Origin of the sequence: Kitasatospora sp. NPDC017646, assembly GCF_044329365.1 — a bacterium.
Taxonomy (GTDB): Bacteria; Actinomycetota; Actinomycetes; order Streptomycetales; family Streptomycetaceae; genus Kitasatospora.
In genome coordinates, this window is sequence record NZ_JBIRJC010000003.1 from 1 (window position 1) to 115,343 (window position 115,343).

Sequence of the window (115,343 nt, forward strand, 5' to 3'; positions counted from 1 at the left end):
ACTGATCCACCCCGAAGGGCTTCACCGTTCGACTTGCATGTGTTAAGCACGCCGCCAGCGTTCGTCCTGAGCCAGGATCAAACTCTCCGTGAATGTATACCCGGCAGTGCTCAATTAAGAGCGCCGGTCGACACCCGCGTCGAGCGGCACGGCAACCACCGGAATAGGGCGGCCCCGCGCACTGCGTCCTCGCTAGTGTTATTTCAAAAGGAATCTCCAACCCTGATCAAACGATCGAGGCCGGGGATGTCAACATATCTGGCGTTGACTTTTGGCACGCTGTTGAGTTCTCAAGGAACGGACGCTTCCTTCGGACCGCCTTTCAGCGGGCCCTCCGGGCGCTTCGTTCTTTCGTGTTTCCAGCTTATCAGATGTTTTCCGCTCCGCTTTCCGGAGTTTCATTCATCGGATTCGCTTTCCGCTTTGTCTCCCCGGTCTCCCGCGGCGACTCCGGAACTGTACGGGCACCGACCCGCCACATGCAAATCGCCTCCGCCCGGGACTCCGGACGGAGGCGATCGCTGTTCGACACGACGTCGGGCGAACGTCAGGCGCGTCGTCAGGAGCGGCCCATCTCCTCGGCGATGGCCGCAGCGAAGGCGTCGACGTCGGCCTCCGTGGTGTCGAACGAACACATCCAGCGCACCTCACCGGTGTGCTCGTTCCAGAAGTAGAAGCGGTAACGCTTCTGCAGCCGCTCGCTCACCTCGCGCGGGAGGATCGCGAACACCGCGTTCGCCTGGACCGGGCGGACGACCTCGACACCGTCGATCTTCCGGACCGCCGCCTCCAGCCGGCTGGCCATCGCATTGGCGTGGCCCGCGTTGCGCAGGTAGAGGTCACCTGCGAGCAGGGCCTCGAACTGCACGGAGACGAAGCGCATCTTCGAGGCGAGCTGCATCGAGGTCTTGCGCAGGTACTTGATGTTGCGCACCCGCTCAGGGTTGAGCACCACCACGACCTCGCCGAAGATCAGGCCGTTCTTCGTGCCGCCGAAGGACAGGACGTCGACGCCGAGGTCGGTCGTGAAGGCCCGCATCGGCTGGCCGAGCGAGGCGGCGGCGTTCGCCAGTCGGGAGCCGTCCATGTGGACGAGCATGCCGAGCTGGTGGGCGTGATCGACGATCGCGCGGATCTCGTCGATCGTGTAGAGGGTGCCGAGCTCGGTGCTCTGGGTGATGGAGACCGCGAGCGGCTGCGCGCGGTGCTCGTCGCCGAAGCCGTAGGCCTGGAGGTCGAGCAGCTCCGGGGTGAGCTTGCCGTCCGGGGTGGGGACGGTGTGCAGCTTGATGCCGCCCATCTTCTCCGGGGCGCCGCCCTCGTCCACGTGGATGTGGGCGGTGTCGGCGCAGACCACGGCGCCCCAGCGGGGCAGCAGCGCCTGGAGGGCGACCACGTTGGCGCCGGTGCCGTTGAACACCGGGTAGGCCTCGGCCCTGCTGCCGAAGTGGCGGCGGAAGACGTCCTGGAGGTGCGCCGTGTAGTCGTCCTCGCCGTAGGAGATCTGGTGGCCTCCGTTGGCGAGGGCGATCGCGGCGAGGACCTCGGGGTGCACGCCGGCGTAGTTGTCGCTGGCGAAGCCGCGGACGGCGGGGTCGTGCCGCCGTACCGCGTCCGTACGGGTGGGGTCGGTCATCGGGCTGTCAGCCACAGGTGCTGTCCGTTCAGTTCTGCTGCGGGGCGGTCCCAGAGGTCCGCCAGGTGTCCGGCGAGGTCGGCGGTGTCGGTGAAGCCGGCGAACTTCGCCTCCGGCTTCTCGGCCCGCATCTCGGGGCTGACCAGCGCCTTGATGACCAGGATCGCAGCCGCCGCGGTGGGCTCGCCGTCCGGGGCGGTGGTCTCCTTCTTGAAGGAGTCGGCCATGGCGAGGGTCCAGGCCTCGGTGGCGGCCTTGGCGGCCGCGTAGGCGGCGCCGCCGGCGGTGGGCTTGTGCGCGGCCGCGGCGGAGACCATGGCGTAGCGGCCGGCCGGGCTGCGGACCAGCGCGGGCTGGAACGCCAGCGAGGTGTGCTGGAGGGTGCGCACGACGGTGTCGTGCAGGAAGTCCCAGTCGTCCAGGCGGGTGTCGAAGAAGGTCTTGCTGCCGCGCCAGCCGCCGACCAGGTGGAACAGGCCGTCGACGTGGCCGTGCTCGGCCTCCAGGTGGTCGGCCCAGTCGTGGACCTCCTGCGGGTCGAGCAGGTCGATCACCTGGCCGCTCACCTTCGCTCCGCGTACCGCGACGCGGGTGGCGTCGAGGGCGGACTCCAGGCGCTGGGCGTCGATGTCGGCGCCGATCACGGTGGCGCCCTCGGAGGTGAGGCGGCGCAGCACGGCCTGGCCGGCCGGGCCGCTGGCTCCGGCGACGGCGATGACCTTGCCGGCCAGCTTGGTGGAGGGGGTGGTGGTCACGCGGCGACTCCCTGGATGCCGGCGCCGGTGATGCCGGCGGTGGCGGCGATGACGCCGCGGAGTTTCTTGGACAGGGCCTCGTAGAACATGCTCAGCGGGAACTCGTCCGGGAGCACGGCGTCGCACAGCGCCTTGTTCAGGGCCTTGCCGTCGGTGATGTCGAGCGGGAGGGCCTCCGGGCCCTTGGCCCAGGTCGAGGCCGGGTGCGGGGTGAGGTAGCGGGAGACCAGCTCGTAGGCGGCGATCCAGTGGGCCGGCTTGGGCCGGTCGATGCCGTCGCGGTACAGGGTCTCGATCTCGCCGCAGAGCGCGTTGGTGACCTGCGGGGCGCGCTCCCAGTCGATGGTGAGGCGGTTGTCGCGCCAGCGCAGCGCGTCGTGCTTGTGCAGGTACGCGAAGAGCAGCTGACCGCCGAGGCCGTCGTAGTTGCGGACGCGGTCGCCGCTGACCGGGAAGCGGAACAGGCGGTCGAAGAGGATCGCGTACTGGACGTCGCGGGCGTGCGGGTTGCCCTCGGTCTCCAGCTTCACCGCCTCCTTGAAGGTGGTGAGGTCACAGCGGAGCTCCTCCAGGCCGTACATCCAGAACGGGCTGCGCTGCTTGATCATGAAGGGGTCGAACGGCAGGTCGCCGTGGCTGTGGGTGCGGTCGTGGACCAGGTCCCACAGGACGAAGGTCTCCTGCGCGCGCTCCTGGTCCTTGAGCAGGCCCTCGGCGTCGGCCGGGATCTCCAGGCCGAGCTGCTCGATGGCGGTGGTGGAGACGGCGCGGAAGCGGGCGGCCTCGCGGTCGCAGAAGATGCCGCCCCAGGTGAAACGTTCCGGCGCCTTGCGCACGGCGACCGTCTCGGGGAAGAGGACGGCGGAGTTGGTGTCGTAGCCGGCCGTGAAGTCCGTGAAGGTGATCGGCACGAACATCGGGTTGTCGAAGCGGGTGCGCTCCAGCTCGTCCAGCCACTCGGGCCACACCACGCGCAGCAGGACGGCTTCCAGGTTGCGGTCCGGGTTGCCGTTCTGGGTGTACATCGGGAAGACGACCAGGTGCTCCAGGCCGTCCTCGCGCTGGTCGGCGGGCTGGAAGGCGAGCAGCGAGTCCAGGAAGTCGGGCTCCCGGTAGCCGGTGTCGGCCCACTTGGCGAGGTCGGCGTCGACGGCGGACAGGTAGGCGGCGTCGTGCGGGAAGTTCGGGGCGAGCTCCTGGACGGAGGCCCGGACGGTGGCGACCAGCGGGTCGACGGTCTGCCGTTGGACGACGGACAGGTCGATCGAGCCGTCCTTGGACTGCAGCGGGCGCAGCGTCTCGACGGCCTCCTTCAGGCGCAGCCACGCCGGGTGGACGGCGAGGGTCGAGACCGGGGCGTCGGCCGCCGCTGCGAGCCTTGGCGAAAGATTCTGCATCGTGGACTCACTTCGACAGGAGTTATTTCAACGAGGACACCATAAGTACGAAAGGTTCTCCGGTTCAAGGGGGCCAGAACCGACAAAAATCCGGCCCCCGCCGTCCCGGCCCCAAAACCTGCGCCGGAGCGGCGTCCGTCCGACATGTGGACGGTCTTCTGGATGTTCTGGACAGACGAGCCGTCCTGATGCGAACCTCCCCGCATGCTCCCGACGGTGATCACGGTGGCCGAGCGCCACGACAGCCGGTACCGGGTGCCCTCCCGTCGGCAGGCCTGTTGTCGTTGCCGCTGCCGCGCGCACGGCCGCTGTCGCCGCTGTCGTTGACCCGACCGCGGCCCTCGCCCCGGCTGCGGCCGACCAACTGCCGCTGTTCCGGCCCGGGGCGCCGCGGACGCGGGCCCGTACGCCGACCATGCCGTGTGTGTTCCGGCGCCGCCACCGGGGGAAGTGACCCGCCGGGAAGCGGCCCGCCGGGCCGTACCGGCCGCGCCTGCCCGCCCTTCCCCCTGTCCCGCCCGGCCCTTCTCTGGAGTCCTGCCATGAGCCTCCGCAAGCCGTCCGCCGTCCTGCCCCTCGCCGCGCTGGTGGTGGCCGCCGCCGCCCTCACCGGGTGCGCGCCGCAGGACGCCAAGTCCGACGGGGCCGCCGCCTCCGGCGCCCCGGGTCCGGCCGGTACGGCGGCGAGCTGCGCGCCGGGCGCCCTGGCCACGCGGACCGCCGGGAAGCTGACCATCGGCACCGACAAGCCGGCGTACGACCCTTGGTTCTCCGAGGACGAGCCGGGCAACGGAAAGGGCTTCGAGTCGGCGGTGGCGTACGCCGTGGCGGAGAAGCTGGGGTACCCGAAGGACAAGGTCGGCTGGGTCGTGGCGCCGTTCGGCAAGGCCACCGCACCGGGGGCCAAGGACTTCGACTTCGACATCAACCAGGTGTCCATCAGTGACGAGCGCAGGCAGGCGGTGGACTTCTCCTCCGGCTACTACGCCGTGCGCCAGGCCGTCATCGCGCTGAAGGGCTCCAAGGCCGCGGGCGCGAAGAGCATCGCCGACCTCAGGGACGCCAAGCTCGGCGCGCAGATCGGCAGCACGAGCCTGGACACCATCACCAACACCATCAAGCCCAGCGGCCGGCCCGCCGTGTTCGACTCCAACGACCTGGCGAAGGCCGCGCTGAAGAACGGTCAGGTCGAGGCGCTGGTGGTCGACCTTCCGACGGCCTTCTACATCACCGGCGCCGAGGTGCCGGAGGCCCAGGTCGTGGGGCAGTTCGAATCGGCGTCGCAGGGTGAGCAGTTCGGCCTGGTGCTGGACAAGGGTTCCCGGCTGACGTCGTGCGTGTCCGGGGCGGTGGACGCGCTGCGCGCGGACGGGACGCTGGCCAAGCTGGAGGAGCAGTGGCTGTCGGACGCCGTTTCGGCGCCGGTGCTGAAGTGAGCGGGGAGGCGAGCGCGGCCGGACCGGTCGACGTCGCGAAGGACCTGGCGGCCTCGGAGGACGCCGCGCACTCGGCAGACCAGGACGGGTACCGCCCGTCCGAACGGCGGCTGGCACACGAGGCGTACCGGCGCTCCCGCGCCCGCCGCTCGGCCCTGATCGCGACCGCCTCGACCGTGCTGACGGCAGTCGCGCTGTACCTGCTGGTCGTCAACTCCCCCGGATGGGAGGTGACCCGGCGGACCTTCTTCAACCTGGACTACGCCCGCCAGGCACTGCCCGAGGTGTTGCGGGGGCTGCGGCTCAACCTGGAGCTGATGCTCGGCTGCGGGGTGCTGATCCTGGTGTTCGGGCTGCTGCTCGCGGTGCTGCGGACGCTGCGCGGGCCCGTCTTCCTGCCGGTGCGGCTGCTGGCCACCGCGTACGTGGACTTCTTCCTCGGGCTGCCGATGATCATCTGCCTGCTGGTGATGATCACCGGGGTGCCGGCGCTGCGGCTCACCGGGGTGACCACCGATCCGCTGCTGCTCGGCGGGGCGGCACTGGTCCTGACGTACTCGGCGTACGTGTCGGAGGTGTTTCGCTCGGGCATCGAGTCGGTGCACCCCAGCCAGCGGGCGGCGGCGCGGTCGCTGGGGCTGACCAACGCCCAGGCGATGCGGTACGTGGTGCTGCCGCAGGCGGTCCGGCGGGTGGTGCCGCCGCTGATCAACAACCTGGTGAGCCTGCAGAAGGACACCGGACTCGTCTCGATCGGCGGGGCGATCGACGCCGTGTACGCGGCGAAGATCATCGCTGCGCACTCCTTCAACTTCACGCCGTACCTGGTGGCGGGGCTGGTGTTCATCGTGCTGACCATTCCGCTGACCCGGTTCGCCGACTGGCTGACCGGGCGGATGAACCGTCGGCAGTTGCAGGGAGGTGCGGTGTGAGCGGGACCGAGGTGCTCCGGCTGGAGTCGGTGCGCAAGACCTTCGGCGGCCAGGTGGTGCTGCGCGACGTGGACCTCGCCGTGCCCGAGCACTCGGTGACGGCACTGATCGGGGCGTCCGGCTCCGGGAAGTCCACGCTGATGCGATGCGTCAACCTGCTGGAGGGGATCGACGACGGGGCGATCTTCCTGGACGGCGAGGAGATCACCGACCCGCGCGCGGACGAGGACGCGGTGCGGCGCCGGATCGGGGTGGTGTTCCAGTCCTACAACCTGTTCCCGCACATGACGGTGCTGGAGAACATCACGCTCGCACCGCGCCGGGTGCACCGGGTCGGACGGGCGGAGGCCGAGGCCGCGGCGCTGGAACTGCTGGACCGACTGGGGCTGGCGGCCAAGGCGAAGGAGTACCCGGACCGGCTGTCCGGCGGGCAGCAGCAGCGCGTCGCCATCGTACGTGCGCTGGCCGCCGGACCCAGGCTGCTGCTGCTCGACGAGATCACCGCGGCGCTCGACCCGGTGCTGGTCGGAGAGGTGCTGGCGGTGGTGCGGGACCTCAAGGAGCAGGGCATGACGATGGTCCTCTCCACCCATGAGATGGGCTTCGCCCGTGAGGTCGCCGACCGGGTCTGCTTCCTGGACGGCGGAGTGGTGCTCGAACAGGGGCCGCCGGAGCAGGTGCTCGGCGATCCGCAGGAGGAGCGGACCCGGCGGTTCCTCAGCCGGGTCGTCGCCTCGGGGCGGCTCCAGGGCTGAGCGCGGTGCGCCCGGGGCCGCGAGCGGTGGGGCGTCCGGGGTGGATCGCACAACGGTGGTCACCACTGTGCGCCCCTGCACGCGCCTTGGCCGCGCCGGGGGCGTAGCGGTGATCGTGGACGGGACGATCGTCGTCGTGGCGGAGGGATGACGGGGAGCGGATGACAGCTGACAGCCAACGACTGACGGATGACAGATTTCAACCTCTGTCATCCGTCATCTGTCAGCTGTCTTCTGTCAGCTGTTGGCCGCCCGTCGTTCGCCGCCCGCCGCTCCCGGGAGGCCGCCGTTGCACGGACCCGCCCTGGTCAACTGGCTCCTCGCCCTCCTCACCGCCACCGCCGGCGCCTACTGCCTGACCCGCCTGCGGCACGCCTCCTGCGGCACCGCCGCAGGAGGCGCCCGCCCCGCCCATCCGCCACTCTCCCGGGAATCCGACGCCGCCGAAGCCCTGATGGGGCTCGGCATGGCGGCGATGGCCGTCACCGGCGCCACCGTCCCGGCCGCCGTCTGGGCCTTCCTGTTCGGCCTCCCCACCGCCCTCTTCCTGCTCGCCGCCCTGCACGCCCCCGCCGGCCGGGCCCACCGGCTGCACCACGCGGTCGGCGCGCTCGCCATGACGTACACGGCCCTGGCGATGAGCGCTGCCCCCGGCGGTCACCACCACGCCGCCGCGCTCGGCGCCCCCCTGCTGACCGGCACCCTGCTGCTCTACTTCGGCGGCTACTCCCTGTGGGCCGGCTCCCGCCTGTTGCGCACTCCGGCCGGCACCCTCGTGCTCGGCACCACCGGTCTGCCGCGGGCCTGCCGACTGACCATGGGCATCGGGATGTTCGCCATGCTCCTGACCTTGTGACCCGATCCGACCGTACGAGCCGCAGGCCAGCGGGCAGGGCGCGAGTACCGGAGCCCGCGCCGAAACCCGCGCCGGAGCCCTCACCGAAACCCACGCCGGAGCCCGCGCCGACCCGCGCCGAAACCCTCACGCAGCCGCACCAAAGCCCGCCCCCGCGGGTGGCGTTGGTCACTGGCCGGCCGAAAGCCGTTCCACCGGACGTCGCCAGCGCATAGGTTGGCGGGGAGCGCGTTGTCGCGTTCCGTGCGTACTCGGGGAGCCCATGCGATGACTGCCCTGATCGGCCTGCTGCTGCTCGGCCTGTTGCTCTCCACCGTGGTGCCCCGGCTGCTGGCCCGGGCCCGCTGGGTGGAGCGCGAACCGGTGCTGGCCCTGCTGGTGTGGCAGTGCATCGTGGTGGCCGTCCTGCTGTGCTGCGCCCTGGGTCTGGTCCTCGCCGCGTCCGCCGCCGAGCCCGAACTGCGCGCCTGGGTGTTCTCCGGCGCTCCGCACGGCGTGGAGGCCGCGTACGGACTCCAGGACGCCGAGGGCTGGGGCCGGCTGTGCGCCGCGGTCCTGGCGGCGGGCGCGCTACAGACGGTGCTGGCACTCACCCGCGAGGTCCGTACCGCCAAGGCCCTTCGCAACCGTCGGCACGCCCAACTGGCTACCAGAGCACCGGAGTTGCCCGAAGCGATCGACGCCGCCCGGAGCCGTCGGGAGCGGCTGGTGGTGCTGGAGAACGTCCGCCCCGAGGCCTGGTCGCTGCCCGGACCGAACTCCCGCCTGGTGGTCACCACCGGTGCCCTCCAGCAACTCACCGACCGGGAGTTGGCCGCCGTGTTGAGTCACGAGCGCGGGCACGTCCGGGCCCGGCACCACTGGCTCCAGCAGTTCGCCCAGGCCCTCGCCTCCGGCTTTCCCGGCATCGGCGTGTTCCGCGCCTTCCGGGACCAGGTGGCGGAGCTGGTGGAGCTGGCGGCCGACGACCGTGCCGCCCGCCGGCACGGCCGGCACACCACGGCCCTCGCACTGGCCGAACTCAACCTCGACCGCGGAGTGTTCGGCTCCTGCCCGCCCGGCCTGGCGCAGTCCCCGAAGCGGGTGGACCGGCTGCTCGCGGGCCGTCCCCGGCTGTCCGTCCCGCACCGGTTGCAGCTCACCGCCGCAGCCCTGGCCGCGCCCGCCGGGGCCGTCCTGCTGGCCGTTGCCCCAGGGCTGCACTCGCTCCTCTGACCGGTCCCACCGAGCGCGCCGGCACGGGGAATCCGAACGCGAGCAGGTGAGTTGACGAATCCTCAGCTGGACGCCGGATCCCCGCAGAGCGGCGCGAACCACCCGCCGAGCGTCACATGACCACCGCGACCACCACGTCACCCGACGCCCCGTCAACCAGCGGGCTGCACTGGACACCCCGCCTCTGGGGCACCCTCGTCGTGCTCTGCGCCGCCATGTTCCTGGACGCCCTGGACGTCTCGATGGTGGGCGTCGCCCTCCCATCCATCGGATCCGAACTGCACCTCTCCACCTCCACCCTGCAGTGGGTGGTCTCCGGCTACGTGCTCGGCTACGGCGGCCTGCTGCTGCTCGGCGGACCCGCCGCCGACCTGCTCGGCCGCCGCCGGGTCTTCCTGGTCGCCCTCAGCGCCTTCGCCGCCGCGTCCCTGGTCGGCGGCCTGGTCGACGACGGCGGCCTGCTGATCGCGGCCCGCTTCCTGAAGGGCGTCAGCGCCGCCTTCACCGCCCCGGCCGGCCTGTCGATCATCACCACGACCTTCGCCGAGGGCCCCGCCCGCAACCGGGCACTGTCGATCTACACCACCTGCGGCGCCAGGGCTTCTCGCTCGGCCTGGTGCTCAGCGGCCTGCTCACCTCGGTCGGCGGGCGCTGGACCTTCCTGATGCCCGTACCGGTCGCACTGCTCGCCCTGGTCTTCGCCGTGCGCCTGCTCCCCCGCCCGGTGGAGGAGCCCGCCAAGGGCGGCTACGACGTGCTCGGCGCGATCACCGGCACCACGACCGTCCTGCTGCTGGTGTTCACGGTGACCGAGGCCCAGGGCGCCGGCTGGCTGAGCCTGCGCACCATCGGCTCGCTGGTCGTGGTCGCCGCGCTGGCCGCCGCGTTCCTTCTGGTCGAGAGCCGCACCGCCCACCCGCTGGTCCGGTTCGGCATCTTCCGCAACGGCTCGGTGGCCCGCGCCAACGTGGTCGCCTTCGCGATGACCGGCGCGTACGGCGGCTTCCAGTTCGTCGTCACGCTCTACCTGCAGCACCTGCTCGGCTGGTCGGCCCTGCAGATGGCCCTCGGACTGCTGCCGGCCGGCGCCTTCATCGCCCTCTCCGCACCGTTCATGGGCCCGATCGTGGACCGCTTCGGCACCGCCCGGCTGCTGCCGATCGGCCTGCTGTCCCTGGCCGGCGCCTTCGCCCTGTTCCTGCGCCGGGACGAGCACAGCTCGTACCCGGTCCTGGTGCTGCCCTCGATGCTGCTGCTCGGCGTGGGCTTCGCGCTGGCCTTCCCCTCGGTGAACATCGCCGCCACCGACGGGGTGGCCGACGAGGAGCAGGGCTGGCCTCGGGCCTGGTGAACACCGCGATCCAGGTCGGCACCGCCGTGGTCCTGGCCGGGGCGACCGCGATGATCACGGCCGGAAGCGCGGGCGGCGACAGCGCCCGGGCCCAGTTGGACGGCTACCGGCCGGCCCTGGTCCTGGTCACCGCGGTCGCGATGGTCGGACTGGTCGTGGCGGCGGTGGGGGCCCTGGTGGACCGGCGCCGAAATTCAACTCCCGTGTCGGTGCCGGATTATGATTACCCGCCTGCCGGGTCGTCCGTGGCCCGGACCGAAGTCCTGACCGAGCGCTGACCCCCTGGCCCTCGCCCACGGCCGACCCCTGACCGCCGGGCACTGGTGCCGGCTCCACCAAACCCCCGTGTTGGTGGAGCCGGCCGTCCTTGTACGGGCCGCCCGGGCGGTGCCCCCAAGGGCACGGTTCCACGGCGCGGCTGCCGGCTCCGCAAGTATATTGGCCCGGAGCCAACGAACGTTCGGAGCAGACACGATGGCACCTCGCGGGGATTCGGTCAATGAGGAGATGCGGCAACGCTCCCGTCGACGCATCATGCGAGCCACCATCGAACTCGTTGACCAGCGCGGTTACGCGGGCACCACGCTGACCGACATCGCCGAGCGGGCCGGACTCGCCCGCGGCCTGCTCTCCTACTACTTCGACGGCAAACGACTGCTGATGCAGTCCGCCACGCACCGGATGATGCACCAGGCACTCTCCGGCGAACTGGCCGAACTGCCGCCGGGCGCCTCCCCCGAGGCCCGGCTGGCCCGCGCGATCGACACCGTCCTCAGCCTGGCCATGGACCACCCCCGGGTGATGCGCTCCCACCTGGCACTGATCCTCGACCCGGACACCGGCGCCTTCGTCCAGGACCCGGAGCAGCAGCAGGTCGGCGCGATCCTGCAAGGCCTGCTGGAGGACTGGGGCGCGCCGGACCCGGTCGCCGAGCACGCCGTGCTGCGCAGTGCGCTGATGGGCGGCTGCATCGGGGTGCTGCTGCCGGGCGCGGAGATCCCGCTGGCACCGATCCGCGCCGACCTGTTCGGCCGCTACGGCCTGGCCTGGGAGCTGGGCCGACCGCCGCAGCCGCTGCCACCGGAACGCGAACGGCCGCCGACCCGCGGTTGACGGCGGGCGGGCGGCCTGGCGGCAGGGCCGGGCACTCGCACGAACGGCCGCCGGCACCCGCTCGGACGGCCGATGGTGGAGGGTCTCCCGGGTCGCGCCCGGGAGTTGCTCAACGCTCCTTCAGGATCGACGCGAGCAGGTCTATCGTGCGCTCGGGCGTGAGGCTGTCCACGCAGAGCCGCTCCATGACCTGGATGTACGCGTCGACGTCATCCCGCTTGTCCAGGTACAGCGCGCTGGTGAGCTGCTCCAGGTAGACCACGTCCGCGAGGTCCTGCTCCGGGAAGCGCAGGATCGTGAACGCCCCGGACTCGCCCGCATGGGCGCCGAAGCGGAACGGCATGACCTGGATGACCACGTTGGCCTGTTCGGCGACGTCGATCAGGTACTGCACCTGACCGCGCATCACCCGGGGGCCGCCGACCGGCCGGCGCAGCGCCGCCTCGTCGATGACCGCCCACAGCCGCGGGCTGGCGCCCTCGGTCAGCAGCTTCTGGCGGCGCAGGCGGAGGCTGACCCGCCGCTCGACCTCCTCCTCGCTGATGACCGGCCGACTCTGTCCGAAAACCGCCCGTGCGTACTCCTCGGACTGCAGCAGTCCGGGGATGAACTGCACCTCGTAGGTGCGGATCAGCTGGGCGGCCTCCTCCAGGCCTACGTAGGTCTGGAACCAGCCCGGCAGCACGTCGTTGAAGCTGTGCCACCAGCCGGACTTGTTGGCCTCGCGGACCAGCCCGAGCAGGGCCTCCCGCTCCAGGCCGTCGTCGACGCCGTAGAGACTGAGCAGGTCGGCGACGTCGCGCTCCTTGAAGCTGACCCGGCCCAGCTCCATGCGACTGATCTTGGACTCGGACGCGCGGATCGCGTAGCCCGCGTCCTCACGGGTGATCCCGCGCGCCTCGCGCAGGCGGCGCAGCTGCGAGCCGAGGAGGATCCGGCGGACCATCGAGCCGCCGCCCGGCTGAACTGTGGTCATGCGGTCGAAACCTCCACCTAGGGCAAACAGCGCACAGTCTGCCATCAGTTGAGCGCTCACGGTGCCGATACTGACGGATGTTCCTATCAGTTCTGCACTCCGCACACCAGGATGCACGTGCATCCGGCGCTTGCATATGCCAATAGTGCGACTGCACGTGAATCGACTCTTGCATCTGCAGTGAGCGCACACCACCATGGTGCACGTGCACCTGCACATCCCTGGCAATCCCGCGGGCTCCGCGTCGACCCCACGCGCGACTCCGTGCACCGACCCGGCGGCGTCCCCCGCGCCATCGGGCGTTCGAGTGCGCGCGCGCCTGGTCGAGGGGGCGGCCGAGCGGCCGAGCGAGTCGGAGGTGACCGGCATGACCCCGGCGGGTCCAGCCGTGTCCGCCCCCTTATGGGAGGAGCTCTTCATGAGCACCGGTACGGCTTTGGCAGTTGACCCCCATGTGGTCACCTGTACGCTCGCTCCTCGCTTCGAAGCCGTGAGAACCGCTCGCGACTTCGCCCGGACCGCTCTTCAGCGCTGGGGCCTGATGGAGCTGTTCGACGATGTCGCGCTGGTGGCCTCGGAACTCGTGACCAACGCGCTCCGGCATGCGATCGGCGCACGGCCCGACCCGTCGGGCTGCGCCCTGGGCGAGTACGACTTTCCCACACAGTCGGCTCCGGAGGGACGGCTGCCGATCCGAATAAGCCTGGTGCACCGCGCGCCGCAGGTGGTCTGCGCGGTGAGCGATCCGAGCAGCACCGGCCCGGTGGCCCGGGAGGCGGACTTCGTCGCCGAATCCGGCCGCGGGCTGCACCTGGTGGAGTCGTTCAGCCGCTCCTGGGGCTGGCACCCGCTGGGCAGCGGCAAGGTGGTCTGGGCCGTGTTCGAGTCGGAACCGGCCGGCGGCAACGGGCTCGGCGGCAGCAGGCTCGACGACGGCGCACTGGGCGGCCACCAGCTCGACGAGCTCGACGGCCGAATCGAAATCGGTGGACGGCACCGGCGCTCGGCCTAGCGCCGCACGGCGCACGGCCGGCCGAGGGACGACCCGGGAGGACCACGCCCCGGGCCCTTCAGCCAGGCCCCCGCGCCGGACCGGACCACGACCCCGGCACCGGTTACCCGCCCGGGTGCTCCGGCCCCGGAGGACGCGGGCAGCCCGCGGGAGCACCCGCGCCACACCGGCAGGCCCTGCCGCACGGTCCACGGGCCCGGACGCAAGCGCGAAGGGCCGTCGCCGGGCAAAGACAAAGGCCGTCGTGGTGTCAGCACCCACGACGGCCCCCCGATGGTGGAGCAGTGGCCGGTCAGACCGCCAGGTGGTCGAACTCCCCGTCCTTGGCCCCCAGCAGCAGGGCGGCGATCTCCGCCCGGGTGTAGATCAGCGCCGGACCGTCCGGGAAGCGCGAGTTGCGCATCGCGACGTCGCCGCCGGGCAGGGCCGCGAACTCGACGCAGTTGCCCTGGGAGTTGCTGTGCCGGCTCTTCTGCCAGACCACCCCCTTGAGATCGGCCGCGGCCATCCCGTTGTAGGTGTGGCTCGAGCCGTGCGTGTCCTGCGAGTCGTGCATAGAAATCTCCCGAAGAGCTCCGGAGTTGTCGTCCAGCGCGGCGCCCCCGGCACCCGCCGAACGAACGGACCGGCCCCGTAACCGGTCCGGCGCAACGCCTCACTTGACGCGATGATAGCCGCAGTGCACGTGCATCAGCACGGGACATTGCAGGTGCACGAGGCCTTTTGTCGGCCGCCCCGAACTCTTCACGGACCCTTCTCCTGACGGTACGTAAACGGACATAGCCGATTGAAACGACGGCTCGTCCATAACCGGCCGTGAGCAGCCCCCCGCTAAATGTTGATCTTCGAATGCCGGGAGTCGCATCTCCGTGACCCTCCGTCAGGCCACCTTCCGGCTGTGAGACATCTCACGCGCCCCGGGTGCAACGCGCCACCCCGTGGGGCGCGTCAGGGCAACTGCATGGGCTCGCGCGGGCGCCGGGCGAGGAATGTCCGGATTGTAGGCAAACCGCCCGGAGCGGAGCGGCTGCAACACGGCCTCCGCACCACGACCACCCGAAACCCGTACGGCAGCCGACTGCAGGCCTGACGGGCCGATGTCCTACGATCTCCGGCATGAGCACCGCAGCCATCCCGGGCGCGCCACTGCCCGTCCGCACTCCAGGCTCCCGTGCGCGGGGGCGCCACCGCCGCCCCGAGCGCCCCGAGATCCGCACCGGCTCGCCGGCCCTGGTGCTCGCCGTTCCCGCGACGGCGGGGCCCGAGTCCCGTTCGGTCGTCGAGGAGCTGCTGTCGATCGTCCGCAGCGAGCACGCCGGCGTCCAGGCCGCGGTCGGCTACCTCCCGGCCGACGGCGCCGAGACCGGGGCCTCCGAGGACCGCACCGTGACGGAGCTGCTGGCGGCGGCCGCCGAGGCCGGACTGCCGACGCCCGTCGTGGTCCCGCTGGTGGCCGGTCCGCACGGCTTCCTGACCGGGCTTCACGCCCTCGCCGCGGAGTTCGGCGCGACCGTCACCGACGCGCTGGGCCCGCATCCGCTGCTCGCCGAGGCCGTCCACGTACGGCTGTCCGAGGCCGGGCTGGCCCGGGCCGACCGGGCCCGGCTGTTCGCCATCGCGACCGCCGCCGACGGCGTGGTGCTGACCACCGTCGGCGGTGAGGACGCGGCCGCCGCGGCCGGGATCACCGGCGTGCTGCTGGCCGCCCGACTGGCCGTCCCGGTCGTCGCCGCGGCACTCGACGTGCCCGGCTCGGTCGCCGGGGCCGTCGACCACCTCAAGGAGACCGGCTCCCAGCGCCCGGCGCTGGCCCCGCTCGTCATCGGCCCGGAGGCGGACTCCGAGCTGCTCGCCACGGCCGCCGAGGAGACCGGCTGCCCGTCGGCGGCGCCGCTGGGCGCGTACCCGACCGTCGGCCAGCTGATCGCCTCCACCTACCTGGCCGCGCTGCCTACGCCGTCGGCGGAGGAGCTGGCCGAGGCCGAGGCGGAGGCCGCGGCCACCGCCGGGGCCGGCGAGGGCTCCCGACGCGCCCACGCGGCCGCCGAGGGGCCCGTGGAGGGCTGACGGCCCCCACGGACCGCCCACTGCCCCACCCGCACCACCGAAGGGCCCGGAACGCCTGAGTTCCGGGCCCTTTCCGCTTGTTCGGATTGCCCGCTAGGAGAGTCAAGAGGCATTGCTCCGTAATGTCCGTTCTGGTGCTATTTGTCGATAAATAGTCGGCGCGTCATCCAGCGCTCGATCCGTCCGCACTCCTCCCGCACGACGAGTGCGCCCCCGATGCAACTCAACACTCCGTCACATCACTCCTGAGACGGAGACAGTTTCGGGAATCCGACGCGAAATTACCGGAAAACGATCATTTCCGATCATGGAATACGACCCATTCGACGTTTTCCATAAACCGTGATGCGCATCACAGGTATTTGCAGTTCGAACTTAAGTCTGCTTAACGTGCTCCCCGTTCGTGACCACACGGACCCAGTTCATCCGCGACGCCGAGTCCTGCCGTCGGATGTCCTGGCAGCGCGAAAACGCATCACGGCAGGAGCGGGGGAACCACAGGTAAGTCGCCCTGGACCGATTCCCGGAAACGGTCCAGGGCTAGGGGTGAAGCCGCGCCCACAGCGCGGCCGGGCAACTCCAGCCCGAATCCGACAGCTCACCTCGCAGGCGTGGGAGAGGACCGCGTCTTCATGCTGCCTTCCAACGGCAACCGCCTGTCCAGCCGCACCCGTCGCGTGATCGCCGCCGTCGGCGTCGCGGGCGTCGGCCTCACCGTCCCCTGCCTCACCACCGGCACCGCCAACGCCGCGTCCGTCGCCACTTGGGACAAGGTCGCCCAGTGCGAGAGCGGCGGCAACTGGAGCATCAACACCGGCAACGGCTTCTACGGCGGCCTGCAGTTCACCTCCAGCACCTGGGCCGCCTTCGGCGGCACCGCGTACGCCGCGCAGGCCAACCTCGCCACCAAGGACCAGCAGATCGCCGTCGCCGAGAAGGTCCTCGCCTCGCAGGGCCCCGGCGCCTGGCCGGTCTGCTCGGTCCAGGCCGGTCTGACCCGGGGCGGCGCCGCGGCCGCGGTCGACACCTCGACGGCCGCAAAGCCCGCCCAGGGCCAGGCCCCGGCCGCGAAGCCCGCCAAGCCGTCCGCGCCCGCCCAGGCCCAGGCCCAGGCCTCCGGAGACTCCGCCTCGGCCGCGGCCGCGGCCAAGTCCGCCAACAGCGGCTGGGCCAAGCAGCGCCAGACGCAGGCCGGCGACTACACCGTCGTCGCGGGCGACTGGCTCTCCTCGATCGCCGACAAGCACCACGTCCAGGGCGGCTGGCAGCACCTGTACGAGCTCAACCGCAGCACCCTCACCGAGGGCCCGGACACCATCTACCCGGGCCAGCAGCTGACCTTGGGTGACGGCACCTCGACCCAGGCCGACCAGTCCTCCACCGCCACCAGGTCCGGCTCGGACTTCACCTGGTTCGACCGCTCGCAGAAGTCCGGCCAGGCCTCGAACGGCGGTGCCGTGGACGCCAAGCCGGTCGCCCAGAGCAAGGCCCCGGCGTCGAAGCCGGCCGCCCAGGCGCAGACCCAGGCCCCGGCCCCGGCCCCGGCCGCCACCGGCAGCATGGCCGCCGCGGTCTCCTTCGCCAAGTCGAAGGTCGGCCAGGCGTACGTCTACGGCGGCACCGGGAACGGTGGTTGGGACTGCTCCGGCCTGACCCAGGCCGCGCTGCGCGCCGCGGGCATCAACATCCCGCGCGTCGCCGCCGACCAGGCCGCCGCCAGCACCCACGTCTCGCTGGACAGCCTGCAGCCGGGCGACCTGCTCTTCTGGTCGAACAACGGTCAGAACTCCGGCGTCTACCACGTCGCCATCTACGTCGGCGGCGGCCAGTACGTCGAGGCCGCCAACCCGAGCTCCGGCGTCCGCATCCAGACCATCGCCAACTGGGCCCCGGACTTCGCCGGCCGGGTCTGAGCACCGCGAACACAGGACGGCTGACAGGTCACAGCTGACAGAACACGGATGACAGCTGACGGCTGACAGCCGTCGCCCGACCGCCCCGGGGAGAGTCTGGTCGCTCCTCCCCGGGGCTTCGGCGCACCCGCACCACCGATCCGCACGCCGGATTCCGTATGGCCGAACTCCGACGCAGCGGGCATGCTGCTGCTACACACCCGAGGAGGAGTCGCCATGGCCCAGGTCACCATCACGCTCGACGCGAACCTTGCGATCGACGCGATGCTGCTCTCCGGTACCGAGAACCCCCAGGACGCCATCGAACTGGTAGTGCGCGACTACCTGGCCCGCGGCCGCCGCACCGAGAGCCGCACCGGCGACGCGGCCGACGGCCGGCGGGAGGTCCCCACCGACCGCCCGAACGTCCAGGAGGGCTGACCGGGCAGCGCGTACGCCGACGGGCCCCGGAGAGCAACCGCCCTCCGGGGCCCGTCATTCGGCGCGGGCCGCCGAACGCCCGCACCGGCCGAACTCAGCGCGCGCAGGCCCCCGTGGAGCCCCGCATGACCAGCTCCGGCTGGAACATGAACTCCCCGCGCTGGGCGGCGTTCCCACCGACCTCCTCCAGCAGCGCGTCCACCGCCGCCGTCGCCATCGCCTCGACCGGCTGGCGGATCGTGGTCAACGGCGGCTCGGTGAAGGCGATCAGCGGCGAGTCGTCGAAGCCGACCACCGACACGTCGTGCGGCACCGACAGCCCGCGCTGGCGCACCGCCCGGATCGCCCCGAGCGCCATCATGTCGCTCCCGCAGACGATCGCCGTGCAGCCCTTGTCGAGCAGTGCGCCGGCCGCCGCGTGCCCGCCCTCCACGCTGAACAGCGTGTGGTGGACGAGGCCTTCCGCCTCCTCCTGCCCGAGCCCGAGCACCTCGCGCATGGCCACCGTGAAGCCCTCGATCTTGCGCAGCACCGGCACGTACCGCCGCTGTCCGACCGCCAGGCCGATCCGCTCGTGTCCGAGTTCGGCCAGGTGCTGGACGGCCATCCACATCGCGGACCGGTCGTCCGGCGAGATGAACGGCGCGTCGATCTTCTCGCTGAAGCCGTTGATCAGCACGAACGGCACCCCGCGCCCGGCCAGCCGGGCGTAGCGGTCGTGGTCGGCCGTGGAGTCGGCGTGCAGCCCGGAGACGAAGACGATGCCCGCCACGCCCCGGTCGACCAGCATGTCGACCAGTTCGTCCTCGGTAGACCCGCCCGGGGTCTGGGTGCACAGCACCGGCGTGAAGCCGTGCCGACTGAGCACCTGCTCGATCACCTGCGCCAGCGCGGGGAAGATCGGGTTGCTCAACTCCGGCGTGATCAGCCCGATCAGCCCGGCACTGCGCTGGCGCAGCCGGGTCGGCCGCTCGTAGCCGAGCACGTCCAGCGCCGCCAGGACGGTCTGCCTGGTGGCGGCTGAGACGTTCGCCTTGCCGTTGAGCACGCGGGAGACGGTGGCTTCGCTGACCCCCGCCTGCGCCGCGATGTCTGAGAGTCGCGCCGTAGTCACGGTCCCAGAGCCTATTGCAACCACGTCAGACCGCCCACCAGCCGGTGGCGTCCGGAGCGAGGACCGTCTCGCCGCCGTCCACCACGAGTTCGGTCGAGGCGAGCAGCAGCCGGCCCGGGGCGGCGATCCGCACCGGCTCGCCGGTGGTGTTCACCGTGCAGACGAAGGAGCCGCGCCGGAAGGCGAGGGTGCCCTCGGGGCCGTCCAGCCACTCGACCTCGGTGCCGGCGCCGAGGTCGGGCCGGGCCCGTCGGACGGCCAGAGCGCTGCGGTACAACTCCAGGGTGGAGGACGGGTCACCGGTCTGCGCCTCGACGCTCAGCTCGGCCCACTCGGCCGGCTGCGGCAGCCAGGACGGCCCGCCCGCGACCGGTCCGAAGCCGTACGGGGCCTCGCTGCCGGACCACGGGATCGGGACGCGGCAGCCGTCGCGGTAGCCGTCCTGGCCGGCCTGGCGGAAGAAGGACGGGTCCTGGCGGACCTCGTCCGGCAGGTCGGTGACGTCCGGCAGGCCGAGCTCCTCGCCCTGGTAGACGTACGCGGAGCCGGGCAGCGCGAGCATCAGCAGGGTGGCGGCGCGGGCGCGGCGCAGGCCGAGTTCGCGGTCGCCGGGGGTGCGGATCTGGGTGCCGAGGCCGGGCTCGTTGGCGAAGCGGGTGGCGTGCCGGGTGACGTCGTGGTTGGAGAGCACCCAGGTGGTCGGGGCGTCGACCGGGCGCATCGAGTCGAGCGAGAGGTCGATCACCTCGCGCAGCGCGGCGGCGTCCCAGTCGGTGCCCAGGTACTGGAAGTTGAAGGCCTGGTGCAGTTCGTCGGGGCGGACGTAGTTGGCGGTGCGCTGGACGGTCGGGGTCCAGGCCTCGGCGACGCCGATCCGCTGCCCCGGGTACTCGTCCAGGATCCTGCGCCAACTGCGGTAGATCTCGTGCACGCCGTCCTGGTCGAAGAACGGCATGACGTCGTTGCCGAGCAGCTTGAGCTGGTCGGCGCCGCCGAGGTCGGGCAGGCCGGGGGCCTTGACCAGGCCGTGGGCGACGTCGATGCGGAAGCCGTCCACGCCCATGTCCAGCCAGAACCGCAGGATCGAGCGGAACTCGTCGGCGACGGCCGGGTTCTCCCAGTTGAAGTCGGGCTGTTCCGGGGCGAACAGGTGCAGGTACCAGTCGCCGGGGGTGCCGTCCGGGTTCTCGGTGCGGGTCCAGGCCGGGCCGCCGAAGATGGACTCCCAGTCGTTGGGCGGCAGTTCACCCTGCTCCCCCTTGCCGGGGCGGAAGTGGTAGCGCTCGCGCAGCGGGGAGCCGGGGCCCTCGCGCAGGGCGCGCTGGAACCACTCGTGCTGGTCCGAGGAGTGGTTGGGGACGAGGTCGACGATGATCCGCAGCCCCAGCTGGTGGGCGTCGCGGATCAGCGCGTCGGCGTCCAGCAGGGTGCCGAACATCGGGTCCACGGCGCGGTAGTCGGCGACGTCGTAACCGGCGTCGGCCTGCGGCGAGGCGTAGAAGGGGGAGAGCCAGACGGCGTCCACGCCGAGGTCGCGCAGGTACGGCAGGCGGCTGCGGATGCCGGGCAGGTCACCCATGCCGTCCCCGTTGGAGTCGGCGAAGCTGCGCGGGTACACCTGGTAGATGACCGCGTCCCGCCACCAGCCTCTGGACGCGCCGGCGTTCGCCTCGTGAGCGGTGTCGGCGGCAGGCCGGGAGGTGTCGGCCAGGTTCTGGGTCATGGACGGTATCCCTTGGGGACTAGAGGAGCGGTAGGCGCTGGGTCGTCGGGGAGCGCTGGAACGGCGTTGGGCCTCAGGACTTGGAGGCACCGGCGGTCAGGCCGGTGACCAGGTGGCGCTGCACCAGGTAGAAGAAGGCCGCGGACGGGATCGCGATCAGCACCGCCGTGGCGGCCATCAGGTTCCACTGGGCGTCGTGCTCGCTGACGAAGCTCTGCAGGCCGACGGCCAGCGTGTACTTGTCGGAGCTGAGCATGAAGGTGGAGGCGAACGGCACCTCGGCCCAGTAGGTGAGGAAGGAGTAGAAGGCGGCCACCGCCAGCCCCGGGCGGGCGAGCGGCAGCACCAGCCGCCAGAAGGTGCCGAACGGGCTGAGCCCGTCGACCCGGCCGGCCTCGTCGATCTCCACCGGGATGGTGTCGAAGTAGCCCTTCATCAGCCAGGCGCAGTACGGCACGGTGGTGGTCGAGTAGACCAGGATCAGACCGGTGTAGCTGTCCAGCAGGCCGAGTTCGGAGAGCATGGTGTACATCGGCACGATCAGCACCGCGATCGGGAACATCTGGGTGACCAGCAGCGACCACATCAGCGGCTTGTGCCCGGGGAACTTCATCCGGGAGACGGCGTAGCCGGTGGTGGCGGCCAGCAGCACGCCGAACACGGTGGTGACGCCGGAGACCAGCAGGGCGTTGCCGAACCAGGTGAAGAAGTCGGTGTCGGCCAGCACGTGCTGGTAGTTCGACAGCGTGAGCTTGCCGAAGATCTGGCCCGGGTGGAGGTAGTCGGTCTTGTCCGGTCCGAGGGAGACGAAGAGGATCCAGCCGACCGGGAACAGCGCGATCAGGCTGGCCAGGATCAGGACACCGTGGGACAGCGCCTTGGACAGCGGGCTGCTCTCGCCGCGCGGCCGGAACTTCGCGGGCCGGGCGGCCGGGGCCGCGGTCGCCGCGGCGGCGGGGCGTTCGGTGGTGGTGCTCATCGGGGTTACCTGCCTTCGTGGGTCAACTGGGTCCGGGGCCTCAGCCGTTGGCCTGCTCGTTGCGGGCGAGCCAGCGCCGGTAGAAGGCGGTGAAGACGATCAGGATGGACAGCAGGATCACGCCGTACGAGGCGGACTGCGCGAAGTCCTGGGGGATCTGGCCGAAGGCGAGGCGGTAGGCCCAGGTGACCAGCAGCTGGGCGTCGGGAGCGCCCTTGCCGAACAGCAGGAAGATGACGTTGAACTGGTTGAACGTCCAGATCACGCCGAGCAGCACGACGGTGGAGGAGACGCTGCGCAGCCCGGGCAGGGTGATGTGGCGGAACTGCTGCCAGCGGGTGGCGCCGTCCATCTCGGCGGCCTCGTACAGCTCGGCCGGGATCGACTGCAGGCCGCCGAGCAGCGAGATCATCATGAACGGCACGCCGGCCCAGGTGTTGACCAGGATCGCGGCCGCCTTCTGGGCCCACGGGTCGGTGAGCCAGCTGGGCTCGGGCAGGTGCAGGGCGGAGAGCATGGTGTTGACCACGCCGCCGTCGGAGAGCATCAGGCGCCAGGAGAAGACGGTGACGAAGGTCGGGACGGCCCACGGGAGGATGAGCAGCATCCGGTAGGCGGCACGCCCGCGCAGCTTCTTGTTGAGCAGTACGGCGAGGCCGAGCCCGAGGGTGTAGTGCAGGCAGACGCAGATGACCGTCCAGGCGATGGTCCACACGAAGTGGGACCAGAACCGGTCGTACGAGCCGGGGCCCCAGAGGATGTCGGCGTAGTTGTGGAAGCCGATGTAGTGGTAGCTGGCCGGGATCTCGTTGACGCCGATCTTGCGGGCGACGTTGAGGCTGTTGGCGTCGGTGAGGGTCAGCCAGACGCCCTGGACGAGCGGGTAGAACACCAGGACGCCGAGCACCAGCACGACCGGGGTGATCATCGCGTAGGCGTACCAGTGCTTGGCGTAGGAACGCTTGAGGCGTTCCAGCAGGCCCGGACGCTGATCGCGCTCCCGGCTGCCCTTGCCGGTGGCGCCCTGCACGGCGACTGACATCGTTTGCACCTTCTCGGGGGGAATTCTCGGGGGAGCCGACGGCCCGGCCCGCCGGTGTCGGCGGGCCGGGCTGCGGGGACTACTTGGCGAAGCCCGGCAGGAGCTTGGCGTAGTCCGTGGCCACGGTGTTCAGCGCGTCCTGGGTGCTGGTGCCCTGGACGGCCTTGCCGAGGTTGGTGCCGAGCGAGTCGAACAGCGAGCCGTACTCGGGCAGTTCGGGGCGGGGCTTGGCGCTGCCGAGGATGGCCTGGAAGCCGGCGATGCCCGGGTCGGCCTTGACGTCGGCGGTGTAGGCGTCGGAGCGGGTCGGCAGGGTGGAGTTCTTCTGCGCGATGAAGGCCTGGCTCTCGGCCGAGGTCATGAAGGCGGCGAACTTCTCGGCGGCGGCCTTGTGGGCCTTGTCGGCACCGGCGTAGACCGCGATGTTGTGGCCGCCGGTGGGGGCGCCGGCCTTGCCGCTGGAGCCGGCCGGGACGGGGGCGATGCCGAGGTTCTTCTTGTCGGCGAAGGCGGAGCCCTTGTAGATGTTGGTGATCTCCCAGGGGCCCTGGATGATCGCCGCGACCTTGCCGCTGTTGAAGGCGTCCATCATGTGGGCGTAGGCGTCGGTGGTGACGTCGGCCTTGGCCGTGCCGGGCGAGGTGAACATCGACTTGTAGGTCTCGATGCCCTTGACGGCCTCGGGCGAGGTGATGGTGATCTTCTTGTTGGCGGCGTCGACGGTGTCGGTGCCCTCGCCGAACAGGAACGGCATCGCGTAGTAGCCGTCGGCGGCCTTCAGCCAGAAGCCGTCGACGCCCGCCTTGTCCTTGATGGCGGCGGCGTCGGTCTTCAGCTCGTCCCAGGTCTTGGGAGCGTCGGTGATGCCGGCCTTGGCGAACAGGTCCTTGTTGTAGAGGAAGCCGAGGGTGTCGGTGACCAGCGGGACGCCGTACAGCTTGCCGTCGTACTTGGCCTGCTGGATCAGGCTGGGCTGGAAGGAGGAGGTGTCGGCGGCGGCCGGGGTGCCGTCCAGCGGCTCCAGGAAGCCGGCCTTGGCGAAGGCGGCGGTCCAGCCGACGTCGGAGCGGAACACGTCCGGTGCGCCCTTGGCCCCCATGGCCGTCTGCAGCTTGTTCTGCGCCTGGTCGAACGGCACGTTGACGAAGTTGACCTTGATGTTCGGGTTGGCCGCCTCGAACTTCTTGGCCAGCTCCTGGTAGTTCGGAGCCTCGTTGGTGGCGTTCGACGTGTCCCAGTACGTGAGGGTGACCGGGCCGTCGGCCTTGCTGTCCGAGCCGGAGCCGCCACTGCTGCCACAGGCAGCCATCGAGACCGCGAGGGCCACAACGAGGGCAGAGGCCGCGATGCCACGCCGCATGAGAACTCCTTGGGAGGGTGGGGGTGCCCGAGATGTTGGGAGACAGGCGCATAATGGCTGCCTCGTGCCGACCGCACCGTTGCTGCCGTCGGGCTCGGAAGGAAGTTAACAGCGGCGCAAGAGTGGCGGAAAGTCCTTGCAGCAAGTTTCTGCAAGAAATGGCGATCGTTACGCCCACGTGTCCTGGACGTAGCCGCGCGGTAGTCGACAGCGCGGCGCTATGTCCGCCTTCGTCCGTTTCAGCCCGGTCCGAGATGGCCGACGCAACCATCGTGGGTGGCTGAAAGGCACTTGCAGCAGACTGGGCGCATGCGCATCAGAGCCGTCACCGTCGACGAACTGCCCCTGCTGGGCGAGCTGGAACGGGCCGCCGGAGCCCCCTTCGCCGGTATCGGGATGCCGGAGATCGCCGAGGACGAACCCCCGGCCCCGGAGGAACTGGCGCCCTACCTGGAGCACGGCACCGCCCTGGTCGCCGAGGCCCCCGACGGGACGATCGCCGGCTACCTGCTGGCCGGGCCGGTGGACGGCGCGCTGCACATCGAACAGGTCTCGGTCCACCCCGACCACGCCCGCCGGGGGATCGGCCGGGCGCTGATCGAACACCTCGCCGAGGACACCGACGCCCCCGCGCTCACCCTGACCACCTTCGCGGACGTCCCGTGGAACGCCCCCTACTACGCCCGCTGCGGCTTCCGCCCGCTGGCCGACGCCGAACTCACCCCCGGGCTGCGCGAGATCCGCCGCAAGGAGGCCGAGCACGGCCTCGACCGCTGGCCCCGGCTCTGCATGCGCCGGGACCTGCGGCAGGGCGTGACCAGCGGCAGGGCGTGAGCTGCGCCGGCCGGAAGCTCGGCTAGTTCACGCCCAGGCGCAGCACGGTGGTCGAGCGGAACTCCTCCCCCGGCCGCAGCTCGGTGCTCGGGAAGGCCGGGTGGTGCGGGGAGTCCGGGAAGTGCTGGGTCTCCAGTGCGATGCCGGCGAACGGCCCGTACGGCACCCCGCTCTCACCGGTGACCGCGCCCTGGAACTTGTTCGCCGTGTAGACCTGGACGCCCGGCTCAGTGGTCAGCACCTCCAGGGTCCGGCCGCTGACCGGGTCCTCCAGCAGCGCCGCCCGGGCCGGGGCGCCGTCCGCCGGGCGGGCGCGCAGCACCCAGTTGTGGTCGTACCCGCCCGGGCCGGCCAGCTGCGGGTGGTCGTCGTGCACCGACTTGCCGACCGGGGTGGCCACGGTGAAGTCGAAGGGCGTTCCGGCCACCGGCTCGGTCCGCCCGTACGGGATCTGCCGCTCGTCGGCCGGGGTGTACTCGTCGGCGTCCAGGGTGAGCAGGTGGCCCAGGACGTCGCCGCTGCCCTCACCCGCGAGGTTGAAGTACGCGTGGTTGGTCAGGTTGACGACGGTAGGCTTGCTGGTGACGGCCCGGTAGGCGATCACCAGCTCGCCGCCCGTGCCCGGGGCGTACGACAGGGTGTAGGAGACGGTGACGTCCAGCGCGCCGGGGAAGCCCTGGTCGCCGTCCGGGCTGTGCAGCCGCAGCAGCACCCCGCCCTCGACCGGCTCGGCCGCCCAGATCCGCTGGGCGAAGCCGTCCGGCCCGCCGTGGATGGTCATCCCGCCGCCGGTCGGGGCCAGCGGGTGCTCCTGGCCGTCGAGGGTGACGCTGGAGCCGTCGATCCGGTTGGCGTACCGGCCCACCACCGTGCCGTAGTGCCGCGCCGGACCCAGGATCTGCGCCAACTCATCCGTGGACAAGAGCAGTTGGGCGGTACGACCGGCCCGGTCCGGCGCGCTGAGGGTGTGCAGGGTGGCGCCGAGGCTCAGCACGCTCGCCTCGTACGGGCCGGCCGTCAGTGTCCAGCGCTGGATCGCCGCGCCCGCACCCGAGGGGTCGAGGGGTTCGCGGCGCACCGTGGTGGCCTCGCTCGCCATGGCCTGCTCCTCACTGGCGGCGGCAGCACGCCGCCTCCGCCCGGTCCCGGTCCGTCCAGGGGCGTCGCGGCGGCCCCGTGGTGTTCCGTCAGCCTAGCGAGGGCGGCGGCGCGCGAAGGCGCTCCCACGCCTCCGCGCGCCGCCCGAAGGCCAGCGGCCGTCGGGCCCCTCACGGCCGCCGCCACCGGCCGCTGTCGAACGCCACCTTGTCGCGCGCCGCTACTCCCCCGTCTCCTCGCCCTGCCGCTGCTGCAGTCCCAGCGCCGAGGCCAGGCCGTCCGGCCCGGTGCCCGCCTTGCGGTAGACCGCCGCCAACCGCCGGTTGACCAGGCTCAGGTGCACCCCGAGCTGCTCGGCGATCCGCTGCGGCGGCACACCCTTGACCGCCAGGTTGGCGACCTCCCGCTCCGGCCCGCTGAGCGCCTCCAGCGTCTCCTGGAAGTCGTGCAGCCCCAGCCGGTTGGGCCGCAGCCCGTAGTTGGCCAGCTCCCGCCGGGCCCGGTCGACCAGCTTCTCCGCCGAGCAGTGCTGGGCCAGCTCGATGCCCTGGTACAGGTGCTCCTGGGCGTCCTCCAGCCGTCCGACCCGGCGCAGCGCGGCACCGAGTTCGACCAGCGCGACGGCGTGCTCGTACCCGGCCGGGGACTGCCCGAGGTGTTCCACGGCCTGCTCCAGCAGTTCCACCGCCTGCTGGCCGTCCTCGATCTCCGCCTGCAGCCGCAGCGCGCTGCCGATCGCCGAGGCGGTGCCGAAGTCGCGGGCGTCCCGGACGGCCTTCTGGGCGTACTCGCGGGCGCGCTCGGGCTCGTCGGCCGCGATCGCGACGGCGAGGTGCCCGGCCCACGGCGCCCAGACGGTGTTGCGCCAGCCGCGGACCTCCAGCTGGGCCCCGGCCTCGGTGAGCGCGGCGGCCGCTCCGGCGTGCCGGTTCTTGGCGACCAGCAGCTTGCCGTACAGCGAGGCGGCGTCCGGCAGCACCATGGCGGTCGCGTGGTACGGCGGGTGGAAGCCGAACTGGTTGGCCTCCTCCCAGGCCTCCTCGACCCGGCCGCGGGCGATCAGGGTGTCCACCAGCACGCCCACGGCGTCCCAGGCCAACGGGAGCTTGGCCCCGATCCGCTCGGAGATGCGGTAGGCCCGGCGCAGGAAGTCCTCGGCCTCGGCGAGCAGTCCGCGGCGGAACCGGGCCAGTCCCATCAGGAAGTAGGCGAAGCCCCGGTGGGCGCCGCTCCAACCGGCCACCTCGAACTGGATGATGGCGTCCGCCGCCAGCCGCTCGGCCTGGGCGATGCGGTCGTTGTAGATGTACGTCAGGCAGAGCATCGAGGGCAGTTCGAAGCCCCAGGTGGTGTCGGTCCAGCCGAGGCCCTTGGGCAGCCGGCCGCCGTCCAGGACCTCGTCGGCGAGGGCCAGTGCCTTGGCGGAGGAACTCCCGCTCAGGGTCAGGTCCCAGGCGCGCATCGCTAGCACGGCCCGGTCCGCGGCCTCCCGGCCGGTCAGGTTCTCACAGAGCTCGGCGAGGCGGGCGGAGCGGCCGGGGCCGTCCTCCTCGGACTTGCGGAAGGCGTGCCACATGAACGAGGCCGCCTGGAGCCGTTGGCGCCGGACCGGGTCGGTGGTCTGCTCGGCCTCCTCCTGGCAGACCAGGGCGGCCTGGTCCAGCTCACCGCTGTGGGCGAGCACCTCGGAGAGCCGGAAGGTGGCGTCCACCCGCAGGTCGGGGCGCAGCGGCCCCTCGTCGGGGTCGAGGGCCAGCCGGAGCTGGTTGACGGTGGCGCTGGGGTCGGTGAGCAGTGCGGAGCAGCCGAGCTCGTACAGCACCTCGGCCTTGATGTCGTCGGCGGGCGGCTCGTTGAGCGCGCGGTGCAGGCAGCGCTGGGCGGCTTCGGGGGCGCCGATCAGCTGGTGTTCGACGGCGGCGCGGCGCAGCTTCTTGACGATCCGGTCGTCGCCCTCGCCGGAGTGGGTCTCGACCAGGTGGCGGGAGGCGGCGAGCAGGCCGAGCCCGGCGTTCTCGATCTCGACGGCGGCGATGCCGTGCATGCCGAGGCGGGTGGCCTCCGGCATGGTCTTGTAGATGGAGCTGGCGATCAGCGGGTGGACGAACTCGAGGTTCCCGTTGGGGGCCTGGGTGAGCACGCGCTGCTTGCGCAGTTGCTTGATGGACTCTCGCGCGCCCTCGGTGCTCTGGGTGGAGATCCGGGTGACGAGGTCGACCCGGATGTCGGTGCCCAGCATGGCGCAGGCCCAGGCGAAGCGCAGGGTGGCGGGGCCTAGCCGGTCCAGCCAGCTCTTGAGGGTCATCCCGGTGGCGTCGACGGCGAGTTCGCGCAGCTGGCGGGAGTTCTCCTCGACCGGTTCGAGTTCCTGGTCGCGGACCTGGTCGAGCAGGGCGACGGCCTCGAAGGGGTTCCCGTTGACGACGTTCCAGAACTCGTAGCAGAAGGCGTCCTCGACCTTGTCGCCGAGTTCCGCGCGGATCATGTCGGTGACGGAGCTCAGGGTGAGCCGGCTGAGCTCGTGCTTGCGACTGGCGAGGTTAAGGACGCCCCGGCGCAGGTCCTGGGTGCCGGGGGGCCAGTCGTTCTCGTCCTCGCGGAAGGCGAAGACCAGCAGTACGGGCAGTTCGGCGGACCGGACCGCGAACTTGGCGAGCCAGGAGAGGGACTCGGCGTCCGCCCAGTGCAGGTCGTCGACGATCATCACCATCGGCGCGCGGCGCGGCGCGAGCTGGGTGAGGACGTAGTCGAGGCCGTCGCGCACGCCCTGGGGGTCGAGCCGGCGGGCGCCGGCCTTGGGCTGCTTGAGGCCCATGGCCGGTCCGACGACCTCCTCCCAGGTGCCCATGACCTGGCGGAACTCGTCGGCCTCCAGCTTGGTCAGGACGGGCTGGAGGAGCTGGCGCAGGACGTGGTACGGCTCCTTGAACTGCTGCTCGCCGCCGCGCGCGAACAGCACGGTGGCGCCCTGGCGTAGGCTGGCGATCCGTCGGACCTCCTGCAGCAGACTGGTTTTGCCGATGCCGGGGCGGCCGGAGAAGGCGAGCAGTTCGCCGATCTCGGTGCCGCCGGCGGCGAAGTCGCGGCAGAGGCGGTCGACGGCGGCCTCGACGGAGCGCAGTTCGGCGTCGCGGTCGCGCAGCCGGACGCGGGGTGACGCTCCGCCGTCGCCCCCGCCGGAACCGGTTCCCGTCCGAAGTTCGTTGCCCTGTTCGGTCACCGTCGCGCCTCCGCCTCACCCGCTCGCGGCACGGCTCCGCCGCCGCGCGGGAGGGAGCCGGTCCGTCACTGTTCGTGGAGCCGAGATTAGCGGTGTGTACGGCTCACCGTGCGACATTCGTGCAGGCTGGGGCGGACGGTGAGGGTTCGGACGGCTTGCCAAGGGCAATTGCCCTATATCCCTAACGTCCGATCATTGCATCAGATACCCTACGGCCGCGAGGCGCGGATGATCTTGCGTAAGCCACCCTCACCCGCCGCGCCCCGTCGCGTCAACTCCCCCACGAGAAGTGCTCGAACCACAAGCGCCCCCACCCTTACGCTGCACCGGGAGTCCGATGTCTGACGACACCTCACTTCAGATCCCGTTCCCGTACCGCCGCAGTCCGCACGGCTCGTACGCCACCACGCTGCACCGGGACTGGCTGATCCGCCACCCGCTGCTCCCCGACGCCGACCACCCCGGCTACGCGCACTGGGAGGTGGTCGACCTCGCCGCGCTCGGCTACCCGGACGCCGGACCGGACGAACTCGCCCTGGCCGCCGATCTGATGGGCTTCTACTTCCTCTTCGACGACCAGTTCGACGGTCCGCTCGGCCGCCGTCCCACCGAGGTCGCCCCGATCTGCGAGCGCCTGATCGCCGTCCTGCACGGCGCCCGGCCCGACCAGCGCTCCCCGGTCGAGACCGCCTTCGCGGACCTGTGGAGCCGCAGCGTGCACGGCATGCCGGCCCGCTGGCAGGCCAGGGCCGCCTACAACTGGGAGTACTACTTCGCCAGTCACCCGGCCGAGGCGGCGGGCCGGATCTCCACCCGGCCACCGGACCGGGACGGCTACCTGGAGCTCAGACGGGGCACCGCGGCGATGGAGACCATCTTCGACATGGTCGAACGGATCGGCCTGTTCGAGGTCCCCGCATCCGTGCTGCACCATCCGGTGCTGCGTCAGATCCGGCAACTGGCTGCCGACATACCGTCCCTCAGCAACGACGTGCGGTCCTTCCCGCTCGAAGCCCCGCGCGGCGACGTCAACAACCTGGTGATGATCGTCCAGCGCGAGCGCCACTGCTCGACCGAGGAGGCCTGCTCCGCGGTCATGGCGGAGGCTCAGCTGATGGTCGAGCGCTGCGCCGAGCTGCACGGGCAACTGCCGGACGTTTATCGAGGGTTGGGCCTGTCCCGGATCGAACGCACGATCGCCGGGCGCTACGCCGACGGCCTGCTCACCTGGCTGGCCGGCTACCTGAGCTGGGAAGCCCGCACCGGCCGGTACCACGCGGTCTGAACGGCGCCGGACCTCGAACGCCGTAGCGCCACCGGGCACGGCCGTGCGAGAACGGCCGGAACGCGGACCCTCCGTACAGGACCGGCGTACGGACCGTAGCCGCACCGCGTGCCCGGCGGCTATCGTGCTCGTCGGCGGGCGCCCCGGCGGGGCGCCGCCCGACTGCGTGTCCGTACCCTCCCGCCGGACCGCCCCCTGACCGGGCGGCCCGGCGCGCCGCCCCCGGTCCGATCGGCGCCGGGGGCGCCCGACGTCGCGAGGAGACACAGAGCATGACGGTCTACCAGCCCCCCGGCGCGCCCGGCAGCATCGTCGCCTACCGTTCCCGGTACGACCACTGGATCGGCGGTGGATGGGCACCCCCGGTGCGCGGCGAGTACTTCGGCGACCCGACGCCGGTCACCGGCGAGGTGTTCACCGAGGTCGCCCGCGGCACCGCCGAGGACATCGAGGCCGCCCTGGACGCGGCGCACGCCGCCGCCCCGGCCTGGGGCCGCACCTCCGCCGCCGAGCGGGCGCAGGTCCTGCTGCGGATCGCCGACCGGATGGAGGCCAATCTGGAGCAGCTGGCCGTCGCGGAGAGCTGGGAGAACGGCAAGCCGGTGCGCGAGACGCTGGCCGCCGACCTCCCGCTCGCCGTCGATCACCTGCGCTACTTCGCAGGCGCGCTGCGGGCCCAGGAGGGCAGCCTCTCCCAGCTGGACGAGGACACCGTGGCGTACCACTTCCACGAGCCGCTGGGCGTGGTCGGCCAGATCATCCCGTGGAACTTCCCGATCCTGATGGCGATCTGGAAGCTCGCCCCGGCGCTCGCGGCCGGCAACGCGGTGGTGCTCAAGCCCGCCGAGCAGACCCCGGCCTCGGTGCTGCTGCTGGCCGAGCTGACCGCCGACCTGGTGCCGCCGGGCGTACTCAACATCGTCACCGGCTTCGGCGAGGAGGCCGGCGCCCCGCTGGCCGCCAGCAAGCGGGTCCGCAAGCTCGCCTTCACCGGCGAGACCGGCACCGGCCGGCTGATCGCCCGCGCCGCCGCCGACAACCTGATCCCGGCGACCCTCGAACTCGGCGGCAAGAGCCCCAACCTGTTCTTCGCGGACGTCGCCGCGGCCGACGACGCGTTCTACGACAAGGCCGTCGAGGGCTTCGCGATGTTCGCCCTCAACCAGGGCGAGGTCTGCACCTGCCCCAGCCGCGCGCTGATCGAGTCCTCGGTCTACGAGCGGTTGCTGGGCGACGGGCTGGCCCGGGTGCGCGCGATGCGCCAGGGGAACCCGCTGGACACCGGGACCCAGGTCGGCGCGCAGGCCAGCGCCGAACAGCTGAAGAAGATCCTCTCCTACTTCGAGATCGGCCAGGCCGAGGGCGCAAAGGTCCTGGTCGGCGGCGAGCGCGCCGACCTCGGCGGCTCGCTGGCCGGCGGGTACTACGTGACGCCGACGGTCTTCGAGGACGTCAACAGCATGCGGGTCTTCCAGGAGGAGATCTTCGGACCGGTCGTCTCGGTCACCCGCTTCGACGGCTTCGACGAGGCGGTCGCACTCGCCAACGACACCCAGTACGGGCTCGGCGCGGGCGTCTGGACCCGCAACATCAACACCGCCCACCGGGCCGGGCGCGCCATCCAGGCCGGCCGGGTCTGGACGAACTGCTACCACGCCTACCCGGCGCACGCGGCGTTCGGCGGCTACAAGAACTCCGGCATCGGGCGGGAGAACCACAAGGCGCTGCTGGAGCACTACCAGCAGACCAAGAACCTGCTGGTCAGCTACTCCCCCGACGCGGCCGGCTTCTTCTAGGCCGGCTCTTCCGGCCTCGCCGGTGGACCCCGGACAGAAGTGGAGCGGGAGACCTCGTCCGGTCTCCCGCTCCATCGCCACTCCCCGCGGCGGGCCTTCGGGGCATATCCCCTGTTACGGGAATTTCGCCTGATTCGCGATCCAAGCACATGAATCGGCTGATTTTCCCGACGCGCCGCCGACATGCCCGGACGGCCCCCGCGAACGCCGTAGACAGGACTCCCCGTTCCTTATCCCTTCCAGGGAGTCCGGTATGACCATCGCCCCAGCCAAGCTCACCGACCCCGCCGTACGCGCCTTCGTCACCGCGGTCAACGCGGGCGACCGCGAAGCCTTCTTCCACGTGCTCACCCCGGACGCGACGATGTCCGACGACGGCTCCGACCGCGACCTGGACCAGTGGGTCGACCGGGAGATCTTCGGGCCGAACGGCCGGATGGACGTCCAGACCGAGTCCTCCGGCGGCCACGCGCTGGTGGCCAACTTCACCAACGAGACCTGGGGCGAGATGCGCACCGCCTGGCGGTTCACCGTCGACGGCGGGAAGATCAGCCGCTTCGAGACCGGCCAGGCGTGACCCGGTACCCGGCCGGCCTCAGGACAGCCCCAGGCAGCCCCGAACCGCGCGGATCAGGTTGCGCGAGCGCACGTCCCCGGTGACGCCCGGCTGCATGCCGTTGGTGACGTACCCGAAGCCGAGCCCGAGCTCCGGGTCGGCGAAGCCCAGCGAGCCGCCCCGGCCCGGGTGACCGAAGCTCGCCGGGGAGGTCATCGGCGCGGTCGGGCCGTGGCGCCAGAAGCCCAGGCCGAAGGTCGAGTTGACGACCAGCACCCGATCCGGGCCGTTCACCACCGGTCCGACCGCCCGGGCCAGCACCTCCGGGCCCAGCAGCGGCGGCAGCAGCTCGCCGGAGCCGTCCGGGCGGTCGGCCGCGCCGATCAGCGCCGCGTAGAACCGGGCCACCGAGCGGGCGGTCCCGATGCCACCCGCGCCCGGGATCTCGGCGGCCTGCACCGCCGGGTCGTTCATGTTCACTCCGGGCAGCACCGAGGCGAAGGCCCGGGCGGTCAGCGAGGTCGGGTCCTGGTAGGCGTCCCGGACGGACTGCTTGGGCCGCAGCCGCAGCCCGCTCGGGCCGGTCCGAGCCGCCTCCGGGGCGGGCAGGTCGACCAGCTTGCCGACCCGGGGCGCGGCGCCGGCCGGCAGACCGATCCACAGGTCCAGCCCGAGCGGCCGGGCGATCTCCTCGGCGAAGTACTGGCCGACCGTGCGGCCGCTCACCCGGCGCACCACCTCGCCGACCAGCCAGCCGAAGGTGTACGGGTGGTAGCCGTGCGCCGTCCCCGGCTCCCAGGCGGGCGTCTGCGCGGCCACCGCGGCCACCGCCCGCTCCCAGGTCAGCACGTCCTCCAGGCGCAGCGGCACGTCCAGCGCCGGCACCCCGGCCTGGTGCGACAGAAGCCAGCGCACCGGCACCGCGCCCTTGCCGGCCGCCGCGAACTCCGGCCAGTACGAGGCCGCCGGCGCGTCCAGGTCGAGCAGGCCGCGCTCGACCAGGAGCAGCGCGGTGGCCGCGGTCAGACCCTTGGTGACCGAGCGCAGCACCTGGACGGTGTCCGCCGTCCACGGCACCGCGGGTGCGGGCCGCCCGCCGACCTCGGGCCGGGCGTCCCCGCCCCACAGGTCGACCACCTTGCGCCCGCGCAGGTACAGCGCGAACGCCGCGCCCAGTTCTCCGTATTCGGCGAAGTTCCGCGCGAAGGCCTCCCGTACGGGCTCGAACCCCTCGGCCGTTTCGCCCCAGATGTCCACCACCACGCGCCGTCCTCAGGTCGTTCGTCGCCGCCCAATTGATCGATCCCGCGTTCGAAGCGGGCCCCGAAACCCTAACCTGTCGCTCATGACCAACCCCGCCGAAGAGCTGCTGGACATCGTCGACGACAACGACCGGGTGATCGGGACCGCGCTGCGCGGGGAGGTGTACCGGCAGGGGCTGACCCACCGCTGCGTCTTCGTCATGGTCCGCGATCCGGCCGGCCGGATCTTCGTCCACCGCCGCACCGACACCAAGCTGTTCGCCCCCGGCGCGTACGACATGTGGGTCGGCGGCGTGGTCGGCTCCGGCGAGACCTACGCCGAGGCCGCGGTCCGCGAGGCCGAGGAGGAGCTCGGGGTGCACGGCATCGCCCCGCGCCCGATCTTCAAGTTCCTGTTCCGGGAGCCCGACGGCGGAAAGCTCTCCTGGTGGTGCGACATGTACGAGGCGGAGTGGGACGGCCCGGTCTCCCCGCAGGAGTCCGAGGTCGCCTGGCACGCCTGGCTCACCCCGGCCGAACTGTCCGAGCGCCTCGCCCGCGACACCTTCGTCCCGGACGGCCTGGAGGCCTACCGCCGCTACCTGGAGCGCCGGCAGGGTTAGTCATGCGGTAGCCAACCCGCGCATATCAGGCTGACCGCGCGTCGCCGCCACCACACGCACCCAAGCGGGCTCCCACCAGCCGCCATCGCTTCACCATCGCACCCCGCCCCCATCGAGGGTGCGACCAACCATGCACCACTTGACAAAACGCCCTACATATCAGGGCCGTGCGGCCCGTCCTGGGGCTCGCGGCGTCGCGATCGCCAGGCCGGGCCGCATGGGCCCGCGGGCGGGCGCCGGATAGGCTGGCGCGCATGGCCTCCCGTACGCCGTCGCCGACGGCCGACCGCGCAGCACGGACCGCCGCCGCCCCCGACCGGGGCGCCCCGGGTGAGCGGCCGCGCCGGCGGCTGAGCGTGGACGAGCGGCGCGAGCAGCTGATCGCCGTGGCGCTGGAGCTGTTCAGCCGGCGCCCGCCGGAGGAGGTGTCGATCGACGACATCGCCGCCGCCGCGGGCGCCTCCCGGCCGCTGGTGTACCACTACTTCCCGGGCAAGCAGGCGCTGTACGAGGCGTCGCTGCGGCGCGCCGGGCGGGAACTCTCGGCCCGGTTCGAGGAGCCGATGGAGGGGCCGCTGTCGGAGCGGTTGTACCGGGTGATGGGCCGCTACCTGGACTTCGTGCAGAGCCACGGGCCGGGCTTCGCCGCGCTGCTGCGGGGCGGTTCGGTGGCGGCCAGCGCGGGCACCTCGGCGGTGATCGACGAGGTGCGCCGGGCCGCGCACGACCAGATCCTCAGCCACCTGGCGATCCCCGCGCCGAGCCCCGGGCTGCGGCTGACCGTCCGGGCGTGGATCGCGAACGCCGAGATCACCTCGCTGGAGTGGCTGGCCGAGCGGTCCGTTCCGCTGAAGGAGCTCCAGCTGCACCTGGTGCAGGAGTTCGTCGCCTCGCTCACCCTGACCGCCGCCCGGGAGCCCGCGCTCGCCGCCGAGCTGGCCTCCTTCTTCGCCGACGAGCGGCCCGACGGGCCGACCGGTCGGCTGGTCCAGGACCTCGCCGGGCTGTTCGCCGTGCCCGGCATCCTCGACGCGGTCACCGCGCTGGCCGCCGGAACGCAGGCCCGCGAACCGGTGGGCGACTCGTCCGCGCAGGCCATGGAGGGTTCCGACGGGGCACCAGCGGAGTGATCATCGGGTGATCCTGCGGTTCGGCGACGACGGTGGGCTCTGATAGGAATGGGCGGGGACTTGACGGCGCGCCGCCCGGGCGGGCCCGGTCCGACCCGAACCACCGACGGCAGACGGAGCAGAGCGGGGGGCTCACCAGTTGACCCAGGACGTCCAGTTCAGCGCGGAGGCCAACCCCTTCGCGGCGGCCGAGCAGGTCTGCGCGACCCTCGGCACCCTCACCGACGCCCTCTTCGACGAGCACACCTCGCGCCACCCGGCGGCCGTGCTGAGCGCCGTGAAGTCGGCTGAACACCCCGCCGCCGAGGCGCTGTTCGGTCTGCCGCTGGCCCCCAACGGGCCGGTGCACGAGGCCCTCGACCGGTTCGGCACGGTGATCACCGCCGGCACCGCCCGGCCGGGCACCGGCGCGCGGATCGCCGACCGGGTGACGGCCGCACTGCACCACCGCTACGGTGGCGGAGCGGTGCGCGGCGCCATCGCCGACCGGGGCACCACCTCGGCCGCGCTGTTCCAGCTGCCGGTCACCGGCGAGTTCGCCGACGCCAAGCTGCGCCCGCCGTTCGCCCCGGCGCTGGCCGCGCTGGCGGCCGGGCGGCAGACCCGGCAGCCGGTCGAACTCGCCACCGGCGCGGGCACCGAGGTCCGGCTGGTCGTCCCGCCGGGCTTCCACCCGCTGACCTCCCCCGGCGGGCCCGCCGGGGCCTCCGCCCGTACGGTGCCCCCGCTTCCGGGCGGCGGCGACGGGACCGCGGACGCCGACGGGGCCGACCGGGCCACCATGGCGGCGGCCGCCGAGCTGACCGGACACCTGGCCGAGGTCGCCGAGGAGTTGTTCAGCGCCACCGGCCCGGAGCCGCGCCGCGACTTCGCGGTGATCTCGGCGACGCTGACCGACCTGGTCCAGGACGCGGGCGTCCGCTACGCGGGCGTGTGCGCGCTGGAGGTCGACGGGCGCCCCTCCGAGGCCACGCTGGTCATCTCGCTCGCACGCCACCCGCTGCCGATCACCGCGTTCGCCACCGAGCTGGCCACCGTACGGCGGCACGCCGAGGTCTGGACGGTGCTGCTGCCGGCCGGTCCGGCCGCCGTCCTGGTCGAGGGTCGGACCGTCCCGGTGCCCGGGCCGCTGGCCGCCGACGGACAGCGCCGCTGGGTGGTCACCTCGGTCGTCCAGGCCTTCGTGCCGCTGCCGGACGGCGGAACGGTGCTCTGTGCCCAGCTGTCCACCGCCCGGCCGGAGGACTGGGAGCTGTACACGGAGGCGTTCGCGGAGCTGCTGAAGAGCGTCCAGTTCGGCTGGGACGGCGTGCCGCTCACGGCGGTCGCCCCCGTGCCGACGGCCGCGCCGGTGCCGGTGCCGCCTCCCGCTGCTCCTGCCGCCGCGCCGGTGCCGACGGAATCGGAGGGGCCGGAGGGGCCGGAGGAGAAGCCGGTGCACCTGCGCGGCACACCGGTGCGCATCCCGCCCGCGGACTTCAACCCCTTCGCGCCCGTCGCGCAGGAGGAGGCCGCGGCGGACGCCGCCGCCGGCGCGGAGCGGGCCGAACGCAAGGGCACGCCGGTCATGATCCCGCCACCGGACTTCGACCCCTTCGGCATCGCGGGCACGGTCCCGACCACGGAAGGACCCGCTGCGCCGACGGCGGGCGCCGGCACGGCGGCTCCCGACCCGTTCGGGACGACGGTCGCGGCCGAGGAGAAGCCCGACCCGTTCGGCACCACCGTCGCCTCCCAGGGCCCGGCCGTCCCGCCGCCGCCTTCGGCCCCGCCGCTGATCCCAGCCCCGGCCGCCCCGGCGGCCGCAGCGGCGGGGAACGCGGAGGAGCCGGCCAAGCGCAAGGGCACGCCGGTCATGATCCCGCCGCCGGACTTCGACCCCTTCGGCATCGGGGGCGTGGCCCCCACTGCGGACGAGCCGGAAGCGGAGGCCACGACCGAGGCCGACGCGGAGCCGGAGCACCGCCCGTTCGGCTGACGAACAGCAGGCGCGCCGCCGGAAAACGGATGACGACTAACAGATTTCAGATTTCGTTCGCTGAAATCTGTTAGTCGTCATCTGTCATCTGTTCGTCGTCGGCCGTCACTCGCCGCCGGCCCTGCGCCTCGATCAGCGCCCCCAAGCCGTCCAGCATCCGCGCCAGCCCGAACTCGAACAGCGCGTCGAGGCCGAGGTCGAGCTCCGGCCCCCGGTTCAGCGCGTCGAACATCGGAAAGCGCTCCGGGTCCGCCATCAGCCGGTCGTGGTCCTCGTCGTCCAGCCGCTCCATCCACTCGTCCGCGGACATCCCGCTGTCCTGCTCGGCCTGCGCCTCCCGCTCGAAGTGGACGGCCAACCCGCAGGTGAAGGCCGCCAGACTGACCGAGGCCTGGGCCATCTCCTCCCAGCTGAGCCCCAGCCCCGCCAGGGCGGCAATCGCCCGCTCGGTGTGCAGCGCCGCGTCGGGCGCCAGCACCGGCCGGGTGAAGGACATCGTGGACGCCAGCCACGGGTGGCGCCGGTAGATCCGCCACTGCAACCGCGAGACCTCCTCCAGTCCCGCCCGCCAGTCCGGTGCCGGCGCCCCCGGGAACGGCTGCTCACCGAAGGCCTTGCCCATCATCAGCCGCAACAGCTCGTCCTTGCCCGGCACATGGCGGTAGAGCGACATGGTGGCGACCCCCAGCTCGGTCGCGACCCGGCGCATCGACAGCGCCGCCAGACCCTCGGTGTCGGCCACCCGCACCGCGGCCTCGACGATCCGCTCCCGGCCGAGTTCCCGCTCCCCGCCCTTCACCCGCCGCACGCCCGCCGCACCGGGCGTCGCAGCCGGACGGGCCTGCGCGGAAGCCACCGCAGCCGACCGGGCCGCCGCCACCACCGTCCCCACCCCCGGGACGGCCCGCACCAGCCCCTCCTCCCGAAGCCGGTTCAGCACCTTGGTCGCGGTGGCCATCGCCACGCCCCAGTCCCGCATGATCCGCCGGGTGGAGGGCACCCGGGCCCCCGGCTTCAACTCCCCCGCCGCGATCCGGCGTCGGAGTTCGGCCGCGATCCGCTCCGAAGGCGTCCCGCCGTCCACCACAACCACCACCGCCCGCTCGACCAGCCGCACTAGTGCACCGCAGGCGGCCACGCTAGCAGTCGCTCACCCGCTGCGGAGGAAGTCCGACCAGCGCGGGCCGCCGCCCCGTTGACGGCCTTCGTCACCAACAGGAACGTGCGGCATCCGGATTCAGCCGGAGCGCCGTGCCAGGTGCACCACGTCCGGCACGCCCCTGCTCACCGGGACCTCCCGGCTGACCACGTCCGCGAAACCCGCGGCCCGCAGCGCCTCCTCGAAGTCCCGCGACGGCTGCGCGCTCCACACCGCCAGCACCCCGCCGGGCCGCAGCCGGTGCCACAGCACCGCGAGCCCGTCCGCCCCGTAGAGCCCGGAGTTGGAGTCGGTGACGGTCCAGTCCGGCCCGTTGTCGATGTCCAGGCACAGCGCGTCGTAGCGCTCGCCGCCCGACCCGGCCAGGTACTCCAGCAGATCGGTGTGGATCACCGCGACCCGCTCGTCGTCCAGCGCACCGCCGGAGAAGCCGCCCAGCGGGCCGCTGCGGTGCCAGTCGATGATCGCGCTCTCCCGCTCGACGACGGCGATCCGCCCCCAGCGCGGCTCGGCCACCGCGTACGCCAGCGAGAAGCCGACCCCGAGCCCGCCGATCAGCACGGACGGCGCGGCCACGCCCGTGCCGGTCCGGTCCAGCTCGTCCAGCGCCGCCTGGATCAGCAGCCGCTCCGAACGCCCGTCGGCGGTGTCCATCAGGAAGCACCCGTTGGCGATGATCTCGTAGTGCCGTCCGCGCTGCCGCAACACCACCTCGCCGAACGGTCCCTGCCGCCGGTCGAGCGTGACGACGGCCTCGTGGCCGTCCCGTTGGGGCGGTGCGGTGGTCATGCGTCCTCCTCGACGGACTCGGCAACGGAATCGTCCCGGTGCGGGCGGTCACCCGCCCGACAATAACCGAGTCCGCACGCGCCAGGCCCGTGAAAATCGACCGGCCCCACGGACAGGGCCGGGCCCCCGAGGGGGACCCGGCCCGAACGCGTGCCGCCCCGTCAGGTAGTGATCAGCACGCCCGCGTACGACACACCGGCGACGACCACCCACGAACCGAGCCCCAGCAGTGCGATCCGCCCGCCGGTCCGCGCCATGGTCGGCAGGTGCACCGCGCTGCCCAGCCCGAACAGGGCGGCGGCGAGCAGCAGTTCCTGCGCGTCCCCGGCCAGGGTGAGCGCCCCCTCGGGCAGCACCCCGGTGGTGCGCAGCACGATCATCGCCAGGAACCCGGCCACGAACAGGGGCACGATCGGCGGCCGGCCGCCACTCCTGGCCGCACCGTCCGCCGCGGCCCCGCGCGCGTTGCGCCGCGCCACCACGGCGACGCCCGCGACCAGCGGCGCCAGCAGCACCACGCGCATCAGCTTGACCAGCACGGCCTCACGCAGGGCGCCCGCCCCGCCGGTCTGCGCGGTGGCGACCACCTGCCCGACGTCGTGCACGCTCGCCCCGACCCAGCGCCCGAACTCGATCTCGCCGAGCCCCAGCGGGTGTTGCAGCAGCGGCAGTACGGCGATCGCCAGCGTCCCGCACAGGGTGACCAGCGCGACCGAGGAGGCGACGTCCTCCTCCTCGCTGCCGGCCGCCTGGCTGACCGCGCCGATCGCCGAGGCCCCGCAGATCGAGTAGCCGGTGGCGACCAGCAGCGGCTGGTCCCCGGGCAGTCCGAGCCGCCGGCCCAGCCAGAGCGTGCCGGCGAAGGTGGCGGCGACCACGGTGAGCACCATGGCGACGGTGGCCCAGCCGAGCCCGAGCACGTCGTCCAGGCTGAGCTTGAGCCCGAGCAGCACGATGCCGAGCCGCATCAGCCGCTTCCCGGCCGTCGACAGTCCCGGCCGGGCGACCCCGCGGACCACCGGGCGCAGCCCGGGCAGGTGGGCCGCCGCCATGCCGAGGACGACGGCGGCGGTGAGCTTGGGCACGGCCGGGACGGCCGCGTGGACGGCGATCGCGGCGGCCACCCCGACCGCGGCGAGCAGCAGTCCGGGGGCGTCCCCGCCGAGCGGGGGGAGTGAGCGGGTGCGGGCGGCCCGCTCCCGGAGGGTCAGTGCCACGCCGCCGCTCACCGCTCCTGGTCGGCGGGGAGCCGGTAGACCCGCCGGATGCTGGTGCCCAGCCGCGAGACGTCCGCGCCGTACACGTGGATGGAGATGGCGGTGGTGCCGCAGGCGTTGCGCACCAGGTGGATGTCGCCGGGCGGGGCGAAGGCGGCGACCGTCCCGGCCGGGCCCGCCACGTGCTCGGTCTCGACCAGCCGGGAGCTGCACCCGTCCGAGACCAGCCGGTAGCGGGTCTCGCTCTCCTGGCCCTGGTGGACCCCGGCCACGCACCAGGAGACGTGGTCGTGGATCGGGGTGTGCTGTCCGGGCAGCCAGACCAGGGCGACGACGGAGAAGCTGCCGTCCGCCTCGGCGTGCAGGACGTGCTGGCGGTAGCGCTGCGGGTCGCCCTCGCGCTGGGCGGGGGTGAGCAGGGCGTCGGGCCCGTCGGGGGCGGTGAGCAGGTGCGGGGCGAGGCGTTCGCCGACCAGGTACGCGGTGAGTTCGGGTGGCAGTCCGCGGTCCACGACGGCGCGGATCTCGCTGACCAGCGCGGTCATCCGCTCGGTGAGCCGGTCGCTGCCGACCGTGGCTGAGGGTGTCATACCAGCAGGTTCGGACCTACCGACCTATCACGTCCAACGAGGGTTCCTAAGCATCGCCCCTACTGGAGCTTATGGATCAGTTGTGGCTCACGCGTCGCTCAGCACCCGACCCGGCTCGCCGCCGCTTGCCGCAGGTGGTCCAGCACCAACGCGGTCGCCGGGATCCGCCGGTGCTCGCGCAGCACGTACGCGCTCACCTGCCGCCGCAGGTGCGGCTCGACGGCCCGCCCGGTGACCTTGCGGTGGCACATGAAGGAGAGCACCAGCGCGGGCATCAGCGCTATGCCGACCCCGGCGGCGACCAGACTCTGCACCGCGAGGTTGTCGTCGGTGGAGAACACGATGTCCGGCGCGAAGCCCTCCTCCGCGCAGACGTGCAGCAGGTTGGCCCGGCACCGCGGGCAGCCGGCGATCCAACGCTCGCCGTCGAGGTCGGCCAGCCGGACGGCGTGCCGGCGGCCGAGCGGGTGCCCGACCGGCAGCAGCACGGTGAGCAGGTCCTCCATCAGCGGGATCTCGTCCAGCCCGTCCGGCACCTCGGTGGCCTGGCCCGGGTAGCGGAAGGCCAGCGCGATGTCGCACTCGCCGCGCAGCAGCCGCTGGACGGAGTCCGGCGGCTCGGCCTCCAGCAGCTCGACCCGGACGCCGGGGTGCTCGGCGAGCAGCCGGGCCATCGCCTCCGGTATCAGGGTCGCGTTGGCGCTGGGGAAGGCGCAGACCCGGACCCGTCCGGCGCGCAGCCGGGCGAGTGCGGCGAGCTGCTGCTGGGCGGCGGAGAGGCTGCCGAGGATCAGTTCGGCGTGCCGGGAGAGCGCCTCGCCCGCCTCGGTGAGCCGCAGCCCGCGCCCGGCCCGGGTGAACAGCGGGACTCCGACGGTGCGTTCGAGGGCCTTCATCTGCTGGGTGATGGCCGGCTGGGTGTAGCCGAGCTCCCGGGCCGCCGCCGAGTAGGAACCGGCCCGGACGACCTCGTGGAACGTCCTGATGTGCCGCGAGTCGAACACCGGCTCCATGGCCCCTCCACCCGGTCGTCTGTCGCCTGCCCTCGCAATCATAAGAGGAATTTGGAGGTGCAGGCTCCGACCACACCCGCACCTATGGTTCTGCCTCGAACCAGCCTTCCCACACCGGAGGGGCCGACGACGCGAACCACCGCCCGCGGGCCCGTCACCCCGCACTCGCTACTGCACCGACGGCGGCAGCCCCATCGCCACTCCGGCCTTGGCCACCGGCGCCCCGCCCCGCACGCTCGGGCTCCGGCGGCTGCGCCGCTCGACCCAGCGGGCCAGCCAGGACAGCAGCAGACACATCCCGATGTAGATCGGCGCGATCACCATCACCACCGGGATGAACGGCAGGTCGTAGTCCAGGTTGGTGGCGATCAGCTTGCCCGCGTGCAGGAACTCCTCGAAGGTGATCAGGAATCCCAGCGAGGTGTCCTTGAGGGCGACCACCAGCTGGCTGATGATGACCGGCAGCATGGCCCGGTTGGCCTGCGGCACCAGCACGTACGTCATCACCTGGGTCTTGCGCATGCCCAGCGCGTACGCCGCCTCCCGCTGCCCCTTGGGCACCGCCAGCACACCGGCCCGGAAGACCTCGGCCAGCACCGAGCCGTTGTAGAGCACCAGCCCGGCCACCAGCGCCCACAGCGGCTGTACCTTGAGGGCGACGAAGATGAAGAAGATCATCACCAGCAGCGGCATGGCCCGGAAGAACTCCACCACCAGCGTGGCGAACCAGCGCACCACCCGGTGATCGGACAGGCGCCCGGCCGCGAACAGAGCGCCGAACGGCAGCGCGAACAGCACCGTCCAGCCGAAGGCCCGGAGGGTGTTGCCCAGGCCGCGCAACAACAGGTCCTGCACGCCCCGGTACGTGAAGGGCTCCCACTTGGCGTAGGTGAACTGCTGGGTGTGGAACAGCATGTAGACGACCCAGCCGATCAGCGCCGCGATCAGCAGCAGCGCGATCCCGCCGTAGAGCCGGTGCCGGGCCAGCGCCTTCGGGCCGGGGATGTCGTACAGCGCCGAGGATTCAACGGTCATCGGGACACCGCCACTCGTCGTTCCAGCAGGTTGAAGACGGCGCTGATGGCCAGGGTGATGATCAGGTAGCCGACGGCGATCCAGAAGAAGGTCCAGATGATGCTGTAACCCAGTTCGTTGATGGTCCGGTAGGTGCCCAGCAGCTCGGTGACGCTGAACGAGCCGGCGATCGCCGTGTTCTTCGCCAGCGCGATCATCACACTGCCGATCGGGGCCACCACCGAGCGGTACGCCTGCGGCATCACCACCAGGTTCATCGTCTGCCCGAAGCTCATGCCCAGGCTGCGGGCCGCCTCGCCCTGCCCGGACGGCACGGTGTTGATGCCCGAGCGCATCGACTCGCAGACGAAGGCCGAGGTGTAGCAGCCGAGGGCGAGCACGGCGAAGGTGTAGAAGGGCAGGGTGATGTCGAACCGGGGCAGGCCCAGCACCACGATGAAGAACAGCAGGGTCAGCGGCGTGTTGCGCAGCACCGTCACCCACACCGTTCCGAACACCCGCAGCGGCCGGACCGGCGAGACCCGGAAGCCCGCGATCAGCACGCCCAGCACCAACGACAGCACGGCACTCACCGCGAAGAGCGAGAGCGTGCCGAGGAAGCCCTCCCAGTAGATCGACCAGTTGTCGGTCAGCGTTTTCACGGCGCGGCCCTCTCAGTACCGGTCGATCGCGGGCGGGGTCGGAGCGGGTTCCCCGGACAGGCCGAGGGTCGCCTCGAAGGCCTTCTTCCAGTCACCGTTCTGCTCGTGGTGCTCCAGTGCGTCGTTCAGCGCCGCGCGCAGCACGGTGTCGTTCTTCGGCGTGCCGATCCCGTACGGCTCGGTCGAGAACAGCGGCCCCACCACCTTGAGCTCGTCCGGCACCTTGGCCGCGTAGCCCAGCAGGATCGCGTTGTCCGTGGTGACGGCGTCGACCTGGCCGGTGATCAGGTTGTCCACGCACGCCGAGTAGGTGTCGTAGCCGATCAGGTGCGCCTTGGGGTACTGCGACTGGATGCGCTGGTACGGGGTCGAACCGGACGCCGAGCAGACCTTCTTGCCGTCCAGGTCCTGCGGCCCGTGGATGCTGTCGTCGTTCCTGCGCACCAGCAGCGACTGCCCGGCGATGAAGTACGGCCCGGCGAAGCCGACCAGCTTCTTGCGGTTGTCATTGATGGTGTAGGTGCCGACGTAGTAGTCCACCTGACCGTTCTGCAGCGCGGTCTCGCGGTTGGCCGAGGCGATGGTCTTGAACTGGATCCTGTCCGGCGGGAAGCCGAGCGAGGCGCCGACCATCTTCGCGATCTCGATGTCGAAGCCGGAGTACTCACCGGTGGCCGGGTTCTTCTGGCCCAGGTACGGCTGGTCCTCCTTGGCGCCGACCACCAGGTGGCCCCGGCTGCGGGCGGCGTCCAGGGTCGGCGAGCCGGTGATCGAGGAGGCGTCCTGCACCTGGTAGCTGGGCAGCGCACTGGGCTGGGGGCCCTTGGGCGGCGGGGTGCCGGGCTTGCCGCAGCCGGCCACCAGTACGGCGAGCAGCAGGACGGCGGCGGTCAGGCGGCCGCACGCCCGCGCGGCCGGTGTCGTCGTACGGTTCACGGCGCCGCCTCAGTGCTTGAGGATCTTGGACAGGAAGTCCCGGGCGCGCTCGCTCTCGGGGGCGCCGAAGAAGTCCTCCGGGGCGCGGTCCTCGACGATCCGGCCGTCGGCCATGAACACCACCCGGTTCGCGGACGCCCGGGCGAAGCCCATCTCGTGGGTGACCACGACCATCGTCATGCCCTCGCTCGCGAGCTGGCGCATGACGTCCAGCACCTCGTTGATCATCTCGGGGTCGAGCGCCGAGGTCGGCTCGTCGAACAGCAGCGCCTTGGGGTCCATCGCCAGCGCGCGGGCGATCGCGACGCGCTGCTGCTGGCCGCCGGAGAGCTGGGCCGGGTACTTGTCCGCGTGCGCCGAGAGGCCGACCCGCTCCAGCAGCGAGCGGGACTTGGCGTCCGCCTCCGCCTTGCCGCGGCCCCGGACCTTGATCTGGGCAAGCGAGACGTTCTGCAGCACGGTCTTGTGCGCGAACAGGTTGAAGGACTGGAACACCATGCCGACCTCGGCGCGCAGCCTGGCCAGCCCCTTGCCCTCCTCGGGCAGCGGTTGGCCGTCGATCAGGATGGTGCCGCGCTCGATGGGTTCCAGCCGGTTGATCGCACGGCAGAGCGTGGACTTGCCGGAGCCGGACGGGCCGATCACCACGACGACCTCGCCCCGGCCGACCGTCAGCTCGATGTCCTGCAGTACGTGCAGGTCACCGAAGTGCTTGTTGACCCCGTGCATCTCGATCAGTGGGGTGAAGGCCGAGGAGCCGGTCGGAACCGGTTCGGGAACGGTGCTCACCGGGCGCGTCGTCCCTTCAGCATCCAGCCCGGCACGCCGCCGGCGAGCAGCGTCGCCAGCAGAGCGATCCAGAGCGACGCGGTCACGGTGAAAACCCAGAACTGGATCCGGACCTCGTCGAGGTTGGCGAAGAGGAACCACACCGCGAGGATGACGATGACGCCGATCCCGATGTACCGCGCGGGGATCCCGCCGATCTCGCTGCGCCGGGGGCGGGACGAGCCGTCTGAAATCTTGGTCACCGGAGCAGTCTGCTGGCCGGGCCGGTGGTTTGCCCTGTTACGCGCCCTTCCGGACCATGGAGTAACCCGCACGGGGTAATCCGGCCCCGCAGAGGTTTCGAACCGCCGTTACACTGCCGCGCCGCGCCCGGGCCTGGCCCTGGACCGCCCCCGGGCGGGAGTCCGGGGCAGTCCGGGCACGCGCGCCCTACCGTTCGTCCCGCCAGGAGCGCCAGAGCGCGGCGTACGGGCCGCCGGCCGCGACCAGTTCCGGGTGGCTGCCGTACTCGCTGATCCGCCCGCCCTCGACCACCGCGATCACGTCCGCGTCGTGCGCGGTGTGCAGCCGGTGGGCGATGGCGATGACCGTCCGGCCCTCCAGCACCCGGGACAGCGAGCGCTCCAGGTGCCGGGCAGCCCGCGGGTCCAGCAGCGAGGTGGCCTCGTCCAGCACCAGGGTGTGGGGGTCGGCCAGCACCAGCCGGGCCAGGGCGAGTTGCTGGGCCTGCGACGGGGTCAGCGAGGTGCCGCCGGAGCCGACCTCGGTGTCCAGCCCCTCGGGGAGGGCGTCCACCCAGGCCCCGGCGTCCACCGCGTCCAGCGCGGCCCGCAGTTCGGTGTCGTCCGCCTCGGGCGCGGCCAGCCGCAGGTTGTCCCGCAGGGTGCCGACGAACACGTGGTGCTCCTGGTTGACCAGGGCGACCTGCGACCGCACCCGCTCGGCCGGCATCCGGGACAGCGCCGCTCCGCCGAGGGTGACGCTGCCGCGGCCCGGCGCGTAGATCCCGGCCAGCAGCCGCCCGAGGGTGGACTTGCCCGCCCCGGACGGGCCGACCAGCGCGACCCGGCTGCCCGGGGCGACGTCCAGACTGATCCCGTGCAACACGTCCGCGCCCTCGCGGTAGCCGAAACGGACGTCCCTGGCCTCGACCCGGCGGCCCTCCGGACTCGCCGTCTCGTCCCCCTCGTGCTCCGGCACCTCGTGCACACCGACCAGCCGGGCCAGCGAGGCCTGCCCGATCTGCAGCTCGTCGTACCAGCGCAGGATCAGGTCCACCGGGCCGATCAGCATCTGGGCGTACAGCACGCCCGTGGTCAACTGGCCCACGGTGAGCCAGCCCCTGAGGGTGAGCAGCCCGCCGACCACCAGGGTCGCCAGCACCGCCGAGGCGTAGACCGCCTCGATGGTCGGGAACCAGACCGAACGCAGCCACAGGGTGTAGCGCTCCCAGGCCAGCCACTCGCGAAGCTTGCGGTCCGTCAGCCGGATCCGCTGCTCGCCCAGGCGCAGCGTCTCGACCGTCCGCCCGGCGTCCACCGTCTCGGCCAGCACGTTGCTCACGGCCGCGTACCCTGCCGACTCGTTGCGGTAGGACTGCGGGGCGCGCCGGAAGTACCAGCGCGAACTGGCCAGCAGCAGCGGCAGCCCGACCAGCGAGGTCAGCGCGAGCAGCGGCGAGGTGACCAGCAGGGCTCCGATCACCAGCAGCAACGACACGATGGCGACGGCGAGTTCGGGCACCGCCTCGCGCACCGACTTGTCCAGCCGGTCGATGTCGGTGGTCCCCCGGGAGACCAGGTCCCCGGTGCCGGCCCGCTCCAGCACGCCGGTCGGCAGCGCGACCGAGCGGACCAGGAAGTCCTCGCGCAGGTCGGCCAGCACCCGCTCGCCGAGCACGGCCCCGCGCATCCGCGACCAGCCGGTGAACGCGGACTGCACGACGAGCGCCAGCAGGTACCAGCCGACCGCCACCGCGATGGTGGCCTCGGCGGTGCCGGTGGCCAGCGACTCGACCAGGCTGCCGAGCACCCAGGGGCCGACCAGCCCGGCCAGGGTGGCCACCGAGTGCAGCGACACCACGGCGGCGAACCCGCCCCGGTGCCTCCGCGCCAGCAGCCCGAGGTAGCGGCGGACGGCGACCGGGGAGCCGACCGGCAGGGTGGTGGCCGGCCCCTGCTCCTCGTGGACGGGGGGCTTCATGACGTGCTCCTCACTCGTTCGGCCGGACGGTTGACGGTGGTGCTCATACCGACGCGGCCTCCTCGTCCCGGGTGACCACGGCCCGGTAGGCCGGTTCGGTGCGCATCAGCTCGCGGTGCCGACCGGTCGCGGCCACCCGGCCGTCGCGCACCAGCACCACCCGGTCAGCCTGGTCGAGCAGCAGCGGGCTGGTCGCGAACACCACGGTGGTGCGCCCGGCCCGGGTCTCCCGCAGCCCGGTGGCGATCCGGGACTCGGTGTGGGCGTCCACCGCGCTGGTCGGCTCGTCCAGCACCAGCACCGGCGGGTCGGCCAGCAGCGCGCGGGCCAGCGCCAGCCGCTGGCGCTGCCCGCCGGAGAGGGAACGCCCGCGCTCGGTGATCCGGGCGAGCATCGGATCCCCCGCGCACTCCGGCGAGCCGTCCACCAACGCTTCCAGTACGTCCTCGGAGCGGGCCGCGGCGAGCGCCTCGGTCGCCGCGACCCGGCCGGAGGACGGGATGTCCAACAGCTCGGCCAGCGTCCCGGAGAGCAGCACCGGCTCCTTGTCGTGGACCAGCACGGCCGCCCGGGCCACGGCCAGCGGCACGGTGTCCAACTCGGTGCCACCGAGCCGGACGGAGGGCGCTTCCGGCTCGCCCTCGGCCAGCGGGACGTGCCCGCCGAGCCGCTCGGCGAGCGCCCCGGCGAAGTCCGGGTCCCCGCAGACCACCGCGGTCAACTCACCGGCCCGGACGGTCAGTCCGGTGGCCGGGTCGTGCAGGTCGGACCGGCCCGGCCGGGTCAGCACGCCCTCGGACCCGCCGCTGGTGCGGCTGAGCGAGAGCACCCGCACGGCCCGCCCGGCGGAGACCCGGGCGACGCTCCAGGCGTGCGCCGCCTCGCCCAGGATCCGCAGCGGCGAGGCGAGGAAGGCGGTCGCGCCGTAGACCGCGATCAGGGTGCCCACGCCGAGCTCGCCGGAGGCCGCCAGCCGGGCGCCGTACCACGTCACCCCGACCACGAACAGGCCCGGCAGTAGCACCTGTTGGGCCTGCATCAGCGACCACACCCGGGCCGAGCGCACCGCCGCCGCGCGGACCTTCTGGGAGGCCGCCCGGTACCGCGCCAGGAACAGCTCCTCGCCGCCAATGCCGCGCAGCACCCGCAGCCCGGCCACCGTGTCGGCGGCCAGCTCGGTTGCCTTGCCGCCGAGTTCGCGCTGCTTCTCGTAACGCCGCTCGAACGGCCCGATCATCGGCCAGACCGAGGCGGCCAGCACCGGGACGCCGAGCAGCACCCCGACCCCGAGCACCGGTTCGACCACCAGCACCACCGAGCTGATGGCCAGCCAGACGATCACCGCGGCCCGGAGGCGGGCGACCAGTTCGACGTACCAGCCGATCCGCTCGACGTCCCCGCTCCCGACCGCGACCACCTCGCCGGTGGCGATCCGCCGGGACAGTCCGGCCCCGAGGCGCGAGGCCTGGCCGGCCACCAACTGCCGTACGTGGCAAGCGGCGTGGATCCAGTTCCAGACCGCCTGCCGGTGCAGCAGCACGGAGCTGCACGCGGCGACGGCGGACAGCAGCAGGGCCAGCGCGCCGGCCCGCCAGATCCCGCCGGCGTCGCCGTCGACGGCGGCCTGGACGCCGCGCCCGAGCGCCACCGGCGCCGCGGCCTGGGCACCCATCTGGACCAGCGCCCAGCAGGTGGCACGGACCTGCCCGCGCCGCTGGGCGCGCTGGAGCCAGCGGAGGAAGGCCAGGGGTGAGGAGAGGTCGGGACTGCCGGGGTCGGCCAGCGGCAGGGGGGTGAGCGGCATGACACTCCGATGCGGAAGGTGCGAAAGGGGTGCGGAGGTACCGAGGTACGGGGGGTACGCGGATGCGGGAGGCACGGGCGCAGGCCGTACGGCGCGGCCGCCCCGCTCACGCACGAGGACGGGCGATGGACGCGCGGCGCGGTGGCGCGGCGACGTCGACACGTCCGGCGGAGGTGCTGACGGACAAGGGATGGGCACGAAGGACCCGAGTCTCAGGAGGTCATGTCCGCGAGCCTGCCAAGCCCGGTGTGATCCGCGCAACAGGTTTTCCGTCGTCCCTGTTCGGGCGGCCCCGGCGTACGCCACGCCGTCGTAAAGCTTCGCCAAAGATTCGCCCGAACGGCGGGAACAATCGTGCCGGGGCACCAGTTGCCCCCTCTGGAACCAATAGGACGACCAGGAAGGCACCCCTTCCCGTGAGCAACATCCCCAGCGTCACCCTGAACGACGGCGCGCAGATCCCGCAGCTCGGTTTCGGCGTGTGGCAGGTGCCGGACGCCGAGGCCACCCCCGCGGTCCGCACCGCGATCGAGGCGGGCTACCGCTCCATCGACACCGCCGCGGTGTACGAGAACGAGGCCGGCACCGGCGCGGCCATCACCGAGGCGCTGGCGGGCGGCCTCGCCCGCGAGGACCTCTACGTCACCACCAAGCTGTGGAACTCGGGCACCCGCGACTGGTCGGGCGAGCAGGGCCGCGACGCGGTGCGGCGCGAGTTCGACGCCTCGCTGGAGAAGCTCGGCCTCGACCGCATCGACCTGTACCTGATCCACTGGCCGCGCCCGATGCACGGCACCTTCCTGAACGTCTGGAAGGGCCTGGAGCAGCTGAAGGCGGACGGCCTGGTCAGGTCGATCGGCGTCTCCAACTTCGGCCCGGAGCAGCTGACCCGCCTGCTGGACGAGGCCTCGGTCGTCCCGGTGCTGAACCAGGTCGAGCTGCACCCGTACTTCCCGCAGGAGGAGCTGCGCGCCTTCCACGCCCGGCACGGCATCGCCACCGAGGCGTGGAGCCCGCTGGGCCAGGGCAAGGAGCTGCTGTCCGAGCCGGCGCTGGCGGAGATCGCCGGGAAGCACGGCCGCACGGTCGCCCAGGTGGTGCTCCGCTGGCACCTGCAGAACGGCGTGATCGCCATCCCGAAGTCGGTCACCCCGTCCCGCATTCGGGAGAACCTCGACGTCACCGGTTTCGAGCTGGACGCCGAGGACCTCGCGGCGATCGCCGGTGTCGCCACCGGCAAGCGGATCGGCCCGGACCCGCAGGAGTTCGACTGGAACTGACGCCGGTGGCGGGGGCGCCGGCCGAACCGGCCCGGCGCCCCCGACAACGACGGCCCCGACGGTCCGGACGACTCTGGGACTTCTGACGTCCCAGGCAGTCCTGACAGTCGGTCATATCGAAGTACCGCTCATTCCGAGCAGGGACGAGCGGCGCTTCGGCATGTCCGGATTCACCCGTACCGACGGCGGCCGGGGCCGACAACCGAGGACTTCAGGAGCTTTGGTGAATCGTTTTGGCTATTGTTACCAAAGCTTGGGCTAGAGCCTGGCCGCCTTGGCGATGAGCGCGAGCGCAGCCTCGTGCTCCTCCTCCGCCAGCGGCGCGAGCAGCAGCCGCTGGACCTCGGCCACCCCGGCGACCGAGCGGTGCAACAGGTCCTGACCCGCCGGTGAGAGCGAGAGCAGGTTGCGCCGCCCGTCCGAGGGGTCGCGCCGGCGCTGCACCAGACCGCGGCGCACCAGCCGGCTGACCATCTCGGCCATCGTGGCCTTGTCGAGCGAGGCCAGCTCGCCGACCGTGCGCTGGTCCGCGCCCGGTTCCAGCTCCAGCGCGTCCAGCACGGCGAACTGCGGAGCCGTCAGCTCCGACCCGACGTGCTCCGACCAGAGCTTGGTGTGCACCTGCTGACCGACCCTGATCAGGTAGCCGATCGCCCGCTGGGCGTCCAGGATGGGCCGCGCGTCGGAGAAGACGGCCACCGCCGCGGGCTCCAGCCTGGCTATCTTGGCCATCACCCGGACGATCTCGACCTGCTCCTCGGGCGTGAGCGGCTCGAACAGCACCCGCTGGACGCGGACCACACCACCGGTGGCCTCGCGCACCGCCTGGGCGCCGCTCTGCGAGAGGGCAAGCAGTTTGCGCCGGCCGTCGGCCGGGTCGCGCCGTCGCAGCACGAGGCCGCGGCGGACCAGCCGCGCGACCATCTCCGCCATCGTGGCCTTGTCGAGCGAGGCACGCTCGCCGACCGTCCGCTGGTCCGCGCCCGGTTCGAGGGCGAGCACCAGCAGGACCGCGAACTGCGGAGCCGTGAGATCGGCTCCGACGTGCTCGGACCACAGACGGGTGTGAACCTGCTGTGCAACGCGAATCAGGTGTCCGGGCGACTGCTGCAGTCGCGCGGACACGCGGGTTGTCGGGATCTCCCCCAGCACCATGTATCCGTCCCGATGTCACACCCGGTGTGTGTGGGACACCCGGGTGGGGCAGTAACGGCGAGTGGGCGTCCAGCTATGAGGGAGGGCGCTCCAGCCGTGCAGCCGGTGGCTGCTGGCGGACACTATACAAACGGCAGGCCCTTGCTGGCAGGCAGGGGCGGATAGTAGACGCAGGTTCGGCAACATTGGCATATTTACGCGCTGCCACGCCCTTGGAGTAACCCGTTCTCAGCAGAAAGCCGACCGGTCGGTCCTTACCGACCGTCACCTGCGCCTCTCCACCCTGGTCGCCGTCCCTACCCGCCGGTAGGGTGTGGGCACCCTCCCCGGGGGCACTCCCCGGAGGCACCCCCGAGAGAGACGAGAGCGAGCATGACCGAGCAGAGCACCGCCATCCGGGTCGCGGTCGTCACCGGCGCCGCCCGCGGGCTGGGCGCCGCCACCGCCGTGCGGCTGGCCGCCGACGGCTACGCGGTCGCCGTCCTGGACCTGGACGAGGCCGCCGGCAAGGACACCGTCGACCGGATCACCGCCGCCGGCGGACGGGCCCTGGCCGTCGGCGCCGACGTCTCGGACGCCGAGCAGGTCCAGGCCGCCGTCGACCGCGTGGTCGCGGAACTCGGCGCCCCCGTCGTGCTGGTCAACAACGCGGGCGTGCTCCGGGACAACCTCCTCTTCAAGATGTCCGAGTCCGACTGGGACACGGTCATGAACGTTCACCTGCGCGGTGCCTTCCTGATGACCCGCGCGGTGCAGAAGCACATGGTGGACGCCGGCTTCGGCCGCATCGTCAACCTGTCCTCCTCGTCCGCCCAGGGCAACCGCGGCCAGGCCAACTACTCGGCGGCCAAGGCCGGCCTACAGGGCTTCACCAAGACTTTGGCCATCGAGCTGGGCAAGTTCGGCATCACCGCCAACGCCGTCGCCCCCGGCTTCATCGCCACCGACATGACGGCGGCCACCGCCGCCCGGGTCGGCATGGACTTCGAGGACTTCAAGCGGGCCGCGGCCTCCCAGATCCCGGTCCAGCGGGTCGGCGAGCCGGAGGACGTCGCCAACACCATCTCCTTCCTCGCCGGCGAGGGCGCCGGCTTCGTCTCCGGACAGGTGATCTACGTCGCGGGCGGCCCCCTCGACTGAGCACGGAACCTACACAGGGTTACCACGGAGTGGGAAGCCGGGCGGACCGGCCTCCCACTCCGTTTTCTTTACCGGGGCTTTTGCAGAATCATTCGAAGACCACACTGGCATTCGATCCTGGAATACTCGAAATCACTCCCCGGGTCACCCGGCAGCGCCCCAATTGTCGATTTCCCGGGAAAATGACAATTCGCTCCTGGATAGCCACGGTTGGATGGGTATGGTCAGCCCGTGCAATCCAGAAGTACCGCCGCTCGCATTCCGCGGCAGGAGCCGGAACACCGCACCGCCGACCGTCGGGAACTCCCGGTCCCCGACCGCGCCCCGGCCCGCATGCCCGGCCCGACCCGCCCCGGCCTGACCGGTCCCGACCGCTGCGAGCCCGGCTGGCCCCCGATGAGCCGGCGCCGGGCCGCCCTGTTCGCCGGGACCTTCGCGGTCTATCTGGTGGTGCTGGCCGGCGTCCTGCTCAACACCGACCTGGTCGACCTCGACTGGTCGGTCCGCCTGCTGCGCCCGTACGAGCGGTGGCCCAGCCTGGAGCCGCTGCTCAACGCCTGGGTGGTGGTCGGACAGCGCGGGCCCAGCGCCATCGCGGCCTTCGCCTGGCTGCTCTGGCGCGCCCGCCGGCTCGGCCGGCTGCGCCCGCTGCTGGTCATGGGCGTCGCGCTGCTGCTGCTCAACGTCACGGTCGGCGCGGTCAAGATCGTCACCGGCCGGCTCGGCCCGCACTACGCCCAGTACGTCGGCTCGCCCGAGCTGTTCTCCGGCGGCACCATCTTCCCCTCCGGCCACACCGCCAACGCCGTGGTCACCTGGGGGGTGCTCGCCTACCTCGCCGTCCGCTGGCGGCGCACCGGCGCGGTGATCGCCGCCGCCACCGCCTGCTCGATCGGCCTGACCACCGTCTACCTGGGCACCCACTGGGTCTCCGACGTGCTGGCCGGCTGGGCCGCCGGACTGCTGGTGCTGCTCTCCCTGCCGCTGCTGGAACCCCTGGTCGCCGTCGCCGAACAGCGGCTGCACCGCCGGTTCGCGCGCTGAGCCCCACCGCACGGAAGGGGCTACCCCTCCCAGCTGCGCTCGACCACGCCGTCCCGCACCGTGAGGTTGAGCCGCCCCTCCCGGTACTCCATGGTGATCAGCTGCCCCGGCTCCAGTACCCGGACCGAGGCCCAGCCGTGCCGCCGGGCCAGCTCGCGGGCCCGCTCGATCCGCAGCCCCGCGTAACCCTCGGCGTCCTCCCCGGGCGTGCCCGCCCCCGCGGCGTCCGACCCCGTCATCGTGCCTCCCCGGCTCTCCGCCTCGGACGTACGCTGGAATCGTAGCCCCCTACCCGCGCGGCCCGGAGGTGGACGACGATGCGCACCACCACCCCACGACGGTGGCACAGCGGCACCGAGCCGACCACCGCCCGCAGCGACCTCAAGCTCCGCTACCTGCTCTCGGCGACCTTCACCCCGCTGTTCGCCCTGGGGACGGCGGGTTTCGCGTTCTGGGCGGCCTCCTCACCGGTGGACGGCGCGCCCAGCCGGGGCACCCTGACCGGTTTCGCGATCGCCCTCGGGCTGATCACCCTGTTCGCCGTCGTCGATCTCGTGGTGGTCATCCGGCGCCGCCGGACCGAGCTCTGACGCGGTGTCTCCCACGGAGTGGGAAGTCGGCCCCGCCGGCTTCCCACTCCGCGCCGCCCTACCGGTTGCCCACCGCCTGCTTCACCAGGGTCCGGCCGAAGTCCCACATCAGGCCGTTGCCGCGGTGGGCCTCGTCCATGATCTCGGTGAAGGCCTCCAGGAACCGGTCCGCGTCCCGGTCGGTGATGATCAGCGGCGGGATCAGTTTGATCACTTCCAGGTGGTCCCCGGACACCTGGGTCAGGATCCGGTGCCGCTGGAGCAGCGGGACGACGACCATCTGCGCGAACAACCCCTTGCGCGCCGTCTGGAGGGCCGTCCAGGCGGTGCGCAGCTTCAGCGACTTCGGCCGGCCGAACTCGATGCCGATCATCAGCCCGCGGCCGCGCACCTCGGCGACCAGCTCGTACCGGTCGACCAGCTCGGTGAGCCGCTCGCGGAGCCGGTCGCCGACCTGCCGGGCGTTCTCCACCACCTTCTCCTCGCGCAGCACCTCCAGGGTCGCCAGCCCGGCCGCCATCGCCTGGGCGTTGGACCCGAAGCTGGCCGAGTGCACCAGCACCCGGTCCATCGAGGAGTACACCTTCTCGAAGATCCAGCTCTTTCCGAGCGTCGCCCCGATCGGCACGTACCCGCCGGAGAGCGCCTTGGCCGCGCACACCAGGTCTGGCAGCACGCCCTCCTCGTGCTGGTAGGCGAAGAACTCGCCGGTGCGACCCACACCGGTCTGCACCTCGTCGCAGATCAGCAGCGCCTTGTGCTCGTGCAGCAGCGCCTGGGCGGCACGCAGCCAACCGGGCGGGGGCGCCTGGACGCCCTTGCCCTGGATCGGCTCCACGATCAGCGCCGCGACGTCACCGCGCTTCAACTCCTTGGCCAGCGCCCCGATGTCGCCGAGCGGTATGGCGGTGTCCGGCAGCAGCGGGTCGAAGCCCTTGCGGAAGCCGCCCTCGCCGTTGACCGAGAGCGAGCCGGTGGTCAGCCCGTGGAAGGCGTGGTCGGTGTAGAGGACGCGCTTGCGACCGGTGGCGTACCGGGCGAACTTCAGGGCGGTCTCCACCGCCTCGGTGCCGCTGTTGCCGAAGAACACCCGCTCCAGGCCGGGCGCGTACGACAACAGCCGCTCGGCCAGCAGTCCGGGCAGCGGCGAGCAGTCGAAGCGGACCAGGTCGGGCAGGTCCAGGTCCATCACCTGCTGGACCGCCGAGCGCACCGCCGGGTGGTGCCGGCCGAGCGCGAAGATGCCGAAGCCGGCCAGCATGTCGAGGTACTCGTTGCCCTCGGCGTCGTAGAAGTACTGGCCCTCCGCCCGCTCGTAGTACTTGTCGAAGCCGATGGTGCGCAGCATCCGCGGCAGCTGGGGGTTGAGGTAGCGGCTGTGCAACTCGTAGCGTTCACCGCCGCGTTCGGCGAGGAGGGCGGCGAGGTCGAAGGCGGGGCGCTCTGGTTCAGCCGGCATGGCGAGGGTTCGCTCCTCGGGTCGGTAGCAGGTTCTTGGCGAAGACGGCGGTCTGGGCCGCGACCCCGGTGCCGGTGAGGCCGGTCTCCTCGAGGATCTCGCCGCGCGCGGCGTGCCCGAGGAACTCCTGCGGCAGGCCGAGCACCCGCACCGGGACGTCCACGTCGGCGTCGCGCAGCGCCTGGGAGACGGCCGAACCCACACCGCCGGTACGGCCGTTGTCCTCGACGGTGACCGCCAGCCGGTGGGCGGCGGCGAGTCGGGGCAGCACCGGGTCGACCGGCTTGACCCATCGCGGGTCGACCACGGTCGCGGTGAAGCCCTCGGCGAGCAGCAGCCGGGCCGCGTCCAGGCAGGCCGGGGCGGTGCTGCCGACGGCCACCAGCAGGATCTCCGGTGCCGGCCCGGTACGCAGCAGCACGTCCGTCCCGCCGATCCGATCGACCGCCGGGACGACCGACCCGACGTTCCCCTTGGGGAAGCGGACCACGGTCGGCGCGTCCCCGACCTCGACGGCCTCGCGCAGCTGGGCCCGCAGCTGCTCGGCGTCGCGCGGCGCGGCGATCCGCAGCCCGGGGACGACCTGGAGGATCGACATGTCCCACATGCCGTTGTGCGAGGCGCCGTCCGTACCGGTGACCCCGGCCCGGTCGAGCACGAAGGTGACGCCCAGCCCGTGCAGGGCGACGTCCATCAGGACCTGGTCGAAGGCCCGGTTCAGGAAGGTCGCGTACACCGCCACCACCGGGTGCAGCCCGCCGGTGGCCAGGCCCGCCGCGCTGGTGACGGCGTGCTGTTCGGCGATCCCGACGTCGAAGGTCCGGTCCGGGTACGCCTTGGCGAACGGCGCCAGCCCGACCGGCTGGAGCATCGCGGCGGTGATCGCCACCAGGTCGGGCCGCTCGGCGCCGAGCGCGACCAGCTCCTCGCCGAACACCGAGGTCCAGGAGACCCCGGCGCTGGGCGAGATCGGCAGGCAGGTGTACGGGTCGATCGGGTTGACGGCGTGGAAGCGGTCCGCCTCGTCCTGCTCGGCGGGCAGGTAGCCGCGCCCCTTGACGGTCAGGCAGTGCACGATGACCGGGCCGCCGAAGTTGCGGGCCTGCCTCAGCGCCTGCTCCACCGCGCCCACGTCGTGGCCGTCGATCGGCCCGAGGTACTTCAGCCCGAGGTCCTCGAACATGCCCTGCGGGGCGAAGGCGTCCTTGAAGCCCTTCTTGGCCCCGTGCAGCGCGTCGAAGATCGGCTGCCCGACCAGCGGGGTGCGCTGCAGCGCCCCCTTGCCGAGGGCGAGGAAGCGCTCGTAGCCCTGGGTGGTGCGCAGGGTGGCCAGGTGGTGGGCGAGGCCGCCGATCGTCCTGGCGTAGGAGCGCTCGTTGTCGTTGACGACGATGACCACCGGCCGGTCCTTGGCGTCGGCGATGTTGTTGAGCGCCTCCCAGGCGAGCCCGCCGGTGAGCGCGCCGTCACCGATCACCGCGACGGTGTGCCGGTCGTTCTGGCCGAGCAGTTGCGCGGCCTTGGCCAGCCCGTCGGCGTAGGAGAGGGCGGTGGAGGCGTGCGAGTTCTCGACCAGGTCGTGCTCGGACTCGGCCCGCGAGGGATAGCCGGACAAGCCGCCCTTCATCCGCAGCCGGGAGAAGTCCTGGCGGCCGGTGAGCAGCTTGTGGACGTAGCTCTGGTGGCCCGTGTCGAAGACGATCCGGTCGTACGGCGAGTCGAAGACCCGGTGCAGCGCGATGGTGAGCTCCACCACGCCGAGATTGGGCCCGAGGTGACCGCCGGTGCGGGTGACGGCGTCGATCAGGAATTCGCGGATCTCGTCCGCGAGCAGCGGCACGTCGGACGCCGGGAGCTTGCGCAGCTCGGCCGGGGACGTGACGCGGGAGAGCAGTGACATGGGTACACCTCACGACTCGAAGCGGTGCGGCGGTGCCTCCGCCCGACGGGGCGGGGCCGTCCGGCCCGGGCACGGCCCAGGCCGGACGGGAGCTCGGGGCGGACGGCCCCCGGGGCGGAGGGCCGGGAGCCGGCTCAGCGCCCGCGGTTGGAGCTGACGGTCTCGGTGATCGCGCGCAGCGACTGCTGCAGCGAGCCCATGGTCGCCAGGACGGCGGTCGGCTCGTAGCCGCAGTGGGCCATGCAGTTCTCGCAGCGCGGGTCCTTGCCGCGTCCGTACTTGCTCCAGTCGGTCTTCTCGACCAGCTCGCGGTAGGTCGGCACGTAGCCGTCGGCCATCAGGTAGCAGGGCCGCTGCCAGCCGAACAGCGAGTAGTTGGGGATGCCCCAGGGGGTGCACTCGAAGTCGGCCTTGCCCTCCAGGAAGTCCAGGAAGAGCGGGCTGTGGTTGAGGCGCCAGCGCTTGCGGTTGCCGCCGGCGAAGGCCTTGCGGAAGAGCTCCCTGGTCTGCTCGACGCCGAGGAAGTGCTCCTGGTCGGGGGCCTTCTCGTAGGCGTAGGCCGGGGAGATCATCATCTCGTCGACCTTCAGCTCGTCGTTGAGGTAGTCGAGCACGTCGATGACGGTCTGCGGCGTGTCGGTGTTGAAGAAGGTGCTGTTGGTGGTCACCCGGAAGCCGCGCCGCTTGGCCTCCTTGATCGCCGCCACCGCCTCGTCGAAGGTGCCCTCCTTGGCCACCGACTCGTCGTGCCGCTCGCGCAGGCCGTCGATGTGCACCGCGAAGGTGAAGTACGGCGAGGGCTTGAACTTGTCCATCTTCTTGCGCAGCAGCAGCGCGTTGGTGCAGAGGAAGACGTATTTGCGGCGCTCCACCAGCTGCCGGACGATCTCGTCGATCTGCGGGTGCATCAGCGGCTCGCCGCCGGCGATCGAGACCATCGGGGCACCCGACTCCAGGACCGCGCCGACCGCCTGGGCGACGGGCATCCGCTGCTTGAGCACGCCTGCCGGGTGCTGGATCTTGCCGCAGCCCTCGCAGGCGAGGTTGCACGCGAACAGCGGTTCCAGCTCGACGATCAGCGGGAACTTGTCCCGTCGCTTGAGCAGCTTCTGCTGCATCAGGTAGGTGCCGACCCGCACGGTCTGGCGCAACGGCATGGCCATGGCTAGCTCGCCTCCTGGGGGAGCGTCGAGGATGTGGGGTGGTTCAGGTCTGCGGAGCCGTCGTCGGGCTCCTGCCGGTACCAGTCGACCAGGGCGGGTACCGTCGCCCGCAGGGTCCGCCAGGCGCGCACCCCGGCCGGCAGGGTGCCCGGGCGCAGCAGCTCGTGCTCGGGGGTGTCGACCACGACCCGCAGCACGGCGACGGGCAGGGCCGGGCGCACCTCCCGCAGTGCGGCGAGGACGGCGGCGGCCTCCATGTCGACGGCGAGCGCGCCCTGGAGGTGCAGGGCGCGCCGTTCGATGCCGCGCACCACGTGGTCGGCGGTGTGGTGCACCCCGGTGTGCACGGTCAGGCCCTGCTCCTTGAGCGCCCGGGACAGCTCGGGCCCGGAGTCGACCGGGTAGAGGTGGCCCTCGGCGTCGCGCACGCCGTCGGCGGCCACCACGTCGCCCGGGGCCACGCCCGGCCCGACGGCGGCACCGAAGCCCGCCACCACGACCGCGCCGTAGCTGCCCGGGGCGGAGCCGAGCAGCCGGCGGACGGCCGTGCCGGCACGCCGGCGGCCGACCCCGGTGCGCACCAGCACGGGAGGCCCGCCGGCCGCGCCGCGCCAGTCGCCACCGCGCAGGGCCCACACCTCGGGGCCCAGCGCGCAGAGCACCAGCAGGGGTGCGGTGGTCACCTCGCCGCCCCGATCGCCGGGGCACCGCCGGGCTTCACCATGCCGGGGGCGCCGTTGAAGTAGCGGCCGAGCGCGGTGACCGGGAAGACCAGCCGGTACAGGTGGTAGTTGATGGAGAAGTCCCACGGGAAGCCGGTGCCGGTGAACTGCGGCTCGTCCCAGGTCCCCTCGGGCAGCTGGGTGCGCACCAGCCAGTCCACGCCGCGCTCCACCGCCGGGTTGGCCCGGCCGTCCGGGCCCTCGCCGGCCGCGAGCAGCGCCATCAGCGCCCACGCGGTCTGCGAGGCGGTGGAGTCCCCGCGCCCGGCCCAGCGCGCCGGGTCCTCGTAGGAACGCATGTCCTCGCCCCAGCCGCCGTCGGCGTTCTGCCGGTCCTCCAGCCAGCGCACCGCCCGTCGGATCGCCGGGTGCTCGTCCGGGACGCCCGCCGCGACCAGGGCGGGCAGCACCGAGCCGGTGCCGTAGATGTAGTTGGTGCCCCAGCGGCCGAACCAGGAGCCGTCCGCCTCCTGGTTGCGCAGCAGCCACTCGATGCCGCGGCGGGTCCGCGGGTCGCGGGCCCGGCCCGTCTCGGCGAGCATCTCCACCACGTGGGCGGTCACGTCGGCGGAGGGCGGGTCGACCACCTCGCCGAAGTCGCAGAACGGCAGCTTGTTCGGCAGCAGGCTGGTGTTGTCCACGTCGAAGGCGCCCCAGGCGCCGTTCTTGGACTGCATCCCGAGGTTCCACAGCACGCCCCGGTCCACCGCCGCGTCGACCTTGGCCGGGTCGGGGTGGGCGACCCTGCGCAGCGCGAGCACCACCTCGGCGGTGTCGTCGATGTCGGGGTAGGTGTCGTTCTCGAACTCGAAGGCCCAGCCGCCGGCCGGCAGGGAGGGCCGCTGGACGGACCAGTCGCCGCGCTTGCGGATCTCCTCGCCGAGCATCCAGTCGACGGCGGAGACCAGCGCCGGGTGGTCCGCCGGCAGCCCGGCGTCGACCAGGGCGATGGTGGCCAGGCAGGTGTCCCAGACCGGGGACTGGCAGGCCTCCATCCAGCGCATGCCGTCCTCGGTGTGCACGGTGAAGCGGTCGAAGGAGGAGAGCCCGGCCTTCATGACCGGGTGCTCCAGCTCGTAGCCCTCCAGGTGCAGGGCGATCAGGGAGTAGACGGCCGGCGGCTGGATGCCGCCCCAGCAGCCGTCGGCCTCCTGCCGCTCGACGATCCAGCGGCAGGCCTGGGCGATGGCCAGCCGGCGCAGCGGCCGGAAGGCCCGGCGGTGGTAGGCGTGCAGCACCTTGTCCAGGCGCTCGAACAGGCCGTCCCAGCTGGTGGCGGGAGCGAGCGGCCGGTCGGGGTACGGGTTCTCCGGGTCGGTGTGCAGCTCGGTGAGCGCGAAGGGGGCCGGACGGACCGGACGGTGGGCTGAGACGATGGTCAGCGGGACGATGGTCTGGCGGGCCCAGCAGCCGAAGGCGTAGATGTTCAGCGGCAGCCACTTGGGCAGGAAGATGATCTCGGGCGGCATCTCGGGCAGCCGCTCCCAGGGCCACCAGCCGAAGAGCGCGAGCCAGATCCGGGTGAACACCCGGGCGGCCGCGATGCCCCCGGCGGAGCGGACGTACCGCGCGGCGGCCAGCATGTGCGGGGCGCTCGGGTCGTCACCGGCGAGCTTGAGGGCGACGTACGCCTCGACGGTGGTGGACAGTTCGGCCGGCCCTCCGTGGAAGGTGCCCCAGGTGCCGTCCTCCCGCTGCTGGGACCGGATCCACTCGGCGGTGGCCCGGGTCTGCTCCTCCGTCCTGATGCCCAGGAACTGGCGGAGCAGTAAGTCCTCGGCGTCCATGGTGACGTTGGTCTCCAGGTCTCCCTTCCACCAGCCCTCGGAGGACTGCAGCGAGAGCAGGTGGGTGGTGGCGCGCGCCAGGGCCTCGCGTGCGTCGGCGGGCCGGCGGTCCGCCTCACCGGCCGGCCGCGGCCCGTCGGTGTCCTCGGGCTGCCACTGCCCCGCACCCAGCAGGGCCGGAGGACGGTCGCCCACCGCGACCGGCTCGGAATCGTACTCAGGGTCGAGCCGGCCGTCCGCGGTTGCTGTCAACGTAACGTCACCTCTCTCGTACCACCACGAATTCGGCGAGTGCGACGAAGTGCTCGCGCACCCCGTCGGACATGGGCACCTCGTCCAGGGCGGCGAGGGCAGTCGTGTGCTGGCGGCGGGCCTCCTCCTGGGTCCAGGCGCGGCCGCCGGCCTCCTCGATCAGCGCGGCCCGGGCGGCGAGCTCGGCCTCGCTCTCCTCGCCCCGGCCCTTCGGGTCCGCGAGCTCCTCGGCGAGCCGGCGCGAGGCCGCCCCTCCCTCGGCGAGCGCGGCGGCGACCGGCAGGGACTTCTTGCGCTGGCGCAGGTCACCCCAGTGCGGCTTGCCGGTGACCTCGGTCTCGCCCCAGATGCCGAGCAGGTCGTCCACCGCCTGGAAGGCCAGGCCCAGGTGGTGGCCGTAGCGCTGGAGCGCGCCGGAGACCTGGTCGTCGGCCCCGGCGAGGACGGCGCCGATCGCCGAGGCGGCCGCCAGCAGGGCCGCCGTCTTGCCGCCCTCCATCTCCAGGCACTCGGCGACTGTGACGCTGTCGCGCTGTTCGAAGGCGACGTCCATGGCCTGGCCGTCGATCAGACGGCGGGTCGCCGTGGTGAGCAGCCGGACGGCGCGCGCGGCGTCCGCGGGGCTGGTGCCGCCGGTGTCGCCGGCGTCGAGCAGCACCTCCGTGCCGAGCGTCGCCAGGGCGTCACCGACCAGGATCGCCTGGGCCGGACCGAAGACCGTCCAGGCGGTGGCCCGGTGCCGGCGTGTCTCGTCACCGTCCATCAGATCATCATGGAGCAGGGAGAAGTTGTGCACCAGTTCAACAGCCACCCCACCGGGCACGCCCACCTCGGCCACCGCACCGGCGGCCTGGGCCGAGAGCAGCGCCAGCGCGGGGCGCACGGCCTTGCCCCCGTCCCCCTCCACCGGGGTGCCGTCCCGGTCGATCCAGCCGAAGTGGTACGCCGCCACGGTGTCCATCGGTGCGGCCAGACGGGCGACGGCGGCCCGGAGCGGCGGCGTGCAGAGCGTACGGCTGCGGGCGAGCAGCTCCGGCACCGAGACCGGTTCGGCGTGCGCCGTGCCTCCGACGGCGAAGCCGGTGCGTGACTCCACGTGCGTTCCCTCTCCCTCGTGGTGCCGGACCGCACGGGGCGGCCGGGTGCTGTTCGGTGCGGCTGGTGTCGGTGCCGGTGCTGTCGGTGCCGGCGGTGACGATGCGGGTGGTGGCTGAGCGAACGGTGTCCGTACGGCCGATGGGGCCGACGGTACGCCCGTCGGCTCTGGCGGGCTCCCCGGCAACGGGGCCCGCCGTCACCTGGGCCACCGCCCGTCGCCCCGGTCCACCGGCACTCTGGCACCGGCCGCGGCCAGCGCGGCGTCGGCGGCGGCGTGCCCGCTGCGCACGGCGCCCTCCATGGTCGCGGGCCAGCCGGTGGCGGTCCACGCGCCGGCCAGCAGCAGGCCGGGGACGCCGGTCGCGGCCCCGGGGCGCAGCTCGGCGCTGCCGGGCGCCCCGTCGAAGGTGGCGGTGCGCTCGCGGGTGACGAAGAAGTCCAGCACCTCGGCACCGGCGGCGGCCGGGAGCAGCCGGGCCAGCTCGGGCAGGTAGCGGCGGCGGAGCTCGGCCACCGGCAGGTCGATCTCGTCCCGGACGGCGGACTGCGAGAGCGCCAGGTACTGGGCGCCGGGGTGGGCGCGGCCGAGTCCGGTGCCGGCCAGGCCCGAGTGGGTGGTGCGGTCGAAGACCCACTGGACCGGGCTGCCGAGCGCGGCGAAGAAGGGCCGGCGCAGCACCTTGCGGTCGTAGACCACGTGCACGTTGAGGATCGGCGTGGTGCCGAACCCGGCCAGCCGCTCCTGCCCCGGGACGGCGCCGGGCGGCAGCAGGGCGGCCGCGGTGTCCTGGGCGCCGGCCAGCACGACGGTGTCGGCGCTCAGCAGCCGCCCGTCCTCCAGCCGGACGGCGTGCTGGGGGGCGGCCGGCTTGAGTTCCGCGACCCGGGCGCGCAGCAGCACCCGCACGCCAGCGCGTTCCAGCTCGGCGAGCGCCCGGTCGTGGTGGATCACGCCGAGCGGGACGGCAGACATGCCGATGTCGGAGGCTCCCGGCTCGGAGAGCAGGCCGGTCTTGAACACCATCGCGGCGAGCGCCAGCGACACCTCGTCGGCCCGGGCGTTCAGGGTGGCGACGCCGACCAGGTCCCAGAGCGCGGCCGTGGTGGCGGCGTTCTGCCCGTGGCGGCGCAGCCACTCGCCGAAGGAGAGCCGGTCCAGCTCCGGGTCGGCGAGGTCCAGGCCCTTCAGGGCGAGCGCGCCGCGGACCACCCGGGCGCGGTCGGCTGGCGACAGGTGCGGGTAGCGGGCCAGGCTGCCGGCCAGGTGCAGCGGAACGGGCAGGCCCGCCCGGCGCAGCCGGCCGAGGGTGCGCACCGGAGCCTGCTCGGGGCCGGTGACGGACAGCACCGGGACGTCCAGGCGGTCCTGGATGTGGGTCATCCGGGCGGCGCCGAGGCGCTCCAGCAGGCCGCGGTAGGCGGTGCAGCAGCGCAGGTAGACGTGCTGGCCGTTGTCGACGGTCAGTTCGCCGCGCTGGAAGGAGAACGCCAGGCCACCGAGCCGGGGACGCCCCTCGGCCAGGGTGACGTCGTGGCCGGCCTCGGCCAGTCGCAGCGCGGTGGTGATCCCGGCCAGGCCACCGCCGACCACGACGGCGGCCGGGCGCGCGGCATCGGCTCGCCCGGTCATCGGCCCTCCCCCTCGCTGGACCGCCCGGCGGCGGTCGGTGTGGCCGGCGCGCTGGCGGCCGGCGCTGTCGTGGTCAGCATCGTGGTCAACGCGGCTCTACCCGGATGTGATTCCCCGCTGACACAGCGTGACAGAACCGTGGCGAGAATCAAGAACGCCCCCCGGCGAGCCCGGAAAGCGCCACGTACGCCTTCTCCCAGCCCGGGAGCGAGACCCGGCCGCGCAGCACCGACTCGGGATCGGCGGCGATCCGCCCGAGCAGCCGGTGGTAGATCCCGGCCATCGCGGCGGTGCAGGCGCGGCTGCGGCGGTCGAGCATCGGCAGCAGTCGCAGACCCTCCTCGAAGGCGGCCTGGGCGCGGGCGGCCTCGAAGGCCACCAGTCCGGCGAAGTCGGCGCCGACCGGCGGCTTGGACAGCGCGAAGCCCTGCTCGCAGCCGAACCGGACCAGGTCCTCGGTGGGCAGGTAGGTGCGGCCGTTCAGGGCGTCCTCGCGCAGGTCGCGCAGGATGTTGGTGAGCTGCAGGGCCAGGCCCAGGGTATCCGCGTAGCGCGCCCCGCGCTCCGGGTCCTCGCAGCCGTAGACGCCGAGGGAGAGGCGCCCGATGGCGCCGGCCACGCAGCGGCAGTAGACCTTCAGCTCCTCGTACGTCTGGTACTCGGCGCCCTTGAGGTCCATCTCCACGCCGTCGATCAGCTCGTCGAAGCCGCCGAGCGGGATCGGGAAGCGCCGGGCCGCGTCGGCCAGGGCGACCTTGATCGGGTCGGTGTCGTCCTCGGCGACCGTCCCGGAGCGGACCTCGTCCACCAGTTCCCGGGTGCGCACCAGCGCCTCGGCCTTGCGGTCGGCCGGGAGGTCGCCGTCGCCGATGTCGTCCACCCGGCGGGCCAGCGCGTACAGGGCCGACATGGCCAGCCGCTTGGGTTCGGGCAGCAGCCGGATGCCGTAGCTGAAGTTGCGCGCCTGCAGCCCGGTGACTGCCTCGCAGTACCGGTACGCCGCCATGACCTGGGCCGACGCCAGTGGTGATGCCGCCACTCGGGCGTTCACCTTCCCTTCGCGAAGATGGCCGCCGCCTTCACTGCGAGGCGACGCTTGTCCGGCTTCGCCTGCCGGGCGAGCACGTCGAACCCGGCGTCCTCGACGGCCGCCAGGGCCGCGTAGCCGCCTGCGGTGAATCCCGCCAGGAGCAGTCGAAGCCTCCCCCGAACCGTACCTACCAATGGTGCGCCGCGGTCGAGCAGGGTGCGGGCCCGTTCGGCCTCGAAGGCGATCAGTTCCCGGACCGCTCCGCTCGCGCGGGGGGCGGCGAGCTCCTCCTCGGTGACGCCGAAGCGTTCGAGGTCCTCGGTGGGGAGGTAGATCCGGCCGCGGGAGAGGTCCTCGGCCACGTCCTGGAGGTGTTCGACCACCTGGAGGGCGGTGCAGATCGCGTCGGAGAGGGCGATCCGCTCGGGGGTGGAGACGCCCGCGATCGCCAGCACCAGGCGGCCGACCGGATCGGCGGAGAGCGTGCAGTAGCCGGCCAGGTCGTCGTAGGTGGGGTAGCGGGTGGTGGTCTGGTCCACCCGGTTGGCCTCGATCAGACGGCGGAACGGCTCCGGGGTCAGCCCGTGCCGGTCGACCAGCGGGACGAGCGCGGTCATCAACGGGTGGCGGGGCGGTTCGGCGTCGGCGTCGCGCAGCGCGGTCTCGAACACCCGGTCGAGGTCGCGCTCCAGACCGTCGAGCAGGGCGAGCCGGAAGGCGGTCTCCGCCGGGCTCGGCGGGCCGGACTGGGCCGAAGGGGTGGCGGGGGGCCGCTGCTCGACCCCGAGCAGGGCGGCGGTGGTGGCCGGGTCGGCCAGGTCGCCGTCGCCGGCGTCGTCGACGAGCCGGGCGAAGCCGTAGACGCCCATCAGGTCGTCGCGCCAAGCCGCGGGCAGGAAGAAGGGAGCGACCGGGAAGTTCTCCGCACCCGCCTTCTCCAGGGTCTGTCCCGCGGAAGGGTTCACCGGCGTATCTCTGGGCTGGGCCGAAGCCGACACTGCAGTCACTCCCCCGTTCTACACCGCTGGGTACCACCGGTCCGACTCGGACACGCGTCCGAGCGCGGGCGTCACGCACGGCACACCGCCCCCGCGCCCCCAGCCTGACACCACGCGACGCGCCCGAGAAGAGCGCCCCGCCCGGCGCACGGTGGCGCTCACCCCCGCGGCGGCGGCCAGCCGGGCTATCGACACGCCGCACGCCGAAGGGCCGGCTCCGGAGTATTCCGGGGCCGGCCCTCGGGAGCCAGGGGTTTTCGAAATCCGGGGCCTACGGGCGCTCGCCGCGCTCGTACCGGCCGACGACCTCCTCGGTCGGGCCGTCCATGACCAGCTCGCCGGCCTCGATCCAGATGGTCCGCTCGCAGACCTCGCGGATCGAGTTGTTGTCGTGGCTGACCAGGAAGACCGTACCGGCCGAGCCGCGCAGCTCGTCGATGCGCTTCTTGCTGCGCTGCTGGAAGGCCTGGTCACCGGTGGCCAGGGCCTCGTCGATCAGCAGCACGTCGTGGGTCTTGGCGGCGGCGATCGAGAAGCGCAGCCGCGCGCCCATGCCGGAGGAGTAGGTGCGCATCGGCAGGGAGATGAAGTCGCCCTTGTCGTTGATCCCGGAGAAGTCGACGATGTCCTGGTAGCGCGCCTTCACCTGGGCCGGGGTCATGCCCATCGCCAGGCAGCCCAGGATGACGTTGCGCTCGCCGGTGAGCTCGTTCATCAGGGCCGCGTTGACGCCCAGCAGCGAGGGCTGGCCGTTGGTGTAGATGCCGCCCTTCTCGGTCGGCAGCAGGCCCGCGATGGCGGCCAGCATGGTCGACTTGCCGGAGCCGTTGGAGCCGATCAGACCGATGGCCTCGCCCTTGTACGCGGTGAAGCTGATGCCCTTCACCGCGTGCACCTCGCGCACCCCGGCGCCGCGCTTGCGGCTGAGGATGCGGCTCATCGCGGAGGTGGCGCTGCCCTTGCCGGAACCGGCACCGTGCACCCGGTAGACGATGTGCACGTCGTCGACGACGACGGTGGGCTCGCGGGCCACGCTCGTGGCCTGGACGGTGTCGCGCTTGCTCAGGTCGGTGTCAGCCACGGCCGTACTCCTCCTCGGCCTTCCAGAAGAAGACGTATCCGATGACGAACATGCCGACCGCCCAGCCGATGCCGTACGCCCACTGGTGCGGCGGGAGGGTCTGGTGGACGGACTGGTGCTTGTTGTAGATGACCGGCGCGAAGGCGTGGCGCAGCAGGTCCATGTAGACCGAGGCCGGGTTGAGGGCCATGATCGTCTGGATGTAGTGCGGCCAGGTCTGGATCTTGTCCTGGATGCTGAACATCACGCCGGACAGGAACATCCAGGCCCGCATCACGAACGGGATCAGCTGGGAGATGTCACTGGTCTTGGAACCGATCCGGGCGAAGATCAGCGAGATGCCGGTGTTGAACAGCGTCTGCAGGAGCAGCGCCGGGATGACCAGCAGCCAGGTCTTGCCGGGCTTGATGCCGCCCGCCAGCACGGTGACGACCAGGACCACCATCGAGATCAGGAGCTGCTGGAGCTGGATCACGGTGAAGGCGATCGGCAGGCTGGCGCGCGGGAAGTGCAGCGCCCGGATCAGGCCGAGGTTGTCGGAGATCGCCCGGGTGCCGGACTGCACCGCGTTCTGGGTGAACTGGAAGACGAAGACGCCGATGCACAGCCAGGAGATGTAGGTGTGTCCGGGGAAACCCTGCTTGCTCGACAGGATCACACCGAAGACCAGGTAGAACACCCCGCAGTTGAGCAGCGGGGTCACCACCTGCCACAGCTGGCCCAGCTTGGCGTCGGTGTACTGGGCCACCAGGCGGGCGGTGGCGAAGGCCCAGATGAAGTGGCGCCGGTTCCAGAGCTGCTTGGTGTAGGCGAACAGTCCGGGGCGGGCACCGCTCACCGACAGACCGTACTTGTCCGCAAGCTGCTTGGGGGTCAGGCCCGCGTCCGCCCCCGTGGGGGCTGAGAGGCTGACGGGTTCACTCACTGTCGACACATTCGTCCTTCGCGCGGGATCTGTCGGGGTGGCCGGTCGGCGGGGGTCCGCCGGCCTTGCGCCGAGGGGGATCCACTGGGATCACGGGGGAGGTTCCGGCTGGTGTGTGGTCACCGGCCGCGGCGATCGATACTCGATCCAATCAGATGATCGGAGGCCGGCCCATCCTGGTCAGTCGCCAGACGGTACGCCACCGCATGGGCCGCCGCGGACCGCAGGGTTCGCGGAAGCCCGCCCGGAATCCGCCCATCCAGGCCTTCAGCCCCTCCGCGGAGGGACGTCGGGCCAGGGTCAGCAGGAACCAGGTTCCCAGATAGAGAGGCACCAACGGGGCCGGAAGGTTCCGCCTCGCGAGCCAGACCCTGTTACGGGCCACGTTGTGGAAGTAGGCGGCGTGCCGGGCCGGTGACGTGGCGGGGTGGTGCAGCACCACGTCCGCCCGGTAGTCGATGGCCCAGCCGGCGTCCAGGGCGCGCCACGCGAGGTCGGTCTCCTCGTGGGCGTAGAAGAACTCGGCGGGCAGCTGCCCGGCCTGCTCGAACACCTTGCAGCGCACGGCGCTGGCGCCGCCCAGGAAGGTGGTCACCCTGGAGGAGCGCATCGGGTCGCTGGCGCGCAGCCGGGGGACGTGCCGGCGCTGGGTGACGCCGGTGTCCGGGTCCTCGATCCGGAAGGACACGATGCCCAGCTCCGGATCGGCGGTGAAGGCCTCGCGCAGCAGGCGGGCCGAGTCGGTGCGGGGCAGCAGGCCGTCGTCGTCCAGGAAGAGGACGGCGTCCACCTCCCGGCCGTCCGGCCCGAACAGCTCGATGCCGACGTTGCGACCGCCCGGGATGCCGAGGTTCGCCGGCAGCTCGACGGTGCGCACGCCCTCGGCCAGCGGGGGCAGCTCGACGCCCTGGCCGACCACGGCCAGCTCGACCGCCGGGCCCTCCTGGGCGCGGACGGACTCGATCAGGGCGTTGAGCTCGGCGGGCCGGTTGCCCATCGTGATGATGACGACGCCGAGGCGGAAGCTCTCCGCAGTGGTGGTGGTCATCGGAGCCTGCTCGAAAGGACGATGCTCAGCAGGTGCAGGACGGTCTGCAGCATGGCGATCGCCGCCAGCACCACGACCGCGAGCCGGGTGAAGAACAACCCGCCGTGCACGGCGTCGCCGATCCCGGCCGCCAGGATGAACAGCGAGGCCTCGACCGCGCCGACCAGGCGGTGGAACTTCAGGAAGGAGGCCGCCCGGCGGGCCCTGGCCACCGAGGAGGAGCGCGGCACCGAGGCGCTGTCCTCGACCGCCGTCATGCCGCTGCGGGCCCGGGCCACGTCCACCAGGTCCGTCTCGGACTTGATCAGGATCGCGCCGAGCGCTGCCAGCGTGCCCAGGAACGCCCACTCCCAGTGGGAGCCGTGGCCCTCGCGGTGCAGCAGGTCGGTGGCGCGCAGGCCGAGGCCGGTCAGCAGGGCCGCCTCGGACATGTAGTGGCCGACCCGGTCCAGGTAGACGCCGGTGAGCGAGGTCTGCCGGCGCCAGCGGGCCACCTCGCCGTCCACGCAGTCCAGCAGCAGGTAGACCTGGATCAGCAGGGCGCCCAGGACCGCGCCGGTGATGCCCGGCACGACCAGCGCGGCACCGGCCAGGATGCCGGTGAACATCATCAGGTAGGTCAGGCCGTTGGGCGTGATCGCCGTCATGGTGGACAGCACGCGGGTGATCCGCAGCGAGATCTTCCGCATGTACAGGCGCCCGGCCCAGTGCTCGGCGCTGCGGCGCTGGAGCATGCCCTCCGGGTGGATCACCGCGCGCAGTTCCTCGATCGAGGGCCGGCGGGTCAGGTCCACCGGGGGCCGCTCGGCGCCCGCGGTGGAGGGGTCAGCTGTTGACGGCTTGGACATAGTCGGCGTACGCGTCCCTGATTGCGGAAGGGGAGAGGTCGAGGTGTTCAAGGATGGTGTAGCGGCCCGGGCGGGTGTTCGGAGCGTAGTGCACTGCTTCGGTGAACTCCGCTTCGGTGAAGCCGATTTGAGCTGCGGTCACCGGCAGTCCGTGGAGCGCCAGGCGCTCCACGATCAGGCCGGTCAGCTCGCGCTCGCCCCGCAGGAAGCTGGCGAACGCGGCACCGAGGCCCACCTGTTCGCCGTGCTGGGCGGAACGCTTGGGGTACAGCACGTCCAGGGCATGCGAGATCTCGTGGCAGGCGCCCGACGAGGGTCGGGTGCTGCCCGCGATGTTCATCGCGATGCCGGACAGTACCAGGGCTTCCGCCAGGGCCGTCAGGAGGTCCTGGTCCTGAGTGCTTCCTGGGTGCCGCAGCAGGTTCTCGCCCGCCGAGCGGGCCATCGCCACGGCCAGTCCGTCCACCGGTTCGCCGGTGACGGTGTGGGACAACTCCCAGTCCGCGCAGGCCGAGATGTTGGAGACGACGTCCCCGATGCCGGCCGCCACGAAGCGCTGCGGGGCCTGCCGGATCACATCCAGGTCGACGATGATGCCGATCGGGCTGGGCACCCCGTAGGAACCCCGCCCGGCGTCGTTGTCGAGGGTGGAGACCGGCGAGCAGATGCCGTCGTGGGCAAGGTTGGTGGCGACCGCGACCACCGGCAGTCCGACCCGGGCCGCGGCGTACTTGGCGGCGTCGATGATCTTGCCGCCGCCGAGGCCGACGACCGCGTCGTAGTGCCGGCCGCGCATCTCCTCGGCGAAGCGCACCGCGCTGTCGAGGCTGCCGTCGTCCACGTGGTACCAGTCGGCGCCGGGCAGGGCCGGCTCCAGGCGCTCGCGCATCGCGGCGCCGGAGCCGTTGCTGATCGCCACCGCGATCCGGCCCGACGCCGACAGCCGCTGGTCCGCCAGGATGCCGCCGAGCGCGTCCAGCGCGCCCGGGCGGATCTCGGCGAACAGCGGCGACGGGACCAGTCGGGTCAGTACTGGCACGCGATCTCCCGCGCCTTCGCCAGGTCGTCGTGGTTGTCGACCTCGACCCAGGACACCTCGCCGATCGGCTGCACGTCGATCCGCAGGCCCCGGTCGACCATCTCCTGGTAGCCGTCCTCGTAGTACAGCTGCGGGTCGCGCTCGTAGGTGGCGCGCAGCGCGTCGGTCAGGTCGGCGGCGGCGGCGGGGTTGATCACGGTGACGCCGATGTACTCGCCGGTCGCCTCGACCGGGTCCATCAGCTTGGTGATCCGGCGCATGCCGGCGGCCGGGTCGACGACGACCTTCATCTCCTCGTCGGCGAGCTTCTTCACCGTGTCGAGGGCGAGCAGGATGCCGGGGGCCCGGCCGGCCTCGGCGAGCTGCCGGTTGCCCTCCAGCATGGTGCGCTGCACCGAGGCCGGGTGGACGGTGTCGCCGTTGGCCAGCAGCAGGCCCTCGGCGAACAGCTCGCGGGCGCACCAGAGCGAGTACGCGTTGTTCCACTCCTCGGCCTTGTCGTTCTCGACCAGGTGGAGCTTGACGCCGTACTTGTTCTCCAGGGCGTCCTTGCGGTCGTACACCGCCTCCTTGCGGTAGCCGACGACGATCGCCGCCTCGCGCAGGCCGACCTCGGCGAAGTTGCGCAGGGTGAGGTCCAGGACGGTCCGCTCCCCGTCGACCGGCACCAGCGCCTTGGGCAGGGTGTCGGTGTACGGGCGCAGCCGGCGGCCGGCGCCGGCTGCCAGAACGAGGCCGATCATGCGGGGTCTCCTGATCCGTCGTGCGTCGTGCGGTGCGCGGGATGTGCCGACGGGCGCGGCGGCGCTGTGTCGCTCGGGACCGGCGTTCGGTCGGGCCCGGTGGCGGCGCGCCGGACCGGCACAGATCCGGGCAGCGTGTCGTAAGTGATGGTAGGCGACCCGGGCGACCCTCCCGAACGCGACCGGAGGCGGTGAGGTGACGGCCGGGTGGAGGAGCCGTGATCGAACGGGATTGGAACGGACGTCGAACTGGTCTGCGGGTCGGATGACCCTTCCGGGGGCTTGCCGGACCCTTCTCTGCCCGGATCCGGTCCACCCCGGGTCATGATCCGCCCGGTTGTGCGTGGGACCCGTCCCGACCGCCACCCATACGGCAGACTGGTAGACCAACGCCGGCACCGGTGCCCCCGCTGTGTCCTGTGCACTCCACCCGGTGCACGAGACGCACCCGATGCTTCCGTTGCTCCCGCTCCCGAAAGAGGCCCCATGCCCCAGAGTCTGCCGACCGACCCGACGCACTTCGCCGCCGAGATCGACACCGGTCTCGACGTGGAGACCGACGTGACGGTCGACCCACGGGCCTCCGCCGCCCCCGCGGGCGCCGAGATCCTGCTGGAACTGGTCGACGACGCGGGCGTCACGATCGGCACGGCCGAGAAGCTCTGGGCCCACCAGCAGCCGGGCCGACTGCACCGGGCCTTCTCGGTGTTCCTCTTCGACCGCCAGGGCCGGCTGCTGCTGCAACGCCGGGCGCTCGGCAAGTACCACTCCCCCGGCGTCTGGTCGAACACCTGCTGCGGGCACCCGTACCCGGACGAACCCCCGTTCGTGGCCGCCGCCCGACGCACCGCCGAGGAGCTGGGCGTCGCACCGGCGCTGCTGTGCGAGGCGGGGACGGTCCGCTACGACCTGCCGGACGAGGCCTCCGGACTGATCGAGCGGGAGTGGAACCACCTGTTCGTCGGGCTGGTGACCGCGCCGGTCGAGCCGGATCCGGAGGAGGTGGACGACTTCGCCTTCGTGACCGCGCAGGAGCTGCGTGAGCTGCGGGCGGAGCGGCCCTTCTCGGTCTGGTTCGAGACGGTCTTCGAGGCGGCGCTGCCGGGGATCCGGGAGATCGCCGGGCGGGACTGGTAGAGGCCGCGCTCCCGCGCGGTCGGTCGTCCTCCCGGGGGCGGCCGTGTTCGTGCGGGGCATGTTCGTGCCGGGCATGTCCGTGCGGGCCGTGTTCGCGAGGGACGTCCTCATGCGGGACGTCTTCGTGCCGACCGCCGTCTTCGTGGGGCCGGCCCTCAGTGCCCGGACTCCGGGGGGACGGGCAGCGAGGCCCAGATGACCTTGCCGCCCTCCCCCGTGTGCTCGACGTCGCACACCCCGCCGGCTTGCAGGGTGATGCTCTTCACCAGCAGCAGGCCGCGCCCGCCGGTGCGGGCGGTGTCGCTCTCCAGGGCCTTCGGCCGGTACGGGTCGCCGTCCTCGACCGAGACCCGTACCCAGCCGCGGCGCACCGACAGCTCCGTCGTCACCTCGGGTGACAGCTCGGCCGCGTGCCGGACCGCGTTGCCGACCAGCTCGGAGACGATCAGCAGCACGTCGTCGACCAGCTCCTGGTAGCGCACCCCGGTCATGCCCTGGGCCAGCAGGCGGTCGCGCACCGCGTGGCGGGTGCGCGGAACGGAGGCCTCGACGGCGGGCACCCGGAAGCGCCACACGCCCTCGCCGGGGCCGTCGGCGGCCCGCCGTCCGTCCGACCGGCCGCCGGGTCTCGGCTCGGCCTTCGCCGACCCGCTCATCTGCTCCACGTCCAGCCGCCCTTCGTCCGCGACCCGGGAATCAGGCGATCCGCTCATGGCGCCCTCGGTCCACAGAGGCTAGGAGAGCGGTCGGCGCGGCCGTGCCACCGTCGACAAGTTGCCCGTGTCGGATCGGTTCCGATCGGATTCGATCGCGGGTGGGGGTGGAACCGATCGTTTGCTTCGCGCTCGCCACCGGTTCGGGCGGGGTTCGAGCGCCTTGGCGAGGCGTCCCAGCCAGTCCGGCCAGGCCCGGCGTCCCCACCGGCGCGGGGCGGCGCGACGGGGGCGGGGCCCGGGCTCGGAGAGGGACGGGTGCCGGGCTCGGAGAGGGACGGGTGCCGGGCTCGGACGACGACCGGGACCGGCCTGCGGACCGCGGCCGAGGAAACGCAGGTGAGAAGCACTCCAGAACCCTGGTAATGTTCTCTCTGTCGCCGAGGGGGCGAGAGAAAAGCCCCCCTAAGCACACACCCTGTCCGGGTGGCGGAATGGCAGACGCGCTAGCTTGAGGTGCTAGTGCCCTTTATCGGGCGTGGGGGTTCAAGTCCCCCCTCGGACACAGTTGAAATTCCCCGTGGAATCCGAAAGGAATCCACGGGGAATTTCCTTTTCCCGGCCCGAGCCCGACCCCTCCTCGTGATCCGCTGCCGTCGGCGGTGTGGCGTCGGTCTCGCTGAGCGGGCCCGGGCGTCCGAAAACCGGACACGAGATGGCAACGATCGGGCAGTTTGAGCTTCCTCTGAGGTATTCGCCCCTTTTCGAACCATAGGCTGCTGGGGTTTGTCCGGAATACCGACCCAAAACCGTAAAAGCACCGACACCACCCGCTGAACCCCGAGCGAGAGGACCGATACGTTGAGTGAGCCCGCTTCGTCGACGGCATCACACCAGAACTACCGCCGATCGCTCGGGACGATCAGCCTGACCGCGGTCGGGCTGGGTTCGATCATCGGATCCGGCTGGCTGTTCGGTGCCGAGCGGGCGGCCAAGCTGGCCGGCCCCGCCTCGATCCTCGCCTGGGTGATCGGCGCCGCCGTGGCGCTGACCATCGCCCTCACGTACAGCGAGCTGGGATCGATGTTCCCCAAGGCCGGCGGCATGGTCCGGTACGGCCAGTACTCGCACGGCTCGCTGGCCGGCTACCTGGCCGCCTGGGCCAACTGGATCGCCATCGTCTCGGTCATCCCGGGCGAGGCCACCGCCTCCGTCCAGTACATGAGTTCCTGGCACTTCGGTTGGGCCAAGGGGTTGTACGACGGCAAGGAGCTCACCGTCAGCGGTGTGGCGCTCGCCAGCGTGCTGCTCGTCGTGTACTTCGTCCTCAACTGGTTCGCGATCACGCTGTTCGCCAAGACCAACACGGCGATCACCGTGTTCAAGGTCGTCGTGCCGACGCTGACCGCCGGTGCGCTGCTCCTCGCGCACTTCGACACCTCGCACTTCACCCAGCAGGGCGGCTTCGCGCCGAACGGCTGGAGCGCGGTCTTCACCGCCGTCGCCGTCTCCGGCATCGTCTGGGCCTTCAACGGCTTCCAGTCCCCGCTCAACATGGCCGGCGAGGCCCGCAACCCCGGCAAGTCGCTGCCGAAGGCCGTCATCGGCTCGATCCTGATCGCCCTGGTGATCTACGTCGCGCTGCAGATCGCCTTCATCGGCGCCATCCCGGCCGCCGACCTGTCGAAGGGCTGGAGCAGCCTCTCCTACACCTCGCCGCTGGCCGACCTCGCGATCGCCTGGGGCATCAACTGGCTCGCGCTGCTGCTCTACGCGGACGCCTTCGTGTCGCCGTCCGGCACCGGCATGATCTACGCGGCCACCACCTCGCGCATGATCCACGGCGTGCAGGAGAACGGCCACCTGCCGAAGATCTTCGGCAAGGTCGACGCCAAGACCGGCATCCCGCGCCCGGCGCTGCTGCTGAACCTGCTGGTCGCCTTCCTGTTCCTCGCCGTCTTCCGCGGCTGGGGCTCGCTGGCCGAGATCGTCTCGGTGGCCACCGTGATCTCGTACATCACCGGCCCGGTCGCCGTGATGTCGCTGCGCCGCCTCGCCCCGGACCTGAAGCGTCCGGTGCGGCTCAAGGCCATGCCGGTGATCGCGCCGATCGCGATGGTGTTCGGCTCGCTCGTCCTCTACTGGGCCCGCTGGCCGCTCACCGGCAAGGTCATCCTGCTGATGGCCGCCGGTCTGCCGATCTGGGCCTTCTACGAGCTGCGCAAGCCGTTCGCCGAGCTGAAGCCGCACCTGAAGGCGGGCGCCTGGATGGTCTCCTACCTGTTCGTGATGGCCGGGATCTCCTGGGCCGGCAGCACCGACTTCGGCGGCCACGGCTACCTGCCGGAGGGCTGGGACCTGCTGATCGTGGCCGCGATCGGGCTGGCCTTCTACTACTGGGGCGTCGCCAGCTCCTGGGCGAACCCCTCGCTGGCGGAGGTGCGCCGCGAGCTGGCGGCCGAAGCTGAGGCCGAGGCGTCGGCCGGAGGGGCCGGGACCGACGGGGCTGCGGAGCCTTCGCGAGTCTGAGCGGGTACGCGCTTCGAAGGGCCGGTCGGGTTTCCGACCGGCCCTTCGGCGTTGGTGGGGGAACAGCGTTCAACTGACAGATTGTGAAATCTGTTATCTGTTCGCTGTCATCTGTTCGCTGTCGTCTGTTCGCTGTCGTCTGTTCGCCGACGGCGCCCGCCGGCCGGTCAGCCGCGGCGGGCGCGACGGATGGCGGAGGTGACGACCGGCGGGAGGAGGTCCCTGGCGGCGCGCTTGGCGACGTTGACCGGGCGGCGCGCCTCGGCGGCGCGGGCGCGGCGGACGGCGAGGTCGAGCGCGGCCTCTTCCTGGGCGACGCGGAGCACGTCGCGGGACTCCGACTGATCGGCGGCGGGGCCCCGGCGGTGGCGGGAGGCGCGGAACGGCCGGATGCCCTCCGAACTACCGGTCATTCGCAGCAGCTGCCGACCGTTCAGGGTCTCGGTGCTGAGTCCGCAGCCGGACGCGAGGTCCACCCGGTCGAGCAGGTCGCGCTGGAACGGCTCCGGGTCGCCCCAGGTGCCGTAGAACTTGCACTCCGTGAGCAGGATCGGCTTGAGGCCGTGGTTGAACACCGCCTCCCAGGTCGCGGCCGCGACACCGGGAGTGTGCTGGGCGCGGTAGTCGTCCAGCACCACGACGCCCTGGTCCTGGAGCGCGACCCGGGCCACCTGGAGGTCGCCCACCACGTGCTCGTAGAGGTGCGAGGCGTCGATGTGGATGAAGCGGTGGGCCCCGGCAGGGATCCGGCCGCCCGCCAGGACGGAGGTCGGGGCCTGGATGATGTCCGGCAGCTCGTCGTGGAAGGACAGGTAGTTGGCCTCGAAGGCCGACCGGGTGAGCGTCTTCCGGTAGGAGATGTCCATCTCGTTGGAGTTCTCCTCGTCCGGCGCGTCCGAGTCGAACAGGTCACAGACGGTGAAGGTCTCGCCGGGCTGGAGGTGTTCGCCGATCACGATCGCGCTGCGGCCGAGGTAGGCGCCCATCTCCAACAGGTCGCCGGTCACGCCCCACTTGGTCTGCCGCTCCAGGAACCACTCGAAGGAGTGCCGGTCGTGGGCCCAGAACCAGCCCGGGACGTCGTCCAGCACGGCTGGTTCGCCGGGCTGCTGCGATTCCCCCTGCAACGCGGTGTCGGTCACGGGATGCTCCTTAGCGGTACGGATGACCTTCGGGTCCTGAGCCACTTCTCGGCGCGGTGGCAGCCTGCCCGGCCTCAGGGCCGGCCGGATCACCCGGCCGTACGCGGGTCGATCCCCCACCGGCAGTAGGCCCCACCACGGAGTTCGCTGCAATCTACAGCGGGTACCCGGGCGATGAGGAGGGCTTTCAGGGCCCGAATTGCCGAAATACCGGACCTGGCCGACCACGACCGGAGGTGAACACGGTCTGGCGGGTGGGCTACGTCCAATTGTGTCCCGATTGGCCGCCCCGTGTCACCGGCCTCGCGGATGATCTTCATCGCGACTTCCGCGCCTAACGTGGTCGCAGGCGGCCCGACCCGCGGGCCTGAGAGCAGGGAGCGGACCGACATGACGGCGGCGCAGCACGGCCGAGTGGGCTCTCAAGATCCGTCGCTCACGGCGCAGTTGGTGGCGATGATGGCCGAGGACAACACTGCCGCACGGCTGGCGCACAGCGCTGACCTGGCCGAACAGGCCGCCTGGCGGCGGCTCACCGCCCGCCACGGCGACCGCCTTTCGGAGATCATGGCGGAGCACGGCTGGCCGACCGAGCTGGCCGTGGGCGCCGAGGCCGCCCGGGCGGCCTGGCTGATCGCCCAGCACGCCGACCGTCAACTGGACGTCCAGCGAAGGGCGGTGGATCTGATGGCGGAGGCGGTGGCGGCCGGCTCGGCGAGCGCCCGGGACCTGGCCTTCCTCCAGGACCGGCTCGCCGTGAACGAGGGGCGCGAGCAGCGCTACGGGACCCAGATCGGCGCGGTGGCGGACGGACGCCCGGTGCCGTGGCCCTGCGAGGACCCGGAGCGGCTGGACGAGCGCCGCGCGCAGGTCGGGATCGAACCGTTCGACGAGTACACCGCACGGTTCGCTCCGGGGTAACCGGCCGGTCCACGCGGCGGGACCGGCTCTTGCGCCCGGCCGTCCGGCCGCCTTGACTGAGCTCCCGACTGGCGCCCGTCAGTCGGTGCGGCTGACCAGCTGAGAGGACGACACGTGCAGGAGTGCGCGGAGTACCGCGACCAGTACATCGACGGCGCCTGGCGGTCCTCCGGGGACTCCGGGTCCATCGCCGTACTGAACCCGGCCACCGAGCGGGTGCTCGCCGCCGTGCCGGCGGGCGGGACGGCCGACGTCGACGCCGCGGTGGCGGCGGCCCGCCGGGCGGCCCGGGGCTGGGCCGCCACCACCCGCGAGGAGCGGCTCGCGCTGCTGACCCGGCTGCGGGACGGGATCGCCGACGCCCAGGGCGAGATCACCTCGACCGTGGTCGCCGAACTGGGCGCCCCGGTCGGCTTCGCCGGGGCCGTGCACGCCGGGCTGCCGCTGACCGTGACGACCTCCTACCTGAGCCTGCTGGCCGAGCACCCCTTCGAGGAGCGGATCGGCAACTCGGTGGTGCTCGCCGAGCCGGCCGGGGTGGTCGCGGCGATCACGCCCTGGAACTACCCGTTGCACCAGATCACGGCCAAGGTCGTACCGGCGCTGGCGGCCGGCTGCCCGGTGGTGCTGAAGCCCGCCGAGGACACGCCGCTGGTGGCCCGGCTGTTCGCCCGGCTGGTGCACGAAGCAGGCTTCCCGGCCGGGGTGTTCAACCTGGTGACCGGCACCGGCGCGGTCGCGGGCGCGGCGCTCGTCGCCCATCCGGAGGTGGACGTGGTGTCGTTCACCGGCTCCACCGCGGTCGGCCGTCAGGTCGCCGGGACGGCCGGGCGCGGGCTGAAGCGGGTCGCCCTGGAGCTGGGCGGCAAGTCCGCCAACGTGGTGCTGCCGGACGCCGACCTGATCCGCGCGGTGAACGTGAACGTCGCCAACGTCTTCGCCAACTCGGGCCAGACGTGCAGCGCCTGGACCCGGCTGCTGGTGCACCGGGACCAGTACGAGGAGGCGGTGGCGATCGCCGCCAGGGCCGCCGAGAAGTACGTTCCGGGCGACCCGACCGACCCGCGGACCCGGATCGGCCCGCTGGTCAACGCCGAGCAGCTGGACCGGGTGCGCGGCTACCTTGAGGGCGCGCTCGCCGAGGGCGCCCGGCTGGTGGCCGGTGGTCCGGATCCGCTGCCGGGGCTCCCCACCGGTTTCTACGTCCGCCCGACCGTCCTCGCCGACGTCACCCCGGAGATGACGGTGGCGCAGGAGGAGGTCTTCGGCCCGGTGCTGACCGTCCTGCCCTACCGGGACGAGGACCACGCCGTCGAGATCGCCAACGGCACGGCCTACGGCCTGGCGGGCGGCGTCTGGGCCGCGAACACCGACACCGCCGCCGCCTTCGCCCGTCGACTCGACACCGGCCAGGTCGACCTCAACGGCGGGCGCTTCAACCCGCTGGCACCGTTCGGCGGTTACAAGAGCTCCGGGCTCGGTCGCGAACTCGGCCGGCACGGGCTGGAGGAGTTCCTGCAGTACAAGTCACTGCAGTACTAGACGGGTTGACCCGGGGCTGCCGAACTGGTTCTCGGCAGCCCCGGGTTGTGCTCGGCCTCCGTCCGGTGCCGGTCAGACCAGGTCGACGCCCGGGTAGAGCGGGAAGGGCGCGAGGAGGTCGGCGGCGCGCTTGGCGATGCCGTCGCGGAGGGACTCGTCGAGGGCGTAGTTCGCCTTGGAGGGCGCTCCGTTGGCGGCGGTGGTGGGGGTGGTGCCGCGCAGCACGGTGTCGATCAGGGCGGCGATCTCGTCCATCTCGGCCGTGCCCAGGCCCCGGGTGGTGAGCGCCGGGGTGCCGAGCCGGACGCCGGAGGTGTACCAGGCGCCGTTCGGGTCCTGGGGGACGGAGTTGCGGTTGGTGACGATGCCCGAGTCCAGCAGCGCCGCCTCGGCCTGACGGCCAGTCAAGCCGTACCCGGAGACGTCGGCGAGCACCAGGTGGTTGTCGGTGCCGCCGGTGACCAGCTTGCCGCCCCGGCGCAGCAGGCCCTCGGCGAGCGCCCGGGCGTTGTCGACCACGGCGCGGGCGTAGGCCTGGAACTCGGGGCGGCGGGCCTCGGCGAGGGCGACGGCCTTGGCGGCCATGACGTGCGAGAGCGGGCCACCGAGCACCAACGGGCAGCCGCGGTCCACGTGTTCGGCGAGCTCGGTGTTGCTGAACACCATGCCGCCGCGCGGGCCGCGCAGCGACTTGTGGGTGGTGGTGGTGACGATGTGGGCGTGCGGCACCGGGTCGTGGTCGCCGGTCAGCACCTTGCCCGCGACCAGGCCGGCGAAGTGCGCCATGTCGACCATGAGGGTCGCGCCGACCTCGTCCGCGATCTCGCGCATCTTGCGGAAGTTCACCAGCCGCGGGTAGGCGGAGTAGCCGGCCACCAGGATCAGCGGGCGGAACTCGCGGGCGGTCTCGCGCAGCGCGTCGTAGTCGATCAGACCGGTTTCCGGGTCGGTGCCATAGCTGCGCTGCTCGAACATCTTGCCCGAGATGTTGGGCCGGAAGCCGTGGGTGAGGTGGCCGCCGGTGTCCAGGGACATGCCCAGCATGCGCTGGTTGCCGAGCTCCTGGCGCAGCCGGGCCCAGTCCTGCTCGGTGAGGTCGTTGACGTTGCGCACCTCGGCGCGCTCCAGGGCCGGGCTCTCGACCCGCCGGGAGAGGACGGCCCAGAAGGCGGTGAGGTTGGCGTCGATGCCCGAGTGCGGCTGGACGTAGGCGTGTTGGGCGCCGAACAGCTCGCGGGCGTGCTCGGCGGCGAGCGCCTCGACGGTGTCGACGTTGCGGCAGCCGGCGTAGAAGCGGCGGCCGACGGTGCCCTCGGCGTACTTGTCGCTGAGCCAGTTGCCCATGGCGAGGAGGACGGCCGGGGAGGCGTAGTTCTCGCTGGCGATCAGCTTGAGCGAGGCGCGCTGGTCCTCCAGCTCCCGGCCGATGGCGGCGGCGATCCGCGGCTCGACGCCGGCCACGACGTCCAGGGCGCTGCGGAAGGCGGTGTCGGCGGCGGGACTCGCGGCGGTGTGCGGCTGCGCGGGGATCTGCTGGGGCTGCTCGGACTGGGCCATGGCGGTCTCCTGATGGGGATGCGGGCGGCCCAGGCGCTCGGCAACCGACGTGAGGATTCACGGGACCGCTTCCCGATGGTCGATTCCATCCCTACGCGCCAGTCGCGGTCCACCGGGATCGTACCAACACCGCGCGGACCGTGGCAGAGGTCTCGAAATGCGGAACGGGCGGTCCGGTTCGATTCGATATGTTCCCGTGCGACGGGCGTGTTGCGGGGAGACGAAGCCGCCACAATTCCCGAAAGAGTCCGGAAGGAATTCCACCGGAGCCCCTTCCGGTGATTTGCGGAAACCCGAACCTGCTGCCGGCGGTGTACGCCCGGGCCGACCGCCAGGAGGAACGAGCCGGGGCGGCCGTGCCCCGCCGTGTCGCCCTTCGTTCGGCTGCGCGAGTGTGGCTCAAAGCGTTAGCGTGCTGGCGACGTGACGTCGCTCAACGTGCCGCGGCCCGCCCGGAGCCGCGGGATCGCCACCGGAGGGGGCACATTGTCGGACGACCTGCTCATCGCAAAGATCAATCACGGTTTCGACTACCTCGACGCCGACGGGGACGGGCTGCTCACCGAGCGGGACCACGTCCTGATGGGCCACTCGGTGGCCCGCTCGCTCGGCCACCAGGAGGGCTCGGAGGCGGAGGCCGTGATCGTCCGCGCCTACCTGACGGTCTGGCACGACCTCCACCTCGCCGGAAAGCCCGCCGGGACGGAGGCGATCACCCGCGAGGAGTTCGTCGCCTCGACCGGCGCGCTCGCCGACGACCCGGACGCCGCCCGGGAGATCCTCGGCGCCCTGGCCGAGGCCTTCCTCGCCGTCGCCGACGCCGACCGGAGCGGAACGGTGGACGCCGGCGAGTTCTTCGTGTTCCAGCGCGGCCACTTCGCCGGGCTCTGCCGCGACGACGCCGACGAGGCCTTCCGCCACCTCGACCTGGACGGGGACGGAACGCTGTCGGCGGCGGAGTTCACCAGCGCGATCATCGAGTTCTGGACCAGCCGCGACCCGGAGGCGCCGGGGAACTGGTGGACGGGGAAGCCGCCCCACGCGCTCTGAGTCCGCGCGCCCCGAACCCGCGCGCTCCGACCTGAGCGCTCCGATACACGGGCTTCCGCCGACCCGCTCCGGGCCGGCGGAGGCCTTTCGCGTGTTCGGGCCCCGACGTGCACGCGGAGGCGGGAGCGCGGGCAGCGGGGCGGGGCCGCGGCCGGCGGGGGCGGGGGCGGGGGCGCCGGGGCGCGCGCCGTCAGGCGGCCGGGACGGTCCGCTCGACGATGGTGTCGATCAGCGCGGCGAGGCCGTCGGCGCCCAACACCTCGGGCAGAGTGAGGTGTTCGAGGATCAGTCCGGTCATGGCGAGGTAGAGGACGAGGACGGTCTCGCGGTCGCCGGGCAGGCCCTCGCCCAGGTGGTAGGCGATGTTGGCCTCCAGATCGTCCCGGACGGTGCCCGCGAGCTGGGCCCGCAGGTCCGGGCGGCGGGTGGCCTCCAGGCGCAGTTCGAGCATCGCGAGGTAGCCGGCCCGGTCGGCGGTGATGCGGCGGATCAGGTCGTGCATCAGCGCCGTGACCAGCGCGCGGTCGCGGGGTGCGCGCAGCAGTTCGGCGAGGATCGCCGGGTCGGGGGTGAGCCGTTCGTGGATGTGCCGGGCGGTCTGGTGGAGCAGGTGGTCCCGGTTGGCGAAGTAGTTGGAGGCCGTGCCGTTGGGGACGCCGGCCTGTCCGTCGACCGCGCGGAAGGTGAGGCCGCGGGCGCCCTCGCGGGCGAGGACCTCGATGGCGGCGTCGGCGAGGGCGGTGCGGCGGGCGGGGTTCTGGACCATGGGGCGATTCTCTCTCCTGTTCAGTCCGGCGCGGTCCGAGGAGCGTTCGATCGACCCCTCTTGCAACCACTACAGACAAAGTACTATAATTGTCGTGGTTACGCGGCGGGCCGGTCCGGTCCGCGCGCCTCGCGACCCCAAGGACCCGTATGCGTAAGCTCAGTTACTTCGTCGGCGCCACCATCGACGGCTTCATCGCCGCGCCGGACGGCGGCTACGACTTCTTCGCCCCGTTCGTCACCGAGGACTACGCCCCGACGCTCTTCACCGAGTACCCGGAGACCATCGCCACCCCCGGCCGGGCGGCGTTGGGCATCGCGGACGCGCCCAACAAGCGCTTCGACACCGTGCTCCAGGGCCGCGGCAGCTACGACGCCGGGCTGGCCGTCGGCGTCACCAGCCCGTACGCCCACCTGCGGCAGATCGTCTTCTCCCGCACCCTGGAGACCAGCCCCGACCCGGCGGTGGAGGTCACCACCGAGGACCCGCTGAGCCTCGTCCGCCGGCTCAAGCAGGAGGACGGGCTCGGCATCTGGCTCTGCAGGGGCGCCGACCTGGCCGGTCAGCTGCTGCCCGAGATCGACGAGCTGATCATCAAGCAGTACCCGGTGGTGGCCGGGTCGGGTGTCCCGCTGTTCCGCGCGGGTTTCGAGCCGCGCGCCTTCACGCTCACCGACAGCCAGGTCTTCGAGCGCGGGAACGTCGTCCTCACCTACGCGCGGACGTCGCCCCCGACTTCGACGGGCTCCCCGGCCGCCGGCTCCCCGGCCGCCGACTGACGCTGACCACCAGACAGACGCCGACCACCACGATCGACCCGCCCGCCAGCGTCGGGCCGGTCAGCGGCTCGGCCAGGATCAGCCAGCCCAGCAGCACCGCGACCACCGGGTTGACGTACGCGTAGGTGGCGACCAGGGTCAGCGGGGCCGACTGCAACAGCCAGGCGTACGCGGTGAAGGCGAGCAGCGAGCCGAACAGCACCAGGTAGGCGAGGGCCAGCCAGGACCGCCCGGAGACGGCCCCGAGGTCCAGTCCGTGCTGCTCACCGCGGGCCAGCCCGATCAGCACGTTGCACAGGCCGCCCGCCAGCATCTGGTAGGCGCTCGCGGCGAGCACGTTGCCCGGCATCGGGATCCTCTTGCTGGCGAACGAGCCGGCCGCCCAGGCCAGCGTGGCGCAGATGATCAGGACCACGCCGAGCGGCTTGACCGACCCGCCGATCGCGGGGGCGGACAGCACACCGAGGCCGACCAGGCCCAGCAGCACCCCGGCGAGCTCGGCGCGCTTGGGACGCTCGCCGCCGCCGACGGCCGTCAGCACGACCATCCACAGCGGGACGGCGGCCACCAGCAGGGCGGCCAGCCCGGAGGGGACGGAGGTCTCGCCGAGCACCACCAGGCCGTTGCCGCCGGTCAGCAGCAGCAGGCCGACCAGGGCCGCGGAGGCCAGCTGGCGCCCGCTCACCCGCAGACCGGCCGGGCCCTGGCGGACCAGCAGGTAGCCGGCCAGCAGCAGACCGGCGGTGAGGAAGCGGGCGGCGGCGGAGAAGAAGGAGGGCATCGTCTCGACCGCGATCCGGATCGCCAGGTAGGTCGAGCCCCAGACCACGTAGACCACCGCGAGGGCGAGCCAGACGGCACCGGACAGACGGACGGAGGAAGGAGGGGTCGCGGCTGGGGACGGGGGCGCGCCGGGAGTGCCGCTGTCGGAGGTCGTGGCCGGTTGTGGGGAGGCGGGCGATGTCATGTGTGTCCCCCTAGGACGGTGCTGGCTGAACACCCGACATGACAGCGCATCGGCGGCCCTGGCGCCAGTGGGTATCACCAACCGGTCAGCAGAACGTAGCGTGGGCGCTCCCGGAGCGAGGAGGTCGAACCCGTGCCCGAGTCCGAGCAGGCCCCACCGGTCGGGGCGGCCCTGCCGTTCTTCGTGTACGGCACCCTGCGCAGCGGCGGCCGCAACCACGCCGTCCACCTGGCCGGGCGCTGCGCCGGGATCCTGCCGGCGGTGCTGGACGGCGCCGCCCTCCACGACGGACCGGGGTACCCGTACGCGGTGCCGGACGCGACCCCCGGGCGCCGGATCGTGGGTGAGCTGGTCACCGTCCGCCCGGGCGCGTACGCCGGGGTGCTCGCGGACCTGGACCGGCTGGAGGACTGCCGGGCTGACGGAACGGGGCTGTACCTGCGGCGGCGGATGGCGGTGCGGACGACCGCGGGCGAGCGGCGCGAGGCCTGGGTGTACCTGGCCGGTCCGGCGGCCACGGCACGGCTGCGGGAGCGGCCCGCGCTGATCGCCTCGGGGGACTGGACGGACAGGTGAGGGCGGCCGGTTCCGGCCCGCGTACCGCCAGGTAGGCTGCCCCGGCCAGCAGGAACGAACAACGACGAGGAGCCACCCGGTGCCCGAGCTGCCCCCTCCGATCACCGTCGTCGGGATCGGGGCCGACGGCTGGTCCGGCCTCGCCGCCGGCTCCCGGGCCGCGCTGGAGTCCGCCGAGGTGGTCATCGGCGGCCCCCGGCAGCTGGAGCTGCTCCCCCGCGACGAGGTCACCGCCGAGCGCGTCGCCTGGCCGTCACCGCTGCGCCCGGCGGTCCCCGGGCTGCTCGCCGACCACGCCGGCCGCCGCCTCGCCGTACTGGCCAGCGGTGACCCGATGTTCTTCGGCATCGGCCGCACCCTCGCCGAAACCGTAGGTGCCCGACGGCTGCGCGTCCTGCCGCACCCCTCCTCCGTCTCCTACGCCTGCGCCCGGCTCGGCTGGCCGCTGGAGGCCACCGAGGTGGTCAGCCTGGTCGGCCGACCGCTGGACACCCTCACGCTCGCCCTGAACCCCGGCCGCCGCCTGCTGGTGCTCAGCGCCGACGCCGCCACCCCGGCCGCCGTCGCCGCGCTGCTCACCGAGCGCGGTTTCGGCGCCGCCCGTCTGCGCGTCCTCGAACAGCTCGGCTCCCCCGCCGAGCACTGCCTCGACGGTCGCGCCGACGACTGGCCGCACCCGTCCGGCGACCCGCTGAACCTCATCGCCGTCGAACTCGGCGACGGCCCGCGCAGTTCCCTCGTCCCCGGCCTGCCCGACGCCGCCTACGAGAGCGACGGCCAGCTCACCAAGCGGCACGTCCGCGCCGCCACCCTGGCCGTGCTCGCCCCCTCCCCCGGCGAACTGCTCTGGGACGTCGGGGGCGGCTCCGGCTCGATCGCCGTCGAGTGGCTGCGCGCCCACCGGGACTGCCGGGCCGTCAGCATCGAGCGCGATCCCGTCCGGGCCGGGCGGATCGCCCGCAACGCCGCCGCGCTGGGCGTGTCCCGACTCCGGGTGGTGACCGGCCCCGCTCCCGCCGCGCTCGCCGAACTCCCCACGCCTGACGCCGTGTTCATCGGCGGCGGCCTCACCGCCCCCGGTCTGCTGGACAGTTGCTGGGCCGCGCTGAGCCCCGGCGGGCGGCTGGTCGCCAACACCGTGACACTGGAGTCCGAGGCGCTGCTCACCGAGCGGTACCGGCGCCACGGCGGGGAGCTGGTCAGACTGGCCGTCGCCCACGCCGTACCGGTGGGCGGCTTCACCGGGTGGCGGCAGGCCATGCCGGTCACCCAGTGGTCCGCCGTCAAGCCCGACACCCCTCAGGAGGACGCCTCGTGACCGTCTACTTCATCGGAGCCGGCCCGGGCGCCGCCGACCTGATCACCCTGCGCGGCCAGCGCATCCTGGCCCGCGCCGAGGTCTGCCTCTACGCCGGGAGCCTCGTCCCGCGCGAGCTGCTGGAGGAGTGCCCGCCCGGCGCCCGGCTGATCGACACCGCCCAGCTCAACCTGGACCAGATCACCGCCGAGCTGGTCGCCGCGCACCGGGCGGGCCGGGACGTGGCCCGGCTGCACTCCGGCGACCCGTCCGTCTTCTCCGCCGTCGCCGAGCAGATGCGCCGTCTGGACGCGGCCGCCGTCCCGTACGAGGTGGTCCCCGGCGTGCCCGCCTTCGCCGCCGCCGCGGCCGCGCTGAAGCGGGAGCTGACCGTGCCGACCGTCGGCCAGACCGTCATCCTGACCCGGATCGCCAAGCGGGCCACCCCGATGCCCGAAGGCGAGGACCTCGCCACGCTCGGCCGCAGCGGCGCGCTGCTGGTGCTGCACCTGGCCGCCGGCTACGTGGACGACGTGGTGGAGCAGCTGCTCCCGCACTACGGCGCCGACTGCCCGGCCGCCGTGGTCGCGATGGCCAGCCGACCCGACGAGCTGGTGTTGCGCGGCACGCTCGCCGACATCACCGGACAGGTCAAGGAGGCGGGCGTGGTGCGCACCGCCGTCATCATCGTCGGCCGCACGCTCGCCGCCGAACAGTTTCGCGACAGCCACCTGTACTCGGCGGACCGCGAGCGCCCGCACGAGCCCTGCGGCGCATGACCGGGCCGGCCCCCGCGCACGTGCTGGTCCTGGGGGGGACGACGGAGGGGCGGGCGCTGGCCGCCGCGCTGGACGGCCGGCCGGCCCTGCGGGTCACCAGCTCGCTGGCCGGACGCGTCGCCCGGCCCCGGCTGCCCGCCGGGGAGGTGCGGGTCGGCGGCTTCGGGGGCCCGGACGGGCTGGCCGCCTGGCTGCGCGCCGAAGGGGTGGCCGCCGTCGTGGACGCCACCCACCCGTTCGCCGCCGGGATGTCCCGCAACGCCGCCCTCGCGACCGCCGCCACCGGTGTGCCGCTGCTGGTGCTGCGGCGCCCCGGCTTCGCTTCCGTCCCCGGGGACCGCTGGTACCCGGTGTCCTCGCTCGCGGCGGCCGCCGACCTGCTGCCCGGCCTCGGGCGGCGGGTCTTCCTCAGCTCCGGCCGGCAGGGCATCGGCGCCTTCGCCCACCTGGACGGACTGCACTTCCTCGCCCGCTCGGTGGACCCGCCCGAGCCGCCGCTGCCGTCCTCGCTCGAAGTCCTGCTGGACCGCGGCCCGTTCACCCTCGACGGCGAGCGGGCCCTGCTGCGCGACCACCGGATCGACGTGGTCGTCACCAAGGACAGCGGGGGCGCCGCGACCGCACCCAAGCTCACCGCGGCCCGCGAACTCGGCCTGCCGGTGGTCGTGGTGGAGCGCCCGGCACTGCCGGAGGGCGTACCGGTCGCGGCGGACGTGGCGGGCGCGGTGCACTGGCTGGAGCGGACGGTCTGAGTTCAGGGGCGTGTCCGGTCCGTGGAATCGGCCGGGCGGTCGCGCCGGAGTCCGGCCAGGATGGCCCGATGACCGATGACCAACGCACCACCACGTTGCGGACGGCCGACGAACGGGCCACCCTGGCAAGCTTCCTGGACCACCAGCGCGACACCCTGGCGATGAAGTGCGCCGGCCTGACCGCCGAACAGCTCCGCACCCGCGTGCTGGAACCCTCCGGACTCTCCCTTCTCGGCCTGGTCCGCCACCTCGCCGAGGTGGAACGCAGCTGGTTCCGCAACGTGCTCGACGGCGAGGGCCGGCCCGGCTTCTGGAAGCACCCCGACGGCACCTTCGCCGAGTTCGACGTCGAGACCGCCGACCCGGAGGCGGCCTTCGCCGTCTGGCGCCGCGAGTGCGAGCACGCACGGGAACTCGTCGCCGCCGCAACCTCGTTGGACGTCCTGGGCCGCTACGGCGAGGAGGTGTTCTCGCTGCGCTGGATCCTCACCCACATGATCGAGGAGTACGCCCGCCACAACGGCCACGCCGACCTCCTGCGCGAGCACCTCGACGGCAGCACCGGCGAGTGACGTCCGCGCCCGCGCCGGGGTGCCGGATGCTGGTGCGCTGCCACTCGGGCTACAACCGCTCGGGCCTGGTGGTAACGCAGACGCTGGTCGATCTCGGGCACGGCGCGGAGGAGGCGGTCCGGCTGGTGCGGGAGCGGCGTTCGCCCTGGGCGCTGAAACAACCCGGTGTTCGTGGACTACCTGAACACCGGGTTGGACGTGGCGGTACTGCTGGCCGGCCTCAACGGGTGAGGCCGGCCAGTGATCCGATGCTCCGTCAGATGTCGCGGAAGGTCTCGATCTGGGCACCGATCGAGTTCAGGCGCTCGGCGAGGTCCTCGTAACCGCGGTTGATGACGTAGACGTTGCGCAGGACGGAGGTGCCCTGGGCGGCGAGCATCGCGAGCAGGATGACCACGGCCGGGCGCAGCGCGGGCGGGCACATCATTTCGGCGGCGCGCCAGCGGGTCGGGCCCTGGACCAGCACGCGGTGCGGGTCCAGCAGCTTGACGTCCGCGCCGAGCCGGGTCAGGTCGGTGAGGTAGATCGCGCGGTTGTCGTAGACCCAGTCGTGGATCATCGTGGTGCCGTGGGCGGCCGCGGCGATGGCGGCGAAGAACGGCACGTTGTCGATGTTGATGCCGGGGAACGGCATCGGGTGGATGGTGTCTATCGGCGCGGTCAGCTTGGAGGGGCGCACGGTGAGGTCGACCAGACGGGTCCGGCCGTTGTGGGCCCGGTACTCGGGGGTCCGGTCGTAGTCGAGGCCCATGCCCTCCAGCACCGCGAGTTCGATCTCCAGGAACTCGATCGGCACCCGGCGGATCGTCAGCTCGGAGGAGGTGACCACGGCGGCGGCGAGCAGGCTCATCGCCTCCACCGGGTCCTCCGCCGGGGTGTAGTCGACGTCGCAGGTGATCTGCGGGACGCCGTGGACGGTGAGGGTGGTGGTGCCGATGCCCTCGATCCTGACGCCCAGCTTCTCCAGGAAGAAGCAGAGGTCCTGGACCATGTAGTTGGGCGAGGCATTGCGGATGACGCTGACGCCGTCGTGCCGGGCGGCGGCCAGCAGGGCGTTCTCGGTGACGGTGTCCCCGCGCTCGGTCAGCACGATCGGGCGGTCCATCGGGGCGCCCGGCTCGACCGAGGCGTGGTAGGCGCCGCCGGTGGTGGCGACCTCCAGGCCGAAGCGGCGCAGCGCCGTCAGGTGCGGCTGGACGGTACGGGTGCCGAGGTCGCAGCCGCCCGCGTACGGGATGGCGAAGCGCTGGGCGCGGTGCATCAGCGGGCCGAGGAACATCAGCACGCTGCGGGTGCGGCGGGCGGCCTCGACGTCCATCGCGGCGAGGTCGAGTTGCGCCGGCGGGGTCAGTTCGAGGTCGCGGCCGTCGTTGAGCCAGCGGCTCTTGACGCCGATGCTGGTCAGCACCTCGAGGATGCGGTAGACCTCCTCGATCCGGGCGACGCTGCGGATCGTGGTGCGGCCGGTGGTCAGCAGCGAGGCGCACAGGATCGCGACGCAGGCGTTCTTGCTGCTGCGGACGTCGATGGCGCCGGAGAGGCGGGTGCCGCCGGTGACGCGCAGGTGCATCGGGCCGGAGTAGCCGAGGGAGACGATCTCGCTGTTGAGGGCTTCGCCGATGCGGGCGATCATCTCAAGGCTGACGTTCTGCTTGCCCTGTTCGATGCGGTTGACCGCGCTCTGGCTGGTGCCGAGTGCCTCTCCGAGCTGCGCCTGGGACCAGCCGCGGTGCTGGCGCGCGGTACGGATGAGGGTGCCGATACGGGTGAGGTAGTCGCCTGTCACTCGGCAGACGATATCTCATGGTTGAGATGGCAGCAGAATCAACGGCGGGTGCAGCGCCACTTTTGTCCGCTTCTCACCCCGTATGAGCGTCAGATCTTCACATCACCGCGCGATAGCACTGAGGTTCCGCTGAGAAATTTTGCTCAGAGATTTCACTGAGAGGTTTTCGCCGGGAGGTTTTCGCCGGGAGGTTCGCTGAGCGGGGTGGCGCACTCAACTCGACGCCGTTCAGGGCCCCAGCGGTTCCGCCCGGCCGACGACGGTGCCGGCGCGGTCGATGCAGATGACGTCCACGGCGACGGGCGAGCCGAGCAGCACGCCGAGCGCCGTCGCCCGGGCCGCCTCGGCGACCAGGTCCCCGAGCGGCACCCCTGCCGCCCGGCACAGCTGCACCGCCTCCAGCCCGGTGTTGGCCGCCGCCACCGCGGCCGCCAACTCCTCGTCCGCGCCGCCGCGCCGGGCCAGTTCGGCCAGGTACCTCTTGTCCACCTGGGAGCGCGCCGAGTGCAGGTCGAGGTGGCCGTAGGCGAGCTTGGAGAGCTTGGCGAAGCCGCCCGCGATGGTCAGCCGCGGAACCGGGTGACGCTTGAGGTACTTGAGGACGGCCCCGGCGAAGTCGCCCATGTCGAGCAGCGCGTCCTCGGGCAGTCCGTGCACCGCGACCGCGACCTTCTCCGAGGTCGAACCGGTGCAGCCCGCCACGTGGGTGCGCCCGGCGGCCCGGGCCACGTCGACGCCGCGGCGGATCGAGTCGATCCAGGCCGAGCAGGAGTAGGGGACGACGATCCCGGTGGTGCCGAGGATGGACAGGCCGCCGAGGATGCCGAGTCGCGGGTTCCAGGTCGAGCGGGCGATCTCCTCCCCCTGGTCGACGGAGATCTCGACCACCACGTCCCCGCTGCCGCCGTGCGCCGCCGCCACCTCTGCCACGACGTCGCGGATCATCTGCCGGGGCACCGGGTTGATCGCGGGCTCGCCGACCGCCAGCGGCAGCCCGGCCTTGGTGACCGTCCCGACTCCGGGGCCGGCCCGGAACACCACCCCGGCGCCGGGTTCGCCGGGTCGTACGGTCGCTCGGACCAGTGCGCCGTGGGTCACGTCGGGGTCGTCGCCCGCGTCCTTGACCACGCCGGCCGTGGCGCCGACCGGCCCCTCACCGTTCTCGGTCAGCTGCTCGGCGGTGGTCGGCCGGGTGGGAGTGGTCAGCTGCTCGGCGGTGGTCAGCTGCTCGACGGCGAGGGCGAAGGCGGGCTGCTGGCCCTTGGGGAGGGTGATGGTGACCGGGTCCGGGAACTCGCCGGTGAGCAGCGCCGTGTACGCGGCCTTGGTGGCGGCGGTGGCGCAGGCGCCCGTCGTCCAGCCGTGCCGAAGCCCGCTGCTCTTCAGCTGACCGGCCCGGCCTCCCTCCTCGGCTCCCGCTGCGGCCACTCTGTCCCTCGCTCCCGCGCCACCGGGACGGGGCTCGCGCACCGTCCCTCGTCCCGTCGGCGGCCGCACCGGCCGTCGCCGCCGATTTTCCCCCATCCGTCCGGCTCCGCCCCGACCGGGGTGGCGGCGGGCTCCACCGTCGGCCGGCTGGTCAGAGGAGGGCGGCCCCGCGTTCCCGAAGAGTTCTCCACCCGGGCCTAACGCCCGGCGGCTACCGATGGGTAATCTGGCGGTCCGCCAGAAGCGGGTTCATGACACTCAGGTCCGGTGGGCGGGACGCTTCTCCCGGCCGGACCGTCAGCATGTGGGGGTTTTTGTGGCAGGCATGAAACGACGTACGTTCATCACCGGTACGTCGGTGGCCGCCGCCTGGTCGGCCTTGTCGTTGGGCGGCGCCCAGTTCGCCTCGGCCGCCGGGCGGGACCGGGCGCTGGCGACCACGGCCGCGCGGGCGGTCAGCGTCGCCGGGACGACCTTGGAGCAGGTGGCCACGCCATCCGGCACCGGCGCCTACAAGCGGCTGACGGCCGGGCCTGGGTGGCCGCTGGTGGTGCGCGGTGAGCTCGCGGCGCCGGGCTCCGGGCGCGACGACCGCCGCACCGGGCTGGCCAGCTTCGTCCAGTTCAGCGACCTGCACCTGGTGGACACCGAGTCCCCGGTGCGTTTCGAGTTCCTGGCCAAGTACAACGACAGCGCCTACCGGCCGCAGGAGGCCCTGAACGCCCGGGGTGTCTCGGCGCTCGTCGAGCGGGTCAACTCGCTGTCCGGCGGCCCGTACACCGGGATGCCGTTCAGCATGGTGATGGCCACGGGTGACAACACCGACAACCACGAGCTGGCCGAGCTCGACTGGTACCTCACCGTCATGGGCGGTGGGCGGATGGCCCAGAACACCGGTGACCCGACCCGCTACGAGGGCGTGCAGAACTCCGGCAACTCGGCCTTCTGGAACCCCGAACTCGCCTACAACGACATCTACAAGGCGAAGGGCTTCCCGCAGGTGCCCGGCTTCCTGGCCGCGGCCGGCCGGCCCTTCGACGCACCGGGCCTGAAGACCCCCTGGTACACCACCGTCGGCAACCACGACGACAGCATCGAGGGCTCGCTGCCGGACTTCGGGCTGCTGAACGACCTCTACACGGGCGGGCTCAAGCTGGAGGGCTGCGACGACGCGACCGCCGCCCAGCTGATGGACTCACTGCGCCGCGACCCGGCGGGGGCCGTACTGCTGCTCGCCAAGCTGCTCGGGACCGGCGAGGCGGTGCGCCGGGTGACTCCGGACGAGCGCCGACACCCGTTCACCCTCAAGGAGTTCGCCAAGGCCCACCTGAACCCGGCCGTCACCGGTGCCGGTCCGTTCGGGCACGGCTTCACCTCGGACATGGTGGGCAGCGGCAAGCTCTACTACACCTTCCGGATCTCGGAGAAGGTGGTCGGCATCAGCCTGGACACCACCAACCAGGCCGGGTTCGCCGACGGTTCGCTCGGCACCGCGCAACTGCGCTGGCTGGAGCAGCAGTTGAAGGACCACAGCGGGCACTGGTACGACACCAACGGCAACAAGGTCACGGGCGGCAGCACCGACGACGTGATCCTGGTCTTCAGCCACCACACCAGCGGCTCGATGGGCAACCTGTTGCCGGACCCGCGCAACGTCTTCGAGAAGCGGCACGACGGCAACGAACTGGTCGCGCTGCTGCAGCGTTACCCGAACGTGGTCGCCTGGGTGAACGGGCACACCCACATGAACAAGATCACTGCGCACGGGCACGCGGTGCCGGAGCGGGCGTTCTGGGAGATCAACACCGCCTCGCACATCGACTACCCGCAGCACGGCCGCATCATCGAGATCGCGGACAACGGGGACGGCACGCTGTCGCTGTTCACCACGCTGATCGAGTCCTCCGCGCCGTACACGACGGACTTCGGCAGCACCTCGGACGCCAACCTGGCCGCGCTGTACCGGGAGCTGTCCTACAACGACCCGAACGGCAGGGTCTCGGCCCTGCTCGGTGCCGGGGAGGACCACAACACCGAGCTGCTGATCACCAAGCCGACCCGGTGACGGGCACGGGGCGGGACTGACGACTGACGGCTGACGGCTGACGGCTGACGGCGAACAGAAAACAGGAAACGGGAACCAGATGACAGCTAACAGATGATGAAATCTGTTAGCTGTCATCTGTCATTCTTCCGCCGTCACGCCTCCGGATACCGCCGGGGCGTCCAGACGACCTCCACGCCGCCGCCCCGCCCGACCGCCTGGGTCTGCGAGGAGCCGATCAGCAGGATGGTCCGCATGTCGACCAGTGCCGGATCCAGCTCGCCGAGCCGGACGATCCGGATCCGCTCGGTCGGCCCGCCCACGTCGCGGGCCATCACCACCGGGGTCTCCGGCGCCCGGTACTCGAGCAGCACGTCCCGCGCCAACCCGACCTGGGTGGTGCGGGACTTCGAGCCCGGGTTGTACAGCGCGAGCACGAGGTCAGCCTCGGCCGCGGCGCGGAGCCGCTTGGCCACCACGTCCCAGGGCTTGAGCCGGTCCGAGAGCGACACCACCGCGTAGTCGTGCCCGAGCGGGGCGCCGACCCGGGAGGCGGCCGCGTGGGCGGCCGTCATGCCGGGGACGATCCGCACCGGCACGTCCCGGTAGTCCGGCTCGCAGGCGACCTCCAGTACGGCGGTGGCCATCGCGAAGACACCGGGGTCACCCGAGGACACCACGCAGACCCGGTGCCCGCGCCGGGCGAGGTCCAGGGCGAACTCGGCGCGCTCCGACTCCACCTTGTTGTCCGAGCCGTGCCGCCGCTGCCCCGGCCGCTCCGGCACCCGGTCCAGGTAGGTGGTGTAACCGACCAGGTCGGTGGCCTCGGCCAGCGCGCCGCGCGCCTCGGGGGTGAGCCAGAGCGGCCCGGCCGGACCGGTGCCGACCACGGTCACGCTGCCGACGCCGTCCGCGAGCCGGACGGCCGGCTCCAGCGGCGCGACCCTGCTCGGCAGCACCGCCACCGAGAAGTACGGGACGCTCTCCCCGTCGACCTCGGCGAGCGGCGCGATGCGCTCCCCCTCCATGAAGGCACGCTCGACGTACTGGGCGTCGTCCAGTCGCCCGGCCCGCTCCAGCGCGCGCCGGACGGCCGGGAAGGTGCGACCCAGCTTCATGATCACGGCGGAGTCGGCGGAGGCGATCCGCGCGGTCAGCTCCTCCTCGGGCAGTGTGCCCGGGATGACGGTGAGCGTCTCCTCCGCCTCGGTCAGCGGCTGCCCGAGCCGGGCCGCCGCCGCGCTGACCGAGGTCACGCCGGGCACCACCTCGGTCGGGTAGCGGTGCGCGAGCCGCTTGTGCATGTGCTGGTAGGAGCCGTAGAACAGCGGGTCGCCCTCGGCGAGGACGACGACGTCACGCCCGGCGTCCAGGTGGGCGGCCAGCCGGGCGGCGGCGGCCTCGTAGAACTCGTCCAGCGCGCCCCGGTAGCCGCCGGGGTGGTCGGTGGTCTCGACAGTGAGCGGGTAGACCAGCTTCTCCTCGATCTGACCACCAGTCAGGTAGCGTTCGGCGATCGAGCGCGCGATGGACCGGCCGTGCCGGGCGCTGTGGTACGCCACCACGTCGGCCTTGCCGATGAGTTCGGCGGCACGAACGGTCACCAGCGACGGATCGCCCGGGCCGAGCCCGACGCCGTACAGCCGGCCAGCAGACACCTGATGCGACACCTGTTGATCCGTCACTCTTCTTCACTCGCAATTGCGTTGATGGCGGCCGCGGCCATCGCACTGCCGCCGCGCCGACCGCGCACCACCAAGTGCTCCAGTGCCGAGGGGTGTTCGGCCAGGGCCTGCTTGGACTCGGCGGCACCGATGAAGCCGACCGGGACGCCGATCACCGCGGCCGGGCGCGGCGCGCCCGCCTCGATCATCTCCAGCAGCCGGAACAGCGAGGTCGGCGCGTTGCCGACGGCGACCACCGCCCCCTCCAGTCGGGGCAGCCACAGCTCCATGGCCGCCGCGCTGCGGGTGTTGCCCATCGCGCGGGCGAGTTCGGGAACCGACGGGTCGGTGAGGGTGCAGATCACCTCGTTGTCGGCGGGCAGCCGCTTGCGGGTGACGCCGCTCGCGACCATGTTGACGTCGCAGAGGATGGGCGCACCGGCGTGCAGAGCCGCGCGCGCCGAGGCGACCACGCCAGGCGAGTACACCAGGTCCTCGACCAGGTCGGTCATCCCGCAGGCGTGGATCATCCGCACCGCGACCTGGGAGACGTCCGCCGGGAGGGCGGCCAGATCGGCCTCCGCACGGATGGTGGCAAAGGACTGGCGGTAGATGGACGCGCCGTCCTTCTCGTACTCGATCAATTCGTGGTCCTCCTGGCCTCGGCTACCGCCTCGGCCATCTCCTCGTTCCTCACGTCCACGGGTGCGCCCGCGGTCGTGGTCGGCCCGTTCACCGTCACCCGGTAGCCGTGCCCCGTGGCGAGCACGTCCACCCACCGCCCGGCCGGGTGGCCGCAGCGCCGTTCACAGCCGGACCAGTGGACGGGCAGTCCCCCGGTCCCCGTTCCCGACCCTGTTCCCGGCCCCGCCCCTGTTCCCGCCCCCGTTCCCGTCTCCAACGCCCGGGTGGCGTCGGCCCGTACGTCGGCCAGCGACTTGGCGCAGCCCGGCAGCCCGGTGCAGGCGGTGGCCCGCTCCCAGGCCGAACCCGGCTCGGTACGGAACCCGGCCGCCGCCAGCGCGGGAAGCCGGTCGGCAGGAGCGCCGGGCAGCACCACGCCGCGCCACGGGGTCAGCCGCAGTTCGCCGGCCGAGGCGGCGACCAGCTCGCGCCACTGCACGGCACTCGCCCGCCCGAAGCGCATGCCCACCGAGAGCCCACCCGGCAGCGCGCCGGCCGGGGCGGCCACGGCGGAGGTGGCCGGCAGCGGCACGGAGCCCGCGGGCAGCAGGTCGGGCACCTCGCGCAGGTGCCAGGCCCTGCGGCCACTGCCACGCAGCGCGTCCAGGAAGGCGCGGGCCGCGTCCAGGACTGCCGTCACTTCCTGCCCGGCCTCGACGGAGTGTCCGCGGTCGGCCCGCCCCAGGCGCAGCAGCGCGGGGCCGCCCGAAGCTGCGATCAATGTCACATCGGCGTCGAGCGCGGCGACGTCGCCCCGCCCGTCGTCCAGCGCGAACAGGAACTTGCCGGAGAGCCCGGCCGCCCAGTCGCTCGCGCACAGCCGCGCGTCCAGTTCCCGCACCCAGGCCTGCACATCGGCGTTGCCGAGGGCGTCCAGCCCGGCCAGCGGCGAGGCGACGATGTTGCGCACCCGCTCGTGGGTGTCCGAGGGCAGCAGGCCGACGACGCGCAGGCGCTCGGCGAGTTCGGCCGCGCAGTCCGGGGCCAGGCCGCGGAGTTGGACGTTGCCGCGCGAGGTGGTCTCCAACTCCCCGTCGCCCAGGGCTTGCGACGCCTCGGACAGCGCGAGGGCCTGACGATCCGTCAGCAGTCCGCCGGGCAGCCGGACCCGGGCGAGGCCGCCGTCGTCGGCGGTGTGCAGGCGAAGGGCCCCGGGGCAGGCGTCCGCGCGCCCCCGGTCGGGCACGGCGGCGCCCGGCGCGGTGGCGTCGGGTGTCGGTGGCATGGCGGCGAGCATACAGATGATCCGATCGCCTGCCTCCGTCCGCTGCGTCACACCCGGCAGCACGCCCGGCGCCCGTGAGCACCGTGCGCCCGCCCGTGCGCCGGGCGGGGTGAAGCTGGCTCTCCCCCAGCTCAGCCGCACCCCGTACGATGCTGGCGGGCGGTCCCCAGCGGGCCGTCCACACGCCAGCGACGGCGCAGGGGAGGAAACCGGTGCAAGCCCGGTGCGGTCCCGCCACTGTGACCGCGGTTCACCGGGAAGCCGGTCGGCCGCGGGAGCCAGGAACTCCCGCCGTCCTCCACCGGCCCGGGGCGCGGACCCCGAGGAAGGCAGAAATGCACCAGCGCTGTCGCACGCCCGTGCCCGTTCCCCCGGCCCCCACCACGGCCGCCCCGGCCACCACTGCGGCCATCCTGGCCACCGACGAGGCCGGGAGGGCCTTCGCATGATCCTGCTGCTGTCGACGTCCGACACCGACTTGCTCAGTGCCCGCGCATCGACGGGCCCGGTCCCGTACCGGCTCGGCAACCCGGCCCGGCTGACCCCCGAGGACCTACCCGCGCTGCTGGAGGGCACCGAACTGGTCGTGGTCCGTCTGCTCGGCGGGCGCCGCGCCTGGCAGGAGGGCCTGGACGCACTGCTGGCCGGCCCCCGCCCGGTGGTGGTGCTGACCGGCGAGCAGGCCCCCGACGCCCAGCTGATGGAGCTGTCCACCGTCCCCGCAGGCATCGCCGCCGAGGCGCACGCCTACCTCGCCCACGGCGGCGCGGCCAACCTGGCCGAGCTGGGCGCCTTCCTCTCCGACACCGTGCTGCTGACCGGCCACGGCTTCGCCCCGCCGGCCTCCGCCCCCGCCTGGGGCCCGCTGGAGCGCGAAGCCCGCGGCACCGACGAACGCGGCACCGACGAACGCGGCACCGACCGCCCGACGGTCGCGGTGCTCTACTACCGCGCCCACCACATGAGCGGCAACACCGCCTTCGTGGAGACGCTCTGCCGGGCCATCGAGGACCAGGGCGCCCGCGCCCGGGCCTACTACTGCGCCTCGCTGCGCGGCGCCGAGCCCGAGCTGCTCGCCGAACTCGGCGCGGCCGACGCGATCGTCACCACCGTGCTCGCCGCCGGCGGCACCCGCCCGGCCGACGCCCAGGCCGGCGGGGACGAGGAGGCCTGGGACGCCGGTGCGCTGGCCGCCCTGGACCGCCCGATCCTCCAGGCGCTCTGCCTCACCTGGTCGCGCGCCCAGTGGGAGGCCAGCGACGACGGCCTCTCCCCGCTGGACACCGCCACCCAGGTCGCGGTGCCGGAGTTCGACGGCCGCCTGATCACCGTCCCGTTCTCCTTCAAGGAACTGGACGAGGACGGCCTGACCGTCTACGCCGCCGATCCGGAGCGCGCCGCCCGCGTCGCCGGGACCGCCGTCCGTCACGCCCGGCTGCGCCACATCCCGGCCGCCGAGCGCCGCCTCGCCCTGGTGCTGTCCGCCTACCCCACCAAGCACGCCCGGGTCGGCAACGCCGTCGGCCTGGACACCCCGGCCAGCGCGGTGCGGCTGCTGGAGCGGCTGCGCGCGGAGGGCATGGACCTGGGGTCGGACCTGCCCGGCCTGGACGGGAGCACGGACGACGGCCACGAGGGCGACGCGCTGATCCACGCGCTGATCGCCGCCGGAGGCTACGACCAGGACTGGCTGACCGAGGAGCAGCTGGGCCGCAACCCGGTCCGCATCCCCGCCGCCGACTACCGCCGCTGGTACGCCACCCTCCCCCAGGGCCTGCGCGACCAGGTCGAGCAGCACTGGGGCCCTGCCCCCGGCGAGCTGTACGTCGACCGCTCGCAGAACCCGGACGGCGACATCGTGCTCGCCGCGATCCGCTCCGGGAACCTGCTGGTGCTCATCCAGCCGCCGCGCGGCTTCGGCGAGAACCCGGTCGCCATCTACCACGACCCCGACCTGCCGCCGAGCCACCACTACCTGGCCGCCTACCGCTGGATCGAGGCCACGCAGGAGGACGGCGGCTTCGGCGCCCACGCCGTCATCCACCTCGGCAAGCACGGCAACCTGGAGTGGCTGCCCGGCAAGACCGCCGCGCTGTCCGCCGAGTGCGGCCCGGACGCCGTCCTCGGCGACCTCCCGCTGATCTACCCCTTCCTGGTCAACGACCCCGGCGAGGGCACCCAGGCCAAGCGCCGCGCCCACGCCACCCTCGTCGACCACCTCGTCCCGCCGATGGCCCGCGCCGACTCCTACGGCGACATCGCGCGCCTGGAGCAGCTGCTCGACGAGCACTCCAACATCGCCGCGATGGACCCGGCCAAGCTGCCCGCGATCCGCGCCCAGATCTGGACCCTCATCCAGGCCGCCAAGCTCGACCACGACCTCGGCCTGGACGAGCGTCCCGAGGACGACGGCTTCGACGACTTCCTGCTGCACGTCGACGGCTGGCTGTGCGAGGTAAAGGACGCACAGATCCGCGACGGCCTGCACGTCCTCGGCCAGGCCCCGGTCGGCACCGACCGGGTCAACATCGTGCTCGCCATCCTGCGCGCCCGGCAGATCTGGGGCGGCGTCCGCGCGCTGCCCGGCCTGCGCGAGGCGCTCGGCCTGGACGAGGCGGCCCTCACCCTCGGCGCCACCGACGCGGCCGAGGCGCAGGCCCGTGCCCTGGTCGAGGCGATGGAGGCGGAGGACTGGGCGCCGTCGGCGGTGGAGAAGGTCACCGCCGAACTGCCGGAGGCCGTCCAGCGGTCCGTCCGCGAGGTGCTGGACTTCGCCGCCACCCAGGTGGTGCCGCGCCTGGCCGCCACCACCGACGAACTGGACGCCGTGCTGCACGCGCTCCAGGGCGGCTTCGTCCCGGCCGGTCCGTCCGGCTCCCCGCTGCGCGGCCTGGTCAACGTGCTGCCGACCGGCCGCAACTTCTACTCCGTCGACCCGAAGGCCGTCCCCAGCAAGCTCGCCTGGGAGACCGGCCAGGCACTCGCGAGCTCGCTGGTCGACCGCTACCGGGCCGACAACGACGGCGCCTACCCGCCCTCGGTCGGGCTGTCGCTCTGGGGCACCAGCGCGATGCGCACCGCCGGTGACGACATCGCCGAGGCCTTCGCCCTGCTCGGCGTCCGCCCGGTCTGGGACGACGCCTCGCGCCGGGTCACCGGCCTGGAGCCGATCCCGCTCGACGAGCTCGGCCGCCCGCGCATCGACGTCACGCTGCGCATCTCCGGCTTCTTCCGGGACGCCTTCCCGCACGTGGTCGCCCTGCTGGACGACGCGGTGCGCCTGGCCGCCGCCCAGGAGGAGGCTCCCGAGTCGAACTACGTCCGGGCCCACGTCCAGGCCGACCTCGCGGTGCACGGCGACGAGCGCAAGGCCACCGTCCGCGTCTTCGGCTCCCGCCCGGGCACGTACGGCGCGGGCCTGCTCCAGCTGATCGACAGCCGGGACTGGCGCACCGACGCCGACCTCGCCGAGGTCTACACCGTCTGGGGCGGCTACGCGTACGGCCGCGGGCTGGACGGCCGCCCGGCGCGCGAGGAGATGGAGACCGCGTACAAGCGGATCACCGTCGCCGCGAAGAACACCGACACCCGCGAGCACGACATCGCCGACTCGGACGACTACTTCCAGTACCACGGCGGCATGGTGGCCACCGTGCGCGCCCTCACCGGCAAGGCCCCGACCGCCTACATCGGCGACTCGACCCGCCCGGAGACGGTCCGCACCCGCACCCTGACCGAGGAGGCCGCCCGCGTCTTCCGCGCCCGGGTGGTCAACCCGCGCTGGATCGAGGCGATGCGTCGCCACGGCTACAAGGGCGCCTTCGAGATGGCCGCGACGGTCGACTACCTGTTCGGCTACGACGCCACGACGGGCGTGGTCGCGGACTGGATGTACGAGAAGCTCACCCAGGAGTACGTCCTCGATCCGGTCAACCGCGAGTTCCTGGCCGGTGCCAACCCGTGGGCGCTGCACGGGATCAGCGAGCGGCTGCTGGAGGCGGCGAGCCGCGGGCTGTGGGAGCAGCCGGACCCGCAGCTGATCGAGCAGCTGCAGGCCGCGTTCCTGGAGACCGAAGGCGACCTGGAGGGTGACGAGGGCTGAGGACGGCGGCCCGGCGGCTGAACGGCGGCTGCTGAACGGCGGCTGAAGTACGGCGGCTGCCCACCTTCCCCGGGGGAGGCGGGCAGCCGCCGCCGTCACGCCCCTTCCCCGGACCGGTGTCAACCGCGCGTGACGCCATCTGGCACCGGCCGCCACTCGAGCGGACAATACGGGGCATGTCGCGCCGCATCGCTCCCGCCAGCCCAGCCCTGAGCACGACCAGCACGACTCCCATCGAGAAGCGGCAGCCGCGCGTGCCGCACCGGTACCGGGCGCGCCTCGGGGCGCTGGCCGCCGGGGCCGTACCGGTGGTGGCGTTCCCGGCGCCGGGGCAGGCGTGGCTGGCCTGGGTCGCACTGGTCCCGGGGCTGCTGCTGTTGCAGCGGGCACCGTCGGGCCGCGAGGCGGCGGTGCGCGGATGGTGGTTCGGGGCGGGGTTCATCCTGACCGCGATGTACTGGCTGGTGCCGTCGATCGGGCCGGCGCTGCCGGTGCTCGCGGTGCTGTTCGGGGCGCTGCAGGCCGTGGTCGGGTACGCGGTGCACCGCCTGCTGCACCCACCGCTGACCACCCGTCGGGCGCTGCTCGCGCTGCTGGTCGTCCCGGCGGTGTGGGTGGCCGCCGAGTACGCGCGCTCCTGGCACGCGCTCGGCGGGCCGTGGGCACTGCTCGGCGCCACCCAGTGGCAGCACCCGGCGATCCTCGGGCTGGCCGCGGCGGGCGGGATCTGGCTGGTCAGCGCGGCGGTGGCGGCGGTGAACACCGGGGTGCTGATCGCGCTGACGGCGGTGCACTGGCGGCCCCGGGCGGCCGCGGCGCTGGTGACCGTACCGGTGCTGGCAGCCGGTCCACTGCTGTTCTCGCTGAACCCGGCTCCGGTGGGGGCCGGAGCGGTGACGGTGGCTCTGGTCCAGCCCGGCGTCGTCGAGGACCCGCAGGCCCGGTTCGAGGCGAGCACGCGGGACACCGCCGCCCTGGTCGGACAGCCGGTGGACCTGGTGGTGTGGGGCGAGAGCAGCACCACCGCCGATCTGGACCGCGATCCGTCCGCGCTGGACGAACTGCGCCGACTCGCCGCCACCACCGGCGCCGAGGTGATGGCCGGGGAGGACGCCCGCAAGGCGGACGGGCGGATCTCCAAGGACGCGGTGCTGGTCTCCCCGGCGGGGGTGGTCGACCGCTACCGCAAGATCCGGCTGGTGCCCTTCGGCGAGTACATCCCGTTGCGGCCGGTGCTCGGCTGGATCGCCGGGGTCAGCCGGGCGGCGGGCGAGAACCGGGCGCCCGGCACGGCCTTCCACGTGCTGCCGGCCGCCGACCGTTCGGGCCGGCCGCTGCCGGTGGGCGCGCTGATCTGCTTCGAGTCGGCCTTCCCGGACATGGCGCGCAGCGCCGCTCGGGACGGCGCCCGGGTGCTGGTCTACCAGTCCTCGACCTCGACCTTCCAGCACACCTGGGCGCCCGAGCAGCACGTCTCGCTGGCGGCGATCCGGGCCGCCGAGACCGGGCGCCCGGCCGTCCAGGCGTCGCTGACCGGGGTCTCCGCGGCCTTCGACGCCCAGGGGCGGGAGCTGGCCCGGCTGGGCACCGACGGCACCGGCGCGCTGACCGTGCGGCTGCCGCTCGCCGCGCCCGGCACGGTGACCTGGTACGACCGGATCGGCGACGTGGTGCCGATGGCCGCCCTGCTGGTCACGGCGGGCGCGGCGGTGTCCGTCTGGCGCTCGCGCGCCGCGCGGCGGGCGGCCGGGCCGGAGACTCAGCCCTCGGCGGCGTCGCGGTAGATGCCGAACGCGGCGCCCTGGGGGTCGCGCAGCACGGCGATCCGCCGGCCGCCCTGCATGGAGACGACGGGCACCAACACCTCCCCGCCCATGGCGACCGCCCGGCTGACGGTGTTGTCGGCGTCGGCGACCGCGAAGTACGGCAGCCAGTGCGGCGGCACGTGGGGCGGGTAGCGGTCGTCCATCTCCAGCATGCCGCCGAAGTCCCGGCCGTCCAGACCCCACTGGGTGTAGTGCTCGGACGGCGCGACGGACCAGCCGAAGACCTGCGGGTAGAAGGCCCTCGCGTCGGCCGCGTCCCGGGTGGCCAGCTCCACCCAGCCGAGCGAGCCGGGCTCGTTGAACACCCCGGCACCCTTGAAGCGGCGGGCTTGCCAGAGGATGAAGACCGCGCCGGACGGGTCGGCGGCCACCGAGAAGCGGCCGTGGTCGAGCACGTCGCCGGGCTCCTTGATGACCTTGCCGCCGGCCGCCTTGATCTTCGCCGCCGTGACCTCGGCGTCGGCGACCGCGAAGGCGACCGTCCAGGCCGTCGGCTGCTGCGGGGCGTACCGCGGGGTGACGGCCGCGGCGGGGGCGTCGCCCAGGAACATCTGGGTGTAGCCCTCGGCTTCGGGGCGGACGCCGCCGTCGGGGCGCCAGCCGAAAAGTTCGGTGTAGAAGGTTCGGGCGGCGGGCGGGTCGTCGGTGCCCAGCTCGACCCAGCAGGGGGCGTTGGTGGTGACGGAGGTCTGCTTCATGGCTCTGACTCTCTGGGGTTGTCGGGGAGGACGTAAGAGTGATGTGCCGTCAGGAGGCTTTGACATCAGGAGACTTCGACGACGACCTTGCCGCGTGCGTGCCCGGACTCGACCGCGGCGATCGCCTCGGCGGCGCGGTCGAGCGGGTAGCGGCCGGTGATGTGCGGGTCGAGGTCGCCGGAGGAGACCAGGGCGGCCAGGGCGGCCAGGGTCTCGGAGGTGGTCGAGCGGGTGACGGGCCGGCCGCCGAGCTCGGCGACGGTGGCGGGGTCGGCGGCGCTGACCAGCTCGGTGCGGTCGGTGCGGACGGCGGCCACGGCGCGCAGGGCGTCGCCGCCGACCAGGTCGAGGATGGCATCGACGCCGTCGGGGGCCGCCTCGGCGATCCGTTCGACGACGCCGTCGCCGTAGCGGACCTGGGTGGCGCCGAAGGACTCCACGTACGAGCGGTTGGCGTCGCTCGCGGTGCCGAGCACGATCAGGCCCTGGCTGCGGGCGAGCTGGGCGGCGGCGCTGCCGACCCCGCCCGCGATGCCGAGGATCAGCAGCGTCCGACCGGCGCCGAGGGCGAGCTGACGCAGGGCGTCGTCGGCGGTGGCGACCGAGACGCCGAGTACGGCGGCCCTGTCGAAGCCGACGGCCTCGGGCACGAGAGCACTCAACTCGGCCTGCAACAGGGTCTGTTCGGCAAAGCCACCGGCCGCGGTGAGACCGAACACCTCGTCGCCCGGGGTGAACCCGGTGACGCCGGGGCCGATCTCATGCACCACTCCGGCGGCCTCCTGGCCCATAGCGGCGGGGAGTTCGCGCTCGCGGCCGAGGTGGCCCCGGCGGATCTTCCAGTCGACCGGGTTCACCCCGGCGGCCCGGACCGTGATCGCCAGCCGGCCCGGGCCGGGAGCGAGTACCGGACGGTCGAAGAACTCCTGCACCTCCGCTCCGCCGTAGTCGGCGAAGCCGAACGCCTTGGCCATCGGTGATCCCACTCCTCGGGTAGCGGCCTGCGGCCCCCAGCTCCCCCGCCCCAGCATGCGGGGCGCGGCAGCGTGGAGGCGGGCGCTGGTGGGCCGAACGGGGGTGGGCGAAAACCAACAGCGAACAGCTGACAGATTTCGAAATCTGTCAGCTGTTTGCTGTTATCTGTTTGCTGTTATCTGTTTGCTGTCATCTGTTTGCCGCTATCCGCCTTCCGCCTTCGCCCTCTGTTCGCCGTCAGCCGTCAGCCGCTCCGTGTCGGCCGTTCTGCGTCAGCCGTCGGGCTGTCAGCCGCGCACGGCCCGCGTCACGGGCATCCACAGCTCCGCCTCCGCGTCCCCAGTCCCGGGAACGAAGCGGGTCCGCAGGATCTCCGGGCCCGGCCGGGTCTCGTACGGGTTGGACGGGAACCACTGGCTGTAGGTGTCCCCCCACATCTCCTGCAGCGCGTGCGGGAACGGCCCGGTGTTGGTGAACACCGCCCACGTCCCGGCCGGGACGTGCAGGACCTCCAGGTCGTCCGGGACGACGGCGTCCTCGCGCGCCACCACCGCGTGCCAGTAGTCGAGTTCAGACCCCTCCTCCCGGTTGGGCGAGAAGTCGTCGGTCACCGACACGATGCCGAGCGGGTCCTCGCCGGTCAGTGCCGTGATCCGCTCGACGGTCTCCACGCCGAGCCCCTTGATGAACTCGGCGATGTGCGGGTTGACCCCCAGGTAGATCAGCGGCACCCGGGCCTTCCGGCCGACGATCCGGAAGGCCGCCCTCTCGATGATCCGGTACTCCATACTGCTGCTTCCCTCCACGATGAGTCGGAAGGACATCCGGGGCTGGGAGATGAGCGCCGCTCCGTCGCGCCGGGTCTCCCCGGGCCCGACCCCGTGCATCGACCGGAACGCCCGGGCGAACGCCTCTCCCGAGGTGTAGCCGTACCGGACCGCGATGTCGAGCAACGTCCGCCCCCCGTCGAGCACTTCGGCCCCGGCGACGGTCAGTCGCCGGCGCCGGACGTACTCCGACAGCGGCATCCCGGCGAGCATCGAGAACAGCCGCCGGAAGTGGTACTCCGACGTCATCGCGATCCGAGCCAGCTCGGCCACGTCGATCTCCTGGTCCAGGTTCCGTTCGATGCGCTCCATCGCCCGGTTCAGGTGCTCCAGCACGCCAGCCCCCGTCCTTCCCTTACTGATCACCACCGTAGGAAGGACCCACCTTGCCGTACCCGACGATCGGTGCCCGCTTCGGTCGGGTGCCGAGCCCCGGGTGCCGAGCCCCGGGTGCCGATCGCCGGGTGCCGATCGCCGGGTGACCGGCGATGTCGAGGGCTCAGACCAGGCCCTGGGCCAGCATCGCGTCCGCGACCAGTTCGAAGCCCGCGATGTTCGCGCCCACCACGTAGTCGCCCGGGTGCCCGTAGCGCTCGGCGGTGGTGAAGCAGGAGTCGTGGATGTGCTTCATGATCCCGGCCAGCCGCTCCTCGGTGCGCTCGAAGGTCCAGGAGTCGCGCGAGGCGTTCTGCTGCATCTCCAGCGCACTGGTCGCGACGCCGCCCGCGTTGGCCGCCCTGCCCGGGCCGAAGGCGACCCCGGCCTCCTGGAGGACCCGCACCGCCTCGGGGGTGGCGGGCATGTTGGCGCCCTCCCCGACGGCCAGCACCCCGTTGCGGACCAGGGCGAGCGCGTCGGCCTCGGTCAGCTCGTTCTGCGTGGCGCAGGGCAGCGGCCGGGGACCACTCGCATCCAGTTGTTCAAATTGGAACAACCGAGTACGGTCAACATCCGATCCCTTCGGATCCAACCGATCCACCCCGATCCGCCCTGGTCCAACCCCGATCGACGGAGGCCCACCCATGCCGCAGCCCGGCTCCGCCACGGTGCGCTCGCGTGTGCGCATCCCGCTGACCTTCCCCGACGGCTACCGCGCCGAGGCGGAGGTCTTCACCTTCCACGGCCTCGAGGACGGCGCCGAGCACGTGGCGCTCGCCCTCGGCACGGTCCCGGACGGCGGGACGCCGCTGGTGCGGCTGCACTCCGAATGCCTGACCGGCGACGTCTTCGGCTCGGACCGCTGTGACTGCGGCCCGCAGCTGCGCGAGTCGGTGGAGCTGATCAGCGAGGCCGGCGGCTACCTGCTCTACCTCCGCCAGGAGGGCCGGGGCATCGGGCTGTACAACAAGCTCGACGCCTACGCGCTCCAGGACTCCGGCCTGGACACGTACGACGCCAACATCGCGCTGGGCCTGCCGGAGGACGGCCGGGACTACACCGCGGCCGCCCAGATGCTCGCCACACTCGGCATCGACGGCATCGACCTGTTGAGCAACAACCCGGACAAGGCAGCGCAGTTGGCCGGGCTCGGCGTCATCGTGCGGCGACGGGTGCCGACCGGCGTCCACCTGTCGGCGAGCAACGTCCGGTACCTGACGGCCAAGGTGGAGCGGACCGGGCACTCGATCGAGCTCTCCCGGCTGGTCGGCTGACGGCGGCCGACGACGGCCCGCCCGCGCGGCGAACAGGGGACGACTGACAGATGACAGCGAACGGATAACAGATGACAGATGACAGATTTCGCAATCTGTCATCTGTTCACTGTCATCTGTCACCTGTCATCCGTCAGCCGCCCGCCCCCGCACCGTCCGCAGCACCCCGTACGCCGCCAACGGCAGCGCCACCAGCAGCGCGGCCCAGAAGGCGCCGTGCCCCCACCAGTCCGCGACCGCGCCGAACAGCCCCTCGAACACCGGGATCCGCAGCGCCTCCACCGGCCCCAGCGCCCCGGGCCAGGCCCCCAGGAACAGCGTCCCGAGGATCCAGACGACGAACAGCACCCGCGCCGTCACCAGCGTCCCGAAGGTGCCCAGCAGCGACACCGCCGCCAGCAGGATGACGAACCCGGCCTGGTAGGACGCCCCGGTCTGCCCCGTTCCCCAGGAGTCCGGCGTCCGGTGCACAACGGTGGCCGCGAGCCGCACCTCCACAGCCGCCCAGAGCAGCAGCACCAGCACCCCGGTGCTGACGAGCGCGAACCGCAGCCGGTCCCGCGTCCCCGCCCGGCCCGTCCGCCACACCCCGGCGGCGGCGGCCGCCGCCGACAGCGGTTGTCCGGCGGCCCGCGCGGCGCGCCGGTCGAGGTCACACCAGCCCTCCCGGACCTGCCGCCGGGCCCGCTGAGCGGGTTTGAGCAGCCGGTCGCACGCCCGCTCGATCAGCACGAAGGCCACCACGATCGCGATCACCGCCGCGATGCCGGCCCAACTCCCCATGCCGCCCTCGAACATGACCACCCGGTCGGCCACCGGCTGCGGCGCCTCCACCGCCGTCATCGGCGGTCCGAGCCGCAGGTAGCCGATCGTGAGCGCACCCACGCCGGCGAGCAGGGCCGTGCCGAAGCCGACCCCGGCCGGGAAGAAGGCGAGCACGGCGGCCGCCACGAAGGCCGCACCCAGTTTGCCGACCACCTGCTCGGCCGCGCGTTGACCACCGGAGTGCAGCGGCCCGCCGAACAGGTCCGGTGAGAGGTCGAGTTGGTGCCCGCTCTCGATCGGAAGGCGCAGCACCGCCCCCGCCCACAGCAGCAGCCCTAGGCCCACCACCAGCAGCGCGACCGCCGCCACCCGGCGCGGCAGCATGGTGCGGGCGTACGGCCACCAGAGCCGCAGTCGGGCCGCCCAGTCCACCGGCGGCCGTCGGCGCCGCTCCCGCCACAGCCGGGCCGCCCGCCCGGCCCGCGTCCGCCCCTCCCGCAGCACGCCCGCCTCGGCTTCGGGCCGCTCGGCGCGCCCGCGGCCGCGCCGTCGCAGCGCCTCCGCGGCCACCATCGCCGCCCGCCCGGCGACCTGCCCGTGGTCGGCCCCGACCGCCCGCCGCCTCAGCTCCGACCAGCGGCGCCGGACCACCTCCCGCGGGGTGGCCGCCGCCGGGTCGGGCGCAGGCCGCCGAGCCGCCGAGCGCATCGCCGTGCGCGCCCCTGCACCCGCCGTCAGCGCCCCGTCCACCACCGCCGCCGCGACCACCGCGGCGAGTTCGGACACCCGGACGGGCAGCGGCAGCCGGTGCAGCGCCGCGGGCAGCGGGGAGAGCCGGCCGAGCAGTCGGTACCGCTCCTCGGGGCGGATGCTCAGCCAGACCGCCAGCCGGTGCGCCTCCTCCCGCTCCTCCGGGCTCAGCCCGCCGTCACCGCGCCGACCGCCACCGACCGTACGGGCAGTGCGCTCGACTTCGGCGAGCACCTCCGGAAGCGCCGCCAGGGCGAGCAGCCGCGAGCAGTGCTCGCCGGAGCACTCGGGGTGGAAGCAGTCGTAGCGGGCGGCGACGGCCGGGGCGCCGACGCGGACCAGTTCGTCGACGAAGGCGGCGCCGTCCGGTTCGGTGGCGATGCGCTCCAGGCCGGCCGGGTCGATCGGGCGGTCGCGGTAGTGCGGGACGGCGGACGGCGCGTAGGCCGCGCCGAGGCCGAGAACGGCGACCCCGGCCACGGCCTCGCGCCGGGAGCCGGGCGCACGGACCACGTCCGTGAGGTAGTGCAGGTCGAACACGGTGTCCTTGACCTCGTCGCGCAGCCAGTCGCGCAGCCGCTCCGACCCCACCGCCGCCAGCCAGCGCGCAGCCGCGCCGGAGTTGCGCAGCAGCACCTCGGTGAGCCGGACCGGGTCGGTGAACGGGTCGCCGAGGAAGGTGATCGGCCGGCGGGCCTGCGGGCGGCGCCGGACCACCTCCGGGCTGCCGCCGGCCAGCCAGCTGCGGACCTCCGGGGCGGTCCAGCGGTCCTCCGGCTTCTTGGTGAACAGCCCCTGGAGCAGCAGCAGTTGGCGCGGGTCGGTGACGGCGGCGAGGTCCACCTCCTCGCCCATGACCAGTTCCAACTCCAGGTCGTGGTCGGCGGCACGCTCGCCGTCCGCGCCCACGAACCGGGGACGGCCGACGAACAGCTCGTACAGCACGTTGCCGAGCCCCCACCACGGCCCGGCCTCGTGGTTCTTGCCGGCCAGTTGCTCGGGGGCCATGTAGGCGACGGTGACCATCATCGCGGAGGTGAAGCGGCGGCTGTCGGTGAGCCGGTCGACGCCGCCGAAGTCGGCGATCACGAACTCCCCTGGCCCGCGACCGGGCCGGACCAGGATGTTGGCGGGCTTGAAGTCCAACGGGTTGCGCTGGATCCGCCGTTGCCAGAACTCCAGCAGCGAGACCAGCTCGTAGACGATCTGCTCGGCCGTCCGCGGATCGGTGTGGGCGCCGCTGCGGCGCAGCTCGGCGACGTGCGCGGAGAGGGTGACCGGCAGGTACTCCATCGCCACCCAGTCGACCAGCGCGCCGTGGTGGCGGACCCGGCCGAAGTCGATCAGGTGCGGGACGTGCCGCCGGAAACCGTCGTTGCGCAGGTGGGCGAGCAGGTCGTGGTCCATCGGCTGGCCGACGACGGACACCTTGACCGCGGCGTCGGCGCCGCCGTCGGTGCGCCGGACGTACCAGACCGTGCCCTCGGCGCCGGCCCCCGCCCTGCCCAGCGGGGTGAAGCGGGCGCGCAGGGCGTCGGGGAAGCCGTCCTCAGCCGGGTCGCCGTGCCCGGGGAAGGCGCCACCCGGCGCGGCACCACCGGCGGCGTCCGGACCACCGTCCGGGCCGGGACCACCGCCCGGACTGGGGCCGGGGCCGATGTTGTCCTGCCAGGACGGGCCCTGGGCGGACCGGGGCCGTACGACCTCGGTGTCGGCCTCCGGGTCGAACCGGCCCGGGGCTCCGGGACGGACCCTGGTCGCGGCCTCCGGGTCGTGGCGGGGGCCGGGCATCCGCCGGGTCGCGGCCTCCGGGTCCACGGCGGCGGTCCGCCGGCCGTCCAGCCGGGACACCCGGTCCGCGCCTGGCTCCGCACCGGCCCGCGCACCGCGCCGCCGGTCCCACGACCCCCGGAACCGCGAGCCCCGCTCCCGCGACCCCCAGTCCACCCTGGTCTGCGGCGGCTCCCCCGGCGTTCCCTGGCGGTGGCCCTCCCCGACCGGACCGGCGTCCTCCGTTGCGCCCATGGCGGCGCTCCCCTCCCCGCTCCCCGGGGCCGGTGCGAAGGTCGTGACCACGGGCGCACCGGTGCCGGGTGGTGATTTTGACGCGTCATCATCCCGCATACCGGGCAAGCCCGCAGGGCGCTTTCCGCAACGCTTCCGGAACGGTTGCCGCACCGGGACGAGAGCCCGGAAGGATGGTCGGGAAGGAGGGCTGCGCACGAAGCCCGGGAACAGGGGCCGGGAAACAACGCCCGGGAAACAACGCTCGGGAACCGGGCCCCGCGATCACCCCTCCTCGACCGGCCGTCCCTTCGGCTCCTCGACGATCCGGCGGGCGATCTCGGCGGGCCGCACCGGGCGGCCGAAGTGCCAGCCCTGAGCCCAGTCGCAGCCCATCTCGCGCAGCCGCTCGGCGTCCTTGCGGGTCTCCACTCCCTCGGCGGTGACGTTCAGTCCGAGCGCGTGCGCCATCGACACCAGGCCGCTGACGATCCGCCACCCGGTGGCCCCGTCCTTCTCCGGGTCGTGGAGGTCGCCGACGAAGGAGCCGGCGATCTTCAGCCCGGAGACCGGCAGGTCGCGCAGGTAGGCGAGGTTGGACCAGCCGGTGCCGAAGTCGTCCACCGCCAGCGACACCCCGAGGTCGACCAGCCCGTGCAGGGTGCGCAGCGCCTCGTCCTCGGGGCCGACCACGGTCGACTCGGTGATCTCCAGCTGCAGCCGGGCCGGGTCCAGGCCGGTGCTGTCCAGGATCCGGCCGAGGTCGGTGACCAGCGCGGCGCTGCGCGCCTGCCGCACGGCCAGATTGACGTTCAGCTGCGGAGCGGCGTCGCCGTAACGCTTGATCCACTCCGCGGCCTGGCCGCAGGCCTGCTCCAGCACCCAGCGGCCGAGCGGCATGATCAGTCCGGTCTCCTCGGCCGTGGTGACGAACTCGTCCGGGCCGAGCACACCGAGCTGCGGGTGGCGCCAGCGCACCAGCGCCTCCACGGCGGCCATCCGGCCGTCCGCCAGGCGGTAGAGCGGCTGGTAGTCGATGAAGAACTCGCCGCGGTCCAGGGCCGCCGGCATCCGGACCGAGACCGCGTAGCGGCTGACCGCGCGGGCGTTCTCCTTGGGGTCGAACAGCGTCCAGCGGCCACGACCGGCCTCCTTGGCGCGGTACAGCGTCAGGTCGGCGGCCCGGACGGCGGCGCCGGGGGTGGTGGTGGACACCCGCCGCTCCAGCACGCCGACGCTGGCGCCGACGGCGAGCTTGTGGTCGCCGATCAGCACCGGTCCGGCCAGCGCCTTGAGCACCGTCTTGGCGGCGGCGACCGCCTCCTGCTCTCCGCGGCAGTTCTCCAGCAGGACGACGAACTCGTCGCCGCCCAGCCGGGCGACCAGGTGGCCGAGCGGGGTGAGGGCGGCCTTCAGCCGGGCGGCGACGGCGGACAGCAGCTGGTCGCCCATGTCGTGGCCGAGGCTGTCGTTGACCACCTTGAAGCCGTCGAGGTCGACGTAGCAGAGGCCGAAGCGGGCGCCGGGCTCCGGCTCCTCGAACAGCTTCTCCAGCCGTTCGAAGAAGGCGGCGCGGTTGGGCAGGCCGGTCAGCGGGTCGTGGGTGGCCTGGTGGCGCAGCCGCTCCTGGAGCCGGTAGCGGTCGGTGACGTCCTCCAGCATCGCGACCTGGTACTGCGGGACGCCGTCGTCGTCGCGGATGAGCGAGACGGTCAGGTGGGTCCAGATCACCTCGCCGTCCTGGCGGTAGTACGGCTTGTCGAACTGGAAGTACTCCCGCTTGCCGCTGATCAGCTCCTCGTACGCCTCCCAGACGCCCGGGGTGTCCTCGGGGTGGACGAGGTCGCCGACCCGGCGGCCGATCATGTCCTCCGGGCCCGCGCCGAACAGGTCCTGGAGGGCCTTGTTGACGGCCAGGATGTTGCCGTCGGTGTCGCCGATGCCGATGCCGATCGCGGCGCTCTCGAACAGGGCGCGGAACCTGGCCTCGGAGGCGCGCAGGGCCCGTTCGGCCTCCTTTCGGGCGGCGTCGGCGGCGGTCCGGATGGCCTCCTGCTCGCTCAGCGTGCGCTCGCGCAGGGCGTTCGCCCAGCCGGCCGCGAAGGCGCCGGTGAGGGCGGGGCCGCGGTCGTCACCGATCGGCTGGGACTGCAGCAGCTCGACCGCGCGGGCCAGCAGCACGGGGTCGGTGAAGTGCGCGTCGACCAGCTCGGCGCCGGCCCTGGCGGCCAGCCGGGGCTGGAAAGGGTCGTCCTGCTGGGCTCGGTGCAGCAGCGCGGCGGTGCGTGCGACCAGTCGGCCGAGCAGTCCGGGGTGGACGGCGATGCCGTGGTCGGCGGAGAGCAGCCGGGACCAGTCCTCGTGGAACCGCTCGGCGCTGTCGTTCACCGGGGTCGCGCCGCTCATCCGGCCTCCCCGGTTCTGTGGCCGGTGCTGGGCGGCGTGCCGGCTCCGGGGGTGCGCAGGGCCGGGCGCCCGGCGGCCGTGTCTCGGGACGTACGGCCGTCGGTTGCGCGCCCGGTGCGACGGTTCAAGGGCGGAACCCCACGCCCGCCACCCCGGCGATCCGTTCGGGGTGTTCGCCGACCGTGCCCGGCTGGTCCGGGCGCCACCTCGGCAGCGGGACCACGCCCGGCTCGACCAGCTCGAAGCCGGCGAACATGGCGGTGACCTGCTCGTTGGTGCGCATGGTCAGCGGCGTCGGTGTCATCCGGTAGAGCTTCTGGTGGTCCTCGGCCTGGTCCGGGCGGGCCTCCAGGGAGGCGTGCGAGAGGGCCAGCGCGCTGCCGGCCGGGAGCCGGTCGCGGATCGTGCCGATCAGCTTCCAGGGGTCCTCGTCGTCGCTGACGAAGTGGGCGACGGCCACCAGCAGGACGGCCACCGGCTCGCCCCCGGCCAGCAGTGCGGCCACCTCGGGGCGGTCCAGCAGGTCCTCGACGTCGCGCACGTCGGCCTGGACCACGGCGCTGTGAGG

The 115,343-nt window shown here is 72.5% G+C and carries 93 protein-coding genes, 1 tRNA gene, 1 rRNA gene, 4 pseudogenes and 3 riboswitches (1 of these 102 running past the window's edge); of the genes and pseudogenes, 39 read left to right on the plus strand and 60 right to left on the minus strand.

Going from position 1 to position 115,343, the window contains the following annotated elements:
• From ACH4J0_RS05670 to ACH4J0_RS05685, 4 genes are all read right to left on the minus strand, one after another.
• Positions 1-93, minus strand: a 16S ribosomal RNA gene (locus ACH4J0_RS05670); the annotation flags it as partial.
• A gap of 466 nt (positions 94-559) precedes the next feature.
• Positions 560-1,636: a threonine aldolase family protein gene (locus ACH4J0_RS05675; RefSeq protein ID WP_396237447.1), complete on the minus strand. Its 1,077-nt coding sequence runs from the start codon at positions 1,634-1,636 to the stop codon at positions 560-562.
• A complete protein-coding gene (locus tag ACH4J0_RS05680) occupies positions 1,633-2,391 on the minus strand; it encodes an SDR family NAD(P)-dependent oxidoreductase (protein ID WP_396236545.1) in 759 nt (252 codons plus the stop codon). Before ACH4J0_RS05680 ends, ACH4J0_RS05675 begins: the two co-directional genes overlap by 4 nt.
• A complete protein-coding gene (locus tag ACH4J0_RS05685) occupies positions 2,388-3,788 on the minus strand; it encodes a DUF6421 family protein (protein WP_396236547.1) in 1,401 nt (466 codons plus the stop codon). Before ACH4J0_RS05685 ends, ACH4J0_RS05680 begins: the two co-directional genes overlap by 4 nt.
• Before the next feature lie 542 nt (positions 3,789-4,330).
• Between ACH4J0_RS05685 and ACH4J0_RS05690 the strand changes: the two genes are divergently transcribed.
• The 7 genes and pseudogenes from ACH4J0_RS05690 (at position 4,331) to ACH4J0_RS05720 (ending at position 11,446) form a co-directional block, all read left to right on the plus strand.
• Complete coding sequence (locus ACH4J0_RS05690) at positions 4,331-5,224, plus strand: ABC transporter substrate-binding protein (RefSeq protein ID WP_396236549.1); 894 nt, start codon at positions 4,331-4,333, stop codon at positions 5,222-5,224.
• A 44-nt stretch (positions 5,225-5,268) separates the two neighbouring features.
• Positions 5,269-6,156, plus strand: a complete 888-nt coding sequence (locus ACH4J0_RS05695) for an amino acid ABC transporter permease (protein ID WP_396237449.1) — start codon at positions 5,269-5,271, stop codon at positions 6,154-6,156.
• On the plus strand, positions 6,153-6,911 hold the full coding sequence (locus tag ACH4J0_RS05700; RefSeq protein WP_396236552.1) for an amino acid ABC transporter ATP-binding protein: 759 nt from the start codon (positions 6,153-6,155) through the stop codon (positions 6,909-6,911). Before ACH4J0_RS05695 ends, ACH4J0_RS05700 begins: the two co-directional genes overlap by 4 nt.
• Positions 6,912-7,200: 289 nt before the next feature.
• Complete coding sequence (locus tag ACH4J0_RS05705) at positions 7,201-7,767, plus strand: DUF5134 domain-containing protein (RefSeq protein ID WP_396236554.1); 567 nt, start codon at positions 7,201-7,203, stop codon at positions 7,765-7,767.
• A 267-nt stretch (positions 7,768-8,034) separates the two neighbouring features.
• On the plus strand, positions 8,035-8,982 hold the full coding sequence (locus ACH4J0_RS05710; protein ID WP_396236556.1) for a M56 family metallopeptidase: 948 nt from the start codon (positions 8,035-8,037) through the stop codon (positions 8,980-8,982).
• Positions 8,983-9,098: 116 nt separating this feature from the next.
• Positions 9,099-10,611: pseudogene (locus tag ACH4J0_RS05715) on the plus strand (MFS transporter).
• Between the two features lie 256 nt (positions 10,612-10,867).
• Positions 10,868-11,446 (plus strand): TetR/AcrR family transcriptional regulator, encoded by a 579-nt coding sequence (locus tag ACH4J0_RS05720; RefSeq protein ID WP_396236558.1) that lies wholly within the window; start codon positions 10,868-10,870, stop codon positions 11,444-11,446.
• A gap of 109 nt (positions 11,447-11,555) precedes the next feature.
• Here ACH4J0_RS05720 and ACH4J0_RS05725 read toward each other — a convergent pair whose 3' ends face one another.
• The gene (locus ACH4J0_RS05725) at positions 11,556-12,422 is read right to left on the minus strand and encodes a helix-turn-helix domain-containing protein (RefSeq protein ID WP_396236560.1); all 867 of its coding nucleotides are present in this window, start codon (positions 12,420-12,422) and stop codon (positions 11,556-11,558) included.
• Positions 12,423-12,840: 418 nt separating this feature from the next.
• On the opposite strand from ACH4J0_RS05725, the pseudogene ACH4J0_RS05730 reads away from it, so the two are divergent.
• Positions 12,841-13,305: pseudogene (locus ACH4J0_RS05730) on the plus strand (ATP-binding protein); the annotation flags it as partial.
• 421 nt (positions 13,306-13,726) lie between these two features.
• Here ACH4J0_RS05730 and ACH4J0_RS05735 read toward each other — a convergent pair.
• Positions 13,727-13,990 (minus strand): DUF397 domain-containing protein, encoded by a 264-nt coding sequence (locus ACH4J0_RS05735; protein ID WP_396236562.1) that lies wholly within the window; start codon positions 13,988-13,990, stop codon positions 13,727-13,729.
• Positions 13,991-14,550: 560 nt separating this feature from the next.
• Here ACH4J0_RS05735 and ACH4J0_RS05740 point away from each other — a divergent pair.
• From ACH4J0_RS05740 to ACH4J0_RS05750, 3 genes are all read left to right on the plus strand, one after another.
• Complete coding sequence (locus ACH4J0_RS05740; RefSeq protein WP_396236564.1) at positions 14,551-15,501, plus strand: hypothetical protein; 951 nt, start codon at positions 14,551-14,553, stop codon at positions 15,499-15,501.
• Between the two features lie 461 nt (positions 15,502-15,962).
• Positions 15,963-16,126, plus strand: a riboswitch (cyclic di-AMP (ydaO/yuaA leader).
• Positions 16,127-16,133: 7 nt separating this feature from the next.
• Complete coding sequence (locus ACH4J0_RS05745; protein WP_396236566.1) at positions 16,134-17,414, plus strand: transglycosylase family protein; 1,281 nt, start codon at positions 16,134-16,136, stop codon at positions 17,412-17,414.
• Positions 17,415-17,630: 216 nt separating this feature from the next.
• Positions 17,631-17,834, plus strand: a complete 204-nt coding sequence (locus ACH4J0_RS05750) for a hypothetical protein (RefSeq protein ID WP_396236568.1) — start codon at positions 17,631-17,633, stop codon at positions 17,832-17,834.
• A 94-nt stretch (positions 17,835-17,928) separates the two neighbouring features.
• Here the strand turns inward: ACH4J0_RS05750 and ACH4J0_RS05755 are convergent, their stop codons facing one another.
• From ACH4J0_RS05755 to ACH4J0_RS05775, 5 genes are all read right to left on the minus strand, one after another.
• A complete protein-coding gene (locus ACH4J0_RS05755) occupies positions 17,929-18,948 on the minus strand; it encodes a LacI family DNA-binding transcriptional regulator (RefSeq protein WP_396236570.1) in 1,020 nt (339 codons plus the stop codon).
• Between the two features lie 25 nt (positions 18,949-18,973).
• Positions 18,974-20,671: a glycoside hydrolase family 13 protein gene (locus ACH4J0_RS05760; RefSeq protein WP_396236572.1), complete on the minus strand. Its 1,698-nt coding sequence runs from the start codon at positions 20,669-20,671 to the stop codon at positions 18,974-18,976.
• Positions 20,672-20,744: 73 nt separating this feature from the next.
• Complete coding sequence (locus ACH4J0_RS05765) at positions 20,745-21,650, minus strand: sugar ABC transporter permease (RefSeq protein ID WP_396236574.1); 906 nt, start codon at positions 21,648-21,650, stop codon at positions 20,745-20,747.
• A gap of 40 nt (positions 21,651-21,690) precedes the next feature.
• Positions 21,691-22,692 (minus strand): carbohydrate ABC transporter permease, encoded by a 1,002-nt coding sequence (locus ACH4J0_RS05770; RefSeq protein WP_396236576.1) that lies wholly within the window; start codon positions 22,690-22,692, stop codon positions 21,691-21,693.
• 79 nt (positions 22,693-22,771) lie between these two features.
• A complete protein-coding gene (locus ACH4J0_RS05775; protein WP_396236578.1) occupies positions 22,772-24,052 on the minus strand; it encodes an extracellular solute-binding protein in 1,281 nt (426 codons plus the stop codon).
• 309 nt (positions 24,053-24,361) lie between these two features.
• Between ACH4J0_RS05775 and ACH4J0_RS05780 the strand changes: the two genes are divergently transcribed.
• Positions 24,362-24,886 (plus strand): GNAT family N-acetyltransferase, encoded by a 525-nt coding sequence (locus ACH4J0_RS05780; RefSeq protein ID WP_396236580.1) that lies wholly within the window; start codon positions 24,362-24,364, stop codon positions 24,884-24,886.
• Positions 24,887-24,908: 22 nt separating this feature from the next.
• Here ACH4J0_RS05780 and ACH4J0_RS05785 read toward each other — a convergent pair whose 3' ends face one another.
• On the minus strand, positions 24,909-25,985 hold the full coding sequence (locus ACH4J0_RS05785) for an aldose epimerase family protein (protein WP_396236582.1): 1,077 nt from the start codon (positions 25,983-25,985) through the stop codon (positions 24,909-24,911).
• Positions 25,986-26,204: 219 nt separating this feature from the next.
• The gene (locus ACH4J0_RS05790; RefSeq protein ID WP_396236584.1) at positions 26,205-29,204 is read right to left on the minus strand and encodes an ATP-binding protein; all 3,000 of its coding nucleotides are present in this window, start codon (positions 29,202-29,204) and stop codon (positions 26,205-26,207) included.
• Between the two features lie 337 nt (positions 29,205-29,541).
• On the opposite strand from ACH4J0_RS05790, the gene ACH4J0_RS05795 reads away from it, so the two are divergent.
• The 3 genes from ACH4J0_RS05795 (at position 29,542) to ACH4J0_RS05805 (ending at position 32,862) form a co-directional block, all read left to right on the plus strand.
• Complete coding sequence (locus ACH4J0_RS05795; RefSeq protein ID WP_396236586.1) at positions 29,542-30,489, plus strand: terpene cyclase; 948 nt, start codon at positions 29,542-29,544, stop codon at positions 30,487-30,489.
• Between the two features lie 272 nt (positions 30,490-30,761).
• Positions 30,762-32,285, plus strand: coding sequence for an aldehyde dehydrogenase family protein (locus ACH4J0_RS05800; RefSeq protein WP_396236588.1), 1,524 nt, complete (start codon positions 30,762-30,764; stop codon positions 32,283-32,285).
• Between the two features lie 253 nt (positions 32,286-32,538).
• The gene (locus tag ACH4J0_RS05805; protein WP_396236590.1) at positions 32,539-32,862 is read left to right on the plus strand and encodes a nuclear transport factor 2 family protein; all 324 of its coding nucleotides are present in this window, start codon (positions 32,539-32,541) and stop codon (positions 32,860-32,862) included.
• Between the two features lie 18 nt (positions 32,863-32,880).
• Here ACH4J0_RS05805 and ACH4J0_RS05810 read toward each other — a convergent pair whose 3' ends face one another.
• The gene (locus tag ACH4J0_RS05810) at positions 32,881-34,101 is read right to left on the minus strand and encodes a serine hydrolase domain-containing protein (protein ID WP_396237451.1); all 1,221 of its coding nucleotides are present in this window, start codon (positions 34,099-34,101) and stop codon (positions 32,881-32,883) included.
• Between the two features lie 85 nt (positions 34,102-34,186).
• On the opposite strand from ACH4J0_RS05810, the gene ACH4J0_RS05815 reads away from it, so the two are divergent.
• The 3 genes from ACH4J0_RS05815 to ACH4J0_RS05825 all read left to right on the plus strand — a co-directional run bounded on the left by ACH4J0_RS05815 (position 34,187) and on the right by ACH4J0_RS05825 (position 37,813).
• Positions 34,187-34,705, plus strand: coding sequence for an NUDIX hydrolase (locus tag ACH4J0_RS05815; RefSeq protein WP_396236592.1), 519 nt, complete (start codon positions 34,187-34,189; stop codon positions 34,703-34,705).
• Positions 34,706-34,959: 254 nt separating this feature from the next.
• Positions 34,960-35,835, plus strand: coding sequence for a TetR/AcrR family transcriptional regulator (locus ACH4J0_RS05820; RefSeq protein WP_396236594.1), 876 nt, complete (start codon positions 34,960-34,962; stop codon positions 35,833-35,835).
• Positions 35,836-35,974: 139 nt separating this feature from the next.
• Positions 35,975-37,813 carry a hypothetical protein gene (locus ACH4J0_RS05825; protein ID WP_396236596.1) on the plus strand — a complete coding sequence of 613 codons (1,839 nt, stop codon included), beginning with the start codon at positions 35,975-35,977 and terminating at the stop codon, positions 37,811-37,813.
• Between the two features lie 70 nt (positions 37,814-37,883).
• Here the strand turns inward: ACH4J0_RS05825 and ACH4J0_RS05830 are convergent, their stop codons facing one another.
• The 12 genes from ACH4J0_RS05830 to ACH4J0_RS05885 form a co-directional block, all read right to left on the minus strand.
• Entirely contained in the window at positions 37,884-38,930 is a 1,047-nt protein-coding gene (locus tag ACH4J0_RS05830; protein ID WP_396236598.1) for a TetR/AcrR family transcriptional regulator C-terminal domain-containing protein, read from the minus strand.
• A gap of 120 nt (positions 38,931-39,050) precedes the next feature.
• A complete protein-coding gene (locus ACH4J0_RS05835) occupies positions 39,051-39,761 on the minus strand; it encodes a spermidine synthase (RefSeq protein WP_396236600.1) in 711 nt (236 codons plus the stop codon).
• Positions 39,762-39,922: 161 nt separating this feature from the next.
• The gene (locus ACH4J0_RS05840; protein WP_396237453.1) at positions 39,923-40,972 is read right to left on the minus strand and encodes a YeiH family protein; all 1,050 of its coding nucleotides are present in this window, start codon (positions 40,970-40,972) and stop codon (positions 39,923-39,925) included.
• Positions 40,973-40,986: 14 nt separating this feature from the next.
• Positions 40,987-41,568 carry a cysteine dioxygenase gene (locus tag ACH4J0_RS05845; protein WP_396236602.1) on the minus strand — a complete coding sequence of 194 codons (582 nt, stop codon included), beginning with the start codon at positions 41,566-41,568 and terminating at the stop codon, positions 40,987-40,989.
• A 98-nt stretch (positions 41,569-41,666) separates the two neighbouring features.
• The gene (locus ACH4J0_RS05850; RefSeq protein WP_033348451.1) at positions 41,667-42,572 is read right to left on the minus strand and encodes a LysR family transcriptional regulator; all 906 of its coding nucleotides are present in this window, start codon (positions 42,570-42,572) and stop codon (positions 41,667-41,669) included.
• A gap of 177 nt (positions 42,573-42,749) precedes the next feature.
• Positions 42,750-43,616: an amino acid ABC transporter permease gene (locus tag ACH4J0_RS05855; RefSeq protein WP_396236604.1), complete on the minus strand. Its 867-nt coding sequence runs from the start codon at positions 43,614-43,616 to the stop codon at positions 42,750-42,752.
• Positions 43,613-44,257: an amino acid ABC transporter permease gene (locus ACH4J0_RS05860; RefSeq protein WP_396236606.1), complete on the minus strand. Its 645-nt coding sequence runs from the start codon at positions 44,255-44,257 to the stop codon at positions 43,613-43,615. Before ACH4J0_RS05860 ends, ACH4J0_RS05855 begins: the two co-directional genes overlap by 4 nt.
• Positions 44,258-44,269: 12 nt before the next feature.
• Complete coding sequence (locus ACH4J0_RS05865; protein ID WP_396236608.1) at positions 44,270-45,193, minus strand: glutamate ABC transporter substrate-binding protein; 924 nt, start codon at positions 45,191-45,193, stop codon at positions 44,270-44,272.
• Positions 45,194-45,202: 9 nt separating this feature from the next.
• Complete coding sequence (locus tag ACH4J0_RS05870; RefSeq protein WP_396237455.1) at positions 45,203-45,931, minus strand: amino acid ABC transporter ATP-binding protein; 729 nt, start codon at positions 45,929-45,931, stop codon at positions 45,203-45,205.
• A gap of 47 nt (positions 45,932-45,978) precedes the next feature.
• Positions 45,979-46,224: a LapA family protein gene (locus ACH4J0_RS05875; protein WP_396236610.1), complete on the minus strand. Its 246-nt coding sequence runs from the start codon at positions 46,222-46,224 to the stop codon at positions 45,979-45,981.
• Between the two features lie 187 nt (positions 46,225-46,411).
• On the minus strand, positions 46,412-48,184 hold the full coding sequence (locus ACH4J0_RS05880) for an ABC transporter ATP-binding protein (protein ID WP_396236612.1): 1,773 nt from the start codon (positions 48,182-48,184) through the stop codon (positions 46,412-46,414).
• 43 nt (positions 48,185-48,227) lie between these two features.
• Positions 48,228-49,988 (minus strand): ABC transporter transmembrane domain-containing protein, encoded by a 1,761-nt coding sequence (locus ACH4J0_RS05885; RefSeq protein ID WP_396236614.1) that lies wholly within the window; start codon positions 49,986-49,988, stop codon positions 48,228-48,230.
• Positions 49,989-50,404: 416 nt separating this feature from the next.
• Here ACH4J0_RS05885 and ACH4J0_RS05890 point away from each other — a divergent pair, with 416 nt between their 5' ends.
• Entirely contained in the window at positions 50,405-51,268 is an 864-nt protein-coding gene (locus ACH4J0_RS05890) for an aldo/keto reductase (RefSeq protein ID WP_396236616.1), read from the plus strand.
• A gap of 258 nt (positions 51,269-51,526) precedes the next feature.
• Here ACH4J0_RS05890 and ACH4J0_RS05895 read toward each other — a convergent pair whose 3' ends face one another.
• Entirely contained in the window at positions 51,527-52,393 is an 867-nt protein-coding gene (locus tag ACH4J0_RS05895) for a MarR family winged helix-turn-helix transcriptional regulator (protein ID WP_396236618.1), read from the minus strand.
• A 402-nt stretch (positions 52,394-52,795) separates the two neighbouring features.
• Between ACH4J0_RS05895 and fabG the strand changes: the two genes are divergently transcribed.
• Together fabG and ACH4J0_RS05905 are read left to right on the plus strand one after the other, a co-directional pair.
• Positions 52,796-53,563, plus strand: coding sequence for a 3-oxoacyl-ACP reductase FabG (fabG, locus tag ACH4J0_RS05900; RefSeq protein WP_396236620.1), 768 nt, complete (start codon positions 52,796-52,798; stop codon positions 53,561-53,563).
• Positions 53,564-53,794: 231 nt separating this feature from the next.
• Positions 53,795-54,607, plus strand: a complete 813-nt coding sequence (locus ACH4J0_RS05905; RefSeq protein WP_396236622.1) for a phosphatase PAP2 family protein — start codon at positions 53,795-53,797, stop codon at positions 54,605-54,607.
• A 20-nt stretch (positions 54,608-54,627) separates the two neighbouring features.
• Here the strand turns inward: ACH4J0_RS05905 and ACH4J0_RS05910 are convergent, their stop codons facing one another.
• Positions 54,628-54,846, minus strand: a complete 219-nt coding sequence (locus ACH4J0_RS05910) for an I78 family peptidase inhibitor (protein ID WP_396236624.1) — start codon at positions 54,844-54,846, stop codon at positions 54,628-54,630.
• Between the two features lie 78 nt (positions 54,847-54,924).
• Between ACH4J0_RS05910 and ACH4J0_RS05915 the strand changes: the two genes are divergently transcribed.
• A complete protein-coding gene (locus ACH4J0_RS05915; RefSeq protein WP_396236626.1) occupies positions 54,925-55,197 on the plus strand; it encodes a DUF6343 family protein in 273 nt (90 codons plus the stop codon).
• A gap of 58 nt (positions 55,198-55,255) precedes the next feature.
• On the opposite strand, the gene ACH4J0_RS05920 is transcribed toward ACH4J0_RS05915, so the two are convergent.
• From ACH4J0_RS05920 to ACH4J0_RS05990, 15 genes are all read right to left on the minus strand, one after another.
• Positions 55,256-56,656 carry an aspartate aminotransferase family protein gene (locus ACH4J0_RS05920; protein WP_396236628.1) on the minus strand — a complete coding sequence of 467 codons (1,401 nt, stop codon included), beginning with the start codon at positions 56,654-56,656 and terminating at the stop codon, positions 55,256-55,258.
• Positions 56,646-58,556, minus strand: a complete 1,911-nt coding sequence (gene dxs, locus ACH4J0_RS05925; protein WP_396236631.1) for a 1-deoxy-D-xylulose-5-phosphate synthase — start codon at positions 58,554-58,556, stop codon at positions 56,646-56,648. The genes ACH4J0_RS05920 and dxs overlap by 11 nt, the downstream gene beginning before the upstream one ends.
• 134 nt (positions 58,557-58,690) lie before the next feature.
• The gene (gene hpnH, locus ACH4J0_RS05930) at positions 58,691-59,719 is read right to left on the minus strand and encodes an adenosyl-hopene transferase HpnH (protein ID WP_396236633.1); all 1,029 of its coding nucleotides are present in this window, start codon (positions 59,717-59,719) and stop codon (positions 58,691-58,693) included.
• A gap of 2 nt (positions 59,720-59,721) precedes the next feature.
• Positions 59,722-60,402: a 1-hydroxy-2-methyl-2-butenyl 4-diphosphate reductase gene (locus ACH4J0_RS05935; protein WP_396236635.1), complete on the minus strand. Its 681-nt coding sequence runs from the start codon at positions 60,400-60,402 to the stop codon at positions 59,722-59,724.
• Positions 60,399-62,480 (minus strand): squalene--hopene cyclase, encoded by a 2,082-nt coding sequence (gene shc / locus ACH4J0_RS05940; protein WP_396236637.1) that lies wholly within the window; start codon positions 62,478-62,480, stop codon positions 60,399-60,401. The genes ACH4J0_RS05935 and shc overlap by 4 nt, the downstream gene beginning before the upstream one ends.
• A gap of 7 nt (positions 62,481-62,487) precedes the next feature.
• Complete coding sequence (locus tag ACH4J0_RS05945) at positions 62,488-63,576, minus strand: polyprenyl synthetase family protein (RefSeq protein ID WP_396236639.1); 1,089 nt, start codon at positions 63,574-63,576, stop codon at positions 62,488-62,490.
• 198 nt (positions 63,577-63,774) lie between these two features.
• Positions 63,775-65,208: a hydroxysqualene dehydroxylase HpnE gene (gene hpnE, locus ACH4J0_RS05950; RefSeq protein WP_396236641.1), complete on the minus strand. Its 1,434-nt coding sequence runs from the start codon at positions 65,206-65,208 to the stop codon at positions 63,775-63,777.
• A 148-nt stretch (positions 65,209-65,356) separates the two neighbouring features.
• Positions 65,357-66,214: a presqualene diphosphate synthase HpnD gene (gene hpnD, locus ACH4J0_RS05955; protein WP_396237457.1), complete on the minus strand. Its 858-nt coding sequence runs from the start codon at positions 66,212-66,214 to the stop codon at positions 65,357-65,359.
• 41 nt (positions 66,215-66,255) lie between these two features.
• Positions 66,256-67,203 (minus strand): squalene synthase HpnC, encoded by a 948-nt coding sequence (gene hpnC / locus ACH4J0_RS05960; RefSeq protein ID WP_396236643.1) that lies wholly within the window; start codon positions 67,201-67,203, stop codon positions 66,256-66,258.
• 304 nt (positions 67,204-67,507) lie between these two features.
• Positions 67,508-68,317, minus strand: a complete 810-nt coding sequence (locus tag ACH4J0_RS05965) for an ABC transporter ATP-binding protein (protein ID WP_396236645.1) — start codon at positions 68,315-68,317, stop codon at positions 67,508-67,510.
• On the minus strand, positions 68,310-69,251 hold the full coding sequence (locus ACH4J0_RS05970; RefSeq protein ID WP_396236647.1) for an ABC transporter permease: 942 nt from the start codon (positions 69,249-69,251) through the stop codon (positions 68,310-68,312). The genes ACH4J0_RS05965 and ACH4J0_RS05970 overlap by 8 nt, the downstream gene beginning before the upstream one ends.
• Before the next feature lie 142 nt (positions 69,252-69,393).
• Positions 69,394-70,290, minus strand: a complete 897-nt coding sequence (locus ACH4J0_RS05975) for a glycosyltransferase family 2 protein (RefSeq protein WP_396236649.1) — start codon at positions 70,288-70,290, stop codon at positions 69,394-69,396.
• Positions 70,287-71,024 (minus strand): CDP-alcohol phosphatidyltransferase family protein, encoded by a 738-nt coding sequence (locus ACH4J0_RS05980; protein ID WP_396237459.1) that lies wholly within the window; start codon positions 71,022-71,024, stop codon positions 70,287-70,289. The genes ACH4J0_RS05975 and ACH4J0_RS05980 overlap by 4 nt, the downstream gene beginning before the upstream one ends.
• Before the next feature lie 91 nt (positions 71,025-71,115).
• Positions 71,116-72,177, minus strand: coding sequence for an iron-containing alcohol dehydrogenase family protein (locus ACH4J0_RS05985; protein ID WP_396236651.1), 1,062 nt, complete (start codon positions 72,175-72,177; stop codon positions 71,116-71,118).
• Entirely contained in the window at positions 72,165-72,920 is a 756-nt protein-coding gene (locus tag ACH4J0_RS05990) for a sugar phosphate nucleotidyltransferase (protein WP_396236653.1), read from the minus strand. The genes ACH4J0_RS05985 and ACH4J0_RS05990 overlap by 13 nt, the downstream gene beginning before the upstream one ends.
• Before the next feature lie 486 nt (positions 72,921-73,406).
• On the opposite strand from ACH4J0_RS05990, the gene idi reads away from it, so the two are divergent.
• On the plus strand, positions 73,407-74,057 hold the full coding sequence (idi, locus tag ACH4J0_RS05995) for an isopentenyl-diphosphate Delta-isomerase (RefSeq protein ID WP_396236655.1): 651 nt from the start codon (positions 73,407-73,409) through the stop codon (positions 74,055-74,057).
• A 155-nt stretch (positions 74,058-74,212) separates the two neighbouring features.
• Here idi and ACH4J0_RS06000 read toward each other — a convergent pair whose 3' ends face one another.
• Positions 74,213-74,713 carry an ATP-binding protein gene (locus tag ACH4J0_RS06000; protein WP_396237461.1) on the minus strand — a complete coding sequence of 167 codons (501 nt, stop codon included), beginning with the start codon at positions 74,711-74,713 and terminating at the stop codon, positions 74,213-74,215.
• 477 nt (positions 74,714-75,190) lie between these two features.
• On the opposite strand from ACH4J0_RS06000, the gene ACH4J0_RS06005 reads away from it, so the two are divergent.
• Positions 75,191-75,275: transfer RNA gene (locus tag ACH4J0_RS06005), tRNA-Leu, on the plus strand.
• A gap of 296 nt (positions 75,276-75,571) precedes the next feature.
• On the plus strand, positions 75,572-77,239 hold the full coding sequence (locus ACH4J0_RS06010; RefSeq protein WP_396236657.1) for an APC family permease: 1,668 nt from the start codon (positions 75,572-75,574) through the stop codon (positions 77,237-77,239).
• 167 nt (positions 77,240-77,406) lie between these two features.
• Here ACH4J0_RS06010 and ACH4J0_RS06015 read toward each other — a convergent pair whose 3' ends face one another.
• Complete coding sequence (locus ACH4J0_RS06015) at positions 77,407-78,381, minus strand: class I SAM-dependent methyltransferase (protein WP_396236659.1); 975 nt, start codon at positions 78,379-78,381, stop codon at positions 77,407-77,409.
• A gap of 390 nt (positions 78,382-78,771) precedes the next feature.
• Here ACH4J0_RS06015 and ACH4J0_RS06020 point away from each other — a divergent pair, with 390 nt between their 5' ends.
• A complete protein-coding gene (locus ACH4J0_RS06020; protein ID WP_396236661.1) occupies positions 78,772-79,302 on the plus strand; it encodes a DUF6624 domain-containing protein in 531 nt (176 codons plus the stop codon).
• Between the two features lie 114 nt (positions 79,303-79,416).
• Positions 79,417-80,844, plus strand: a complete 1,428-nt coding sequence (locus tag ACH4J0_RS06025) for an aldehyde dehydrogenase family protein (RefSeq protein ID WP_396236663.1) — start codon at positions 79,417-79,419, stop codon at positions 80,842-80,844.
• 72 nt (positions 80,845-80,916) lie between these two features.
• On the opposite strand, the gene ACH4J0_RS06030 is transcribed toward ACH4J0_RS06025, so the two are convergent.
• A complete protein-coding gene (locus ACH4J0_RS06030; protein ID WP_396236665.1) occupies positions 80,917-82,401 on the minus strand; it encodes a glycine hydroxymethyltransferase in 1,485 nt (494 codons plus the stop codon).
• A gap of 20 nt (positions 82,402-82,421) precedes the next feature.
• Positions 82,422-82,517: riboswitch (ZMP/ZTP riboswitch) on the minus strand.
• Positions 82,518-82,824: 307 nt separating this feature from the next.
• Here ACH4J0_RS06030 and ACH4J0_RS06035 point away from each other — a divergent pair.
• The gene (locus tag ACH4J0_RS06035; protein ID WP_396236667.1) at positions 82,825-83,451 is read left to right on the plus strand and encodes an EF-hand domain-containing protein; all 627 of its coding nucleotides are present in this window, start codon (positions 82,825-82,827) and stop codon (positions 83,449-83,451) included.
• A gap of 190 nt (positions 83,452-83,641) precedes the next feature.
• Here ACH4J0_RS06035 and ACH4J0_RS06040 read toward each other — a convergent pair whose 3' ends face one another.
• Entirely contained in the window at positions 83,642-84,217 is a 576-nt protein-coding gene (locus tag ACH4J0_RS06040; RefSeq protein ID WP_396236669.1) for a TetR/AcrR family transcriptional regulator, read from the minus strand.
• A gap of 149 nt (positions 84,218-84,366) precedes the next feature.
• Here ACH4J0_RS06040 and ACH4J0_RS06045 point away from each other — a divergent pair, with 149 nt between their 5' ends.
• Positions 84,367-84,996, plus strand: coding sequence for a dihydrofolate reductase family protein (locus ACH4J0_RS06045; RefSeq protein ID WP_396236671.1), 630 nt, complete (start codon positions 84,367-84,369; stop codon positions 84,994-84,996).
• Here ACH4J0_RS06045 and ACH4J0_RS06050 read toward each other — a convergent pair.
• A complete protein-coding gene (locus tag ACH4J0_RS06050) occupies positions 84,926-85,963 on the minus strand; it encodes an EamA family transporter (RefSeq protein WP_396236673.1) in 1,038 nt (345 codons plus the stop codon). The two genes, ACH4J0_RS06045 and ACH4J0_RS06050, sit on opposite strands and share 71 nt — an antisense overlap.
• A gap of 132 nt (positions 85,964-86,095) precedes the next feature.
• Between ACH4J0_RS06050 and ACH4J0_RS06055 the strand changes: the two genes are divergently transcribed.
• From ACH4J0_RS06055 to ACH4J0_RS06080, 6 genes and pseudogenes are all read left to right on the plus strand, one after another.
• Complete coding sequence (locus tag ACH4J0_RS06055; protein ID WP_396236675.1) at positions 86,096-86,539, plus strand: gamma-glutamylcyclotransferase family protein; 444 nt, start codon at positions 86,096-86,098, stop codon at positions 86,537-86,539.
• A gap of 79 nt (positions 86,540-86,618) precedes the next feature.
• Complete coding sequence (gene cbiE, locus ACH4J0_RS06060) at positions 86,619-87,857, plus strand: precorrin-6y C5,15-methyltransferase (decarboxylating) subunit CbiE (RefSeq protein ID WP_396236677.1); 1,239 nt, start codon at positions 86,619-86,621, stop codon at positions 87,855-87,857.
• Positions 87,854-88,615 (plus strand): precorrin-4 C(11)-methyltransferase, encoded by a 762-nt coding sequence (gene cobM, locus ACH4J0_RS06065; protein ID WP_396236679.1) that lies wholly within the window; start codon positions 87,854-87,856, stop codon positions 88,613-88,615. Before cbiE ends, cobM begins: the two co-directional genes overlap by 4 nt.
• On the plus strand, positions 88,612-89,367 hold the full coding sequence (locus ACH4J0_RS06070; RefSeq protein WP_396236681.1) for a cobalt-precorrin-6A reductase: 756 nt from the start codon (positions 88,612-88,614) through the stop codon (positions 89,365-89,367). The genes cobM and ACH4J0_RS06070 overlap by 4 nt, the downstream gene beginning before the upstream one ends.
• A gap of 68 nt (positions 89,368-89,435) precedes the next feature.
• Complete coding sequence (locus ACH4J0_RS06075; RefSeq protein WP_396236683.1) at positions 89,436-89,939, plus strand: DinB family protein; 504 nt, start codon at positions 89,436-89,438, stop codon at positions 89,937-89,939.
• A gap of 17 nt (positions 89,940-89,956) precedes the next feature.
• Positions 89,957-90,170 (plus strand): annotated as a pseudogene (locus ACH4J0_RS06080) (protein phosphatase); the annotation flags it as partial.
• A gap of 25 nt (positions 90,171-90,195) precedes the next feature.
• Here the strand turns inward: ACH4J0_RS06080 and ACH4J0_RS06085 are convergent.
• Entirely contained in the window at positions 90,196-91,725 is a 1,530-nt protein-coding gene (locus tag ACH4J0_RS06085; RefSeq protein ID WP_396236685.1) for a UDP-N-acetylglucosamine 1-carboxyvinyltransferase, read from the minus strand.
• Between the two features lie 228 nt (positions 91,726-91,953).
• Positions 91,954-93,153 carry a cobalt-precorrin-5B (C(1))-methyltransferase gene (locus ACH4J0_RS06090; protein ID WP_396236687.1) on the minus strand — a complete coding sequence of 400 codons (1,200 nt, stop codon included), beginning with the start codon at positions 93,151-93,153 and terminating at the stop codon, positions 91,954-91,956.
• A gap of 325 nt (positions 93,154-93,478) precedes the next feature.
• On the opposite strand from ACH4J0_RS06090, the gene ACH4J0_RS06095 reads away from it, so the two are divergent.
• Positions 93,479-95,218 (plus strand): TIGR03767 family metallophosphoesterase, encoded by a 1,740-nt coding sequence (locus ACH4J0_RS06095; protein ID WP_396236689.1) that lies wholly within the window; start codon positions 93,479-93,481, stop codon positions 95,216-95,218.
• A 134-nt stretch (positions 95,219-95,352) separates the two neighbouring features.
• Here the strand turns inward: ACH4J0_RS06095 and ACH4J0_RS06100 are convergent, their stop codons facing one another.
• Genes ACH4J0_RS06100 through ACH4J0_RS06110 form a run of 3 tightly spaced genes read right to left on the minus strand, consistent with a single transcriptional unit; the run spans position 95,353 to position 98,782 of the window.
• Positions 95,353-96,867: a precorrin-2 C(20)-methyltransferase gene (locus ACH4J0_RS06100; RefSeq protein WP_396236691.1), complete on the minus strand. Its 1,515-nt coding sequence runs from the start codon at positions 96,865-96,867 to the stop codon at positions 95,353-95,355.
• An 11-nt stretch (positions 96,868-96,878) separates the two neighbouring features.
• Positions 96,879-97,505: a precorrin-8X methylmutase gene (locus ACH4J0_RS06105; RefSeq protein WP_396236693.1), complete on the minus strand. Its 627-nt coding sequence runs from the start codon at positions 97,503-97,505 to the stop codon at positions 96,879-96,881.
• Positions 97,502-98,782, minus strand: coding sequence for a cobalamin biosynthesis protein CobG (locus tag ACH4J0_RS06110; protein WP_396236695.1), 1,281 nt, complete (start codon positions 98,780-98,782; stop codon positions 97,502-97,504). The genes ACH4J0_RS06105 and ACH4J0_RS06110 overlap by 4 nt, the downstream gene beginning before the upstream one ends.
• Before the next feature lie 190 nt (positions 98,783-98,972).
• Positions 98,973-99,058, plus strand: a riboswitch (cobalamin riboswitch).
• A gap of 157 nt (positions 99,059-99,215) precedes the next feature.
• Here ACH4J0_RS06110 and cobN point away from each other — a divergent pair.
• Positions 99,216-102,872: a cobaltochelatase subunit CobN gene (gene cobN / locus ACH4J0_RS06115; protein ID WP_396236697.1), complete on the plus strand. Its 3,657-nt coding sequence runs from the start codon at positions 99,216-99,218 to the stop codon at positions 102,870-102,872.
• Between the two features lie 176 nt (positions 102,873-103,048).
• Positions 103,049-104,656, plus strand: coding sequence for an apolipoprotein N-acyltransferase (gene lnt, locus ACH4J0_RS06120; protein ID WP_396236699.1), 1,608 nt, complete (start codon positions 103,049-103,051; stop codon positions 104,654-104,656).
• Here the strand turns inward: lnt and ACH4J0_RS06125 are convergent.
• The 4 genes and pseudogenes from ACH4J0_RS06125 to ACH4J0_RS06140 all read right to left on the minus strand — a co-directional run.
• Entirely contained in the window at positions 104,632-105,396 is a 765-nt protein-coding gene (locus tag ACH4J0_RS06125; protein WP_396236701.1) for a VOC family protein, read from the minus strand. The two genes, lnt and ACH4J0_RS06125, sit on opposite strands and share 25 nt — an antisense overlap.
• A 65-nt stretch (positions 105,397-105,461) precedes the next feature.
• On the minus strand, positions 105,462-106,370 hold the full coding sequence (locus tag ACH4J0_RS06130; protein WP_396236703.1) for an NADP-dependent oxidoreductase: 909 nt from the start codon (positions 106,368-106,370) through the stop codon (positions 105,462-105,464).
• A 288-nt stretch (positions 106,371-106,658) separates the two neighbouring features.
• Positions 106,659-107,534, minus strand: a complete 876-nt coding sequence (locus tag ACH4J0_RS06135) for a GyrI-like domain-containing protein (RefSeq protein WP_396236705.1) — start codon at positions 107,532-107,534, stop codon at positions 106,659-106,661.
• A 163-nt stretch (positions 107,535-107,697) separates the two neighbouring features.
• Positions 107,698-108,090: pseudogene (locus ACH4J0_RS06140) on the minus strand (glutamate dehydrogenase); the annotation flags it as partial.
• Between the two features lie 130 nt (positions 108,091-108,220).
• Here ACH4J0_RS06140 and ribA point away from each other — a divergent pair.
• A complete protein-coding gene (gene ribA, locus ACH4J0_RS06145; protein ID WP_396236707.1) occupies positions 108,221-108,850 on the plus strand; it encodes a GTP cyclohydrolase II in 630 nt (209 codons plus the stop codon).
• 126 nt (positions 108,851-108,976) lie between these two features.
• Here ribA and ACH4J0_RS06150 read toward each other — a convergent pair whose 3' ends face one another.
• From ACH4J0_RS06150 to ACH4J0_RS06160, 3 genes are all read right to left on the minus strand, one after another.
• A complete protein-coding gene (locus tag ACH4J0_RS06150; RefSeq protein ID WP_396236709.1) occupies positions 108,977-112,390 on the minus strand; it encodes a hypothetical protein in 3,414 nt (1,137 codons plus the stop codon).
• 264 nt (positions 112,391-112,654) lie between these two features.
• Positions 112,655-114,775 carry a putative bifunctional diguanylate cyclase/phosphodiesterase gene (locus ACH4J0_RS06155; RefSeq protein WP_396236711.1) on the minus strand — a complete coding sequence of 707 codons (2,121 nt, stop codon included), beginning with the start codon at positions 114,773-114,775 and terminating at the stop codon, positions 112,655-112,657.
• Positions 114,776-114,899: 124 nt separating this feature from the next.
• On the minus strand, positions 114,900-115,343 hold the 3' portion of the coding sequence (locus ACH4J0_RS06160) for an SAM-dependent methyltransferase (protein WP_396236713.1). The gene runs 363 nt beyond the window's last position; 444 of the gene's 807 nt are visible here — the last part of the coding sequence; its start codon lies beyond the right edge, outside the window — the gene reads right to left on this strand; its stop codon occupies positions 114,900-114,902.

What these genes read in the sequence shown, in the direction of transcription:
- ACH4J0_RS05910 (WP_396236624.1), bottom strand. Translation starts at nt 54,846, where the DNA reads ATGACGGGGTCGGACGCCGCGGGGGCGGGCACGCCCGGGGAGGACGCC.
- ACH4J0_RS05815 (WP_396236592.1), top strand. Translation starts at nt 34,187, where the DNA reads ATGACCAACCCCGCCGAAGAGCTGCTGGACATCGTCGACGACAACGAC.
- hpnE (WP_396236641.1), bottom strand. Translation starts at nt 65,208, where the DNA reads ATGACCGGGCGAGCCGATGCCGCGCGCCCGGCCGCCGTCGTGGTCGGC.
- ACH4J0_RS06040 (WP_396236669.1), bottom strand. Translation starts at nt 84,217, where the DNA reads ATGGTCCAGAACCCCGCCCGCCGCACCGCCCTCGCCGACGCCGCCATC.
- ACH4J0_RS06050 (WP_396236673.1), bottom strand. Translation starts at nt 85,963, where the DNA reads ATGACATCGCCCGCCTCCCCACAACCGGCCACGACCTCCGACAGCGGC.
- ACH4J0_RS05740 (WP_396236564.1), top strand. Translation starts at nt 14,551, where the DNA reads ATGAGCACCGCAGCCATCCCGGGCGCGCCACTGCCCGTCCGCACTCCA.
- ACH4J0_RS05880 (WP_396236612.1), bottom strand. Translation starts at nt 48,184, where the DNA reads ATGAAGCCCCCCGTCCACGAGGAGCAGGGGCCGGCCACCACCCTGCCG.
- ACH4J0_RS05760 (WP_396236572.1), bottom strand. Translation starts at nt 20,671, where the DNA reads ATGACCCAGAACCTGGCCGACACCTCCCGGCCTGCCGCCGACACCGCT.
- ACH4J0_RS05750 (WP_396236568.1), top strand. Translation starts at nt 17,631, where the DNA reads ATGGCCCAGGTCACCATCACGCTCGACGCGAACCTTGCGATCGACGCG.
- ACH4J0_RS05990 (WP_396236653.1), bottom strand. Translation starts at nt 72,920, where the DNA reads ATGATCGGCCTCGTTCTGGCAGCCGGCGCCGGCCGCCGGCTGCGCCCG.
- ACH4J0_RS06155 (WP_396236711.1), bottom strand. Translation starts at nt 114,775, where the DNA reads ATGAGCGGCGCGACCCCGGTGAACGACAGCGCCGAGCGGTTCCACGAG.
- ACH4J0_RS05745 (WP_396236566.1), top strand. Translation starts at nt 16,134, where the DNA reads ATGCTGCCTTCCAACGGCAACCGCCTGTCCAGCCGCACCCGTCGCGTG.
- ACH4J0_RS05800 (WP_396236588.1), top strand. Translation starts at nt 30,762, where the DNA reads ATGACGGTCTACCAGCCCCCCGGCGCGCCCGGCAGCATCGTCGCCTAC.
- ACH4J0_RS05835 (WP_396236600.1), bottom strand. Translation starts at nt 39,761, where the DNA reads ATGACCACCGCACCGCCCCAACGGGACGGCCACGAGGCCGTCGTCACG.
- ACH4J0_RS05675 (WP_396237447.1), bottom strand. Translation starts at nt 1,636, where the DNA reads ATGACCGACCCCACCCGTACGGACGCGGTACGGCGGCACGACCCCGCC.
- ACH4J0_RS05980 (WP_396237459.1), bottom strand. Translation starts at nt 71,024, where the DNA reads ATGCTCCAGCGCCGCAGCGCCGAGCACTGGGCCGGGCGCCTGTACATG.
- hpnH (WP_396236633.1), bottom strand. Translation starts at nt 59,719, where the DNA reads ATGGCCATGCCGTTGCGCCAGACCGTGCGGGTCGGCACCTACCTGATG.
- ACH4J0_RS05735 (WP_396236562.1), bottom strand. Translation starts at nt 13,990, where the DNA reads ATGCACGACTCGCAGGACACGCACGGCTCGAGCCACACCTACAACGGG.
- ribA (WP_396236707.1), top strand. Translation starts at nt 108,221, where the DNA reads ATGCCGCAGCCCGGCTCCGCCACGGTGCGCTCGCGTGTGCGCATCCCG.
- ACH4J0_RS05915 (WP_396236626.1), top strand. Translation starts at nt 54,925, where the DNA reads ATGCGCACCACCACCCCACGACGGTGGCACAGCGGCACCGAGCCGACC.
- ACH4J0_RS06125 (WP_396236701.1), bottom strand. Translation starts at nt 105,396, where the DNA reads ATGAAGCAGACCTCCGTCACCACCAACGCCCCCTGCTGGGTCGAGCTG.
- ACH4J0_RS05725 (WP_396236560.1), bottom strand. Translation starts at nt 12,422, where the DNA reads ATGACCACAGTTCAGCCGGGCGGCGGCTCGATGGTCCGCCGGATCCTC.
- ACH4J0_RS05690 (WP_396236549.1), top strand. Translation starts at nt 4,331, where the DNA reads ATGAGCCTCCGCAAGCCGTCCGCCGTCCTGCCCCTCGCCGCGCTGGTG.
- ACH4J0_RS05820 (WP_396236594.1), top strand. Translation starts at nt 34,960, where the DNA reads ATGGCCTCCCGTACGCCGTCGCCGACGGCCGACCGCGCAGCACGGACC.
- ACH4J0_RS06020 (WP_396236661.1), top strand. Translation starts at nt 78,772, where the DNA reads ATGACGGCGGCGCAGCACGGCCGAGTGGGCTCTCAAGATCCGTCGCTC.
- ACH4J0_RS05720 (WP_396236558.1), top strand. Translation starts at nt 10,868, where the DNA reads ATGCGAGCCACCATCGAACTCGTTGACCAGCGCGGTTACGCGGGCACC.
- ACH4J0_RS05770 (WP_396236576.1), bottom strand. Translation starts at nt 22,692, where the DNA reads ATGTCAGTCGCCGTGCAGGGCGCCACCGGCAAGGGCAGCCGGGAGCGC.
- ACH4J0_RS06095 (WP_396236689.1), top strand. Translation starts at nt 93,479, where the DNA reads ATGAAACGACGTACGTTCATCACCGGTACGTCGGTGGCCGCCGCCTGG.
- ACH4J0_RS05845 (WP_396236602.1), bottom strand. Translation starts at nt 41,568, where the DNA reads ATGACACCCTCAGCCACGGTCGGCAGCGACCGGCTCACCGAGCGGATG.
- ACH4J0_RS05855 (WP_396236604.1), bottom strand. Translation starts at nt 43,616, where the DNA reads ATGACCGTTGAATCCTCGGCGCTGTACGACATCCCCGGCCCGAAGGCG.
- ACH4J0_RS05975 (WP_396236649.1), bottom strand. Translation starts at nt 70,290, where the DNA reads ATGACCACCACCACTGCGGAGAGCTTCCGCCTCGGCGTCGTCATCATC.
- ACH4J0_RS06075 (WP_396236683.1), top strand. Translation starts at nt 89,436, where the DNA reads ATGACCGATGACCAACGCACCACCACGTTGCGGACGGCCGACGAACGG.
- ACH4J0_RS05685 (WP_396236547.1), bottom strand. Translation starts at nt 3,788, where the DNA reads ATGCAGAATCTTTCGCCAAGGCTCGCAGCGGCGGCCGACGCCCCGGTC.
- ACH4J0_RS06130 (WP_396236703.1), bottom strand. Translation starts at nt 106,370, where the DNA reads ATGGCCAAGGCGTTCGGCTTCGCCGACTACGGCGGAGCGGAGGTGCAG.
- cobN (WP_396236697.1), top strand. Translation starts at nt 99,216, where the DNA reads ATGATCCTGCTGCTGTCGACGTCCGACACCGACTTGCTCAGTGCCCGC.
- ACH4J0_RS06030 (WP_396236665.1), bottom strand. Translation starts at nt 82,401, where the DNA reads ATGGCCCAGTCCGAGCAGCCCCAGCAGATCCCCGCGCAGCCGCACACC.
- ACH4J0_RS06150 (WP_396236709.1), bottom strand. Translation starts at nt 112,390, where the DNA reads ATGGGCGCAACGGAGGACGCCGGTCCGGTCGGGGAGGGCCACCGCCAG.
- dxs (WP_396236631.1), bottom strand. Translation starts at nt 58,556, where the DNA reads ATGTCACTGCTCTCCCGCGTCACGTCCCCGGCCGAGCTGCGCAAGCTC.
- lnt (WP_396236699.1), top strand. Translation starts at nt 103,049, where the DNA reads ATGTCGCGCCGCATCGCTCCCGCCAGCCCAGCCCTGAGCACGACCAGC.
- ACH4J0_RS05920 (WP_396236628.1), bottom strand. Translation starts at nt 56,656, where the DNA reads ATGCCGGCTGAACCAGAGCGCCCCGCCTTCGACCTCGCCGCCCTCCTC.
- ACH4J0_RS05765 (WP_396236574.1), bottom strand. Translation starts at nt 21,650, where the DNA reads ATGAGCACCACCACCGAACGCCCCGCCGCCGCGGCGACCGCGGCCCCG.
- ACH4J0_RS05785 (WP_396236582.1), bottom strand. Translation starts at nt 25,985, where the DNA reads ATGGCGAGCGAGGCCACCACGGTGCGCCGCGAACCCCTCGACCCCTCG.
- idi (WP_396236655.1), top strand. Translation starts at nt 73,407, where the DNA reads ATGCCCCAGAGTCTGCCGACCGACCCGACGCACTTCGCCGCCGAGATC.
- ACH4J0_RS06045 (WP_396236671.1), top strand. Translation starts at nt 84,367, where the DNA reads ATGCGTAAGCTCAGTTACTTCGTCGGCGCCACCATCGACGGCTTCATC.
- ACH4J0_RS06000 (WP_396237461.1), bottom strand. Translation starts at nt 74,713, where the DNA reads ATGAGCGGGTCGGCGAAGGCCGAGCCGAGACCCGGCGGCCGGTCGGAC.
- ACH4J0_RS05795 (WP_396236586.1), top strand. Translation starts at nt 29,542, where the DNA reads ATGTCTGACGACACCTCACTTCAGATCCCGTTCCCGTACCGCCGCAGT.
- ACH4J0_RS05805 (WP_396236590.1), top strand. Translation starts at nt 32,539, where the DNA reads ATGACCATCGCCCCAGCCAAGCTCACCGACCCCGCCGTACGCGCCTTC.
- ACH4J0_RS05885 (WP_396236614.1), bottom strand. Translation starts at nt 49,988, where the DNA reads ATGCCGCTCACCCCCCTGCCGCTGGCCGACCCCGGCAGTCCCGACCTC.
- ACH4J0_RS05775 (WP_396236578.1), bottom strand. Translation starts at nt 24,052, where the DNA reads ATGCGGCGTGGCATCGCGGCCTCTGCCCTCGTTGTGGCCCTCGCGGTC.
- ACH4J0_RS06110 (WP_396236695.1), bottom strand. Translation starts at nt 98,782, where the DNA reads ATGCTCGCCGCCATGCCACCGACACCCGACGCCACCGCGCCGGGCGCC.
- fabG (WP_396236620.1), top strand. Translation starts at nt 52,796, where the DNA reads ATGACCGAGCAGAGCACCGCCATCCGGGTCGCGGTCGTCACCGGCGCC.
- ACH4J0_RS06070 (WP_396236681.1), top strand. Translation starts at nt 88,612, where the DNA reads ATGACCGGGCCGGCCCCCGCGCACGTGCTGGTCCTGGGGGGGACGACG.
- ACH4J0_RS05710 (WP_396236556.1), top strand. Translation starts at nt 8,035, where the DNA reads ATGACTGCCCTGATCGGCCTGCTGCTGCTCGGCCTGTTGCTCTCCACC.
- hpnD (WP_396237457.1), bottom strand. Translation starts at nt 66,214, where the DNA reads ATGGCGGCGTACCGGTACTGCGAGGCAGTCACCGGGCTGCAGGCGCGC.
- ACH4J0_RS05780 (WP_396236580.1), top strand. Translation starts at nt 24,362, where the DNA reads ATGCGCATCAGAGCCGTCACCGTCGACGAACTGCCCCTGCTGGGCGAG.